The organism is Haladaptatus sp. AB643, from assembly GCF_024136975.1.
Taxonomy (GTDB): domain Archaea; phylum Halobacteriota; class Halobacteria; order Halobacteriales; family Haladaptataceae; genus Haladaptatus.
In genome coordinates this window covers 1-107,171 of record NZ_JAMYJW010000016.1, presented here as the reverse complement: position 1 = coordinate 107,171, position 107,171 = coordinate 1, and the positions used below count along the sequence as shown (strand labels likewise).

The following is a 107,171-nucleotide window of genomic DNA, read 5'->3' as shown; positions in this document are numbered from 1 at the left end:
GCACGTTCCGATGGGAAGACGGGTTCGAGGAATAACCGCGAGGGAGACGAGGCGCTTCGCGCCTCGCAAGACGAACGGCAAGTGAAGTGAGCCGTGAGTCGAACGAGCGGGGAGTTTTTAGTGCAGGTTTTTTACGAGGAGGGGTGGGCGAAGCCCATCCGACGAGGTAAAAAAGTGCGCGGTTATTTCCACCAGTCACTTCTGCGCTCCCGTTCCGAAGCGTGTTGGAACGGCGGTGCGAGTTCCGACTCGTCGAGGCCGAATCCGTAACCCAACCAGTAGCCGGTGTACCACCCGATAGTGTCGGTATCGACGCCCGAAATCGAGATGGTGAGCTTATCGTACTCCTCCAGTGCGGAGTCGCCGTCGGGATCGGTGCCACGGACACCGCCACAGGAGCCGCTCGTTCCGGGGTTGCACGGAAGCGTCTCGGGGAACTCAATCACGATATCGGCCGCGGATCGATTCCTCGTGAACGAGAACGTAGCGTTCGACGGAACCGTCCCGTCCGCGCCATCGGCGTAGTAGTCGAGTGCGTGCCGGACCTGCTTTTTGACTGCGGTACGGTCCTTCGTCGCGCCGAGATACACCGTGAAATCCGGGTCCGCCCACGGGAGGTCGCGCTCGGTCGCGTCCGGTTGGGGCCGCGTCGAGAGTGCCGCCGAGGCGGCCATTATCGACTGTGGGGCGGAACTGTGGTTCAACCCGAGCGTGTGACCGACTTCGTGTTTCAGGATGAGAACGGTCGAACCGTTCGAAAACGAGTCGTCCACGTCGATTCGCATGGGACGGGAAATCTGTGCCGAGTCGGTGATATACGGCGCACAGCCAGCGGCGTTTTCGACGCGGGGACAACTTTTCACGGTATCGACGAAGTTGATCACGAGATCTGGATGTTTCGCGTTCGGCGTCAACTCGTACTGAATCGAGTAGCCAGCGTACTGCTCGCTGTGGTTCTCCCAGTAATCGAGCGCCTGTCGTATCTCGGGAGCGTAGTTACGCGAACCGTCGGCACTCGCGTTGATCGCAACTTGCACTGGCCCGTCCCCCCACGGGTTCGTGCGGTCGGCGACCATTCCGGTTCCCGTTTCCGTTCCTGTCTGTTGGTTCACCGTCCGCGTCGGGTTGGTCACGGTGTGTGTCGTGTAGTCGAACTGCGCGCCAGCACACCCTGCGAGGACGAGACAGGCAACGAGCAACAGTACACGCTGCTTCATCGTTACGTTATCCGACGCTAGCCCTATCAAACCTTCCGGCCTCGGAAAATCCAGTTCGGAGATAGCTTGGAAATACGACTCTTGATCGAGGCGGGCTATTATTATCAATGTTGTACTAGTGTATTGAATCGGACAACGTATTTCGTTCAGTGAATAATTGGTACCGATTTTAGGGTGCTGATAACGGGTTAATCACTCATTGGAGGACGAATTCGGACGTTCCAGATCGTTCTACAACGCGATTGTCATCGCTGATTGACCGTTCAAAACCGTTCAATCCGTTATGATTCTGTTGTAATAGGAAACTGGGCATAACCATCGTTCTCACTTATTGGGGGTGATACCGATAGCCAAACTGGGCAGCATGACGCACATTAAAGCAAGCGCCGCCGTGGCGATAGTTGCGATAGAAATACTCGCTGGGGTCGCATTACTGGCCGTCGCATTTGGTATCTAAATGAATAGCGGCTGAGGGGAGTAAGCCCCCTTCTGTTCGGCCCAGTATTCGGCTCAGCGTCCGAACCATCCCCGGATGATCTCCGGAGGCACGTCGGAGGACTCCGACGGCGTGTCCGGGCTACCAATATGGCACGGACTTGCACCGGCAAGGATTCACCGTTCCATCCATTCTTCGCGGTCCGCGTGTCGACAGCGTCGGCACGCATCGACGCGGCGGTTTTACCGTCGCGCCGTTCCGGTGGCAGTGCCACCGGATCCCTCGGTGGGTTAACTCCCTTCCCTCTCGGGTCGGTTCGCACACCTCATCGGTCACGCGAAGTGGTCTCGTTTCTGTTTCAGAGCCAGTGGTCTCCCACTCCGGACTTGCGTCCGGTTGCCTACCCGGCGGGTGGGGGGACTTTCCTCACGTAGGTACCGGAAATCGGTACCGTCCGCACGCGGCGATTACCACGTGCACCGCGGAAACCGGGCTCCCTCTGCCGAGGAAAGCTAGTCTTTGCACGCGTTTAAGCCGTTCGATACGAATAGTCATGGGCCCTTAAAGCCGGCCAGGTTGAAGGGAAGCGTTGAAGGTGTTTGTATGCATAAACCATCTGTATGTCTGAGGCACAGGCAGTAACCCTCTCCTACGAGGATGGCACGCGCGCGGTCGAACTCGCTCGGGAGGCAGTCAATTCTTACGTGATCAACGGACAACGAGAACAGCCAGGAAGCATGCGAGAAGCGTTCTATGCACGCACTGGCGTATTCGTCCGGCTCGAATCCACCCGTGGTCGTGGAAGCCTACGCGGGTGCGCAGGTGCCTACGACACGAGCGAACAGTTGGGGCACGCGATCGTCGATTCCGCCATCGCGGCGGCGAGCGAGGATTCGTGCGGGTCGGAAATCGAACCCGCAGAGTTGTCGAATCTCAACATCTCCGTGTTCATCGTCGAGGATACCAAGTTATCGAACGATCCGGCAAACGACATTCGGCTAGGGCGACACGGGGTCGCCATCGAAGGTCGTGGCGGTGCAGCGTGGATGTATCCGACCCTGCCGGTCGAACACAACTGGAGTACGTTCGAGTATCTCGACCGAACGTGTCGCAAGGCTGGTCTCCCGCACGGGGCATGGGAAGACGACGACGTGACCGTAACGATCGTCGACGGACCGGTGTTCCGCGAGCGCGAACCAGAGGGGAGTATCGAGCGGATTTAAAAGTTGACGGCTGCCGCGTCTTCTTCAGCACGGCGAGCAGCGGCATCGATATCGAACTCCCGTACCAGTTCCCCATCACGGATCAGCGGCTGTAGCAGCTTCTCACCGTCCGCGTCGTGGCGTGCGAGACCGACGTCATGGCCGCCATCGGCCGTGCGATACACCTGTTTTCGTCCGGAGAGCTTACCGCGCTTGGATACCGGTTCGCCATCGACTTCCACGATGTCGAGCGCGAAGTCGACCGGATTCGCGTCGCTGACGTAACTTCCGACGCCGAAGCCGTCCACGATATCGCCGAGATTCCGGAGTTCTGCCGGGCCGAGACCGCCGCTCGCGAAGATATCGACGTCCTCGAAGCCGTGTGAATCCAGTTCCCAGCGGAGTTCCCGTAGGATGTGCTCGAAGTTTCCACGACGCGACCCCGTGGTGTCGATGCGAACGCTGTCGAGATCGTCGCCGAGCGTGTGCGCCGCGCGAAGCACCTCGTCCTTTTCGTCGGAGAAGGTATCACAGAGCGCGACACGGGGAACGTCCTCGCCGACCGCGGCGTCGAACGCGCGCCACGCGTCCTCCTGGTTGCCGTTCCCGAAACAGATCATCAACGCGTGGGGCATGGTGCCGCCGGGTTCTCGTCTCAGTACCTCACCGGCCGCGACGTGCGAAAACCCGTCCAATCCCGCGACGAGCGCGGAGCGCTCGACCACGGCCGCGATGGACGGATGGACGTGCCGCGCACCGAAACTCAGGACTGTGGACTCCGGAGCCGCGAGCCGTGCTTCGAGCGCGTTCGTCGCCATTCCCGACGCATGCGAGAGAAATCCCAACAGCGACGTTTCGTATCGTGCGAAGTCGAGATAGTCGCCCTCGATGGACATGACCGGTCCGCCGTCGAACAGTCGACCTTCCGCCATCGCGTCCACGTCGATGGGAAGCCCGGAGAGAAGGTGGGCCGCGTCTTTCACGCCGGAGAGGAGTTCGAACTCGCCGGTCGGGAACTGGTCTGCGGTCACTTCGGCGACGACGTGCGGGTTCTTCCCGACCGCTTCGAGCGTCGTCTCTGTACGAAGGAAGTAGGCATCCGTCGCGGTTCCGTCGCGGATTGACTCCTCGGAAACCACGTCGAATCGGTCGCTCACGCGAACCACCTGTCTTGCATATCCGGGGGTATTCCCCGCGAGAGAGAAAAAGGGCCGGATTCGTCGGTGTGAAAAGCGGAATCTGAAAGACGGTCGATTCGAAGCGCTGTGATACGTCGTTGCGCTCTACGATGCGGTGTTGCCGTGAACGTGCGAGAGGTCCGACACCGTGGGCGCGTTCACGATGGTGACGGTGTTTCCGTTCTGCCGGACTTGGAAGGCATCACCGAAGCCCGTGCTGTCTGGCACTGTCCACGTGTTTTGCTTCCCGTCGACCTTCTTCGCGTCGTGGTAGTTGAGCAGTTTCTTGTAGGCGTTCACGAACTGTGTCGCGTCCTGCTTCGAATCCCACTTGGTTTTGAAGACGTAGCCGGTCTCGTTTTTCGGCTCGTTGGGGTTCGTGTAGACGACGATCTTGTCGCCGTCCCATCCGTCGGTCGGTTTGCTCTCGTAGTTGAGCGGATCGACCGTTTGCAGGTTGTCGCCGTTCTTGTTGAAGAAGTTTTGTGCGGGGATGATCTGTGTGGTTCCCTGGCTTTCGTAGTACGGATACATGAACATCGCGAAGATGCCCGTTTCACCGACTTGACCGTAGCTCGGTCGCCCCTGCGGTTTCAGACGTTTCCAGCCATCGCTCGTCGTATCCTGCACCGAGATGTTCGACGGTTCGTCGCTCGGATACTTCTCCGGGTGGATTATCTGTTCGGTGCTGGTGGGTGGGTTCGAGTACAACTGGTTGACACCCTTCCAACCCTGCTGCTTGCGAATGTATCGGATGAACGCGGGACCGTCGCTGTACGGTTGGTATTTGATGAGGTACGGTCCGATGTTGGCGAGATCGCCGCCACTACTCTGTTCGGTGTCCGATAAGCACGTCCCCTTCCACTGGTTCTGACAGCGGTTCTGATAGAGGAACTCGATGTTGTTGGCTTCCCCTTCGAGCAGGCCATTGATGGCGTTGGTTCGTTCCCGGGTGGACTTGTTGAACGACGTGATGTCGAAATGCTGGTCCTGAAGGGCGTGCATCAGTTCGTGTGAGAGCGTACTCTCGCTCACTTTCAGGTGTTCGTTGTCGTTCGAGACGAGGACGATGGAGTCCTTCGACGGACTGTAGTAGCCACCGACGGACGAACCGGAGTTCGTGTTCTGCACCGCGATGGAGTCCGTCGATTCGTTGATCATGAACAGCGATTCGTACTTCGCGTTGTCGAACAACTGCCGGTTTGCGGGGACGGACTGGTTGCTCTGTTGCTTGCGGAATTCCTTTCGAGAAATGATCTTGACGGGGACCTTCTGCGTGAACTCCAGATGGCGTATCTTCTCGTCACGGGCCATCGCCCGATTGACGATCGCTTCGACTTCCGACTGATTGAAGCCGTCGCTCGCGTCAACGGAGAGCGTCTCGTTGTACCAATATCCGTTCTCCCAGCCGAGAACGTCGGATTTCGGGTCCGGCGGGTGAGTCGTTTTGTTCGTGTTCGGTCCGGACACCGCCGTCCCGTCGCTCTGCGATGTGCTCGTCACGTCAGGACCGCTCTGCGATGTGCTCGTACTCGTATTCGTCCCAGGGGCTTGGGCACACCCCGCGAGAACGAGCATGAGGGCAAGCGCAACTACGGTAAATGTTCGCATTCTCGTGCCTGCAAAGTAGGACTGCTATGTAAAAAAGCTCGTGAAAGCGAGGCAAAATAAACCGGACGCGAAACCGTTTCGTGAAAACCGCCCGTAGTCCCGAGTATGAACGTCGATTCCGATTCGACCGCCGTCGTCGTCGTCGATATGCAAAACGGCTTCTGTCATCCGGATGGGAGTTTGTACTCCCCCGCAAGCGAGGACGTTATAGACCCGATTCGAAACCTCCTCGCGCGCGCTCGGGACGCAGGTGCGTCCGTCGTGTTCACCCGCGACGTGCACACGCCCGAGCAGTTCGAGGACACCCACTACTACGACGAGTTCGACCGCTGGGGCGAGCACGTCCTCGAAGGCTCGTGGGAGGCCGAGGTCGTGGACGACTTCGACGTTCGCGAGGACGACCACGTCGTCACGAAGTACACCTACGACGCCTTCTACCAGACCGACCTCGAAGGCTACCTGAACGCCCACGACATCCACGACCTGCTCATCTGTGGGACGCTGGCGAACGTCTGTGTGCTCCACACCGCCGGAAGCGCCGGACTGCGCGATTTCAAACCCGTCATCGTGGAGGATGCGGTCGGCTATATCGAGGAAAGTCATCGGGACTACGCCCTCGAACACGCCGCATGGTTGTTCGGCGAAGGTGTGGAACTGGACGATATCGAGTTCGAATAGCGACGAAGGTTTTTAAATGAAGATGCGGCCAGATTCGTCAGGATGATCGATACCAGAGACTGAGAGACGAATACGAAAACAGCGCGGAGTAAGCCAAAACAGGAACTCGACAGCTCAGCGAATCTCCACCGAAATCGAGTCGCCGACCGAAAAGTCGTGGCCAGGACGGACGAGTTTCGCGCCGAACTGCTCCAGCGAGACGAACAGGGAGAGTCCGGTGATCGGTTCGCCGTTCGCACAAATCTCCACGTCGTCCCACGTCACGGTGCGACCGACGGCCCTCCCGACACGAGCGTCGAACAGTGAAACTGGCTCCGGGGCCACTGGTTCCGATTCCGTTTCCACTCGACCTTCCGATGCGCGGAGCACGCCGCCATCTCGCGGCGTTGCCGCTCGATATTCCGGCGTACGGAGTACGCCGCCGCCCTCGTAGTGTGGCAGTCCACCATCCAGCACCACAGCGTCGCCGCCGACCACTGCTTCGATACCCGCGAAGCACTCGCCGGGAGCGGGATGCACCGGCGAATCGAGGACGACGAACGTCTCCCCGGTCTCGACCACTTCCCCGGTGCCGTCCCACGGAATCGGTTCCACGTCCACCGGGAGGTCGAGCGGGAGCGATCCGGATGCGCGCACGGGGTTCGAATCTGGCTCGCGGAATCCGAGATGGATGTGGTTTGCGACCCACGGCGCAAAGAAGCCCGAGCGAACCAACTCACCGAGCGAGTCGCCGACTTCGACCGTGTCTCCCGGTTCGACCGACGGGTCGACGTGCAGGGTGCGCGCGAGGTAGTCGCCGGTATCGACCACGATGAGGTGGTCGTGCTCCACGGCGTAGGGTTTCGACGGGGCCGTTACCGTCCGGGTTTCGACCACCTCCCCAGCGACGGGACTCGGCGCGAGGGGCGTCCGTGGCTCCTCGTTGTCGGGATAGAGGTCGATAGCACAGCCGTCATCGTGTGCGGCGTACGGCGAGTTGTAGATCGAAAATCGAGGGTAACGCGACAACACGTCAGGGGGAAGCCCGACCATGAACCCTGTTACGAGCGGGAGCGTTTACATACATCGGGTCACAATAGTGGGCCATGCGTGTGCTGCGTGGGCAGGCGGAGACGCGGGATGAGGACCGGCAGGTCACTGCCGCGATGCTCACGGAGACGGCGGACACGGAGGAATCCGCGGTTCGCGTCTGGACACCACATCGACAGATCGCGTTCGGGCGGCGGGATACCCGTGCCGAGAAGTACGAAGTCGCGAAATCCGTCGCGCGGGCGTGTGGGTTCGAACCTCTCGAACGAAGCGTCGGTGGACGTGCCGTCGCATACACCGGAACGACGGTCGCGTTCGCCAAAACGGTCCCGCTGGCGGACATGCGAACGGGCATGGAAAAGCGGTACGCCGAAATCACGGAGGACCTCCAGCGCGCGCTCTGGCGACTGGGGGTTCCGGCCCAGCGCGGCGAGCCGGAACGGTCGTTCTGTCCGGGCGATTACTCGCTCCAGTGGAAGGGGAAGGTTGCCGGCGTGGCACAACGGGTTCGAACCGGCGCGGCGCTCGTTTCCGGCGTCGTCATCGTAGACGACCACGGTGAAATCGCGGGCGTCTTGGACCCGATTTATTCCGCCCTCGACGTCCCGTTCAATCCCGATTCGGTCGGGAGTATCGCCAAGGTGGACGGTGATAGCGACCCGGAGCGCGTCGTCGAGATAATCGAGGAGATGTTGGTCGGTGGCGCGGACGTGACGGTCGAACACGTTGACCGAGGGATTTAGGACGATTCCCGGAACAGTGGCGAGTATGCTCACAATCCGGAACGCGACGCTACCTTCTGGGAGTAGACGAGACGTTCGTATCGACACAGACGCCGGGAGGATATCGGCCGTTGGCTCTTCGCTCACGGAGTCCGGCGAGGTGGTCGATGCGACTGGAAAACTGTTGTTGCCCGGCGCTATCGACGCTCACGTCCACTTCCGACAGCCCGGCTTTTCACACAAGGAGACGTGGGAGACCGGCAGCAAGAGCGCTGCCGCGGGTGGCGTGACGACGGTCGTGGACCAACCGAACACCAACCCACCGACGGTCGATGCGGCGTCGTTCGACGAGAAAGCCGAACTCGCGGCCAAATCCTACGTCGATTACGGCATCAACGGCGGTGTCACACCCGACTGGAATCCGGACGAACTGTTCGAGAAGCCGATTCTTGCGCTCGGTGAGGTGTTCCTGGCGGATTCGACCGGGAAAATGGGTATCGAAGAGGACCTGTTTCGGGTGGCGGTGGAGCGAGCGACGGACAACTACGTCGTCGTGACGGTGCACGCCGAGAACGCTGATCTGTTCGATTCGGACGCGAAATCCCGTGACGATGCGGACGCGTGGAGCGCCTACCGAACCGCGGAAGCCGAGGCCGACGCCGTCGAACGGGCGTGTAAAATCGGGAACGACCTCGACGCGCGACTGCACATCGCCCACACCAGCACGCCGGAGGGAATCGACGTGGCGAAGGACGCGGGTGCGACCTGCGAGGTGACGCCGCATCACATGTTCCTCTCGCGCGACCACCTCGACGAACTCGGGACGTTCGGGCGGATGAATCCCCCGCTCCGGAGCGAAGAGCGCCGCGAGGAAGTCTTCGCACGCGTGGCGAACGGGACGGTGGATATGATCGCAACCGACCACGCGCCACACACGCGCGAGGAGAAGGACGCCGGAATCTGGGACGCACCGAGCGGCGTGCCGGGCGTCGAGACGATGCTCCCGCTCCTGTTGGAGCAAGCACGTAACGGGAACCTCAGCTACGAACGCGTCGCCGACCTCACCGCTCGAAACCCGTCGAAGGTGTTCGGTCTGCCGCGAAAGGGTCGAATCGAGGAGGGTCGGATGGCCGACCTCGTCCTCGTCGACCCCGACGAATCCCGCGAGATTCGAGCGGACGACCTTCATACCAACTGCGACTGGACGCCGTTCGAAGGGTGGATGGGTGTGTTCCCCGAGATGACGATGGTTCGCGGTCACGTCGTCTTCGAGGATGGCGAGTTCGGCGAGCAAATCGGGGAAAACGTTCGAGCATAGACCCCGAAATTATCCGTCGTGGGGGTGTAGCGTGTAGCGACCCTATGCAAGCAGTCGTCCTCGCCGCCGGAAAGGGAACCCGTCTTCGGCCGCTCACCGATGAGAAACCGAAAGCGCTGGTCGAGGTAGCCGAAAAACCGATCCTGACTCGCTGTTTCGAGAACGCCCTCGAACTCGACGCGGAGGAGTTGGTCGTCGTCGTCGGATACGAAGGGAAACGGATTCGAGAACGATACGGGGCGTCGTTCTCCGGCGTTCCGATAACGTACGTCCGACAGGACGAGCAGTTGGGGATGGCACACGCGCTGTTGCAGGCCAAACCGTACGTCGAAGGGGATTTCATGTGTTTCGACGGCGACTGTGTGATCCGCGCGGACCTCCACCCGCTGGTCACACGACAGCGCGAAGCGGGGGTGGATGCAGTACAACAGGTCGAAGAAGTCCCGACCGAGGCGGCGCGCGTGAAGGCTATTTGTGACGTGACGGACGGTGGTGAGTTACTCGGAATCGAAAAGCAACCCGACGACCCGCCCGAACCGAGCCTCATCGCGGCGGGATTCGCGGTTTACAGTCCCTCGATCTTCGAGGCGTGTGCCGAGACCGAGTTGTCGGTGCGCGGCGAATACGAACTCGCGGAGTCCATCGAGCGGTTCGTCGCCGAGAATACGATGCTGGTGGGGCAAACCGACGGATGGACGGTAAACGTCAACACGCCTGCGGAGCGGGACGACGCGGAGCAACGGCTTGTCGGTAATCGGTGATTGGTTGGTGATCGGTGATCGGCGACCGATGATCAGCGAGCGTTGGACCGTGGGGCCGCCAAGGTTAGGCACTCTCGCGACGATAGTCAGCGCGATATGCCGGGGGAGAACACGGTCGAGATACCCATCGATTCCGTTCGCCTCGATGGGTTTCTCGACGTTCCGGAGGGTTCGACAGGAGTCGTGGTGTTCGCACACGGGAGCGGGAGTAGTCGGCACAGCCCACGAAACAACTTCGTCGCGGAGCGACTCCACGAGTTCGGTCTCGGGACGCTCCTGTTCGACTTGCTCACCGAAGCGGAGGACGAGACGTACGCGAATCGGTTCGATATCGGATTACTGACTGACCGCCTCGTCGCGGGGACGGAGTGGCTCGAAGACGAGCGGGGAGTCGTGGAGCGTCGTGTCGGGTACTTCGGGTCGAGTACGGGTGCGGCCGCTGCACTGCGTGCCGCCGCTCGTCGTCCGGACATCGGCGCGACGGTCTCGCGCGGTGGGCGTGTGGACCTCGCGATGGACACTCTCGCCGATGTGACCGCCCCGTCGCTGTTCGTCGTCGGCGGACGGGACACCGACGTACTCGAACTGAATCGGGAGGCGTACGACGAGTTGGGGTGTGAAAAGCGATTGGAGGTCGTCGATGGGGCGGGGCACCTGTTCGAGGAATCGGGAACGCTGGAGACAGTTGCGACCCTCGCCGGTGAGTGGTTCGCGTCGAAACTCGTCGAGCCTTAAGGAAGGAAGAAGGGAACCAATGCGAGAAGCAGTCCGGCGAGGACACAGAGCAACCCGTAGGTCTGATACCGCGCGACACCGAACTCGCCGAGTTCGCCGGTCGATGCGACCGCAACTGACTGTCTGATTCCAAACACTTCTCGCGGCTTTGTCGTGACGACGACGCCGAATAGGGCGAATACGACGCCCACAAACAGTGTTTCGAAGACGACCATATCATCCATAACAATGATATAATGAAAAATGTTGCGGCTCAGTGTGCCGCACGCAAGACGGTCGTCATAACGACGACGCCGAGCATGCCGCCAGCGCCGAAACTTCCGATGGCCGTCATGGCTCGGCGAGACCCCGCCTCCGTCCAGTTCGAATTCGTATCGAGGTGTTCCTGCACATTTTCGATTGCAGACCCAGCGAACACCGACCCCGACCAGCCGAGGATGGCGAACCCGAACGCGAGTGTGGCGACCGCGAACGTCTTCCGACTGGCGAACGAGACCGTCTCTCCAGTAACGACGACGAGGAGCATGGCAGCACTGCTGAGGACGATGCCAAAAAGTCCGAATCGAACGATGAGACGGATTCGCGGGCGCAGATAACCGGCGAAATCCATCAGTCGACCGCTTCGCGCATCCGGGGGTCGAGCGCGTCGCGCATCCCGTCACCGAGGAGGTTGAAGCCCAGCACCGTGACCGCGAGGAAGAGGCCGGGGAAGAACGACCACCACCACGCGCTCGGAATGCTGAACAGGCCGTGCTTGACGCCGTTCGAGAGCATCAGTCCCCACGACGGGGTACCCGGAGCGCCACCGAATCCGAGGAACGATAGCGCCGCGAGGTCGAGGATTGCGAGGCCGAAGTTGAGCGTGCTCTGCACCGTGATCGGCGCGAGGCAGTTCGGCAGAACGTGGCGGACCAGCACGCGGGCGTTCTGTGCCCCCAACGCCACCGTCGCATCGATGTACTCGTCTTCGAGCACTTTCAGGGCCGCTCCGCGGACGACGCGGGCGAACCGCGGCGTGTAGACGAGGGTCAGTGCGGCGACTGCGCGCCACAAGCCCCATTCATTGGGGAAAATCGCGACCAACGCGAGCGACAGCAGGAGCGATGGGAACGCCAACAGCACGTCCATCGTCCGCATGATGATGTTGTCGGTGAGGTCGCTGTAGTAGGCCGCGACGATGCCGAGACCGACACCGAGCGTCGTGGAGGCGACGACCGTTACCGTTCCGAACAGCATGGCGTACCACGCCCCGTAGAGGACGCGCGGGAAGATGTCCCGTCCCAGTTGGGTCGTTCCGAAGGGATACTTCGCGCTCGGTGGGTGCATGCTCGGTATCACCCCGATCTGTGTCTGTTTGATGGTATCGAGATCGATGGTAAATCTCGCGTAAATCGCCACTACGAGCATGAAGACGATGATGGCGAGTCCGGTGACGGCGAGGCGATTCGACAGGAGTTCGGAGAGGAACGGCGACGCCCGTAGGCGTTCGAAGAACCCACGGGAAACCGTTTCGCTGTTTTCTGTTTGCGTGCTCATTGTTGGATCCTCGGGTCGAGATAGGAGTAGGTGATGTCGACGAACAGGTTGACGAGGGTGAACAGGAGCGCGAAGGTCAGCACGGTTCCCTGTACAACCGGGAAGTCACCGACTTCGATTGCGTCCACGAGCAGCGTTCCGATACCCGTAATCCCGAAGACGGTTTCGGTCAGCACTGCGCCGCCGAGCAGGGTACCGAACTGGATACCGATGACGGTGATGACCGGAATCAACGCGTTTCGGAAGCCGTGTTTCAGCATCGTGATCTTGGTTCCCTGTCCCTTCGCGCGGGCGGTTCGGATGTAGTCCTGCCGGACGACCTCCAGCATGGACGACCGCATCATGCGCGAGATGAGCGCCATCGAGTAGATACCGATGACGAGCGCGGGCAAGAACAGGTGCATCACGGCCGATTGGAACGCCGCGAGGTTACCGCTCAACAACGTATCGACGGTGATGAGGCCGGTGACAAGCGGAATGCTGAACTGTGATGCGATGCGCTGGCTCGGCGGGAACAGATGGAGAATCTGGGCGAACAACAGAATGATGAGCGGTCCGCTCCAGTAAATCGGGACGCTGATGCCGGTCAGCGCACCGAGACGGGTGAGGTGGTCGGTCGCGGAGTCCTGCTTGATGGCCGAAATCACGCCGAGCGGGATTCCGAACAGAATGCCGAATATCTGCCCGTAAATCGCTAGCTCGACGGTAACGGGAAGCTTGTGTAGGAGGATGTTCGTGACCGGAACACCCTTTTGAATCTGGTAGGACTTTCCGAGATTGAGGTGAAGCGCCTTCCACAGGAAATCGAGGTACTGGACCCAAATCGGTTGGTCCAGTCCCATTTGGTGGCGAACTTGCTCGACGAACGCCTTCGACGCCCGTTGACCGGCAACCACCTTCGCGGGATCTCCCGGTGACAGTTGCAGAATGGCGAAGACGAACGTCGCCACCCCGAGTAGCACGGGAACGAGTAGCAACAGTCGCTTGACAACAAACCGCTTGGATATCATCTACACCAAGGTCAATTTTGCGGGGTCAAAAAATGCTCGTTACTACAATCAGTCAGTTGAGTTTCACGAGACGGAGGAACGGACCGCTGATGGGTGCGAGTTCGAACCCGCTGACCCTGTTGTGAACGCCACGGAGGTCCTTCGCGTGGTCCATGAACACCCACGGCGCTTCGTCGTGTGCGAGTTTGCCCGCCTTCTTGTACTTCTTCTTCCGCGTCGCGTTGTCGTAGGTCACTTGCGCGTCCTCGACGAGCTTCATGAAGTCCGTGTTCGCCCATCCGGCCACGTTGAGCGTGTTGAAGTTCTCCGCGTCGAAGCTGACCCAGTCCTGTCCCTTCGGAACCTTGTCGATGGAGACGCCGGGGTGGAGCAGCGCGTAGTAGAAGTTGTCCGGGTCGGCGTTGTCCGTCATCCAGCCGAGGAAACACGCGTCGTGCTTTCCGCTACTGGTGTAATCGAGGAACGGATCGAACGCCTGCTGGTGGATGGTCACCTCGATACCGACTTGGTGGAGGTTCGATTTGACCGTCTGGGCGGCCTGAATCGGACTCGGGTTGTACGTCCGCGGGTTCTTGAACGTCGCCAACTCGAACGAGAAACCGTCGCCGTAGCCCGCTTCCTTCAGCAACTTCTTCGCCTTCTCCGGGTTGTGCTCGTACGGGCTGATGCTGTCGTTGTAGCCCATGACGCTTTCCGGAATCGGCTGGTTCGCCTCCTTTGCGATACCATCGAAGATGGTGTTGACGATGGCTTTCGTGTTGATGGCGTAGCTGATGGCCTGCCGGACCTTCTTCTTCCGGAACGGCTTCACCTTCGCCATGTTGAACGCCATGTAGCCGACGTTGATACCGGCGGCCGAGACGAGCTCCGCGTTGCCGGACTGCTTGACCTGCTTGGACGACTGTGCGCCGAGTCCGTCGATGATGTCGGCGTTGCCAGTGTCGAGCGTCTGGGCGCGCGAGGTGTTGCTCCCGACGACCGTGAAGACGACTTCGTCCACGTAGGGACCGTCTCCCCAGTAATCGTCGTTCTTTTCGAGGCGAATTCGGTTGTTGTTCGTGTCCCAGTTCTTGAACTTGAACGGCCCGGTGCCGACCGGTTTCGATTTGAGGTCCTTGCCTTTCTCTTTGATCGCTTTCTTGGAGTGAACCGCCGAGACGAACATGGCGAGGTTCGGCAGGATCGGCGCGTACTTCTTCTCCAAGGTGATCTCCAACTCGTTGTCGCTCTTCGCTTTCACGTCCTCGATGACGCCGAGCGTGTACGGACCGTACGAGGAGGCGTACTTCTTGCCGGGGTAGTACTTGTAATCCGTATCCACGAACCGTCGGTAGGAGGCGACGAAGTCGTCCGCGGTGAACGTCTCTCCGTTGTGGAACTTGACGTTCTTCCGGAGGTCGAGCGTGACCGTCTTGCCGTCGACCTTCCAGTTCGTCGCGAGCCCTTCGGTGAGGGAGGTCTTTCCGGGTTTGAACGCGATGAGCGTGTCGTAAATCTGGTTCGTCACCTTCGCGGCTTCACCGCTCGTCGTGTTCTGGAAGTCGAGCGACCCCGAACCGCTACCGCGGGTGTAGGTCAGCGTGCCGCTCTTGTCGCCGCCGTTTCCGTTATCGGTGTTGTCTCCGCCACCGTTACCATCGCTCGTCGAACTGTCGTCGTCGCCCGTGTTACCGCCGATACAACCAGCGAGCGTCGCTGCTGCCGCAGCACCACCAGCAGCTTTGAGGAAATTACGTCTGTCAGTCAATCTGTCGCGTGACGCCATACGCCAGTGTGGTCACATGTTCTATATAAACATACCGGACCAATAGTATTCAGAACCGGAAATAAATGAAAGAAACAGTCGAACAGCGCCAACAATTAGTCACACTTCCGCACATAAAGTTTGGATTCTTAAATAGAACACCGTTTTTCATTAGAGAAAACGACGTTCCGGGATGGTTCGGCGACGAATCCGGCGACACCGTCGTCTATGCGCCTTCGACGCGTGGTATTGCACACGCGTGTTTCGAGATGGTCAATAAAGGAACCCAATGACCAGAAATGTCGAATCGACTACTACGGTTGATCGTAGAGGTGACAGGCCGACGGGTGGGTCGTGTCCTGAAGCACTGGGTCCTTCTGCTCACAGATGCTCGTGAAGTGCTCGCGCAGAAGCGACTCAGCCGATTCCCAGTCGCCGTCCGCGAGATGGTCGAATGACTGGGAAACGATATCCCGCGGTACGCCCGTCGGTTCCTTCTCGAACAACCGGTCCCAGAGCACGGCGTGGAAGGAATCGTCCACAGGCTGTCGGCTCATCGGTTCGTCCGTCGAAGCGGGAGATTCCACGTCCGACGAGGGCTGGGCGTCAGTCTTCCTCTCGCCCCCGTCCGTCGCGGCCCGCTCCGGGGACCCGCCTTCCGCTGCCTGTTCGTGAACCGATTCGAGGTTGATAGAGCGGTCTTCGACTCGCTCGCGGTAGTTCATCACTTCGCGGTACGCCCGCTGGTCGATGTCCATCCCCTCCGGCGGGATGATCTGCGGACAGCGCGTTCGGAAGTGACAGCCGCTCGGCGGGTCGATGGGCGACGGCACGTCACCCTTGAGGATGACGCGGTCGTCGGTGTCCGCTCTGGGGTCGGGTTCCGGAATCGCCGAGAGTAACGCCTGCGTGTAGGGGTGTTTCGGGTCTGCGAACAGTTCGTCCGTGTCCGCTATCTCCACGATTTCGCCGAGGTACATCACGGCGATACGGTCGGAGATGTGCCGAACCACGGAGAGGTCGTGCGCGATGAACAGGAACGTCAGGCCGAACTCGTCCTGCAGGTCTTCGAGCAGGTTGATGATCTGGGCCTGCACGGAGACGTCCAGCGCCGAGACCGGTTCGTCGGCGACGATGAAGTCCGGGTCCACCGCGAGCGCGCGGGCGATGCCGACACGCTGGCGTTGGCCGCCGGAAATCTCGTGTGGGTACCGGTCGCGCTGACTGGGGTCGAGGCCGACGTTCTCCATCAGTTCCTCCACGCGTTCCCGTCGGTTCTCCTTCGCCAGTCCGTGAATCTTGAGCGGTTCCGCGATGATACTCCCGATGGACATCCGGGGGTCCAGACTGGACAGCGGGTCCTGGAAGATCATCTGGACGTCCTTGCGTCGCTCGCGCATCTCGTCGCCGTCCAAGCCGCCGAGGTCCGTTCCGGCGAAGACGACTCGCCCGTCGGTCAGGTCTTCGAGCCGGAGCAGCGACCGCCCGGCGGTCGATTTGCCACAGCCGGACTCGCCGACCAATCCCACCGTCTCGCCCTCGTAGATGTCGAACGAGATGCCGTCGACCGCTTTCACGCTGTTGTCGCCGTCCGAGAGCCACTTGTCGAGGAAGTCGTCCGCGCGCGAGTAGTGCTTCTTCAGTTGATCGACTTCGACCAGCGTGTCGCCGATTTCGTGGTCACTGGTCGTGAGACTCTCCTGTTCCTGGATGTACTCCGTTTTGTCGAACGATTCGAGGACGCACTTGGCGCGGTGGTCCAGGTCCTCCGGACCGTGTTGGAGGTTCGGGATTTCACCCTGCGTACATTCGGGTTGCGCCCACGGACAGCGGTCGGCGAAGTGACATCCCTGCGGCATGTCGATGAGGTCGGGAACGTTCCCCTCGATGGGAGTCAGCCGTTCCTTGTCCTCGCGCGGGACGGATTCGAGGAGCGCGTAGGTGTACGGGTGGCTCGGGTTGTGGAAAATCTCGTCTACGGGACCGACTTCCACGAGGTCTCCCGCGTACATCACCGCGACTCGGTCACAGGTCTCGGCGACGACGCCGAGGTCGTGGGTAATCATGAAGACGGACATGCCCAACTCGTCCTGCAGGTCGTTGATGAGGTCGAGAATCTGGGCCTGAATCGTCACGTCCAGTGCGGTCGTCGGTTCGTCCGCGATGAGCAGTTTCGGCTTGCACGCGAGCGCGATGGCGATGAGGACGCGCTGGCGCATCCCGCCCGAGAACTCGTGTGGGTACTCCTCCACGCGGGATTCCGGTTCCGGAATCCCCACCTCTTCGAGGATGTCGATGGTGTCTTCGAGGAGTTCGCCGTCGATTTCGTCGTTGCCGAGTTTCGGGGCGATTTCCCGCACCGCGTTCCACCAGCTATCCTTTCGCTGGCCGCCGTACTGGTGGAGTCGAAGGCTTTCGGCCACCTGCTCGCCGACGGTCAGTGCCGGGTTGAGCGAGGTCATGGGGTCCTGGAAGATCATCCCCATCTCGCTGCCGCGGATGTCCCGCATGACGGATTCGGGCGCGGCCATGATGTCGATGTAGCCCTCGTCGGGGAACACGAACTCCCCGACGCCGCTCGGATATTTTTCGGCGAACTCTTCGGCGACTTCGGCATGTTGGAATTCGATATCACCCGAGACGACTTCACCCGGGTCGTCGATGAGTTGCATCGCCGAGAGCGCGGTAACACTCTTTCCAGACCCTGATTCGCCGACGAGTCCGATCGTTTCGCCCTCGCGGATATTCAGTTCGAAGTCGTCCACCGCTTTGACAGTCCCCCGCTCGGTATGGAACTGCGTCTTGAGATTCGAGATGGACAGTAGATCGCTCACGATTACGCGGCTATGGTGGTCGCGCGAGCAAAAATCGTTCGGTTGAGTATAGCATACGACACAGTAACGAAAGGAAGCTCGTGAAAAAATCTCACAACCGCAAAACCATCTCTAGCTCGAAACTCTCGGCATCGGCGGTCTCGAACCCGACGTTGCGATAGAGGTTGACGGCGGCGCGGTTCCATCGTTCGACCGTGAGCCACACCTTGTCGATGCTTTCCTGTCGCCCGTAGCCGAGGAGTGTTCGGATGAGATGTGATCCGATTCCGGCGCGTTGGTACTCCTGATGTACGAAGATGGCGAGCTCGTAGGAGGAGTTCCCGTCGGGAACGAGGGTCGCATGACCCGCGACCTCGTCACCGTCCCACGCGATGACGTTCAACCCGTCGCCGTCGGTCAGCGTCTCCACCCAGTTGCGCACCCGTGGTTCCGTGGCCGGGGGAATCCCCTGTGCTCGGTCAGCCGGGTCGAAATCGACGTACATCGAGACGAGTGCTTCCGCATCACCCTCCTCGAAGGGACGGACTTCGATGTCTCGCCCTTCGCGGTCGGTGAACGTCTGCGGTGGTTCCGGGAACGGCCCAGCGGGCTCGTCCGGGAACCGGCGGTCGGGACTCATCGTACTAGTTTCACCGAGACGTGCGAGTTCAATAGGACGAATTCCGCGATCTGGCCCAAGCGGATCTTCCCCATCGGACTACGCTGGCCGCCGCCGAGGACTATCTGTTCGAACCCTTCGCTTTCGGCGATGTCGAGCAGTCGGCTCCCGGGGTCGCCGGACACGTCCCGAACGGTCGCGTCGAACCCGACGTCGTCCAGTACCGCCTGTACCTTCTCCGTGATGTCGTCCTTCGCCAGATCGCTTTCCGGGTTGTCGAGGATGGCGACCGTCAGTTCGTCGTCCGCCGCGACCGCGCGCTCGACGGTTCGGGAGAGCGCGGTAAGGGAGTCATCGCTCCCGCCGATTCCCAATAAGACCTTCATACTACCTCCATTTCCGCCGGGTATCAAAACAGTTGGGTGCGATACGCTTTTGCACCCCGCTCGGTAACGACGGGATATGTCGAACGACCCCTCCCCGCCCGAGCCCGAAACGGAGGACGAGCACGCCGAAACGACACGCGAGACGGCGGAAGGCGTTTCCCAGGAGATGGCCGCCGAATCGGCGACCGAAACGACTCCCGACGCCGGAAACGATATCGCACCCGATGTCGGAAACGATACCACACCCGACGCCGGAAACGATACCACACCCGACGAACCTGATACCCCCGAAATACCGCCGGAGGTGCAGAAATACGCGCGATTCAAGAAGATGGACGGGGCACAGTACGACCGCGTCAACGAGTTCCTGCGCGACCGGACCTACATCACCGCGCGCGAGTGGGCAATCGCCCGTCTCTGTGCGGACTTCCGAACCGAAACCGGCGTGGAGATGACGAAAATCGGGAACAACCTCCCGTATCTCGTTCCGTTCATGACCGACACGTACACCCCGCAGGCGGTGAATCAGGCGCGGTCGGCGTTCGAGGACAAGGTTCGAAAAGCGGGCGCGACGTTCCTCTACGGCGCGATGTCCGGATTTTTCACCGCCGAGGAGCTCGACGACGTGATGTACGAGGTGACCGAGGTCGCCAAGTTCCTGCTCGAAGTCGAGGGCGTGGACCTCGCGGTCGAGGACGAACTCGCCGCCGAGGACAGGATTTCGAGCGTCATGCGCGAGGTGCGCGAATCGAGCGAGGAGTTGCGCCACGACGAGATGGAGTGTCCCCACTGCGGGCACGAAATCAACGGCGAGGAGTAGGGTTCGTTACTCTTCGACGTCCGCTTCTTCCACGTCGGCGGTCGCCGCTTCGATCTCTTCCTCCGTCGGGCGGAACAGCGACGGGTCGTCGTGAACGAACTGGACGCGGTCCTCGCTCAGCGTTCGGACGAACGTGTACATCTCCCCCGCTTCCGTCGCGTCGTCCAACATCCCCTCCGCTCCCTGCATGTCGTAGTACACCGGGTAGAGAACGGCGGTTTCGGCGTCGTGGTCTTCCATGACGACGACACCGAACACGAGGCCATCGGCGAGCGCGCGATAGAATTCGAACGCATCGAACGAAACGCCGTCCATCAGTTCCTTTACCTCCTCGAACTCGTTGTCCGGAACGAGCACGTCGAGTCCGAACTCGTCGTCCTCGTCCAGCCAAAGCGGCGTTACGTCGCCGGGATGAAGCTGTACCGTCTTCCATCCCTCGTCGTCGTACTCCGCCGCTGTCGCGTCCATGTCGTCGATGACGTTCTCCCAGTACGGCATCGCGCGTGAGTGCGCCGTGACGTTCGGCGTCGTCCGGTCCATACACCGATGGGTGGCTTTTGCGGGTAAAAACGTTGTGTCATCGCGGTTCGAACGCGCGTCTCAACTTCTGGCGATTCGGGGGGACACCAGATAATCGACTACCCCAGCACCTTCGGCGAACGAGTGGTGCATCGCGAGCGGGATGTCGACGCCGAGTTCGAGTTCGACGTCCAAATCACGCGGCATCGCTCGGTCGATGGCTGTCAGATAGTCGATGGAGAACAGCGCGTGTGCGTCGCCGGGGGTGAACCCCGCGAGGTCATCCGCCGGAAGCGCGAGCGAGACGTCGTCGGTGTCGCCGTCCTCCTCGGCGTAGAACAGTTCCTCCTCCGCGTCGATTCCGAGCGTCACGTGACTCGAAACCATATCGGCCGCCGTCACCGCCCGACTGATGGTTTCGGCGTCCGTGACGACTTCCCCGGTGAATTCGAACTCGACGTTCGACCGGTCCGGCGGAGAGCGAACCGTCTCGGGGTCGAGGAGGGCGAGCGTGTAGGTGAGTTCGCCGATGCGAATCACGAGCTTTCGCGTTTCGGCGTCGAGCGTAAGCGATATCAATTGGTCGCGGTCGGCCATTCCGACGATGTCGCTGAGCCGTGGGACGTCGACGCCGACGTGGGCACCGTCGGTCTCGTAGGATTCGAACGCGTCGGGTTTCAGGACGAGGTCGATGGCGGCCACGGTGGCGGGGTCAATCGCCGGGATACGGATACCGTCGTCGTCGAGGTAGAGGTGACACTCGTCCACCAACGCCTCGACCAGCGAGACGGTCGTCTGCATCACGTCGGCGTCCACCACCCCTTCGAACAAGCTGTCTCCGTCGCTGCTTTGCCGTGGTTTCGAACTGGTTTCGCTCATCGTTTATCGGCTAAGATATCAGCAAACAACCGCATAATGATTTTGCTAACAATTCAGATAGATAACTCGATATGGATTATGATTATATGAGTGCATCTCAATACATAACCTGATACAAGTTATGGACGGGAATAAGCGACCCCGTGGAATCCTGAGCCAGGCCGACCGAGCGTATCTTCGTGGCGAGTCCGACCTCGCGAGTACGCAATCGGAACGCAACACGCGTGCGCGCATTCGGGACCGAACGTACAACGCGATGTGCGATTTCGAACTCCTCGTTGAGCGGCTTCCGGAACGCGACCGACGGCTCATCTTCGAAAAGCGGTTCGAAAACATGGACGGCGCGGCGGCGTTCGATGCGCTCGTGTCCGCCGTTTCGTTCCTCTATCGGGCGACCGAGGACACCAGCCTCGATTTCGAGACGGTATTGCACGAAGGAATCAACATGGCGGAGGTGAGAGAGGGCAGGGTGGCGAGCGTCGATCTCGATCTGACCTTCCACTCGCTCTCCGTCGAGCAACTACGACACAAGTTGGAAGAGGGTGAAGCGTTGTCGCTCACCGAAATCGCCTACCTACACGACAGCGACGAGATACGGATGGACGAACTGGCGGAGTATTTCAGGGACGCGGACGAGGAGTTGGCGATCGACGACGGGCGGATTCAATCGAAGATGACCAACTTCTGAGCTCCATCTAACCGAGAGAATGAAATCAGACCGAGAGAACGGGTTGGCTGGCGTACAGGAGTACGTACTCCGCCGCCTTTTCGAGCACGTCTCCGGGTTCGTCGGCGAGCGTTTCCCGCGGGACGACGATGAAGTCGGCATCGATCTCGTCCGCACAGTCGAGCACGGTGCTGCCGGGATGGCGGAGTTTGCTGTGCGTCGAAAAGCCGTAGGCTATCGAACTGCCGAGTTCGACGTCGGCGTTCTCGGCGATGGCGTGTGCACCGTCGATGAACGATTCCGTCTCGTCGATGACGTCGTCCTCCTCGACCGTTCCGGTTTCGATCGCTCGGGACACTTCCTCACCGAACACGTAGAGCGTGTGAACATCGGCACCGTAGCGGTCGGCGATAGCAACCGCGTACTCGACGGCACGCACCGATTCGTCGCTTCCGTCCACCGGAACGAGTACCGTGTTTACTTCGACTGACGACTCGGACATACGTGTGGGTGCGCGTAGGTAAGCAAAAAGCCTTCTCCCGCTTGCCCGTCGAGAAACCGCAATCGGATGGGATTGCGGCTTGAGTGCAACCTTGCCCCGTCGGGCGTACTGATAACATGCACCATAGACCTTAGCCGTTTGGATTGGTGCAATATAGTCTTAGGCTTTAAGCGGGATGCCGGAGGAATGAGAAACGATGATAGACACCGTCGTTATCGCCACCGATGGTTCCGAGAGCGTCGAACGGGCAGTGACGGTCGCACTCGACCTCGCGCGCCGCTTCGATGCCGAGGTACACGCACTCTACGTCGTGGACGAGGGAGAAGTGAACTCCTCCCCCGAAACGCTGCGCGAGGAGTTTCACGACGCGCTCGAAGCACAAGCCGAAACGGCGCTCGAATCGATCCGCGAGAACACGAACGGGAGCGTCGTCACCGCCGTCCGGGAGGGCGATCCGGCCGCCGAAATCGGGGAGTACGCCCGCGACAACGATGTGGATGTGGTCGCGACGGGGACGCGAGGACGACACGGCGAAAACCGATTCCTCATCGGGAGCGTCGCCGAACGCGTCGTTCGAACCTGCCCGACACCCGTGTTGACGGTCCGGCAACTCGACCCGAGCGAGGCGTGAGGAAGACATTTATCAGACGGCTACGATGTTCCCGCCATGACCGCCATCGAATTGGTGGACGTTTCCAAGCGATTTGGGAACGTCGTTGCCCTCCGCAACCTCGATCTCTCCATACAGGAAGGTGAGGTGTTCGGTTTTCTCGGCCCCAACGGCGCGGGAAAATCGACCACCATCGACATCGTTCTCGACTACGTTAGACCGAACAGCGGAACGGTCAGCGTTTTCGGCCACGACGCCCAGCGAGAAACCCGGGCCGTTCACGAACGTATCGGTGTCCTCCCTGACGCCTACCACTCCTACGGCCATCTCACCGCCCGTCAACACCTCGACTTCGTCATCGAAACACGCGGCGCGAACGACGACCCGGACAGGATACTGGAACGGGTCGGCATTCCCGAGGCAGCGGACCGGCGGGCGGAAGGATTCTCGAAGGGGATGACCCAGCGACTCATCCTCGGCATGGCGCTCGTCGGCGACCCCGACTTGCTCATCCTCGACGAACCGACGACCGGCCTCGATCCCAACGGGGCGCTGGCGATGCGGGAAATCATCCAGGAGGAGAGCGACCGCGGGACGACCGTGTTCTTCTCCAGTCACATCCTGGAGCAGGTCGAAGCCGTCTGTGACCGCGTCGCTATCCTCAACGACGGCGAACTGGTCACGGTGAACTCCATCGACGGACTCCGCGAGACGGTCGGTTCCGGCGCGTCGCTGACCGTTCAAGTGAACCGAATCCCGTCGGGTACGCTCGACAGAGTGCGTGGCGTCGAGGGCGTCGGGAACGTCGTCGCCGACGGGACGACGCTCGTGGTGGCCTGTACGAACCCGTCGAAAAAGCGCGTTCTCGACGTCGTCGAATCGACGGGTGCAGTTATCGAGGATTTCGAAACCGAGGAGGCGTCGCTCGAAGAACTGTTCGCCACCTACACGGCGGGGGTTCCGGCATGAACTGGCGCGTCATGGCGAAAAAGGACTTCCTCGACGCCTACCGGAAGTGGTCGCTCGCGACTGCGGCCGCCGGGTTCGTCCTGTTCTTCGCCGTTCCGACGTATCTGGGGATGAGCCACGCGCAAAATCCCGGCGGACAGGACTTCTTCGGGTTCGTGCAGACGGCCCTCTTTTTCGTCCCGTTGGCGGGATTGATGATGAGTTACGGGGCTATCGCGGGCGAACGCGAACTCGGCAGCCTGAAACTCCTGCTCGCGCTCCCGTACACCCGGTTGGACGTGATTTCCGGGAAGGCCATCGGACGGGCCGCAGTCGTCGGCGCGGCGGCGATTATCGGCATCCTCATCTCGACGCTCGTCTTCGTCGTCCTCGGCGGGACGCTCTCCATCGTCGGGTACGTGCTGTTCCTCGTCCTCGTCCTGCTCCTCGCGGCGGCGTACACGAGTTCGGCGGTCTGTCTCTCGGCCGCTTCGCCCACGAGCAACCGCGCGATGGCGACGAGCGTCGGGTTCTTCCTCCTGACGCTCGCGGGTTGGTCGGCGATTCCGCTGGTGATCCGGTACGTGCTCAACGGTTTTTCGATGCCGGGTGGCGCGGAACCCGTCTGGGCGAAAGTCATCGACGGCCTCAGTCCCATCCAGGCCTACTCGAACGGGATGAGTACGCTGGTGCATGGTAACACCGCATCCACGTTCTATCAGTCCGGGTGGTTCGCCCTCCTCGTCCTCCTCGGATGGGCCGTGATCCCGGTGGCACTCGGCTACCGGCGGTTTCGTTCGGCGGACCTCTGACCGGTTTCCCGACGCGGGATTCCACACCCGATAGAATCCTTTTGTCTGTTCGGATATATATATATATTTTTTCGTTAGAAATACATAATATTCGGACGTGAGGAGTTTCACTTCCAGATGGTTGACAGCCAGAGTTCACGATCGGAACGAGCAGTATCTGCCACTAGCAGCTCACGGCGCGGATTTCTACTGAAATCAGGAAGTGTTCTCGCGGCGGCGACGGTTGCGACGGGAGTCGGTGCGGCGGCGGGCGAGGAGCGGACGTCGCACGCGATTCGGCGCGGAACGAACGACGAAACGGACGTACACGTCGTCAAATCCGGGGAACCGGGTCCAACGGCCGTCGTCGTCGGTGGCATCCACGGCAACGAACCGGCCGGATACCGGGCCGCCGGTGGTATCGCCGAATGGTCCATCGACAAGGGGAAACTCGTCGTGATTCCGCGAGCGAACCCGGTCGCTATCGAACGGGGAGCGTATCTGAACGACGATGGGAACTTGAACGCGAAGTTCCACCCGGGGCGCGAACCGAGGACGGCGCTCGCCCGCGCGCTGTGGTACGAAATCGACCGTCACGACCCGAAGACGGTGTTGACCCTCCATAGCTCGAAGGGCATCCTTTGGGATGCGGATGCGCCGGACGGAACCGGACAAGCCATCTTCCCGACGACTTCGGAAGGTGCCGACCGGGACGCGACGAAAACGGCGTCGTACATGAACAACCACCACCTCGCCGACTCGCTCCCCGAGTACTACGAGTTCAAGATGGGGCGGTTGCTCGACGGGAGCGAACCCCTCCTGGCCGGAAAAGTCGGCCGCGACATGGAGATACCCGCCTATCTCCTCGATACGACGCGATACGGTACGGACCTCGACACGCGGATCAACTGGACGCTGAACATGGTCCGTCACCTCCTCGAACGGAACGGTATCTCCCGAACGTTCGAATAACTTCGTCTTCCCGGAGCCATACCCGGGAACTCTTTGCGTCTGGGGTATGAGGGAAGGTATGAAAGATTGGGTTATCGACGACGAGAACCTCTCGCTCGAACGGAAATCGCTCCTCCCGGGTGAGGGCTTTTTCTTTCCCGACTCGCTCGAAGCACGGCAGGAAGAACAGGAAGCGAAAGAGGAGTTGGAGGGTGCGGAACGGGCCGTCGTCGCCGATCCGGACGCCGACGGACTGGCGGCAACCGCGCTCGTTCGCGAAGCCTACGGCGAGACGGCGCTCATCGACGCCGGACCGCACGACCTCGCGGACGCCCTCGAACGGGTCGTCGCGTACAGCGAACCCGGTGCGACCGTCTTCATCTGTGACCTCTGTCCCGACGCCTACGAGCCGATAGCGGCGGAACTCGAAGTCCTCGTGGAGGAGGCGAACGAGGTCTTCTGGTTCGACCACCACCAGTGGGACGAGGCCGTGGCCGACGCCGTTCGCGCGCTCGGTATCGAACTCGTCGTCGGTGAATCCGACGAGGAGTGTACCGCCGACGTGGTCGCCCGCTCGCTCGACTACGACTTCCCGGATTACCTCGTCGAACTCGCGGAAGTCACGCGCGACCACGACTTGTGGCTTCGGGACGACCCACGGAGCGACGACTTGGCGGACTACTCCTACTGGGCGGAACCCGAGGAGTACATGGAGGTCATTCAGGAACACGGTGCGGAACTCCCCGCGGAAGTCGAGGAGTTCCTCGCGGAACAGCGCGTCGAGAAGGAGGCGCTCATCGAGCGGGCAGTGTCCCGCGCCGAGATGAAGCGGATCGGCGACTGGATGGTCGGCGTCACCTACGGCCGCTGTTCGCAGAACGAGGTCGCGGAAGCGATGCGCGAACAGGGTGCGGACGCTTCGGTCGTCGTCAAACCCGCCGGAAGCGCGAGTATTCGCGGTACCGACGAGTTCGAGCGGTGCCACGAGGTCGCACGGCAGGTCAACGGCGGCGGCCACCCGAAAGCGGCGGGTTGCAAACCGAGCATCTACGACGACATGCTGGACTACGCCCACCACTGGACCACACAGGGCGCGGTGACCAAGCAGGTGATTCTGGAAGCGTTCTGGGCCCTGAAACACGAGGACGACGAACTGGACACCGACGAATAGGGTCGCTTCGAACGGACCGTCTCGAACAGTACAAAAAATTAACTGTTCTGCGTTGCTACTCGGCAGGATGGTCGATAAAAACGCGGTTCGTCGCGAGTACGACGATTCAATTCCTCGTGTTCAGTTCCTCGTAAGATCACTACCGATGATCTAGCCGAAGAGTTTGGGGTCACACATCAAGCGCTCTCTGAGCGACTTCGACGTGGCCAAGGAGAGCTCCGTGACCACGCGTTCGTTGAAAACGCCGGTACCCCAGACTACCCGGTCCGACTAATGATCGACGAAGACGCGGTAGTCGAGTAAAATCACAGTATCTCATTCCCCCTCGGCATCGAGCGGCTCGAGTTCAACCGTCCGATCAGCGTTGACCGTGACCTGATAGCCACAGTAGTCGAAAACCACTTTCCCGTTTCGTTCGGTCTTTCGGTGGAGTGGAGCGAACAGCGTGTCAAGAGCATCCGGGTCGATGGCCTCGTATAACGGCGGGCATTCACTCGTATCGGGACCGTCACGGGTAGCAATCTCGGCATGAATCAACACCGTGATCGAGGGCTCTGCCGTGATCGTTTGCTCGTCGCTTGGTGTGTTGGTTGTTGTCTCTCCCATGGTTGTAGTCTCTCCCTAGAGCGCTCGTGATTATTCGGACGATTTCCGCAACGAGCACTCCATCCAAACCTCCGGCCTGTAGTTATAAACATCCTCTGGCGAAAGATAATGCGGATACCTCATCTCTATGTTTTCAACGCTGTACTCCGGCAGCGCTTCTTGAAGCAATCCGGTGTCAAAACTGCGGCAACTTCGTTACGCCTGATTTTGCACGTATTTTTGGTGATAATCAAAATAGCGTCCATGGCTGTTTAAGCTGCATGGATGGCACTGCCGTTAAGAACGGCCAAGCAGTCGATTGATAGCGGATTAGTACCGAAATTAGGAAGATTGGGACAGCGTAGGGAGTGTTCTTCCCTGGGTACCGATCACTCCTTTCTCGAAGCAGTATGGGATTTGCGTTCACTGACCTGATTCGGTTTGACGAATGCATCCGTCTACTGGACCCCATTTTATACGGTGACATACGCAACAGCGAGATATTCATCGCCACGCGAGTTACTACAAAATGGATGAAAGGACGTCGGGAGTAATGAGCAAACATATGCAACTCCAAAACGCGACCGAAGACCTCGAAAGTATTACCAACGATACAACTGACGGGAGACTTTCGGAGACGGAAGTCAGCGAATTGCTTACGAGCCAACGGCGACGAGTGATCCTCTCTTACTTACAAGTATGCGACGGCCCGGTCGAAATCGAATCGCTAATCGAGCACCTCACGTACCAAGAGTTGGAGGAGTGTTCCGGTGATACACCGACCCAACTCTTCGAAGAGATCGCGGAGGCCGTCTGGAACGATCATCTACCACTACTCGCCGAGCACGATGCCATCAAGTACGATCGAGAGAGCGGAAAACTGCGCGGGTGGACCAATATCGGTCAACTCGCACATCGCCTGCGAGAGCACAGTAACTGATCAGTAACGATAGATCATCGTTAGTCCCCGCTCGTATCCGGTTTGGATTCTGATGGTGAGTCCACCGAGTCGGACATCCCTTTTCGCCCGGCAAGTACATGCTGGACCAGATTTCCGTGGGCACGTTCACACCGCTCACTACGTTTCGTTTATAAGCAACCGACGGTTCAGTGACCGGTGAACACGAGCAACTGATTCGGGGCTACGGAAGCAACGACAGCGCGAGTTCCTTCTGCCGGGTCTCGATATCATCCGAATCGTCGCGCCCACCGTACCAGAGATCGAACCACGCGAGCGGGGAGAGTTGTCCGATGAAGCGGTATGCCCGTTGTCGGCACCGAAACCCGTCGTCGCGCGTCAGTTCGTCCGTCTGTGCATACCCCGAAAGCAATGCCTCGTTGACGATACTTCGCCGTTCGTCGTCCAGCGGGCGACGACCGCAGAGGTAGTGTTCGGTGGTCGCGAGGTCGAACTCGCGGTGGCCGGTGAACTGGTTACCCCAGTCGAGCACCGTTCGCACGGTACCGGTGTCCGGGTCGACGAGGAGGTTACCGAACCGATAGTCGTCGTGGAGGAGCACCGGAGCGGGATCGGACGGAACGACTTCGAGGTAGTGGTCGAGTCCGGCACGGAGTTCGTCGGTCAGATCCGAAAATCGCCCGGATTCCTCGATGCGGGCGAGGTTTCCTTCTGCGTAGGACCGGAGCCGTGAGGGCCAATCGGGTTCGGGATCGGTGATCGAGAGGCCACCGACGGTCGGTTCGCTGTCGGCGTCCACGCCCGCACGAAGCCAACCGTATCCGTCGAACGTGGCCGCGGAGTGAAGTTCGCCGAGGTGCCGTCCGGCGTCGTGTGCGGTGCGTTCGAGGGCGCGGTCGGTCAGCGACTCCGGGCCGGAAACCTGCTCGCCGGGCGCACGCTCCATCAGGAAGAACGGCACGGGCAGGCTATCGTGCTCGTCCACGTATCCGAGAACGGCCGGGACCGGAATCTCGGTTCGCCGGTTCACGAAGTCGAGAATGCGCGGTTCCATCCGAAACGAAGGCGGGTCCACGAACGAACGGGCTTTCAGTACGCAGTGTCGGGCCCCGTCCGGCATCTCGACGGTGACGAAAAAGACGTCGTCAGTGCCCTCGTCCGCCGGAACCACGTTCGTCACCGTGCGGTCGCCGAGTATCTCCCGGATCAGTCGTGGAACGCGTTCGGTCTCCAAGTTCGTGTCCGTCATCGAGTTATGGGTGGGTTTCGCCGCCCCGCTCGTAGAAGCCTTGTGGTGTCGAACTGCCAACAGCAACGGAACTCTCCGGGCCGGAACGAACCGGAGCGAACCGGAACGATCCCGAACGAACGACTCGGACCCTTTAATCCGGGTCGCAACGAGGGCCGCGTATGGTCATTTTCGACACTGACGCCATCGTCGGCATGGTACACCTGCCCGCCCTGCCGGGTGCTCCCGGTTTCGACGGCAACTTCGACGCGCTCCGAACTCGCGCGCTCACCGACGCCCACGCGCTCGAATCGGGCGGCGTGGACGCGATCATGGTGGAGAACTTCGGCGACTCGCCGTTCCACCCGAACGACGTGCCGAAGCACGTCGTCGCCTCCATGACCCGCGTCGTCACCGAACTCCGACAGGCTACAGAGTGCCCGCTCGGCGTGAACGTCCTCCGCAACGACGCCGAAGCGGCCCTCTCGATAGCGACCGCGGCCGACGCCCAGTTCATCCGCGTGAACGTCCACACCGGCGCGCGCCTGACCGACCAAGGCATCATCGAGGGGAGCGCACACGAGACGATCCGCCTGCGGGACGAACTCGATTCCGACGTGAAGGTCCTCGCCGACGTGGACGTGAAACACTCCGCCGCACTCGCGGAACGGCCCGTCACCGAACTGGTGGACGAGACCCTCGGCCGCGGACGGGCGGACGGTATCGTCGTGAGCGGCGTCGGAACCGGTCACGAAGTGGATACCGAGATGCTGGAAGCCGTCGTCGCGTGCCGGGACGGGGTCGGATCGGATGCGCCGGTGCTTCTCGGGAGCGGAACGACGGCCGAAAACGTTCGTGACCTGCTGGATATCGCGGACGGCGCTATCGTCGGCACGGCGTTGAAAGAAGGCGGCGAGACGACGAACCGAGTGGACGAGGAGCGAGTTCGGGAACTAGTCGAGAGGATCTGAGGCACCCACTACGCTCGCTACGAACGGATACTCCTTCGGTTCTCGTGTAGCCCACTCGTATCGCCTAACCCGTCCTAACCGAGTGGCGCGCGGAAGCGAGTGAATACGAGCGGCGCGCGAGGGACCGAAGGTCCCGCTGGAAGCCGACGTTTCACGCTGGCGAGGACGAAGGAGTGAACGAGAGCACGGGAGAGCTTTGCTCTCCCGGAGGAATCGGTTGGGGAGGGAGTGGTGTGGTGCGGAATCGGTTGCAGGACGGTATTCATGCGGCTCGGTAGCTGCAATCGCATCAAAATCAAATCCAGTACGGTGAGGTGAGCAGAAAGGGGTGTTTCACGAATACATCCATGTCTTTCCACTATTCCTACTGAGGTTACACAGACCAATCTGCAGAACCGAACCGAAGATGACAGTTGGGACTAATATGACGCCGTGCACGTTCGTGACGCGACGACCGACGACGCCGAGGCAGTCCGGAGCGTTCATTCGGAATCAATCACGGAACTCGGCCCGGAAGGATACGCGGAACCGCAGGTCGCAGCGTGGGCGAGAGGTTGTGAGTCCGCCGACTACTCATCAGTTATCGAAAACGAGGTGACCGAGTTCGTCGTCGCGGAGGACGAAGGAACCGTCGTGGCGTTCGGGTCGGCCACACTCGAATCGCCCGAGGAGTACGAGGCCACAGTGGAGGCGGAAGTCACAGGTGTGTACGTTCACCCGTCAGTCGCCCGGACGGGAGTTGGCTCCGCGGTACTCTCGGAGATAGAACGCCGGATGCGTGACCGGAATACGCACGCTCTCGGACTCTCGGCGTCGTTGAACGCGGTTTCGTTCTACGAGGAACACGGATACGAACGCGTGAGGGAGTACACACACGAGTTCTGCAGCAGCAAATCGACGGGCGTGACGGGGACGGTCATCGAGATGAAAAAGGAGCTGTGACCGTTCACAGAAACTCCTCGACCTCGTTTTCCGTCGGCAAGCCACCCCTCGCGCCCTCCGCGCCGCAGTTCAACGCGGCCACGGCGGCCGCGAACTCCCCCGCTTTCGCCATATTTCCCGCTCCCAAAATCCACTCGTGGATCAGGCCAGCAGTGTGACCGTCCCCCGCTCCGGTCGTGTCGGTCACGGGAACGTCGAAGGCGGGTATCTCGACCGTCTCCGACGCGTCGAACAGCAGCGCACCGTCCGCGCCGCGCGTCACCGCGCCGCGTTTCACACCCCTCTCGCGGAACGTCTCGACGGCCTCGTGTGGACCGACGCCGAGGTACGATCGGACTGGCACCTCGCTCGTGACCAGCAGGTCGAAGACGGGGAGCGCGTCGTCCAACGTTTCACGGGTGACGCCCCGGCCGTCGAGTTCTGAGAGCGGGCCGGAGAGATCGAAGACGAGCGGCGGTAAGTCGCCCGCTCTTCGGGCGGAAACGAGGCGCGAGACGACTTCGTCGGGGGCGTACGCGCTGGTGAACACGACGCGGGCGCGGCGGAGGTAGTCGAGGTCGGCGTCGTCGAGTCGGAGTGCGGGCACGGCGTCTCCCCCCGCGATGATCATGCGCTCGCCGTCGGGGTCGCGGAGGATGAGACAGTACGAAGAGTCTTCGTTGCCGCGACGAACGCGGGTCGTGTCGATGCCGCGGGCTTCGAGGTCGCTTTTCACGAATTCGCCCTCCTCGTCGTCGCCGACGCGTGCCACGACGCCGGTGTCGCGGCCGAGTCGTGAGAGTGCGGTTGCGACGTTCGCCGCGACGCCACCGGCGGCACGGGATTCGTCGCGGACGAACGCGCCGCCGTCCGGCTCCGGCAGGTTCGAGAGCGAGTAGACGTGGTCAACGAGCGCGCTCCCGACCGTCACCGCGTCGAATGTCATCGTCGGCACGGTCACGTCGCGGCGGGAAGTCGCTTGCGCTACGGTTTGCGGAACACGTAGGTTACCCCTGCCCGCTCGATCCGAATCACGCCCGCGTCGTGGTCGAAGACGACCCAATCCGCGCGTCCGTCGAACTCGTGAAACGGCATTCCGGCCGTAACGTGTCCGTCACGCGTGACGGTAAACCGGGCGACACCCATCCGTGCGACGAGTTTCGACCCGTGTTCGTCAACGTCCGGAGCGAACTGCCGGAGGTTGGTTTCGATTGCGCCCCAGTTGTCGATGGGCACCCGCTCTGCCATAGGTAACCGTCGGCAGGGAAGGGGAAAGCGATGTCGGGGAAATCGAGGAAATCGGAAAAATCGGGGGATATCCGAGGGACAGGTGTCACTGCGTGCCCGGATATTCGACGTCGGAGAACGCGAACCGAGCGCCGCCGCCGGTGCTGTCACCGATCGCAATCGTCCAGCCGTGGGAGTCGGCGATCTGCTGGACGATACTCAAGCCGAGTCCGGTTCCGGACTGTTCCGTCGAGTACCCCGATTCCAACACCCGTTCGCGTTGTTCCTCCGGAATCCCGGGGCCGTCGTCAGCGACGTAAAATCCTCCCGGCGTCTTGCCGAGGGAAACGGTCACGTCGTCGCCACCGTGTTCGATCGCGTTTCGAAACAGGTTCGCAAACAACTCGGTCAAACGGTCGCGGTCGGCGAGAATTCGGTCGTTCATCGACTCGACGTCGAGGGTTGCCGGTTCGCTTTCGACACCGTTCCACACGTCGATGGCGAACTCGACGAGTTCGACCTCCTCCAGTTTCAGCGTCTTTTGCCCTTCTCGTGCGATTTCGAGGAGGTCGGAGATGATGGCCTCGATGCGATCCGCGGCCGTCTCTACCTCGTCGAAATGTTCCTCTTTCCCCGTTTTACGGGCCAAGTTGAGATAGCCGTAGATGATGCTCAACGGCCCACGGAGGTCGTGGGAGACCTGGCTCGCGAACTCGTCGAGTCGCTCGTTCTCCCGGACGAGCGCGCGTTCACGCTCCTTGCGCTCGGTGACGTCTCGGACGGCACAGACGTACTCGTCTTCCGCGACGACTGTGACGGTGAGCGTCAGCGTGAGGGTACTGCCGTCGTGACGTTTTCCCGTGATGTCGCCGTTCCACTCCCCGGCAGAATCGACTTCTGGGATTATCTCGGACTGAATGCGGTCGTCTGCCTCGTCCGTGAGCGTCTCCTTCCATTCCCCTCCGATGAGGGTGGACGAGTCGTAGCCGAACAGGTCGGCGTACGCTTGGTTGACGTAATTGAAACGGAAATCGTTCGTGAGCAACGCGATACCTTCGCTGGTCGTGTCGATGGCTCGAAACCCTCGGTGGACTTGTTTTTCCACGTAACGGCGTGACACTGCTTGCCGGATTTGGGACGCCAGCGTGACGAACCGGACACTGGACGTCCCCTTCTGGAGGTAGTTCGTCGCACCGGCCGAAATAGCACCGCTTGCAACGTCCTCGCTTCCAGTCCCTGTAAACATGAGAAACGGGATGTACGGACAGCGATCACGGACCTGTTCGAGCAACTTCAATCCGGATCCATCTTCGAGTTCGTAATCACTGACGACGCAGTCGATATCGATGTCACGGTCGAAGAGGTACTCCGTCGCTTCCGCGTTGTTCGTAACGCTGACGACCTCTCCGATACCATCCTCCGCTTCCAAGGTCGTTCTGGACAACTGGAGAAATTTCTCATCGTTGTCGACGTGGAGCACACGGATTTCGGCAGGGAAATCGTGACCGATCGAAACCGGGTCTACATTCGCCATCTAGCTTTCTGCACCAACACGGCCAAAAGACATATATCTAACTCATTACGGATGGTAACGAACCCTGGATTGAATAACGAACTCGGATCGAATTCTCACGCCGCTCGTGCGTCTTCGCGTTCGCCGGCGACCCACTTCTGCGAGAACGCGGTGCCACAGTCACAGTAGGCGTAGGCGTGAATCACGTCCCCCTCCGCGTATAGGCCACCGACGTCCTCGTTCTGCTCCTCGGCGAACGCGAACACGAACTTCACGTCGTGGTCACCCTCCGGACAGTCGCCGCCGTCGAGCGTCGGCGCGACGGTCCCTTCGGTTCCCATCGCCTGTTTCGCGAAGTTCATCGCGTCCATTCCGGTCGCCTTCTTGAACACGCTTCGACCGGTTTCGCCGGGGACGATGAGCAGTGTCCCACCGGGTACCGACTCGCCGTACTCCGCCAGCGTGTCCCCGGAGACGAACGAATCGGCGAGAAAGAGCGCGACGTCGTCCGGGCGGTCACCGGCCAAAAACTCGTCCCGCTTGTTCATTGGTCCTCGACTTGGCGTGCGATATCCGCGAGGTCACCGTCCGGTGCTTCCGTCGCCTCGTACACCGCCCGCGAACCCGGCTGTCGAATCCCGTATTTGAACCCCTCCTCGACCACGTCGATCAGCACCGACTGGCCAAACGAGCGGTTGCTCTCGTCGAACCACTCGGAGAGTCTGTTTTCGCCTTCGCCGGGATTCCGCGCGAGTCGCGGCGTATCGTACACCCCGCGAATGAGCCGTCCGTCGCCGGTCAGCGGTCGTTCGATTCGAGCGCGATACTCCGTATCGTCCATGACGATACGGACGATTTCGTCGGCCGGAAACGCGTCCTCGTTGTCCCCGGAAATCTCGATGTTCGCACGATGCGTCGCACCCGCCTGCGCCAGTGTCGCCCTGACGGTTTCGGTCGTATCACTAGAAACCCGCTGGGTCATAATCGTGAAAAGATGGTGTATATGTTTGAGTGTTCCGCCGCGTTACTCGTCGTCTTCCTCGTCGTCGCCCTCGCCGTAGAGGGATTCGACGGACTCGTCGCCGTATTCCGAGATCGTGACGTTGAGTTGCGCGACTGCCTCGCTGACTTCCTTTCCGCGGACCGAGATGCGTCGTCGCTCGCCGTCTCGCTCGGGGTTGTAACCCGTGCCGCCTTCGAGGAGCACGTCCTTGAGGTTCGGGCCTGCGACGTCGCCACGCATCGGGCGACCGGCGTTGTCCGAGCCACCGGTGATTTCGACGGAATACCCGTCGAGACCGACGGCACTGCCGTCGACGTCCTCACCGATAGACTTGCCGAGGAATCGGTTTGCGTCCTGTCCGTCTACTTCGCGCTGATAGGCCGCCCCGGAGTCGGGGTCAGCAACGACGACCTGAAAGTTTGCCATACGGAACGAATATCGGTCGCACCCTAAAAGGACATCGAAAAGTGCTTTCGGACGAAACCGCTATGCATGGGCCAGTCGTTCGTTGATGGCAGGGGGGACGAATGTCGGAAACCTATTACTTCGTCAGTGACCTGCACGTCGGCGGCGACGAGGAGCTACAGAAGTGTGAGTTCGAGGACGAGTTCGTCGAGTTCTTGCGGATGCTCGAAACCACAGATGAAAACGCCGAACTGGTGATCCTCGGCGACGCCTTCGGCCTGTGGGAGTTCACCCAATCGGCCGGGATGAAGAAGTTCGACCTGCTGGTCGAACACCACCCGAAACTGTTCGACCAGTTTCGAAAGACGGGCGAGAACGTCACCATCACGCTCATCCCCGGCAATCACGACGCCGAACTCGCAGGGTATCCGGAGTACGAGAGGCGACTGGCCGAGTACAACGTGAACCTCGACTCGACGCTGTCGCTGACTCGGTCCGTCGCCGGAAAGAAAATCTGGATCGAACACGGCATGCAGGAGGATGCACACAACCGCATGCCGGAGTTCGGCAACCCGCGTGCGAACCCGCTCGGCTACTTCGTCAACCGTCACATCACGGGAAAGGCCGGACAGCTTTCGGGGCGGGGGAAGTACAACTGGCTCAAGGACATCCAGTCGCTCACGCCGCTCGAAGAGATTCCGGACTGGATCGCATCGAACTACTTCTACCGCGAGATGAACCCGTTTCTGCGCTACGGCGCGTTGCCGTTCCTGTTGCTCTTCCAGATCAGCCTGCTGTATCTCCTCGTCCTCGTGCTGGAAGCGACCGGGGTCCTCGGAACGCATCTCATCTCGAACCTCACGGCGGACTTTCTCCACCAGTTCGGACTGGTCGGAGACCTCGTGGAGTTCGTCATCTACGTCAATCTCGTCGTCGTCGGTCTCCTCCTTCTCGTCTCGATACCGCTGTACTTCTTCGCCCGCGACGTGCGAAAGACGCTCGAACGGTTCGGCCTCGTCAGACAGGAGAAGCCCGAAGAACCGGCCGACGCGCCCTACGTCGCCGCCGCCGAGGACGTGTTCGAGGAGTTCCCCGACGTCGTTGCGTACATCTACGGCCACACCCACCGCGTCTCGCTCACGAACGTGGGCGAGCGCGTCATCATCAACACCGGAACGTGGCTCAAGCGACTGCACCGGACCTCGACGTGGATCGGTATCCTGCCGCCGGTGTATTACCCTTCGTACCGACTGAACTACTTCAAAATCGACGAGGAGGAAGGAAACGTCGTGATCGAGTACCACACCATCGAGAAGGAGGCCCCGAACGAACTCACGCTCGTCCAACGGTTGCTCTCGCGCCGTCCGAAGGTGAAGAACGATATTCCGAAACGGACCGTCATCGAGGGGTCGGAGAAGGAAGTGGTCGAGTCGGCATCGAAGGAGTAGAAAGACAGGCTACAAACGAGTATCCGATGAAACCAGAAGGGCCACGGACGACGAGGTGAGATGTTTCCAACTCCCCGCGAGCGACGCGCGGTGCGAGCGAGCGGGCCGACGACTGAACGCAGTGAAGGAGGAGTGTCTTCGTGAGCGTAGCGAACGAAGGCTCGGAAGTCGCATGCCCGCGAACGAAGTGAGCCGGAACGTCTTCTGGTGCTTTTGGTCCAGATCTTTATCGAGGGTCGCGTGGTTTGCGACCCTCGCTATAAAAAGGTGGGTTCTAGAACGGATATCGTCGCTGGTTCCGCTGCACTGAGATCCACTTCTCCTGCGTGAGTTCCTCGACGATGGCGTCACCGTCGTAGCGGCCGATTCCGGAGCCTTTCACGCCGCCGAACGGGACGTGGGGTTCCTCGTTGATGGGTTGGTCGTTGATGTGGACCATCCCGGCGTCGATGGCGTCGGCGAAGTCCTGTGCGCGGCCGAGGTCGCCCGCGTGTACCGACGCGGCGAGGCCGTATTCGGTGTCGTTCGCGAGTTCGATGGCCTCCTCGTCGGAGGAGAACGGGATGACCGGCGCGATGGGACCGAACGTCTCGTTGCACGACGCGGCCATGTCGTTGGTCGCGCCGGAGAGGACCGTCGGCTTGACGAACAGGCCGTCGTGGTGGCCGCCGGTTTCGAGGGTCGCACCCTCCTCGACCGTCGAGTCGATGTAGTCGAGCATCTGGTCGCGCTGACCCTCGTCGATGATGGGGCCGATGACGTTGTCGCGGTCCGTCGGGTCGCCGATGGGGAGTCCTTCGGCGCGCTCGGTCAACTTTTCGACGTACTCGTCGTACACGTCCTCGTGGACGAGGTGGCGGTTGATGGAGATGCACACCTGTCCCTGGTGGAGGAACGACCCGAACACGGCCGAATCGATGGCGGCGTCGAGGTCGGCATCCTCGGTGACGACGTGCGGGTTGTTCCCGCCGAGTTCCATCGCGGGGAGCGCGAGGTTCTCCGCGGCGAGACCCGCGACGTGTTTGCCGACTTCGGTCGAACCCGTGAACGCCATCACGTCGAGTTCGGGGTGGGACGCCATCCGGTCGCCGATTTCCGAACCCTTGCCGGGGACGACGTTGAGCAGTCCCTCGGGCAGTTCGGCTTCCTCGAAAATCTTGGCGAGCAGGAGACCGCCGGTGACGGGGGTCGGCGAGGCGGGTTTCAGGACGACGGCGTTGCCGAGCGCCAGCGCGGGTGCGACGGCGCGCATCGAGAGGTTGAACGGGAAGTTCCACGGCGAGATGACGCCGACGACGCCCATCGGCACGCGCTTGACGTGGTTCTCCTTGCCCGGAATCATCGAGTCCTTGATCTCGCCGCCGACGCGGAACGGGAACTCGGCCGCCTGCTGGGTGATACCGCGGGCGGTCTGCCACTCGGCGAACGCTTTCATGTTCGCGCTTCCGGACTCGACGGCGAGCGCGTGGAGAATGTCGTTTCGGTGTTCGTCCAGCAGGTCGAGTGCGGACTGGACGACGCCGACTCGTTTGCTCGGCGGCAGGTCGGCCCAGTCGGCCTGCGCCTCGGCGGCGGCCTCGTAGGCGCGATTCACGTCGTCCTCGGTCGCGGCGGGGACCGACGTGACTTTCTCCTGGGTCGCCGGGTTCGTCACTTCGATTTCGTCCCGGTCGCCGCCGTCGATCCATTCGCCGTCGATGTAGAGGGCGTTCCAGTCGCCGTCCAAGGTGTAGGCTCTGTCCGACATCACTGAGAACTCGGGTGTTCATGGTGATAAATGGTCAGGAACCGGCCGCGGTGTGGCATTTTCAGACACGCTTCCGAACCGACGAAGAAAAACGGCTCCGGCCGTTACCACCGACAATGAATATCGAGTTTCTCGGCGGGGCGCGCGAGGTGGGGCGGAGCGCGATTCTCGTCAACGACTCCCTCCTGCTCGATTACGGGATGCTGACCGGCAATCCGCCACAGTACCCCGTCGAGGACGTGGACCCCGATGCCGTCGTCGTCTCGCACGGCCATCTCGACCACGTCGGCATCCTCCCTTCCCTGCTCGCGGGCGACGACCGGCCGCCGATTCACTGGACGCCGCCGACGTACGAACTGACGCGCATCCTCGCGCGGGACACCCTGAAACTCCACGGCGGAAGCTACGACTGTCCGTTCACCGAGGCGGAACTGAAGCGACTGGCCCAGGTGTCCGAACTGCACGGCTACGAGGAGTCGTTCGAAGCCGCGGGCCACGAAATCACGTTTTTCAACGCGGGCCACATTCCGGGAAGCGCGCACGTTCTCATCGACGACGGGGACACCGAACTGCTCTACACCGCCGACTTCCACACCGGCGACCAGCGATTGCTGTCGGGCACGACCGCCCGCCCCGACGCGGACGTGGTAATCTGCGAGAGCACGTACTCCGACGTGGAGCGCGGTGAGCGGAAGACGACGGAACGGGAGTTCGCCGAAAGCGTGAAGACGACGGTGTGGGAGGGCGGAACCGTGGTCGTCCCGGCGTTCGCCATCGGCCGGACACAGGAGATACTGATGGTCTGTGAGGCCCACGACATCGACTGCTACGTGGACGGGATGGGAAAGCAAGTCACCAGAATGCTCCAACAGCAGTCCGTGTTCCTCCGCGACCCGGACGCCTTCCAGCGCGCCGTCTCGCACGCTCGATTCGTGACGGGGAGAAACGGCCAGCGAAAGCGAATCGCGCGGAAGAACACTGTCATCGTGACGACCTCGGGGATGCTTACCGGTGGTCCGGCGATGACGTACATCCCCGAAATCCGCGCCAATCCGGTCAACAAGATCACGATGACCGGCTATCAGGTCGAAGGAACGCCCGGCAGGGAACTGCTGGACCACGGCCGCGGCGAAATCGACGGCCGCGTCATGCCCGTCAGTGCGCAGGTCGAATCCTACGACTTCTCGGCTCACGCCGACCGGAACGGGTTGCTCGACTTCCTCGATTCGTATCGGGATTCGACGGTTCTCGTCAATCACGGCGACAGATGCGAGGCGTTCGCCGAGGAACTGCGGGACGACGGCTTCGATGCGAACGCGCCCGAACTCGGTAGCCGGTTCGAAATCGCCGATGATTCGACCTCCGCGACGCCTCGCAACAAATTCACGTGACGATTCACCGCTAAATCCCTAAATCGTGCGCGAGTGCCATTTCGACCACTTGCCGTTCGGTTCGGTCTCCCATCGCTGGTGGATTTTCGGCTGCCGCGACACTTCCGGCATGTCTTCGAGACCGAACACGACGAGGCGTTCGTCCGTCGTCCGTGTGACGGAGAGACCGGCGCATTTGACTCTCCCGAACCGCTCCCACAGCGACCAGTCGCCGTTCGGTGCCATCTGCGAGAGGTGGTGGAGGCGTTTTCCGGTAATGAACGCTTCGAGGCGGCCGTCGGCGTGTCGGCCGACGGCCAGCGATTTCGCCTTCGGGCGGTGGAACACCTGGAACCGCTCGGGATAGCTCAGTTCGCTCCATTCCTCCTCCCACTCGGTCTCCTCGAATCCGAGCTGTCGAAGGTAGAGCGGCGTCTCGTCGTCCCGGACGAGGAAGATTTCGAACTTCCCGTCGTTGTTCTCCGCGACGGCGAGCGAGTGACCGTTCGCCCGCCCGCGTCGATGCCAGTCGGCCCACTCGTCGCCGTCCAATTCGAGTTGCCAGCAGTGGTGAATTCCGAACAGGAACTCCTTTTCGGCCGCCGTCAGATCGGTCGCCTTGTCGTCGTAGCTGAGCAGGAAGGCGTGCAACCGTTCGTTCGCAGCCTGCTGGACGACGATTTCGTTCCCGGCTTGGTCGCCCAACTGTTCCCAGTCGGTCCACGTCGTATCGTTCGGCGACGTCTGTTTCGCGTGGAACGTCCCGCTCGCTGGTCCGGTGACGAAGACTTCGAGCCGTCGGTCGCCGTTGGGTGCGACGGCTATCGACTCGCCCGTGATCGGATCGTCGGAGAGCAGTCGCCAGCCGTCCCATTCGGTCGCGGCTTCATCGGTGCCCAGCGCTTCCCGTCGATTGTGATACGTTCCATCCGCCGGATCGGTGAGGAACACCTCGGGGCGTCCGTCCTCGTTGCGCCCGGCCGCTATCGCCTTTCCTTCGGCACCGACGAGTCGTTCCCAGTCGGTCCACTCCGTCTCCGACCCGGTCTGTCTGCTGGTGTACACCGTTTCGTCGATGAGGACGAACAGTTCGAGGTGGTCCCGTTCGTTGAGTGTTGTCGCTACTTTCATCGTTCGTAGTTACTCCGTCATCTCCGGCAGTCGCACGAGGTCCTCGGGGTTTTGCGAGGCGAATATCACGATAGAGCCCTCCTGTCGTTGTTTCTGTAGCAGTTGTTCGCCCATCTCGCGATCGAGGTCGGCGAAAATCTCTATCGCGGTGAGCATGTCGGGTTGTGGGACCCCTCGCTGAGCGGGATTCAGTCGGCCGGTCTTGGCTTCCTTTTCGGCAAGCATGACGCGAACGTACTCGACGAGGTCTATCGTGTCGTCCAACTGCTCGTGCCACGACGGTGGGTAGATACTGACGTTCCCCTCGACTCGATACAGGTTGTTGCCGGGCATCCACGTCTCCGAGTCCATTAGTCGCTCTTCGAGCAAGGCGTTCGTCCGATCCTTGTCGTAATCGAGCGCGTCGGCGTAGGCGTCGATCCGTTCCCGCGAAAGCCCGGGTTCTTCCCCGTGATGATGCCGTTCGAGATATCTGACGAAGTCGTCGATTTCGTACTCGCGGTCGCGCAGCGAGAGATCATCGACCAGACGGTTATCAACAACGACCATGACTATCCGTTCGACCGACAACTCGATAAAACTCTACAGAACCCTTCTGAGAATTCCGGAATAATCGCTATCGGTGACGTCGGATAACTGTACCCAACTGACGTCTAAAACGTGAGATGTGACGACGAACTCGGCATGTCGTCGTCATCGTCCTCCTCGATTCCCCCCTCGTGATCGAAGTCGCAGGTTCGGTCGGTCAGGTAGATCTCGCCGCCGTCCTCGGTGACGTCGACCGAGAGGAGCGTCGAACCCGACGCTTTGCCGTTGTCACAGTGGCCGGAACAGCCGTCGAACATCGACCCGTGTTTCGGACAGATGATGTCGCCGTCGCGCATCGCCGCCCCGAACCCTCGGTCGAGACGCTGGTCGGTTTCGTGCTGGCAGAAGTTCTTCCACGCGGCGATGCAGTCGCCACCGTTCACGAGAATCACTTCCTCCTGTGAGCCGTCGCGTTCGCGAACCGTGAACAGAAAGGAATCGTTTTCGGGGAGGTCCTCGACCGTCGTCAAGCGGTGGGCGTCGTCCGTCGCGTCCATACGGGCGTATCCGACGGATGGAAATTAAAGAATTCTATCGACTGACGATTACCGATCCACGATCATCGACTGACGGATTTCGACTGCGGGAAGTCGTATGCGACCCCCGTCAGTTCCTCGGAGGTGTCCCAGAGTCGCTCGGCGGTGCGTTCGTCGTAGGACTCGTCGCTGGACGGTTGGACGCTCGGGTGACCGCGCATGTTCATCAGGCCGTCCGGACCGATGTACTCTCCGCCCTCGATTTCCCCGGCGGTCGCACCGTACAGCATCGGGAGCGCGCCGCGTTCAGCGCTCTGTGCGAAGACGGCGTTCGCGACCCGCATCATCCACAGTCGAAGCAGGGAGCCTTCCCGCTCCGGGCCGCGTCGCTGGAGGTTCGTGCTCGCATAGCCGGGATGACAGGCGACGCTCGCCACGTCGTCGACCCCCGTGTCGTGGAGTTTGCGGTCGAGTTCGTAGGCGAACAGCACGTTCGCCAGTTTGCTCTGACCGTAGGCGTCCCACTTGTCGTACTCGCGTTCGCCCTGCAAGTCGTCGAAGTCGATGGTCCCCCGCTCGTGCACGCCACTACTCTGTGTCACGACCCGCGTCTCTCCCTCCGTTTCCAGCAGTGAATCGAGCAGGAGACCGGTCAGCGCGAAGTGGCCGAGGTGGTTGACACCGAACTGTAACTCGAAGCCGTCCGCGGTTTCCTCCCGCGGCACCGCCATCACGCCTGCGTTGTTACAGAGGATGTGCAGGTCGTCGTACTCCTCGCTGAAGTCGTCCACGAACTCCCGAATCAGCGCGAGGTCGGCGAGGTCAAGTTCCCGCACGTCGAGGTTTGCGTCCGGCAGTTCGGTCAAAATCTGCCCCTTGACCGTCATCGCGTGATCCGTCCGTCGGCAGGCCATGACGACGGTCGCCCCGTGGCGGGCGAGCGCCCGCGTCACCTCGTAGCCGAGGCCGCTGTTCGCGCCCGTGACGATGACGGTCTTTCCGGCCATGTCCGGCATGCTGTCTTGGGTCCACCCGGAATCGGTCATGAATCCGGTTACGGGCGCACGATACAGAAAAGCACCGCCCAACGGTTTCGAATTCCGTTACAATCCGCCCAGACCTACAACCCGCCCGCGCCGGTCGGCGCGTCGGGGAGGTCCGCCGGTTCCACCGGAATACCGAGTTCTTCCAGCGCGGCTTCGAGGTGTTCGCCCTTCGCGTACTCCGAACCGTCCTCCTCGCGCTTCCGCTGGGCGACGGCGAGGACTTCGGCGCGGCGGTCGTCCGGAATGTCGAACTTGTCCGTCGTCAGTTCGATGGTGAGGCCGTTGTGGTCGGAGGTGTATAGCGAGTAGAAGATGCTCCGGTCGAACTCGTTGTACCGGCGGCCGTGCGCTTCGAGTCGTTCGCGGACCTCCTCGATTCGCTCCGGATCGAACCGGAACGCGAGGTGGTGGACGGCACCGATGCCGGTCCGCTGTGGTGCGGGATTCGACTGGCGACCTTCCTCGACGAAAAACGTGATGATGCGGCCGTCGCCGCTGTCGAAGAACAGGTGCGTGACGTTCGGCGCGTCGAGGTTCGGTTGGCGGAGGACGAGCGGCATGCCGAGCACGTCCCGATAAAATTCGACCGTATCCTCCTCGTTGCTCCCGATGAGTGTGATGTGGTCGGTGCCGGTGAGCGGAACCGCGCCGTCCGGGCGCTCCGCCGTGATCGGAATATCGTCCGTGGAAGGTTCGTTGGACATCGTTCTCGTCTCGGAATAGGTTCCGAGCGGAGAAATACCCTCGCTGACGGTGGTGTCACCACATGGCATCGATGTCAGTGGCCAGAAAACCCGATCATTTCCCGCCGAACCGCTCGTCGTCCACCAGCGCCCTCAGTTCCGGGTCGAGTCGGTTGTACGCCTTGCGCCGCCCCTCGTCGTCCGCGCCGGACTTCCGGACGTAGGTCCGCTTCTCGATGTCGAAGACCGAGGACTCGTCCAGTCCCCGTTCGGCAACGAGCTTTTTGACCTTCTTCGTGTCGAACGACCGGGCTTCCTCCGGGTCGATACCCGCCGCTTCCAAGTGGTCCGCGACGACTTGCTCGTCCTTGAGATTCCGTCGCTTGTGGGTGGTCCGTTTCACCGCGCCGAAATCCGACTCGACTCGGCGGTCGTCCTGCACGACCTCCAGCAGTTTGTCCCGGACTTCCTTCCGCGCGTCGTCGGCGGAACTGCTCACGTCCGAAAGGAGCGTGTAAAGGTTCACCAGTCGGAAGGTGTCGAGTTCGTCCAACGAATCGACGTCGTACTCCTCGACGGCGTCGAACAGCACCAACACGTCCCTGACGAAATCGAGGTCGAGACCGAACTCGGGCGGGTCCTCCGCCGGAAGAGTGGGGGCGGGCGTCGATGCGGCAGATTCTCCGCTCGTATCTCCTGCTCCGTTACCAGTTGCCGTTGCCCCCCCTGACTCCGCGTGCTGTCGTCGCTTTTCGCTCATCACGAACTCGCGGGCACCGTCGTAGTCCAGCGCGTCCCACGAGTGGCCGTCGTCCGACGAACGACTGACGTGTGCCGCGACCGAGCGGATGGCGTCCTCGTACTCACACCCCTCGACCGGACAGGTCGTCGGGTCGTACTCGTCTTGCATGTGTCCTCTCTGTGTAGTATCGCGTTCGTCGTTTTCTTGAGCGTTCCGCTACAGTCGGTTTTCGACCGCTCCCCCGAGGCGGGAGAACAACAGCGCGCACCCGACGGCGAGGACGACCGCGGCGGTCGCCGTCGCAACCGGCGAGTGAAACGCGAGATCGACCCCCGTCGCGGCGTAGGCGACCCCGAGGATGACGGCGTCGTAGAAGACGAACCGCAGGAGCACCAACGCGGGTGTCACCTGCGGCCAGTCGATATCGATCCAATGGCCGCGGAACGTCCCGACCGAGAGACAGAGCGCGAGCCATCCGAAGAGGGCCGAAAACTTCAGCGGCCCGTTCGGTTCCGCGTCCATCAGGACGTAGAAGGCAGGCACGCAGAGAAACGTCACCTCCCCGACCGCGAAGAAGAAGCTCTCCGTCCACTCCTCGATGCCCTCCTTTTCCTCGCGGGTTCGAAGGCGGCGTTCCTCCGTCGCGTGGTCCGTACCGCGGCTCATCACGCCGAAATTTTCGGCGGCTTCGTACAAAAGGCTACGGTGGAACGTGGAACGATGTGCGGGATGCGAGGTTGCGGAGCAACCTCGATTGTGAGCGGTGAAATTGCCGAGCAACGCTCGGCAGTCAGTCGGACTTTGCCCGGCGAAACCCCGAGCAGGCGGGAGCGGTGCGGTATGGTGGGGTTCGGTAGTTGCAATCTCGGAAACTACATGCTTCGCACGTGGCGAACGGGTGAGGACATTCGCGGGTTTCCTCTCGGCAACCGTAATCGCAGAAAAATCAAAAACAAACCAAATGTCGTGGCGGTGTGTTTACCCGGCGTGAGCCAGTACCCCCGTGTATGGCTGATTTCGACACCACGGAGGAGGAGTGGCGCGAGGAACTGCTCGCTATGCGCGAGGAGAAAGACGACTTTTTCGACACGCATCCGCAATCGCCGATTCCGCCGGGAGAGCGCGACGACTTCGACGGCTTGTCGTACTTCGACCCGGACGCGGACTACCGCGTGACGGCGACGGTCGAGGCACACGACGACCCGGAACCCGTCGAACTGGAGACGACCGCGGGGCCGTCACAGCGCTACCTTCGGACCATGACGCTCCACTTCGAGGTGGACGACGAGGATGCGTCACTCGCAGTGTACCAACAGGAGGGGCAGGATTCGCTGTTCGTGCCGTTCCGGGACAAGACGACGGGCCAGCAGAGCTACGAAAACGGACGCTATCTCGAACTCCATCCCGACCGACGACTGTCGGACGGCGACGAGATAGTTCTCGACTTCAACGTGGCGTACTCCCCGTTCTGCGCCTACAGCGAGACGTTCTCCTGTCCGCTCCCCCCCCGAGGAGAACTGGCTCGACGTGCTGATTCCAGCCGGTGAGCAAACGTTGGACGGCCACTGAACTCCACCGGAAATTGGGGGGTCTCGAACCGCATTTTTCGATTCCAAAACCTTATCTCATATATTGATGGTTGTGTTTGGTTTTTCGATTTCTTTTTCTCTGTTGGGAAAACAAATATTCGCAATTCACGAATTTGGGTCGGAATTTGGAAAGCATATTTACGCGCTCGAATCGAAGCACTGGATGCCGACGACCAATCGTCGGCTGACAGCATGCCAAACTGTGACCACTGTGGCGCGCATGTCTCGGAACGATTTGCGCGCGTCTTCGCTGACGAATCCGGTTACATCCGCGCTTGCCCTGCTTGCTCGGCGAACGCAGGTATCGCCGAGGTGGCACGAGAGCGTGCGCAAAAAGTATAGCCCACTGTGGCGGCCCGGGCGGAATCGACAGGACGAAGAAGAACCACGCGAAGCCTGTCAGGTGTGACCGACCATTGGGTGTACGTCGTCGAATGCAGTGACGGCACTTTTTACACGGGGTACACGACCGACGTGACTCGCCGAGTCGCCGAACACGACGCCGGAAACGGGGCGAAATACACCCGCGGAAGAACTCCCGTCACGCTCCGCTACACCGAGCGATTCGACTCGAAATCCGCTGCGATGTCCCGCGAATATCGGATCAAGCAGTTCAGCCGTAGGCAGAAAGAGCGGTTGATAGAGTAGTTCGTAGAGTGGTTCGCCGTTCGTGATCGTTTTTCAGTCGTCAGCGGCGGCTTCGTCCGCCACCTCTTCGTCGGCCTCCGAGGAGGTCACGTTGGGGTCGAGGAAGGCGTATTTGGCCGCCTGCTCGCCCAGCTTTCGGACGCGCTCTTCCAAATCGCCGTCGACGAACTCTCCGTCGTCGAACTGCTCGTATGCGTTCCGAATACCGACCTGATGGGGGAGTACCCAGCCGTGGACGCCGCGGACCGTGATCCGCATGTGATCGAGCGTGCTTCCGTAGGAACCGCCACCGGCGACCGCGAGCAGGCCGACCGTGGTGTCCTCGAACTCGTCGAAGCTACAGTAGTCGTGGACGTTCCGGAACGCGGAGGTGTACGAGCCGTGGTAGACCGGACTGCCGATGATGACCGAGTCGGCTTCCCGGATCTTCCGCTTGATCTCGACGGCGTCTTCCGGTTCTTCCTCGTCCGGATCGAAGATGGGGAGGTCGTACTCGCGCGGGTCGATGAGTTCTGTCTCCGCGCCTTCCGCTTCCGCGGCATCGAGGACGTGTTTCAAGGCGGTTCGTGTGTGGCTGCCATCGCGCATGCTGCCGCATACCGCGATGACGTTCGGTGTCCGTTGCATTATCGGACATCTTGGAACCGAGAACGTTTAACCGGCGTGTTCCACTCCGATCGGGTTTCAGTTCGCATTCGTCTCGTGGGAACGAACTCGGGCGGAGCGTACGAGGTGATTTCCGAAAGCGCACTTTGGTTGCATGCTTGCCACTTCTGTGGCAAACTTCGACACGGTGGTTTTTTCGACATCCCCGATGACGAACGATGTATGGACACGCCGATTTCGTTCGGAACCGACGGTTGGCGCGCGACGCTCGACGAGTTCACCTCCCCGCGCGTGCAGATCGTCGGCCAAGCAGTCGCCGACTACCTCCGCGAGGTCGAAGACCGAGCGGGAGAAACGGTCGCGATCAGCTACGACGCCCGCGATACCTCACGCGGGTTCGCGGAAGACCTCTGTCGCGTCCTCGCCGCGAACGGGTTCGATGTACTCGTCGCCGAACGCGACACACCGACGCCGATCCTCGCGTGGACTTTGGTGGACCGCGACCTCGCGGGCGGCCTGATGATAACCGCGAGCCACAACCCGCCGGAGTACAACGGCGTGAAGTTCATCCCATCGGACGGCGCACCCGCCCTCCCCGAAGTCACCGACGAGATCATGGCCCGACTCGCTGAACCCGATCCCCTCCCCGAATCGGAGTACGGGTCCGTCAGCGAGGAGGACCTCGTCGAACCCTACGAAAAACACGCTTTCGACCTCGTGGACGCCGACTTCGACGGCCTCTCGGTCGTCTACGACGCCATGCACGGCAGCGGTCGGGGAATCACCGACCGACTCCTCGAAGACGCCGGTGCGAGTGTCGAACGACTCAACTGCGATCAGGACCCGGAATTCGGCGGCACACCCCCCGAACCGAGCGAGGAAAACCTCCAGGACCTCATCGAAGCGGTCGAGGACGGCGACGCGGACCTCGGTATCGCCAACGACGGAGACGCCGACAGAATCGCCATCGTGACGCCTGAACGCGGCTATCTGGACGAAAATCTCGTCTTCGCCGCGCTGTACGAGTATCTGCTCGAAGACGAATCGGGTCCCGCGGTGCGCTCCGTCTCGACCACCTTCCTCATCGACCGTATCGCCGAGGAACACGGCGAGGAAGTCCACGAGACGCCGGTCGGATTCAAGTGGCTCGCGGAGTCGATGGGTGAACACGACGCGCTCATCGGCGGCGAGGAGAGCGGCGGATTCACCATCCGCGGCCACGTCCGCGAGAAGGACGGCGTCCTCATGGCGCTCTTGACGGCCGCAGTCGCGCACGAACGTCCGTTCGACGACCGCGTGGACGACCTGCTCGCCGAGTTCGGCGAGATTCACCAGGGCAAGGTCAGCCTCGATTGCCCCGACGACGAAAAGGAACGCGTCCTCGACGACCTCGAAACCGAACTCCCCGACGAAGTCGCGGGCAAGGACGTGGCCGACATGGTGACGAAGGACGGCTTCAAAATCCTGCTCGCCGACGGTTCGTGGTTGCTCGTCCGGCCGAGCGGCACCGAACCGAAGATGCGAATCTACGCCGAGGGAGAAAGCGAGGACGCCGTGGCCGACCTGCTCGACGCGGGGAAGGAACTGGTCGCACCGTTGATCTGAATCGGTCGTTTCGATTTTTTAGCCGAACGTAAGCATGCCGCGTGGATTGAAATAGTAGACGGCGGCGAGCACCACGCCCAACGCTGCGGTGAGGAGGCCGAGCAGGTCTCCGATCGATCCGGTGAATCCGCTTGCGAAGACGTAGTACACCATCACCGCCGCGAACGCGACCCAGATGAGCGTGAGACGGCGTCGTTTCGTCTCGTCCATGTCCGGGCGTTGGCGAACTCGCCATATCAGTCTTCGCTTTCGAGCGTTCCCCACAACCGCTTTTCCTCGCTTCCCTCTCCATCCATCATCCGTTCCTCGATGTCGAACCCCAACGACTCGTAAAACGGTCGCACGTTCGGGTCACAGTCCGCGGTCAGCGTTCCGCACCGCTCGGCCGCGAACGCCACCAGTTCGCCGCCGATACCCTGTCCCCGCCGCGCCCGTCGCACCGCGATTGCATCGATGTGCGTGCCGTCCGCTCCCGGTTCTAGCACCGCCGCTCCGAGCACCCTGTCCTCCTCAACTGCTACCAGCACGTCCCCCGAATCGATTCCCCGTTCGACCTCCTCAGCATCGACTTCCAGCATCGCACCGTTCACGATTCGCATCACTGACAGGCGGTCCGCAGCGGTCGCGAGTCGAACCGTCATCCACCCTTTATCAGTCGCAGTATCTTCACGTGTTCCGCCTCCACGGGTTGGTCCTCCGGTACCGGCCGTCCGTCCACCATCACCGACACCTCATGCGGACTCAACCCCACGGCCGATACCAAATCGGCGTACACCTCGTCTTCCACGTCGAACTCGTGGCTTTCCTCGCCGACCACTTCGACCGTCACGTTCATTGGGTCCTCCTTGCGCTTCTCACGCCTTCAGCGTGTCGAAGCCGACGATACGACGTTCCGAGAACGCCCCCACCGCTCGATTGGTGCCCATCTCGTCGTCCTCCATCGGAGGTGGTTCGTCGCGGACCTGCTGACGGAAACCGGTCCGATAAAATGTGAGCTATTTACAACGATCCCCGTTCGTTTCGAGGACACGCAAACACCAATATTGCCGTCGATAGGGCCTCCGACATCAATATTTCGTACGCAGTCCGCTGATAAAGGGTGGGTGAGACGTGTCAGTCTGGACTACCAACCTTTATAAACCTTAAATACGTCATTTAAGTCGCGCTATGACCGACCCAAAGGAAACCATCAACATTGAAAACGTGGTCGCCTCGACGGGCATCGGGCAGGAACTCGACCTTCAAAGTGTCGCCATGGACTTGGAGGGCGCGGATTACGACCCAGAGCAGTTCCCCGGTCTCGTTTACCGTACGCAGAACCCGAAGTCTGCCGCACTCATCTTCCGCTCCGGTAAAATCGTCTGCACCGGTGCAAAGAGCACTGCCGACGTCCACGAGAGTCTCGAAATCGTCTTCGACAAGCTCCGAGAGCTGAACATTCAGGTGAACGACGACCCCGAAATCGTCGTCCAGAACATCGTTACGAGCGCGGACCTCGGACGCAACCTCAACCTCAACGCCATCGCCATCGGTCTCGGTCTGGAGAACATCGAGTACGAACCCGAGCAGTTCCCCGGCCTCGTCTACCGTCTCGACGAACCCGAAGTCGTCGCCCTGCTGTTCGGCTCCGGCAAACTCGTCATCACCGGCGGCAAGAAGCCCGAAGATGCGGAACAGGCAGTCGATAAAATCGTCTCGCGGCTCGAAGAACTCGGTCTGCTGGAATAATCTCTTTCGGTTTTCCCTTTCCCGCCTTTCACGGAGTGACATCGTCGGACTCTCCGACGAGAAAACATTTATCCTCACTTGATTAACTTGACAGTATGTCCCTCCCCCACCGTCTGGAACAGGTCGGCATCGTCGTCGGGAGCGTTATCATGCTTCCACTTCCATTCATCGCGCTTCTCGATTTGTTCATCGTTAGTCCCCACTGGGTCGGGACTTTCCTCGTCTGCATCCCCGGTCTTGTCGTTGGCGTACTCGTCGCGCTCGATCTGCTCCCGGTCTCCTACGGACAGGTCTGGCTGTTCTCGCTCGCTAGCTCCGTAGCGATCGGTGTTCTGTGGGCTGGCCTCGAAATCAGTCTCACGCCCGCCAACAGACCGACCGCGTTGGCGACGTGGGTTATCGCTTTAGCCATCGGCGCGTTCGTCGCGTGGGCGAAGCCACACTTGCAATTCCGACGGAACGGGGCGTAGATGGGTGAATTCACCGAAGAGATGGGGAAATTCGCCGATCTCTTCTGGTATTACGTCGGTGCTGGTGCGGTGTTTACCCCACTTCTCTTCATCGAATCCGGAGGTGGATACGATAGTTCGCTGTCCGACTTGCCGTTCGCAGCGACGATTTTGATGACGTGTCTTTGTCTGTACTACCGTCCGGAAAACCCGAAACGCGCCGCGCTGTTCGGTTGGTTGACACTCATCGGAGGGGGGATTGTCGGCTCGCTTACCGGGACCGAGAGCATTCAACCACTCGCCCCCACGCTCGCCAAATGGCTCGTCGGCATGCTGTTTGCGTTCGTCGTCGTGCGATTTGAGCTCGACAGAAAACTCCGCGCGGCGATTCCTCACCGCTCGTAGCGAACGAAATCGAACGCCTCGCGCTCCTCGCGCTCGACTTCTCGCCACTCCTCCGGGTCCCACTCGGGGAAGTACGTGTCCCCCTCGTAGGATTCGTGAATCTCCGTGAGGATCATCTCGTCCGCGTGCGGGAGGAACTGTTCGTACACCGCCGCGCCGCCGGTGATGTAGGCGACGTCGTCCAGTTCCTCGATTTCCACCATCGCTTCCTCCACGCCGTGGACGAGGACGACTTCCTCCGGGAGGTCCGGGTTCGACCGGCTCAACACGACGTTCGTTCGGCCCGGGAGCGGGCCATCCATCTGTGCCGCGATGCTCTCGTAGGTCGTCCGACCCATGACGACGGGGTGGCCCATCGTCGTCTCCTTGAAGTGCCGCATATCTTCCGAATAATGCCACGGCATGCCGCCGTCGCTGCCGATGACGCCGTTTTCGGCAATCGCGGCGATGAGGACGAGACGGGTCATTCGGCCACGCCGAATTTGAGGCCGGGGTGGGCGTCGTACTCTCGGAGCGTGATGTCCTCGTAGCTCAACTCGTCGATGGAATCCGCCGCGATGTCGATCTTCGGGCGTGATTTGGGCTCTCGCGAGAGTTGAGTCAGCAGGCCCGGAACGTGGTCGAGACGGTCGGTCTCTTCCTCCGGTGCCTCGGATTCGAGCCATTCCCGAATTTCCTCGTATTCGGACTTCTCGCTCACGTCGGCGAGGCGCGATTGCAGGGCAGGGAGGTTGTCACGGTACCACTCGCCGCGTTCGCCTTCGCCGCAGTAGATGTGTGCGTCCACGATGGTGTGCGAGAATTTCCCCACCTCGAATCCCGTCTGCTGGGCGAGCACGGTCGCCAAAATGGCGTACGCGGCGACGTTGAACGGGATTCCGAGTGCAACGTCACCCGAGCGCTGGGTGAGGTGCAGGTTCAGGGTACCGTCGCCCTGAACGTTGATGACGAAGGTGTAGTGACACGGTGGGAGCGTTGAAACGGCCGCGTTCGCCGGATGCCAAGCCGAAACGACGAACCGGCGCGAGTTCGGATTCTCGTTGAGACCGTCGATGACATACTGGATCTGGTCGAAGGTTCCGTCCTCGTTCATCCAGCGGTTGCCGTCCTCGGGCCACGATTCGCCTGGTAGCCCCTCCTCGGGGACCGGGAACCGTCGCCAAAACCGACCGTAGGCCGTGTCGAGATGCCCCTCCTCGTTCGACCATTCGTTCCAAATTCCCGTCTTCTCGCGGAGGTTCCGGACGTGCTCCTCGCCGGAGAGGTACCAGAGCAGTTCGTGGAGCATCGAGTCCCACCGAAAGCCGTCCATCTCTTTGGTGGTCAACAGCGGAAAGCCGTCGCGCAGGTCCACCTCGTAGTGCTGGCTGAACGTGGAAATCGTGTCCACGCCGGTTCGATTGGGCTTGTACGTCCCGTCCCGGAGTACGTCCTCGATGAGGTCGAGGTACTGCTTCATGGGTGGGTGTTCCTGCTCAATAATATATAAAACGACCCTCTCGATGTTCTTCTCTTCGAACGATATTATTCCGACAACACGACGATGTACCGCGTCAGCGACCGATGCACGCGCCGTTCGAACTCTCCTTCGACGGTCCATCCCGCCGCCCGCGCTTCGTCCGCCCACGAGCGGTCGCCGACGATGACGGTTCGAGAGGAAACCCGCTTCGCTTCGGCGAGCGCGCCAGCCACGAGGTCGTCGAGGTCGAGATTCGCTATCTTCGACTGCCTGCCGTAGGGTGCGTCGAACACCACGCCGTCGATGGAATCGTCGGCGAACGGCAGGTGTGTCGCGTCGCCGCGAACCGTCGCGGCGTCCGCGTCCGGTGCGTAGTGGTCGAGGTTCTCCGCCGCCCCACGGGCCATCTTCCACTGTGCATCGGCACCCAACGGTCGCGCGCCGACGAGCGCGGCCTCGATGAGGGTGCCACCCGTCCCGCACATCGGATCGAGAACCGTCGTTCCCTCCTTCGCTCCGACGATGTTCACCAGCGCGCGCGCAAGGAGGGGGTGCATGCTCCCCGGTTGGAAGAACGGTCGGTCGGTCGGTTTCCGGGTACCGTAGTCGCGCACGCTCTCGACTGCGGTCCACCCGAGCACACAACTGTCGTCGGAGAACGTCGCCCGCAGTTCGTGGTCGGGGTCGTCCAAGTCCACCGCGAATCCGCGGTCCACGAGTATCTGCCCCAATTCGCGCTCGACCTCCTGTGTGCTGATATCCTCCGTGTCACGGACCGTCCGCGCACGCACCGCGACAGTCCCCTCGCGGTCGATGGGTGCGGCCGAAAGCAACGCCTGCGCGCTCTCCACGTCGGCGTCCGTCGTCCCCACCAGTTCGTTCGCCCGATGGGTGTACGCGAGGTTTCGAACGCGCTCGGTGATCGTCGCCGCCCGCGCGAGTCCGGGCGCGACGAGTTCCACTCCGGTCGCCGCGCTCGCCGCTTCACACGCCGCGAATTCGTCGTCTTGTCCGCCGAGTTCCAGTACGTACACGATTGCGATTTCCTCCGGAGTCGTCCGGTTTCGTTCGAGGGGAACAGTGCTGTGCTCTTGGGAATTCCGAATCACGACGGGGACGAGAAGGTTCGCACTCGTGATCCCGAGCCAGTTCGGGTACAGTGACGACCACGTCTGATTCGATTACCGAGACCACAATCCGCACTTTCGAAGTCTCTCTCACAATCGTTCAAACTCCACATCGCGTCGCCACTCCCGATTGCACCCTTCGAAAAAATAACCGCGAAAACCGAACCGCGAACGCGAAAACCGACTTGCGGTGCGGATTACTCCTCTTCTTCCTCACCGAGGAGTCGCTCGACCATCGTTTCGGGGTCGAACTGCTCGATGTCGTCGTAGCCCTGTCCGGTTCCGAGGAACAGGATGGGCTTGCCCGTGACGTGGGAGATCGAGATCGCCGCGCCGCCCTTCGAGTCGGCGTCGGCTTTCGTCAGGATCGAGCCGTCGACCTCGGCGGCGTCGTCGAACTCCTTCGCGCGCTGGACCGCGTCCTGCCCGGCCACGGCCTCGTCCACGAAGAGGGTCATGTCGGGGTCCACGACGCGTCCGATCTTCGCCAACTGGTCCATCAACCCTTCGCTGGTGTGCAGGCGACCCGCGGTGTCGCCCAGCACGATGTCGATGTCGTGAGCGTCGGCGTACTCCACCGCGTCGTAGATGACGGCGGCGGGGTCGCCACCCTGCTCGTGCGCGATGAGTTTCTTGTCGAGTGCGTCCGCGTGCTCCTGGATCTGCTGGTTCGCACCGGCACGGTAGGTGTCACCGTTCGCCATCACCGAGGAGTAGCCGCGCTCCTCGAAGTAGCGGGCGAGTTTGGCGATGCTCGTCGTCTTCCCGACGCCGTTGACCCCGGTGAAGATGATGACGAGCGGTTTGTCGGCTTCCGCAACCCGCTGATCGAAGTCGAACTGCCCGACGCTGATGACCGACAGCAAGGAATCGCGCAGGGCTTGTTCGACGACGTCCCCCGTCTCGGCGCTGAACTTGCGCGTCGCGCCGACGAGGTCGTTCCGGATGTCTTCGAGCATCTCGCTGGCGACGCTCATCTCCACGTCGCTTTCGAGGAGCGCCATTTCCAGCTCCCAGAGCGGGTCCTCGACGTCCTGCTCCTCGATGATGATCTCACCGCGCGCGAACGACTTCGCCTTCTGGGCGAACCCGCCGCGGCCGTTGTCCGAACTCGATTCGGAGTCCGTCTCCGATTCCGCGCCGTCCTCGTCGGACGTCGCTGGCTCCGGTTCAGGCTCGGATTCGGGTTCCGGCTCGGATTCGATTTCCGGTTCGATTTCCGGCTCGGCTGTTTCCGCGGTTTCGGTTTCCGCTTCCGTTTCGACGGGTTCCGATTCGGCCGTTTCTTCGGCTGCCGCGGCATCTGCAGTCTCTGCGTCCGCCGCCTCAGCTTCTTCGGCCTTCTCCTCTGTCGTCTCTTCGACGTCCTTACGGAACCCGCTCAACTTATCCTTCAGACTGTCGAACATCGGCGGTTACTCGTCCTCGTCGTCCTGCTGTTGCTGCATCTGCTGCATCTGCTGTTGCATCTGCTGTTGTTGCATCTGCTGTGCTTTCTGCTCTAGCTGGTCGCTCTCGGCTTCGACTTCACCGATCTCCTCCTGCAGGTCCGCGATCTGCTCGTCGAGGAGGTCTTTCCGGCTCTTCAGGGACGCCACTGCGCCCTCCTGGTCTCGCTCCGCGGCGTAGCCGCCACCGAGTTCGACGATGACCTCGTCGATGTCCTCGACGCTCGCGCGGAGGTACGCGCCGCCGCCGAGCGGGACTTGGACGACCGAGTCGGTGTCGAGCGTTTCGACGGCTTCGATAGCCTCGTCGACCTCGCCCTTCTCGTCGCGCAGGTCCTCGACTTCTCCGTTCAGCTCCTCCTTCTCGGCTTCCAGCTGTTGGAGCTGCTGTTGCATCTGCTGCATCTCTTGATTGCCGCCGCCCATCATTGTGCTCCACTCTCCGTTCCGCGAGTAATCGTGCTCATGTCACCACGTGCGGGAGCGAGCGGGAAGAATGTTGCTAACTAGGTTGCAAAACACGATGGGCCGAAAATCAGTCGATATAGCCCAGCGCGTCCTCGATACGGCCGAGTTCCGGTCCGGTCGTCTCCTCTCCGACGACGTAGCCGTGGGCATTGGCGAGAAGCCCGGACCCGACGAGCGGCCCACCGTAGTTGATGGTGCCGATGTCCGCCGGGACGCCGAGCACGTCCTCGATGGTATCGAGTTCGTCGTCGGTCGCTTTCGGGTGACAGAGGACGCCTCGATTCGTGGCGACGCCTGCCGTTCCGACCGTTTGAACGCCCGCAATCGTCCCTCGTTCGACGGGAACGTCCAACCCGTCGGAGACGGCTTGAACTGCTTCCCGCGAGAGGTCCGGGTGGACGTATGCGCCCGTGTCGTTCACGAGCACGACGTTTCCGGCGGCGTTGATACGCCCCGGGAACTTCGTGAGTGGAACGTCGACCACTGCTTCGATTCGTTCGCGCTCGTGGTCAGTGAGACGGTTGCTGACGAGCAGCCCGTTCTCGTTGCCTGCGACCAGCGCGCCGACGGTGGACGACCCACCGAGCGTCGTGCCGATGGCATCGACTTCCAACTCCGTTTCGAGGGAGTCGACGAGGTCATCGTCCAAATCCGGTCGGACGAGGAGATACTCGTCAGTCACACGAGCGAAGACGCCAACGTACGCCGAGCCGTTGAACGCGGTACGAAGCACCGCTCTACTCTTCGTATTCCGCCTCAACGACGGATTCGCCCTCTTCCTCGAAGCGGGCAGCGTGAACTCGAAGCTTTCGTGGCGGGTTCTTCTGACCGCGCGCCCAGATCGCCTCGTTGATGGAGGGGTCGAGGCGAACCTCGTCCTCGTCCACCTTGAAGTGCTGGGCGAGATGCCCGCGCACCAGTTTCATCGCTTTGTTCGCTCGTTTGTGCTTTGCCTCTGCCGTCACGTCTCGGAGCGGAACCGTCACGACTCGCTCCTCGAAATCACTTGCGCTCATTATTCGTCAGTGTCGCTACGCCGCCAGCTGCGGCGCTTCGGGTTTCGCATTACGTCTCGGTCCGTCTTCATGATGACCCACGCCGGGATGCGGCTGTTCTGCCGTTCCAGCTTGGACAGGCGTTTCTTCTTGGCCTTCGATTTCTTGCCCATAGTGGTTGCCACTTTTCCGCCGTCGCATAAAATCTTGTTCCTTTCAAACGGCTTCACAGGGTGAACGCCGCGACGGTCGAATACTCCGGCCCGTCCGACGTCAACTCGCTCTCGGTCAGTCGAATCTCCCTGACTTCCATTCTCCCCACAGTCGGGTCGAGTTCCCGCACGTTCCGCTGGACGAGTTCCTTGCCGCCCGCGTGTTGCATTCTTGCGATGGTGACGTGCGGAACGAACTCGTTGTCGTCGGGCGAAAACCCGAGGTCGTAGAGACGGGATTCGACGGCGTCGTGGACGAGACTCGTCTCCTCTCCCCCGTCGTCGAGGCCGAGCCAGACGACGGAGATGTAGTCGAGACTGGGAAAGACTCCCAAGCCGCTAATCTCCGCGTCGAAGGGGCCGAAGTCGATGTCATCCTCGACGGCGGTTTCGAGCGCGTCCTCGATGGCAGGGACGCGGTCCTCGTCCACGTCGCCGAGAAACGAGAGCGTCAGGTGTGCTTGCGTGGGGTCGGTGAAGGTGAGACCCCCGGCGTCTCGGAACTGCTCTTGCACGCCCTCGACACCCTCCCAGAGGTCGTCCGGCAGGTCGATGCTCACGAACAGTCGCATACGAAACCCTTCGTTCCCCGTCGGCTTGAAGATTGACGCCCCCCGATACGTTCCGACGACATCGACTCCAAACCAAATAGAAAAAGGGTTTAAACCGCCGGAAAGCCAAACACTCCCTAACGATGGTGCTCGATAATCTCGGCAGTTCTCTTCGCGGCTCACTCGACAAACTGAGTGGGAAGTCACGCGTCAGCGAGGACGACGTCGAGGAAATCGTCAAGGAAATTCAGCGTTCCCTCCTGCAGGCTGACGTCGACGTCAGCCTCGTGATGGACCTCTCGTCGTCCATCAAGGACCGCGCTGTGAACGAAGAACCGCCGGGCGGGACGACGGCCCGTGACCATGTCCTCAGTATCGTCTACGAGGAACTCGTCGGCCTCGTCGGCGAGAGTACGGAAATCCCGCTCGAAAACCAGACCATTCTCCTCGCCGGTTTGCAGGGGTCGGGGAAGACGACCACCTCCGCCAAGATGGCGTGGTGGTTCTCGAAGAAGGGACTTCGCCCCGCAGTCATCCAGACCGACACCTTCCGGCCCGGTGCGTACGACCAGGCGAAGGAGATGTGTTCCCGCGCCGAGGTCGATTTCTACGGCGACCCGGACAACGAGGACCCCGTAGATATCGCGCGGAAGGGACTGGAGGAGACGGCGGACGCCGACATCCACATCGTGGACACGGCCGGTCGCCACGCGCTCGAAGACGACCTCATCGCCGAAATCGAGGAGATCGAGTCGGTCGCCGACCCCGACCGAAACCTGCTCGTGCTCGACGCCGCAATCGGGCAGGGCGCGAAGGACCAAGCCCAACAGTTCGACGAATCCATCGGCATCGACGGCGTCGTCATCACGAAACTCGACGGTACTGCGAAAGGTGGTGGCGCGTTGACGGCAGTCAACGAGACTGATTCGTCCATCGCCTTCCTCGGGTCCGGTGAGACGGTCCAGGACGTCGAGCGGTTCGAGCCGAACGGTTTCATCTCCCGCCTGCTCGGCATGGGCGACCTGAAACAGCTCACCGAGCGCGTCCAGCGGGCGATGACGGAGACCGAAGAGGAGGAGGACTGGGACCCCGAAGACATGATGAAGGGGCAGTTCACCCTCAACGACATGCGCCATCAGATGAACGCGATGAACAAGATGGGGCCGCTCGAACAGGTCATGGACATGATCCCCGGCTTCGGCGGTGGGATCATGGACGAACTGCCGGACGACGCGATGGACGTGACGAAGGACCGGATGCGGAGTTTCGAGGTCATCATGGACTCGATGACCGACAAGGAACTCGAAAACCCGCGGTCCATCGGCGCGAGTCAGATTCGACGCATCGCTCGCGGGAGCGGACAGGACGAGGAACGCATCCGCGAACTGCTCCAACAGCACAAGATGATGGCCCAGACCCTGAAACAGTTCCAGGGCATGGGACAGGGCGGCGACATGGAGCGCATGATGAAGAAGATGCAGGGCGGCGGCGGTGGCGGTGGTGGCGGTATGGGCGGCATGGGTCCGTTCGGGTGAATGGTCTCCGCGATCCGGATACGATTTTGTCGCGAGCACGATCGCGATGAACGGCCGCTTTTAGCTTCCTGTGTACAGCAAACATCGAGCGCAAGTGAAACCGCGACACACCGCTTTTTTGTTCCGTGCCCGCTTTCGGGACAATAGATGACCGTCCGGGAAGTCGCCGTCGAGGCGTACCGCGAGGCTCTCCCCGCGCTCGCAGCGAGCATGGTGGGTGGGCTGTTCGCCGGTATCGTCCTCGGGGGAATGCGCGCCGAACTCCGTCAGGTGGCCGGGTTGTTGGTTCTCGTTCCCGCCCTCCTCGCTACCCGTGGGAACGTCTACGGGTCGCTCGGCGCGCGTCTCGCGTCCGGACTACACCAAGGGCTGGTCGAACCGTCGTTCGTTCCCGACGACGAACGGGTCTGGGCGGCGATCGTCGCCTCGCTGGCGAATGGCATCCTCGCCAGCCTGTTCGCGTCCGTGGTCGCGTTCTTCATCCTGAAAGCACTCTCGCAGGACGTCGCATCATTACCGACCCTGGTCGCGATCGCGCTCATCGCCGGATTGCTGTCCGGTATCGCACTGACGGTCGCCGTCGTCATCGTCGTGTTCGCGGGGTATCGTCGCGGGAAGAACCCGGATACGCTCGTCGGTCCGCTCGTGACGACGACCGGCGACGTGTTCGGCATCTCGTTTCTCCTGCTCGCGGTCAAAATCGTCCTCGCACTCGGGGGTGGGTAGATGCCGACGCGCTGGACGGTTCGATCCATTATGCGAGCGATGCTGCCGGTGTTGCTCGTTCTCACGGTCGTCGAACTCGGGAGCGGACTCGTCCTCGGGTCGTTCCAGCAGACGCTCCTCCAGTATCCCACGCTGCTCGCGCTGGTGCCGGTAACGATCGGCACCGCGGGCAACCTCGGTAGCATCCTCGCCGCTCGCCTCTCGACGGCGTTCCACCTCGGGACGCTCTCATTCGGTCGGGAGGACGAAGTGCTCGCGGGGAACGCCGTCGCCACGGTCGCTCTCGCGATCACGATTTTCCCTGTCGTCGGCTTCGGCGCGTGGATGTTGACGTGGTTCATCGACGGAACGGAACTCGGGTTGGGAACGGTCGTCCTCGTCTCGCTAACCAGCGGTATCGTCCTCGCGTTCGTCGCGGTGCTCGTCACGCTCGTCGCCACGTACGTCGCCTATCGGTTCGAACTCGACCCGGACGACGTGGTGATTCCGGTCGTCACGAACGCCTGTGACGTGCTCGGCGTGATCGTGTTGTTCGCCGTGGTGGAACTGCTGGTGTGAAAAATCGTTCCGCTATCGGTCCCGGTCGCTATTCGTCGCTGTCTATCGGTTTTCCGTCCTTCGTCGGCGGGGCAATGTAGTCCACGAACGATTCCACGTCCGGGTCGTGGACGTCCATCCGAACGTGAATCTCGCCGAGTTCGTCGGGGTTGCCGACGGCGAAGTTGACGACGCCCTGGAACGCCGCCTGCTTTTTCAGATCGAACGAAAGGGTGTCCCCGTCCTGCCCGGAGAAGAACTCCCCACGTGCCGTGTCGAGGATTTCCTGCCGGTGGAGCAGTTCGGAGAAGTGTTCGACGCTGTGGGCTTCCGCGACGAGTTCGCCCTCGTCCGACGTCACCTCCGCGCCGGGAAAGACGTTCTCGATCGCGTCCTCGATTCGTGCTCCGATTTCCGTGTCGTGCACGGGGGCCGTGATTCGAATATCGACGCTGTAAATCATGGTTTGTCGGTCGCCTCCACGTTTTCCAGTCCCGCCACTCCGTCCTCGAACAGCGCTCGGATCCGACGGCGGAACGCGTCGAGCGAGCGCGTGTTGTCGATAACGGCGTCGGACCGCGCCATCGCACGGTCGAGACCGAACCCGAGTTCCCGGTCGTCGCGTTCCCGAAGCCGTTCTTCGTCGGCGTCGGAGTGGTCACGTCCACGCTCCCCCAAGCGGTCGGCCCGAACCTCGAACGGCGCTTCGATGCTCACCAGTACGAAGTCGTCGCCGAACGCTTCCTCGAACCGTTCGACCTCCACGCCGGAGCGGATGCCGTCCACGAGGACGGTGTCCGCGCCCGTTAGCGCGTCGTCTATCTGCGGCAGTGACGCCTGCGCGATGGCGTCCGGGCCGTTCTCCTCGCGGAGCGCTTTGGCGATTTCGCCGTGGTGTTTCGCCGGGTCGAGACCCCGGTCACGGCAGGCGGCGCGGATGACGTCGCCCATCGTGACGACGGGAATCCCCATCTCCTCGGCAACGGTGGCGGCTTCGCCTTTGCCGCTCCCCGGAAGGCCGACGGTTCCGATTACTCGCATCGTCTTGGTTTTGTCGTGAACCGTGCTTAAGGGCTGTGTTTGCGGGACAGAATCCCAATCCCTTATGAAGGCTGACGAATAACGAGATATCGAGGGCACGTAGCTCAGTCTGGATAGAGCGTCGGACTTCTAATCCGACGGCCGTGGGTTCGAATCCCATCGTGCTCGTCAACCTTTTCCTGCGCTCACTTCGTTCGCTGGCAAAACGTTGATGAAAAGCACGGCGTCACCCCCTCCGGGGGTTCCTTGGCCCGCTCGCTTCGCTCGCGGTTCTTTTTCTTGAGAATACCGCCACGCCACCAAACGTCACCGCACACAGCAACACAACCGCTTCCGCATCGCAACGACCCCTCACAACCGCTTCCGCACCGCGACCACCATCGAACTACCGCGAATCCTGTCCAGCATCAACCCGGAATGCACATCACCGAAAAAGCAGGTCACGGAGTGGAGAGGAGGCCGGGAGGGCTATGGGTCGTGACGTCGTGGCCTAGTCGAGCATGGAGTACGAAATTACGAACCAGCCAGCGTTCGCCGAACTCGTACTGACACTGGAGGCAGGGGAGGAAATACGGGCCGAGTCGGGGGCGCTGGTCAGCTACTCGGGAACGGTGGAACTCTCGCCGGGAACGGACGAGACGCCGGAGCACGCTTCCCTCGGCGAAGGGACGCCGTTTTCCACGACGTTCGCCGCGGACCAGCCCGGAACCGTCCGCCTCGCGCCGCCGTTTCCGGGCGACATCTTTCGATACGAACTGCGGGACGAATCGCTGTACGTCCAGTCCTGTTCGTTTCTCGCCGCAGAATCGGGTATCGACTTCGAGGCGACGTTCAGCGGTGAGGAGGCGTTCGTGAAATGTGCCGGGGATTTCCTCCTCGAACTGTCGGGAGCGGGTCTCGCGTTCCTATCGAGCTACGGGGCAGTCTCGGTGGTGAGTCTCGACCCCGGCGAGCGATACGTCGTGGACACGGGGCACGTCGTCGCGTTCGAAGGCCCCGTCGATTTCGACGTCCACCACGTCGATGGACTCCGATCACCCGGCGACGGACGGGGTGGTCTCCTCTCCGAGTTCGAAGGTCCGGGAACGATCTGGTTACAGTCGAGGAGTCCGGTGGCGCTGCTGTCGTGGCTGCTCCCGAACATGCCGGGCGAGCACTCACAGCGATAGTTGTAACTGTCAACGACAAGAGGCGGAATTTGCGCCCCGCACGACGCTTATTTATGGGGAGGTAGAACGGGTGAGTATGCGAGAGGATTTCCTCTTACTCAACCCGGGTCCGGTACCCCTCGCTCGCGACGTTCGACAAGCGATGAGCGAACCGATGGTCTCACACCGTTCTGCGGAGTTCGAATCCGTCTACGAGGACGCCCAGAACGGCCTCGACTACGTCTTCGAGCGTTCGTCGCTCGACGGGACGCCGACGACGGAGTCCGACGGCACCAGCCTCATCTTCAACGGAACCGCGACGATGGCGATGGAAGCCGCCGTCGCCAACCTCGCAGGTGAAGACGACGAGGTGGTTTCGGTCGTGAACGGCAAGTTCGGCCGTCGCTTCAAGCGAATCGCAGACCGCTACGCGAACGTGACGCCGGTGGCGTTCGACTGGGGCCAATCCATCGACCCCGAGGCGGTCGCGGAGGCCGTCACCGACGACACGAAGGTCGTGACGATGGTCCACAACGAGACGAGCACCGGTCTGCTGAACCCCGTCGCCGAAATCGGAGAGATCGCGGCCGAACACGACGCCTACTTCGTCGTGGACGGGGTGACCTCCCTCGGCGGCGACGAGTTCCTCATCGACGAGTGGAACGTCGACGTCGCGGTCACGGACGCCCAAAAGGCCCTCGCGGCCCCGCCGGGAACGAGCGCGATGTACGCCACGCCCCGCGCACAGGAGGCGTTCGACGGCGAGAGCGCACCCTTCTACGAGGATTTGGAGTGGCACCTTCGAAAGGCCGACTCCCATCAGACGCCGTTCACGAGCGCGGTTCCGCTGTTCCGCGGCCTCGCGCTCGCCGTCGGCCACATCGAGGACGAGGGAATGCCCGAGCGCATCGCCCGCCACCGCCGTCAGTCCAGCGCGTTCCGTGCGGCGTTCACGACGATGGGTCTCTCGATGTTCCCCGAGCGAAACGACGCCTCGGAGTACTCGAACACCCTCACTGCCATCTCGCTCCCGGCTTCCGTCCGGGAGAACCCGACCGACTTCTTCGACGCCGTCACCGAACGCGGCGCGAGCATCAGCGGCGGTCAGGCACACCTCGGCGGCGAAATCTTCCGCGTGAGCAACATGGGCAACCTCTCCGACGAGCAGATCCTCCGCGGCGTCCGCACCATCGGCGAGGCGTTCCTCGAAGTCGGCGCGGACGTGGACGTCGAAGCCGGGATGGCCGCCGCCCGCGAACAACTCCGCTAGCGAATCGTACTCGATCTGTTTTCCGTTGACTCGTTCGTCTTCGTTGAGAGTGAAACTCCCGAGTCGTGGATGTTGCAACGCCAAAATCGAGGTACTCCCGTAGCGAACGAGAAGAGGAGTTGAAACGTCAAAAACCGCTATCCGTCGTTCACGACCGAAGCCGCGATTCGTCGCCGGTGCCCTCGGTCAGCGCGCTTGCGACGGCACCTTTCAGGACGACTTCGTCCCCGAGGGTCGTCACCTGCACGTCCGGGACGTTGTTGAGCAGGTGGTTGCCGACGCGTTCCCGGATCGGGTCCACGACGAGTTCCTCGTTGTTGAGGACGACAGCGCCGCCGAGGTAGACCACGATGGGCGCGTAGGCTTGGACGACGTTCGTCACGCCGACGGTGTTCCAGTGGGCGACTTGCTCGATGACGTGGTCGGCGAAGGCGTCGAGGCCGGCGTACTCGAACACGTCCTTTGCCGAGAAGTCGGGGTCGTCGAGCGGGAGGGACGTCGCCACGCTCTCGTCTTCCTTCGCCAACATGCGGGCGTACTCGGGGATGTTGTTACCCGAGCAGTAGGCTTCCCAGTGGCCGTCCTTGCCACAGCCACAGGTTCGTCCGCCGTGTGGATCGACCAGCATGTGTCCTACTTCGCCCGCGTTGCCGTCCCATCCGGTGAGGACGTTTCCATCGACGCTGACTCCGGCACCGATACCGCTCGAAATCGTGATGTAGACCATGTCGTCGGGGTTGCGGTCGCTGTAGAATCGTTGCCCGATAGCGCCCGCGTTGGTGTCGTTGTGGAGGTATATCCGGTCGCTCCCGATGAGCTTGCTCACCGGACCGGTCAGCGGAATCCGACCGATGGTGTCCGGCAGGTTTGCCGGGCCATCGACCGCTCCCTCCGCGAGATCGAGCGGACCGATACTGCCGATCCCCGCCGCCTGGATCTCTCTCGGGTCGACGTCTGCGTTCGTACACGCACCTCGAATACTTTCGAGCACTGCCTCGGTAACCGCAATGCCGTTCGGTCCTCGTGGCGTGCCACGGTCGTACGTGCCGATGACGTTACCGTCCCCGTCGGCAACCGCCGCCCTGACGTTGGTCGCCCCGAGGTCTACACCCGCGTAGTAGGCCATTCAGGTGAACTAACGTCGTCCGTCCCACTTAACTACAGGCATTTACTCGTGGACGAGTTCTCCCGACTCGACAGGTCCGGTTGTCAATTCTGACGGGTCGGGTTGTCGAAGTTAACTGGTTCGGCGTCGTGTATCGATGCATGACCGAGGACTTTCCCGACGACCTCTCGGACGACCTTGCCGACCTCGACGACGAAACCGAGTCCGCGCTGCACCAACTCGAACTCGGTATCGAGGGACTCCGTAAAGCACACGGTTACCTCGTCCAGTTTCACCACGTCACCGGCCACGCGATGGAGCACTTCAGCGAAGCCGAGAACGACCTCCGTGACGCTGGCCACGACGACATCGCCGATCACATCCGCGACGAAATCCTTCCGTGTGGCGTTCTCGGAGGCGACCGCTGGACCTACGAACTGGTCGAATCCTTCGAGACGGGATTCCTCCACGATATCGAATCGTTCGAACGTGTCACCCGCGAGGAGATTGCGGGGGGAGAACGCCACGTCCGCGAGCGACGGATGCAACGGGAGTGGCAGGAACGCGCGGAGGAATAGCTGACGGCGGTCGCGGAGATGCTAATCGAACGCTCACCGATACTTGGATCGGGTGCGGTCAGGTGATCCGTTCAAAAGAGGCGAAAATTCTCGGGGCGCTCAGTCCTCGCGCACGAACGTCACGGGACAGGGAGCCGAGAGCATGACTTCCTGTGCGGTGCTGCCGAAGACGGCCTTCCCGGTCGGCGAGCGTTTGCGGCCGCCGACGAAGATGCTGTCGGCGTTCACGTCCTCGGCGAGTTCGACGATGGTTTCGCCGTGGTGGCCGATGGACCCACGAACCGAGTAACCGATGTCTTCAGCGTCGAGCGCGTCCGAGAGCGATCGAATCGTCGCGTGTCGCGCCGCCACTTCGTCGGAGTTCGGTTTCCCGGCCGGGTCGTAGTCGAGTTGCTCGACCACGTCCTCGAACTCGTCGTCGGTGAATACGTGCGCGAGCACGACTGTCGCACCTGTCGGTCCCGCCACATCGATGACGGCGTCAGCGAGTTTTCCCGTACGGTCCGCGTCGCCCGGTCCTACGGCGAGAAGAATCGTCTCAATTCCCATGGTATCAGGTCTCCATGCAGAATATTAAAGATAGGGGGGTTCACTCATAATTGGAGAAGGTCATGCCTCGGACGGAATCCCGACCTCGTCGGCATCAAACTAATTGGGATTGCACCGCGAAGGTCGCCCATGATCACACCCAACCTCGATGGACGGGTCGCACTGGTGACCGGTAGTTCGAAGGGCGTCGGCCGGGAACTCCTCCTTTCACTCGCCGACTGCGGGGCCGACGTGGCCGTTCACTACCACTCCAGCAAGGACGTCGCCGAGGACGTCGCCGACACCGCCCGTACGCACGACGTCGAAGCAATAACCGTCAACGGCGACGTCACCGACCCGAACGAAGTAGACGACCTCTTCGGGACCGTCGAAGCCGAACTCGGGGGCGTCGACGTGCTGGTGAACAACGTCGGCCCGTTCGCGCCCGACCATTGGGAGGACATCTCTTTCGACCGCTGGAACGCCGTGCTGAACGGCAACATCAACGGCACCTACCTCTGTTCGAAGCGGGCGCTTCCGGAGATGCGAGCGTCGGGGTTCGGTCGCATCGTCAACATCGGCTACGCGAGCGCCGAGAAGGGACTCATCAGCCCCAAAAACGCCCCGTACTTCATGGCAAAGGCGAGCGTCCTGATGTTCACCCGAATGCTCGCGGCGGACACGCAGGATGACGGCGTGACGGTCAACGCGATTTCTCCTTACGTGGTCGAGAACTCCGACGTGTTCCCGGACGATTTACCCCGTGACCGCCCCGCCGAATTCGAGGACATGGCACAGGCACTGCGGTTCTTCGTCGACGACGACAGCGACTACCTGAGTGGCGTGAACATCGAAGTGGACGGCGGTTGGTTGCCGGAGAAAGTCTGACTCCGATTTCGGACTCAGTTCCCTTCCAACGCGTCGATGGCGATTGCGGCCGCGACGAGTGCGGTCTTGGATACCGCGTTCGACTCCTCGACGCTGATATCGTACACGTCGCGGAGCGAAAACCGTCCCTCGATTTCTCCGATGGAGTTCCCGTCCGGTCCCGAGATGGTATATCTGTGCGGTAGGAACGAGAACAGCGTCGAGAACGACCGGAGCGCCTCGATTATCGCGCTTCTGGATTCGACTTCCGCGACTTCCGCCCCGTCGGGTGTCTTTATCGTCCAGTGATGATGGAAAATAGTGAAGTCCTTCGAGAGGACGATAACCGGTTCGTCAGTTCGTTCGTCCACGAGGACGTAATCCCCGGCGACGTCGAGGACGTTCTTCGCCTTCACGCGGAACACCGTGTTTCCGTCCGCATCGAAGAACGGGAACTCCTCTTTCATCTTGAACAGCTTCTGTTTCGATTTCAGGACGAGATTCCCGCCCTCGTCGTAGACCTTGTACTTGTTCCGAAAGTAGCTCTGCTTGACGGTGTACTCGTCATCGTCGAGGGTCACGCCGCCGATGTCGTGTCGCTGCGTTGGGGGTTCCATTGACCGCCATTTCTCACGTCCTCATATTTAAACTTGAGGCCGGAAGGTCGGGAAGGGAGCCGAACGGAATCACTCGCCGCCGTCGGTCTGTGCATCCGCCCCTTCGGCCTCCGCTCCGTCACCAATGTCCTCGATTTCCGACCGGCGCTGGATCGCTCGTTCGATGAACTCCCGTGGGAGGTCTTCGATCTCTCCGGCCTGCACGTGCCAGAGGTTCGCGTAGAGTCCGCCGAGCGCCAGCAGGTCGTCGTGGGTGCCGCGCTCGACGACCGTCCCTTCGTCCAAGACGACGATTTCCTCGGCGTCCTTCACCGTCGAGAGGCGGTGGGCGATGGCGAACGTCGTCTTCTCGGCCATCAGCGAGGCGAGACTGCGCTGGATGAGCGCCTCCGTCTCGGTATCGACGTGACTCGTCGCCTCGTCCAACACGAGGATGGCGGGGTCCTTGAGGATCGTCCGCGCGATGGACAACCGCTGGCGTTGCCCGCCGGAGAGTTTCACGCCGCGCTCGCCGACCATCGTGTCGTAGCCGTCGGGCAGGTTGCTGATGAACTCGTGTGCTTCGGCGGCCTTCGCGGCTTCCTCGATTTCCTCGTCGCTCGCCTCGAACGAACCATACGAGATGTTCTCCCTGACGGTGCCGTAGAACAGGAACGGCTCCTGACTGACGTAGCCGATGGCCCGCCGCAGACTGCGGAGGTTCACGTCGCGGATGTCGGTTCCGTCGATGCGGATCGCGCCATCGTCCACGTCGTACATCCGCAAGAGGAGTTTGAGGACGGTCGACTTTCCGGCTCCCGTGGGGCCGACGAGGGCGAGCATGTGCCCCCGCTCGGCGCGCAGGTCGATTCCCTCCACGACTTCCTCGTCGCCGTAGCCGAAACTCACGTCGTCGTACTCGACGGTGCCGTCGGTCACGGTCAAATCGGGAGCGTCGGACGTTTCGTCCAACGTCCCGCGTTCGTTCATCAGACTGTACACGCGGTCGCTCGACGCTTCGGCCCGCTGGTAGATGTTGATGATTTGCCCGAACTGCGCCATCGGCCAGATGAACTGCTGGCTCAAGATGACGAACGTGACGAACGTGCCCGGTTCGAGCGCGCCGGTGAGCGGTCCCGGAGCGCCGGAGAGGAGCCAGAACCCGCCGATGCCGAACGTGACGGCGTAGCCGATGCCGGTCAGCAGGCTCAGGCCGGGAAAGAACGTGATGCGGGTCGTGATTGCGTCCCAGTTCGTGTCGTAGTACTCCTGTGACGCCTCCTCGATGCGCCCGGACTCGTACCCCTCGGCCGTCTCGGATTTGATGACGCGGATGCCGCCGAGGTTGTTTTCCAGTCGGGAGTTGAGCGCACCGACGCTGGCCCGCATCGCGGCGTACTTCGGCTGGATGGTCCGCACGAACAGGTACGTGAAGGCCGCAAGCAGCGGCACCGGCAGGAGCGCCACGACCGCCAGCGACGGGTTCAGCGTGAACAAGATACCGCCGATGCCGACGATCATGACGCCGATGCGGAGCGCCGAACTCAGCCCGTCGTTCAGAAACGTCTCCAGTTGGTTCACGTCGTTGTTCAGGATGGACATCAGTTCGCCCGTCTGCTTGCCGTCGAAGAACGTCATGTCCAGCAACTGCATCCGATCGTAGGTGTCCACGCGAAGCTCGTGTTGGACGCCCTGCGCGAACGCGTTCCAGCCCCAGCCTTCCACCCACGAGAATACCGCCCCCACCAGAAACGACGCGAGAACGATACCGATGGAGAGCCAAAGCTGTTCGGTCGGCGTGGTCGGGAGCCACCCCGAGGGAATCGGCCCGAGACGGAACGCCTGTTTGTTCAGGAATATCGCGTCGATGGCGATGCCGAGAACGACCGGCGGTAGGAGGCCCGAGAGTCGTCCGAGCACCGTCCCGACGAATCCCGCGACGAACTGCGGGAAGTAGCCGCGGCCGTACTCCGCGAAGAGTCGCCACATCGTGTGTCGCTCCTCGTCCTCGTCGAATCGTTCGGTGTCGTTAGTCGTGCTGAATGAAATCACCTGTTCCGAACAGAGTAGGCGCTCAGCGGCTTTGTGTGTTTAGATGGTGGAAGTGAGTGTCGTGGTGGAGTGTGCGAGTGATGGCTTTTGATTCCACTTTCACTTTCACTCCGCTTTAATCTGCAACCGACAGGCATACCCTCATTCGGTCGCTGTCTGAGTCTAGATGAGCAAGGACTACATCGAAGTGCGGGGGGCCGAGGAGCACAACCTCAAAGACCTCGACGTGAAGATTCCGCGCGAGGAGTTCAACGTCGTCACCGGCCTGTCCGGGTCGGGGAAGTCCTCGCTCGCCTTCGAGACGGTGTACGCTGAGGGACAGCGACGCTACATCGAGAGCCTGTCGGCTTACGCCCGGAACTTCCTCGGGCAGATGGACAAGCCGCAGGTCGAGAACGTCGAAGGCCTGTCACCCGCTATCTCCATCGACCAGAAAAACGCGGCGAACAACCCGCGTTCGACGGTCGGAACCGTGACCGAACTACACGACTACCTGCGACTGCTCTATGCGCGCGTCGGCACGCCACACTGTCCGCAGTGTGGCCGCGAAGTCGGCGAGCAGAGCGCCCAGAACATGGTCCGCCGGGTGCTCGATTTGCCCGAGGGAACCAAGGCGAAAATCGCCGCGCCGGTCGTCCGCGACCAGAAGGGTGCGTTCGCCGACCTGTTCGACGAACTCGTCTCGGACGGCTACTCCCGTGTGGAAGTGGACGGCGAGGAGTTCGACCTGACCCTCGACCGCCCGGAACTCGACAAGAACTACGACCACACCATCGACGTGATCGTCGATAGGGTCAAGGTCAGCCCGGAGGCGCGAAGCCGCATCACCGACAGCGTGGAGACCGCGCTGGAGGAGGCCGAGGGCGTCATGAAACTCATCGTTCCGGACCCGCCCCAGGACGTGAACCTCGGCTCTGAATCCCGTTCGACGGGCGACTTGGCCGGGGACGGCGACGAGCGACTCGTCGTGGAGTTCTCCGAGGAACTCGCCTGCACGCACTGTGGCATCGACTTCCGCGAAATCGAGACGCGGAGCTTCTCGTTCAACAGCCCGCACGGGGCGTGTCCCGAGTGTGAGGGTATCGGCGAGACGAAGGAGATAGACGAGGACCTCGTCGTAGAGGATCCGAGCAAACAGCTGAAACACGTCTTCGAGCCGTGGAGCTACCAGCGGACCTACTACCGCCGACAGCTCGATTCCGTGGCGAAACACTTCGACGTGAGTCTGACGACCCCGTTCGAGGACCTCGCCGAGGACGTCCGGCAGGGATTCCTCTACGGCACCGACGAGGACGTGCTGTTCAAGTGGAACACGAAGAACGGAATCCGACGCAAGGAGGAACCGTTCGAGGGCGTCATCCCGAACCTCGAACGACGGTACATCGAGACCGACAGCGACCGGGCGCGGAACCACATCGAGGAGTACATGGCCGTGACGGAGTGTCCGGCCTGTGACGGCACGCGACTGCGCCCCGAGAGCAGGTCGGTGTACGTCGATGGCACGTCGATCTCGGAAGTCAACGGGATGTCCATCGGGGACGCGTTGGAACACTTCGAGAACCTCGAAGCCAACCTCACGGAACGACAGAACCGCATCGCCGAGGAGATTCTCAAGGAGATTCGCGCTCGACTCGGCTTCATGGAGGAGGTCGGCTTGCAGTATCTCACCCTCGACCGGGAGGCTTCGACGCTATCGGGCGGCGAGAGCCAACGGATTCGGCTGGCGACCCAGATCGGGTCGGGACTGGTCGGCGTGCTGTATGTGCTGGACGAACCCTCCATCGGGTTGCACCAACGCGACAACGACCGTCTGTTGAACACGCTGTGTGAACTCCGCGACCTGGGGAACACCCTCATCGTGGTCGAACACGACGAGGAGACGATGCGACGGGCGGACAACGTCATCGACATCGGACCCGGTCCAGGACGGCGCGGCGGCGAAATCGTCGTGCAGGGAGACGTGGACGAAGTGATGGCCCACGAGGACAGCATCACGGGCGACTACCTCGCTGGCCGAAAGGAGATTCCCGTCCCCGACGAACGACGCGAGAGCGAGGACAGTATCACTATTCGCGGTGCACGCCAGCACAACCTCAAGGACCTCGACGTGAACATCCCGGTCGGGAAGTTTACGGCCGTCACGGGCGTTTCCGGGTCGGGCAAATCCACGTTGATGCACGACATCCTCTACAAGGGATTGGCCCGCGAGATGAACGACAACACCTCGGTGGACCCCGGCGAGCACGATTCCATCGAGGGAATGGAGCACATCGAGAAGGTGCGACTCATCGACCAGTCGCCCATCGGTCGGACGCCGCGCTCGAACCCGGCGACGTACACGGGCGTGTTCGACTACATCCGAGAATCGTTCGCCGAGACGAAGCTCTCCAAACAGCGCGGCTACGAGAAGGGTCGCTTCTCGTTCAACGTGAAGGGCGGGCGTTGTGAGGAGTGTGGCGGGCAGGGAACCGTCAAGATCGAGATGAACTTCCTCTCGGACGTGTACGTCCCGTGCGAGGAGTGTGGCGGCGCGCGCTACAACGACGAGACACTGGACGTGACCTACCGCGGTGCGACCATCGCGGAGGTGCTCGACATGTCCGTCGAGGAGGCCCACGAGTTCTTCGAACACGACTCGCGCATTCGCCGTCGTCTGAAACTGCTGAAGGACGTCGGTCTCGATTACATGAAACTCGGCCAACCGTCCACGACGCTCTCGGGTGGGGAAGCCCAGCGCGTGAAACTCGCCGAGGAACTCGGCAAGAAGGACGCGGGCGAGACGCTGTATCTGCTGGACGAACCGACGACCGGACTCCACCACGAGGACGAGCGCAAACTGGTCTCGGTGCTTCAGCGACTGACGGACAAGGGGAACACCATCGCCGTCATCGAGCACGAACTCGACCTCGTGAAGAACGCGGACCACGTCATCGACCTCGGTCCGGAAGGTGGCGAGAAGGGTGGTCAAGTCGTCGCGACCGGTACGCCGGAGGAAATCGCGCGGACAGAGGAGTCCTACACTGGCCGGTATCTTCGGGATAAACTCCCTGCGATCGATCTCGATGGTCCACGTGCCGACAGGCCTGCACCGGCAGCGATGGACGACTGAAAATCGGCGCGTAACCACTGTTTCTCCCTCGATAATGGCGTCCTTACCGCAGAGAATCGCACGCTTATACCTCTCAATCGTAATTAGTTTGAAAACTCCTGGCGGCTAAGCACTGGATAACAAAGTGTCGTCCGCGGTAACAACGCAGTCGTGTTACGTCCGGGTGGCGGTGGTATAGCCGAAACAACCGATTGCGACTTACCGGTGGCATGAGTTCGACTGATGGAACCCCACAAGAACTGTCCGAAGACCTCATCTTCGACGTTCTGAAAAATCGACGACGACGATACACGCTCCACTATCTGAAACAACAGGGGCGACCAGTGGAACTCAGCGAACTCGCCGAACAGGTGGCCGCGTGGGAGAACGACACCACGGTGGAAGGCCTGTCCGCGAACGAGCGCAAATCGGTGTATACGTCGCTGTACCAGACTCATCTTCCGAAGCTTTCGGATGCCGGTATCGTGGAGTACAACCAGAGTCGAGGTATCGTGGAACTCTCCGATAACGCCGCTCAACTGGAGGGGTACTTGCGTCCGCAGGACGAGTTCCCGTGGATTCGCTACTACCTCGGTCTCGCGATAGTGAGCGCGGTCCTCGTATTGGCCGATTTCCTCGGTATCCCACCGTTTTCGGCCATCCCCGACAAGATCTGGGGTGTCCTCATCGTCGCCCTCTTCGCGTTTTCGGCGTTGGTTCATTACCTTCGCCGTCGGCAACTCGGGACGGGTGAACGGCCGCCGTCGGCACGGTAGCGACCCGAAACGAGAAACAAGCTATTTGACGGACGGGCCGTAATCGAGGATAATGCACGATTTCGTGGTAGTCGGTGCGGGGCCCGCCGGGTCACGGTTTTCACGACGGGCTGCGAACGCGGGACACGACGTTCTCGTTCTCGAACGTGGACGAGTGGGGACGCCACTCGCGTGTTCCGGCCACGTCAGTACCGACATTTGGAACTTTACTCCCGATGGAGCACGCGACGAGCTTCTGCAAAACGAAGTCTACGGTGCTCGGTTCCACGTCGATGGGCCGGGTTCGGCGGACCATCAGTTCTACAAGAAGGAAGTCATCTCCAACGTCATCGACCGGGTCGGTCTCGACCGGACGCTCGCCCGTGCCGCCGAGGATGCCGGAGCCGATTTGCGCGAAAACCACAGCGTCTCGGCGGTCGAGGAACACGGCGAATACGTCGATGTTACCGCGAACACGCCGGACGGAACCGAGACGTTTCGCGGGAAGATGGTGGTCGGCTGTGACGGCCCCGCCTCCCGTGTCCGACGGGAACTCCACCTGCCGGAGCCGGACGAGAAGCTCCAAGGCGTGCTCGGTTTCACGACCGAAGACGACGGCGGCGATTTCGTCGACGTTCACCTGACTGCACCTCGGTTCTTCGCGTGGCGAATCCCCCGTGGAGCGGAGGGCGTCGAGTACGGACTGGCCGCGCCGCCGGGCGAGAGCGCCCGCGAGTTGTTCGACCGATTTACGGCGGACTACGGCGTCGAAATCGGGAATTTCTGCGCCGGGATGATTCCCATCGGTCCGGCACCGCGCGTCACCGCACATCGAGGGTTCCTCATCGGCGACGCCGCCGCGCAGACGAAGCCGTTCACCGGCGGGGGAATCCTCTACGGGATGACTTCGGCCGATCACGCCGCCGAAACGGTCGATCCCGACGACCCCGGAACGCTCGCCGATTACGAGCGCGCGTGGCGTCGGGAACTGAAGAACGAAATCCGACTGGGCCACTGGCTGCGGCGGGCGTACTCGCTCCCGAAACCGATCCAAACGGTCGGTCTCTCGGCGATGGAGGGCGAAATCGGCGTCCACATGGACAAACCCTCGTCGCTCTTCTCGACGGACCACCTCCGGACGTTGCTGAAACGCACCTCGTAGGCTCGGACTACCCGAAATAGCGTGTGATGCCGTCTCGATCCTGCCCCCATTTTCCGTTTTCATAATCCCCGTAACGACATGCTGGTTTCCTGTGGGACAGCGAGCGACGGATCGTACCGTCGTCCGCTTTCGATTCGTCGTGACGACCGAACGGGGAACTGGTAGTTTGGCCTCCGGTATCTAAATGCACAGTCTATTAAATTTAATTTACAAAATTACTAGAGAAAATATTTTAAATGAGTTCTACTTTTGGATGAATGGAACATGCCATCCAGACGTAACCTACTCAAGACGATCGGTACGGCAGGCACGGCGGGACTCGGTGCGGTTGCGTTCAGTGGAACTGCTGCGGCCAAGCCGACGGTCCATTGGCAACCGGCCGATTCGAGCAACTACACGGCGGCGGACCGTGGTGCGGGACTGATCGACTGGGTCATCATCCACACCGTACAGGGGTCGGCGAGCAGCGCGGCCAACTGGTTCCAAGACCCCGACGCGGACGTCAGCGCACACTACATCGTCGCCGAGGACGGCTACAAATATCAGAGCGTCAGCGACATCAACATCGCGTGGCACGCCGGTGACTGGGACTACAACAAGTACTCCGTCGGTATCGAACACGGCGGCTACGTCAGCGGGACCTACGAGGAAGCACAGTACGAGGCGTCGGCCAAACTGGCCAGTTGGCTCTGTGACCAGTACGGCGTGCCGAAACAGCACCCGACGAGCGTCCCGAGCGACGCCGCGAACCCGGCCAACGGCGGTATCATCGGGCACTCACAGGTCCCCTCCAGCAGTCACACCGACCCCGGTTCGAACTGGGATTGGGACCACTACATCGACCTCGTCAACTCCTACTGAGGTGAGCGGTCGAACGACCCGTTTTTTCACCGCTCGTCCCGGGCCATCCGTTCGAATCGCTGGACGAGATACCGAATCGACACGCCGAACGAGAGGACTCCAAGAAAGAGGAAGGCGACGAAGCGAAGCCAGATTCCGTCGGTGACCCCCGCGACGAGTGCCTTCACCGGCCAGTAGAGCGGCACGATTCCGACGCCGTACTGCCACGGTTCGGGGAGCAACGCGATTCCCGCGACCGGAACGATCAACAGCAGGCCGAGCAGTTTGTTGATGACCACGCCCTCGATGGAGTCGCGTGCTAGCCCCGCGAACAGGAACGCGATGGCTGGTCCAGCGAGCGCGACGACGACCGTAACGGCCACGAGCACGAGTGGCGGTACCCGGACGAGGCCGAACAGCATCACGGTCGGAATCGTCACGACGGCACCGACGAGATACGCCGTCGCGCCGCGGTAGCGAAGGTAGCCACGGCCGGTCAGGGGCGTCGTCCGGAGCGCGGCCAGCACGCCTTGCTCGCGGTCTTCGAGCACGAAGAAGCCGACCACGAACCCGTAGATGTAGGGCGGGAACGTGATGACGAATCCGAGCACCAGCGGATAGTACGGAACGAGCGAGATGGTCGGGAGATAGTGCTGGTTGAGGAAGGGGAGTGCAACGTGAGCGAGCAGGGCGAGCAGTAGCGGGCCGGTTCCCGCGACGAGGAGGAGCGGGTCACGGAACCACTTCTTCCCGTCCGCGAGCGCCATGCCGCCGACGGGTCCCAGATCACGAACCGTTCCGAGGCGGGACGATTTCGTCCCGTTCCCTCCGTTCGTTTCGCTCCGGGACGGACGGTGCTGTACGATGTGGCGATGGAACTCCCGCTCCGCCACGGCGAACGCGAGGAGGCTTCCGAGCGACAGGTAGCCCACCGCGTACACGAACTCCACCGACCCAATCCCGTGAAACGCGCCGTCGATGAGTATCAGGGCGGGTCGGACGGGAAGCAGGTAGAAAACCGGCGTGTCGAAGAGACCGAAGAACGACAGCAGCGGTGCGTACAGTACCGCGCCGTACAAAAGCGCGCTCAGGAAGTAGTCGTTTATCGAGTCGAACCGGGCGACGCTGACGAACCCGACGAGGACGAACGGAATCGACGTGAGCGCCACGCCGAGCACCAGAAGGGGGACGTTCACGCCGCTCGGATGGACGACGAGGGCGAGCACCGTCGCCACGACGACCGCGAGAAGGGTCAAGGACGTGACTTTGGAGACGAGATAGCCCCGGACACCGAGCGGCGAAACGACGAGGGCGTCGAGAACGCCCTCGCGTTTCTCGATGAGGACGAGCGCGGCGATGAAGTAGAAACCGAGGACGGCCGGGTCGGAGAGGACGATGAACACCAACCCACGCTCGGCCACCGATGCCGGGAGTTCGAGTCCGACGAACGCGACGACGTAGAACGCCGTCAGTACGGCGTACACGGTGTAGAAGCCGTATCGACGCTGAAGTCGTACGTCCCACCGAACCATCGCGGCGATCGGGTTCACTCTAATCTCTCCCCCGTCACTTCGAGGAAGACGGTCTCCAGCGTGGCCTCCTCGGTGTGGAGCGTTTCGATGTCGTTCCCCGCGAGCAGCGACCGGAACTTCGCGTTCCCGTTTAGCCCGTCGAGCGCGAACCGCGCGGTTTGCGGGCGGTTCCCATCGCGGTACTCCACCCGAACCGTCCGCGACCCGTACTCCCGTTTCAATGCCTCGGGGTCCCCGACGAGCGGAATCCGGCCATTCACGATGAACGCCACCCGGTCACAGAGTTGGTCGGCGACGGTCATGTCGTGGGTCGTCAGGAACACCGTCGTGCCAGCGTCGCGGAGGTCGGCGATGGCCGTCTTGATCCGCTTCGCGTTGCCGGGGTCGATACCGCTCGTCGGTTCGTCCAGAAAGACGAGTTCGGGGTCGTGCAGGAGTGCGCGGATGAAGTTGAGACGCATCGCCATCCCCTTCGAATAGGTGCCCACGCGCCGGTCGATGGCGTCCGCAAGTCCGACGAGCGAGAACAGTTCGTCGATATCCCTCGTTTCAGTCCGGTGGAGCGACGCGAACAGTTCGAGGTTCTCGCGACCGGTGAGTTTGGGATACTGGTTCGGGGATTCGGCCGAAACCCCGATTTTGTCGTAGTAAATGCCGTCCCAGTCGCGGACTTCCCGGTCGAAGACGCGGACTGACCCGCGGTAGTCGTCCAGCAGTCCGGTGAGGATTTTCTGGGTCGTACTCTTTCCGGCCCCGCTGGGACCGAGGAAGCCGAATATCTCGCCCGAATCGACCGCGAAGGAGAGATCACGAAGCGTGTCGTTCTCGGCGTTCGGGTACGCGAAATCGAGGCTATCAACGTGAATCATCGGTAGTGAGTAGGGTGGAAAATCGACCGCTGGAACGGTAATTGTCGCGTATCATTCGTCGAATAGTGGTTGGGCCGTCGGGTCCGAATATATGGTACGCCACATGTAGCCTTATTTATATGGGGTGCGGAGAGTGAGTCGATGGCTTCCGTTCGATTTCGGGTGACGCTCCCCGAGCGTCTTTGGATCGGAAAGATATCGCGCGAATACGAGGCCGCGGAATTCCGCGTTCTGTCCGGTATCGGCGGCGACGAGCGTGCGAGCGCGCTCGTGGAAACGACCGGCGTCCCGGTGGACGACCTGCGGGAGAGCGCGGAGCGCGACTCCTCCATCGACTCGTTTCGGGTCGTCATGCACGGCGACGGAAAGACCGTGTTCCGGAACGAAGCCACGTCGCACGAGACGTACGATATCTTCCGCGAGACCGGGACGATGCCGGAGTATCCGGTAACGATTCGAAACGGATCCGTGGACGTGAGCGTCACGGAAACGCGGGAGCGGGTCGTCGAATTGAAGCAGGCGCTGGAGAGGATGGGTGCGGCCGTCGAAATCGTCGCCGTTCGGACGACGGGCGATTCGAGCGGATTGCTCACCGAGCGCCAGGCGGAAATCGTGGACCTCGCCGTTGAAGAGGGGTACTACGAGGTGCCACGTCGCTGTTCGATAACGCGACTGGCGGAACTGCTCGACGTGTCGAAATCGACCGTGAGCGGGGTGCTCCATCGGGCGGAGTCGAGACTCGTGCACGAGTATTCGGCCGCGTCGTCGGAGTCGTGAACGGAAAAATCGAAAACGATTTTGCGTCTATTCCAGGTCGTACAGCGCGCCGTACTTCTCGTTCACGTAGTCGAGGAAGTAGTCGGCGGTGAAGCTCTCCCCGGTCGCGTGCTCGATGAGGTCGTCGGTGGTGTACAGACAGCCGTACTGGTGGATGTTGGTGGTCAGCCAGTCGTGGAAGTCGTCGAACTCGCCCGCTCGAATCTGGCCGTCGAGGTCGTCGATGTCCTCGTCGGCTTTCGCGTACAATTGCGCGGCGAGGACGCTGCCGAGCGAGTAGGTCGGGAAGTAGCCGAAACTGCCGTGGCTCCAGTGGATGTCCTGCAGGCAGCCTTCGGCGTCGGTGTCGGGGCGGATGCCCAGATATTCCTCGTACTTGTCGTTCCAGAGTTCGGGCACCTCGTCCACTTCGATTTCGCCGCGGATGAGTTGCTTCTCGATTTCGAAGCGCACCACGATGTGCATGTGGTAGGTCAACTCGTCCGCCTCGACGCGGATGAGGTTGTCCTCGTGGACGCGGTTCGCGGCCTCGTAAATCTCCTCGACGGAGACGTCCTCCGCGTCCGAGAAGCGTTCCTTGACGAGCGGGAGGAAGTTCTCCCAGAACGCACGCGACCGGCCGACGTTGTTCTCCCAGACGCGGGACTGGGATTCGTGGACCGTCAGGTCGCGCGCCTGACCGAGCGGCGTGCCGTACTGTTCGTCAGGCAGTCCCTGCGTGTAGGTGGCGTGGCCGAACTCGTGGACCGTGCTCATCAGCGCGCCGAGCGGGTCGCTCTCGTCGAAACGCGTCGTCACGCGGGCGTCGAACTGCGTTCCGCTGGAAAACGGGTGCGGCGCGGTGTCGAGACGGCCGCGGTTCCAGTCGTAGCCGAGCGTGTCGAGTACGTCGCGCGAGAGTTCCTCCTGAATCTCGGCGTCGTAGGTGTCCTGGAACGGCGTGGCGAGTTCCACATGGCTCTCGCGCACAGCGTCGATGAGCGGGACGAGTTCGTCGCGGAGTTGCTCCAAGGTCTCCTCCGCGGTGTCGATGCCGAGGTAGGGTTCGTACTCCTCGAACAGTACTTCGTAAGGGTCCTTGTCCGGGTCGATGTGCTCGGCGTACTCACGCTCCAGTTCGACCAGTTTTTCGAGCGTCGGCGCGAAAATCGAGAAGTCGTCCTCCTCGCGCGCTTGCTTCCACTTCGGCAGGGCTTCGGACGTGGTGCGCGAAATCTCCTCGACCAACTCGCCGGGGACGCGAGTCGCCCGCTCGTACTCCCGCCGAACCTCGCGGACGACGGCGGCCTGCTCGTCGTCCAAGTCCTCCGATTCGAGTTCGTCCAGCATCTCCCCCATCTCGTCGGCGGTCAACAGTTCGTGCGAAATCGCGGACAGCGCCGAGCGCTGTTGTGACCGGGCGGGCGTGCCACCTTCGGGCATCACGACTTCTTGGTCCCAGCCGAGAATTCCGGCGGCGTTCTGGACGTTCGAAATTCGTTTTACTTCCCCGAGAAACTCCTCGTACGTGGATTCTGTGGTGGCTTCAGTTGCCATCGTCGGATGTTTGGTGTCACCGATTATCAATGAATGGGTTTCGGTACGAAACTAGGGGAGATGAGCGATAGTGAGGGGGACTTCCGGACTCATTTCTTGCTCGCCACGATCACAGTCACGTCGTCGTCCTAGCGCTCGTAGGATGCAACGGTGTTGCCGTAGCCGACGATCACCGAATTGTCGCGGATGAGGGGTCGCATGGTGGACCGGTCGGGGAGATCGTATTTGACGAGTCGTTTACCGCCGGTCGCGAAGACGGAGAGATATCTTTTGAGCCTCCTGTTTCCGCGATCGGTTTCGACTTCCTCCATGGTCTCGACGCCGATGGCATCCTCGGTGACGGTGAGGGGGGTTCCGTAGTTGACGCGGGTGCGCCAGCGCTCCGCGCCGGACGCGTGATAGGCGATGAGATACGTCTCGGTTGCGAACATGTTCCGGTGGTGGGTCGAGTAGAGGGTGAGGAGGGTGTAGACGGTCGAGTCGGCGACCGCGGGGACGGCGTTCACGGAGGCAATCCAGTGGCTCTCGGCGAGCCAGAGATGTGTTCCGTCCGTCGAGTCGAGCGCGACCAACCCCCTGTCGGTCGCGACGAACACCGTCCCGTCGTGGTACGTCAGTCGCGCATCGCCCCCGACATGGGTCTTCCAAATCGTCGCACCGTCGTTCGCCGAGTAGGCCCTGACGATGCCCGAGGGGGATGCCGCGAAAACGTGGTCGCCGTCGGTGGCGATCGACGCTTGCATGCTGCCGAACGGACGAATCCACCGGACCCGTTCGGCCTCCAAATCGATGGCGAAGACGGTGTATTTCTCGAACTCGTCGTTGTAGCCGATGCCGAACAACCGCGACCCCGAGACGACCGGTTCGTAGCGCCCGAGTGACAAGTAGCCGCTGTGCATCCGCACCGGGTCGCCGCCGTCGATCGGGATGGAGCGGATGGTTCCATTGGACTCGACGAACGCCCGGTCGTCGTAAACGACGGGGGCAGTGGTGATTCTCGACAGGTCGGCGAGTCGTTTATAGTCGCCCGAAAATCGAAGGTGGCCGAGTTCACCGTCCGGGGTGAGCGTCGTCGCCAGAACGAGGCCGTGGTCGGAGACGGATCTAGCCCGGGCTGGCATCCCGTCGAGTTCGACGGACCAGTTCGGCTGTTGCCGATCCGGTTGCGCTTCGAGCGTGTTACAGCCAGCACTCACCACCGACAAACCGAGGCCGATAGCACCCAGAAAGTTTCGTCGGGACGAACGGCCGCCCATACTAATACGTTCGAAAGCGAGAACTAAAGCGTTCCGACGCCGCTCTAACGTTTTTCTACCAGCACCGCGAACGGAGAGGCATGCTCCGGGTCGCCATCATCAGCGACACGCACATCCCGTCGCGTGCGAATCGAATCCCCGACTGGGTACGAACCCGAATCCTTCGGGCGGACCACACGATTCACGCGGGGGACTTCGATTCAGCCGACGCGCTGGCGTCGATACACGAACTGACGGACGGGAACTACACTGCCGTGGGAGGGAATACCGACCCGAAATCGCTTCGGTTGCCCGACGTGACGACCCTCGACATCGGTGGCGTCACGTTCGTCGTCACACACGGGACCGGCCCGAAACGCGGGTACGAATCCCGGGTCGCACGAATCGTTCGCGAGGCGGTTGACGGCGACCTCGATTCGTCCGTCGTCGGTGTCGCCGGGCACACGCACCGACCGATGGACGAGGAGGTCGATGGCGTTCGCCTGCTGAATCCGGGGAGTGCGACGGGTGCTGTCCCGGCGGACACGGCGACGATGTTCGTCGCGACGGTCGAAGACGGTGCCTGCTCGGTACAACGACACGAAAGCTGACCGGTTTTGCGCCTTCCGGGCGGGTTTTTATCGGCGCGCACCAACGACCGGACATGAACGTTTTCGCGGTTCCGGGGATTCCCGAGGTCGAACCCGGCGACGACATCGCCGCGCTCGTCGCGGAGCGAGTCGACCTCGAACCCGGCGACGTGTTGTTGGTCGCGAGCACCATCGTCTCGAAAGCCGAGGGACGAACGGCGACCATGGACGACTTCCCGGCGAGTCCGCGGGCGGAGGAAATCGCCGGTCGCCTGTCCGAACTCTCCGGCGAGGAGAAGGACCCACGGTTCGCACAGGCCGTCATCGAGGAGAGCACCGAACTCATCATGGAAGCGCCGTTCCTGCTCACCTCGACGCGGTTCGGCCACATCGGCGTGAACGCGGGCATCGACCGTTCGAACACGGGCGATGCCGACCTGTTGTTGCTCCCGAAGCGACCGAACGAGAGCGCCGCCCGGATTCGCTCCGGTCTCCCCATCGACGTGCCCGTCGTCGTCACCGACACCTGCGGGCGGCCGTTTCGACACGGCCAGCGCGGCGTCGCTATCGGTTGGGACGGTATTTCTGCGAGTCGTGACTGGCGGGGTGAACACGACAGGGACGGCCACGAACTCGAAGTGACGGTGGAATCCGTCGTGGACGAACTCGCCTCGGCGGCCAACCTCGTGAGCGGCGAGGGCGACGACGGCCTGCCGGTCGTCGTCGTCCGCGATTGGGAGTTCGGCGACCACGGCGGAAGCGACAACCTGTTCCGGTCGGTCGATGGCGATTTCGTCCGGCAGGCGCTCCGGAGGTGGGAGTTTGCGGGCGATTGAGATCACACCCGAGGACCCGATTTCCGAACTGGTCGAACTCGGCGAGACGGCGGAGGATGCGGGGTTCGACACGCTGTTCGCCAGCAGTCACTACAACAACCGCGACCCCTTCACGGTCCTCTCGCGCATTGCCGACGTCACCGAGGACATCCGCCTCGGACCGGGCGTCGTCAACCCGTACGAGAGCCATCCCGTCACGCTCGCTTCACGCACCGCAACGCTGGACGAAGCGAGCGACGGCCGGGCCGTGTTCGGCGTCGGCGCGGGCGACCGCTCCACGCTCCGGAACCTCGGCATCGACCGCGACCGACCGCTTCGTCGCGTGCTGGAGACGATGAAGGTCTCGAAGCGACTCTGGGCGGGCGAGCGCGTGACCCACGAGGGAACGTTCACCGCGCGGGACGCCGGACTGAACTACGACGTTGGCGAGATTCCGGCGTACGTCGGCGCACAGGGACCGCACATGCTCCGAATGAGCGCGAAACACGCCGACGGCGCGCTGGTCAACGCCTCGCATCCGCGGGATTTCGAGTGGGCGAGCGAGCGCATCGCGGAAGGGTTGGACGAACGCCCCGATGGGAGGGGTGAGTTCGACTTCGCGGCGTACGCCTGCGTGAGCGTGGCCGAAGACGGTGAAGCGGCGCGCGAAGCGGCCCGCCCACCGGTGGCGTTCATCGCGGGTGGTGCGGCAGGGCCGGTGCTCGACAGACACGGAATCGACGGCGAGTTGGCGTCCGAAATCGGTGAGAAGATCGGTGCGGGCGAGTTCTCGGCGGCGTTCGACGCCGTGACGCCGACGATGATAGACGCCTTCTGTATCGCCGGGGAACCCGACACGGTGGCCGATAGGATTGCCGCCGTGCTCGACTACACCGACAGTTTCGTCGCCGGGTCACCGCTCGGCCCGGATCGAAAAGAAGCGATATCCCTCACTGCGGCGGCGCTTGACCGGGCGAATCGGCAGTGATCACGCCGCCGATCGCGCCGATGACGAGGTAAATTCCCAGAAGGACGGAAAAGCCGACGAAGATCGCCCCGAACAGGAGCAAAATCGCTGGGATGGGGTTTGCCGATGCCGTTGCGACGTCGCCGAACAGGCGAATCAGTTCGCTGATGTTCGAGATGAGTCCTGCCATACGTGCCACTGCGTACCGGGGGTACTTGGTTGCTCCGTCACGCTTACGGCTTGGGGCTTCGTAGGCGGGACCGTGCCGAAGGATACGTCGCTCTCGGAGTTCGCGGGGACAACGGACGAACCGGATGAACCGGACGAGCGGATCGCGGACGAATCGAGAGAGGGGGAGCAGGTGGACGACGAACCGGTAACTGAAGAGCGAGCAGAAGGAGAACCGGTCGAAACCGACGGGACCGACGAGACCGGCGAGGACGTATCCGAACTGGACTCCGACGATATCGAACCCGCCAGAGCGACGTACGATTGGACGCCTGACGGCGCGAACTGTGCGTGCTGTGGGTCCAGCGTCGAGAAACGCTGGCGCGACGAGGACGGGATGGTCTGTGCCGACTGCAAGGTGTGGTGAGCGCGTGAAATTTCTCGGATACCGTCCGACCAGCTAGCGACCTCTCTTCTCTCCGAACACAGCAATTTTGGAAACATGATGGATCGAATGGAACCGATCTCTTCTGCTGAGCTCCTCGAAACATCAATGCACAAAGTATTCAAGGGTAACCGGGACACCTCTTGGCGTAGCGACAAAAGTTACAAAGGTACGCTTCGATAGTACGCGTAACGAGGGAGACGCCCCCCTAGCGTCCCCACTTCCCACAAGGACCCGTTTCGACCAATCGCGCATTCATAGCATGAAGGAAGCTAACAAAGATCCAGAGCAGACCCCCGTAGAGCGGCCGACCAACGAGTTCGCGGACCCCCTCTCGGTACAGGACGCGGCGGACCTGTCAGGACGTATCATCGACAACATCGAACACGTTATCGTCGGGCAACACGACGCCGCCGAGCATATTTTGACGACGATTCTCGCGCGCGGCCACCTCCTTCTCGAAGACGTTCCCGGCGTCGGCAAGACGATGCTCGCCCGGTCGTTGGCGCGCTCCATCGACTGTTCGTTCAAACGCGTGCAGTTCACGCCCGACCTCCTCCCCTCGGACGTGACCGGCGTCAACATCTTCAACCAGAAAACGAACGAGTTCGAGTTCCAACCCGGTCCTATCTTCGGCAACGTCGTCCTCGCCGACGAGATCAATCGCGCACCGCCGAAGACCCAATCCGCCCTGTTGGAAGCGATGGAGGAAGAGCAGGTGACCATCGACGGGAAGACCCACGACGTTCCCAACCCGTTCACGGTCATCGCGACGCAGAACGCCATCGAACAGGACCGGACGTACGAACTCCCGGTCGCCGAAATCGATCGTTTCATGAAGAAGCTCTCGCTCGGCTACCCCAATCCGCAGGACGAATCGGAAGTCCTCCGGCGCGTCGTCGGCGAGCATCCGATTCGCCGACTCGACCCCGTCGCGAGCGCGAGCGACATCCGACGGGCGAGGGCGACGATCACGAAAGTGACCGTGAAAAAGCCGGTCAGGGAGTACGTCACCCGACTCGCGAACTACACCCGCGACCACTGCCAACTCGGTGTCAGCCCCCGAGGATCGATTTCGCTGCTCCGTGCGGCCCAAGCACGGGCCGTCCTCGACAGTCGGGAGTACGTCATCCCGGACGACGTGAAGACGGAAGCCGAAGTCGTGCTCTCCCACCGCGTACGGGGTGACACGGGTGTCATGGGCGGTGAAGAAGGGCGGACGATGATCCGAAAGGCCCTCGACAACGTCCCGGTGGAGTGAGATGCTGACACGACGTGCATGGATGTTCATCGCCGTCGGTGTCGCCGGATTCGCGTTGGCCGCCTCGTTCGGCGCTCGGTCGCTGAACGCCGTGGTTGCCCCGCTTCTCGTGGCGATACTCGTCGGCTTCATCCAGTTGAAGCGGACGAAACGCCCACAACTCGACGTGTCCGCGCCGAACGTCGGGTCCCGGGAGGAAGCGGTGACGATAACACTCGACTTCGACGCGCCGGACCCGTTCGCGGGAACCGTCGATCTGGAACTCGCCGACGGACTGGAGTACGATGGCGGCCCCATCGAGACCAGCATCGGCGAGACCGCGGTCGAATTCGACGTTCGCCTCACGAAGCGTGGCGAGCAGACCATCGGCCCGGTGCGGGTCGTGGCCGAAGACGTGTTCGGCCTGTTCGAGGAGACTTTCACCCATCAGATCCGGGAGTCCATTCTCGTCTTCCCACGGGTAGAACCGGTCGACGGCGTGACGACCGCACGCGCGCTCGAAGACAGTCACACGAACGCGGCACGACGCGAGTTCGACCAACTGCGGGAGTACCAGGTGGGTGATCCGCTTCGGGACATCCACTGGAAATCGAGCGCGAAGCGGCCGGTCGGGGAGATGTTCGTCCGGCAGTTCGAACCGCAGGAGGAGAGTCAGCAGATACGGATCGTGGCGGAGGCGAACGCGGGTCGTGTCGATGCCGTCGCGGACGCGACGGCGAGTATCGCGGCGGCCCTGCTCGACATCGGAGTCTCTGTCGGGGTGACCACGCCCGACGGTCACGTCGGACCCGATGGCAGTACCGACCAGCGAACGCGGATTCTCACTGTCCTCGCACACATGGAGAGCGGACAGGTGCACGAACGCGAGCGAGCGCACGCGGACCTGCTCGTTCGCGGACTGACCGACCAACGGGACGTGACGATTCGGTGGGGCCGTGACACCATGTCGTTCGACGAATTCACGTCGCGACGGGGACGGACGAGCGCCCTCGACGGGGTGCGGGCCGATGGAGGTGAGAAGTCGTGAGCACGGCACGCGGTTTCTCTATCGGCGACGTGACGATTCCGTATCAGGGCCTCGCCATCGCTTCGACGGCAGTTCTCATCGGGTCGTCGCTGAAGGTCCTCTACGACATCACGAACATCGCGGGGGATACGGATACCCTTCTCCTGCTCGTCGCTGGTGCCTTCATCGGTGCGACGCTCCTGGCCCGGGTCGTCCCCGAATGGGTCGCCTGTGGCATCGGCGCGCTATTGCTCGCTGGCGGGATGTTCGGCTACTACACGACGATTCCGGGAGGGGTGGACGTCTTCTCTCAGACGGGTCACATCATCGCCGACAACATCGCCCTGCTGACCGGCCTGTCGATTCTGGAGATGCGAAAGGTCGGAACGTGGGCGTTGGGCGTCGCACCGGCAACCGTGTTCGTCCCGTGGTATCTCGTCTTCCGACGGCGATACATGCTCGCCGCTGCGGCAGGTGGCGCGGCACTCGGCTTCTTCGTTCTCACGGGTGACGCCGGGTCGTTCGTGACGCTCGTCGGGATGCTCGGCGCACTCGGCATCGTCGCCTTCGGGACGATGGCTCGCTACGGCGGGACCGTCGGACAGGTCGACGTGCTGGTCGTCGCGCTCATCGTGATGGTACTGTTGTCCGCCACGATGAGTGTCGTCCCCGGCGGTCGAGCAAGTCCGATTCTCCCCAGTCAAAGCAGTGGTGGCTCGGGCGGTAGTGGCGGTCTCATCAGTAACAGCGCACAACTTTCGATTCAGGGGAGTATCGAACTCTCGCCGAAGGTACAGTACACGGTGACGGCGAACCACGGGAGTTACTGGAAGGTCGCATCCTACGACCGATACACTGGAGACGACTGGATACGGACCGGGAAGAGCCAATCCTATCACGCGCAGTCGTCGCTCGGTCAGTCCTACACGGTGCGACAGACGTTCACCGTCAAAGCGAAACAGGTGGACGCGATGCCAGCCGCGTGGAAGCCCATCAAAGTCATCGGCTCACAACAGCAATCGAACACGCGAATCAGCAGCGCTGGGAGCCTCTCGCCGACACAGCCGTTGACGAACGGCAGTTCGTACAGCGTCGTCAGCGAAGTTCCGTCGGCGTCCCCATCCGGTCTGAACGAGGCCGGTACGGCGTATCCGAGCGATATCGAGAATCAGTACACCCGCCTTCCCGGCAGTACGCCACAGCGGTTGACGACGAAGACCAACGAGATAACCGCCGACGCGAAAACACCGTATCAGAAAGCCACCGCCATCGAACAGTGGTTGGAGGAGAACAAGGAGTACTCGCTCCACGTGAAGCGGCCGGACGGCAACATCGCTGACTCGTTCGTCTTCGATATGGACAAAGGCTACTGTGTCTACTACGCGACGGCGATGACCGCCATGCTCCGGACACAGGGCATTCCCGCACGGTTCGTCACGGGCTACACGAAGGGACAGCGGACGGACGAGGACACGTGGGTCGTCCGCGGCCTCGATTCGCACGCGTGGGTCGAGGTGTACTTCCCGGACACCGGGTGGGTTCGTTTCGACCCGACCCCGTCCACACAGCGCTCGAACGCCGAACAGCAAATCGTGGACGAGGCCCGGCAGAACGGCAAATCGGGCGTCGATACGGCGGGAAGCCAGAACGGAACGTGGACGCCGGAGACGACGACCGCCACCACGACATCCGACACGACGACCACCACGACCACGACGACTAGCCCTGAGAATGGGTCGAACGTCTCCACCGGTCCGAACGGCCGTGGCAACGTCGGCGATAAACTCGGCACCAGTGGCCCGACGACGACAACGACGACAACGACGAACGCGAGCGCCCTCGGGGGCGGCGGCGGTGGTATCCCCATCGAACTACCTTCGAAATCACAGTCGCTCTACGGCGGCTTGCTACTCGTCGGCCTGCTGCTCACGGCACGACGGATGGGTCTCATCGAGTGGGCGTACCGAACCGTGTGGATGCGCTGGCAACCGCGCGAGGACCCCGGAACCGACGTCGAGCGTGCGTTCGACAGGTTGGAGTACTATCTGTCACGCAAGCATCGCAAACGTCGCCCGGGCGAGACGCCGCGCGAGTACCTCGCCTCGCTCTCGCACGTCGGCATCGACGAGCGGGCACGACGTGTCGGTTCTCTGTATGAACGGGCACAGTACGCGGGCGAGGTGACACGCGAGAATGCAGATGAAGCGGTATCTCTCGTAAACGAGATCGTTCGCGGGTCCACGCCGGACGGGACGAGCGGGTAACGGCCGTTCGATATGGCAACATACCCGACAATGTTTAATAGGTTGGTTTCGTAGCCCCATGCGTAATGTCGGAAGTCTGCTCGACGTGCGGGCTGCCTCAGGAGCTTTGCGTCTGTGAAGACGTCGCAAAAGAATCCCAGCAGATCACCATCCGCATCGACGAGCGCCGTTATGGAAAAGAGGTAACGATAATCGAAGGATTTGACCCAAAGGACGTGGACGTAGACAGTCTCTCCTCGGACCTGAAGTCGAAGTTCGCCTGCGGTGGCACGGTCGAGAAGGGTCAGATAGAGCTTCAAGGAAACCATACCGGACGCGTCGAGGATTTCCTCCGCGACCGCGGGTTCAACGTCGCCTGACGAGCGCCTGTTGGTCGGATATCAGCATACTACACCCCATTTTTCGCAGTCTTTGAACGTGAGCGACAGCCGTCCGCAACGAAACTCAGAACGGGGCGTCCTGCTCCCGTTCGGTGCCATCAGACGATTCGAGTTCGTACTCCCAATCGGTCAATCCACCGGCCATGCTCTCGACCGGCACGTCTCCGGAGACGCCCTCGTAGGAGCCGATGAGTCGCGCGGCCTGGACGCTCGATTTTCCGAGCGGGCAGACGGTGACGACGCGGTCGGCATCGTTCAGTTCGCTGACTCGGCGGGGAAGCGTGTGGAACGGGATGTTTTCGCTGCCCGGGATGTGCCCGCCGTCGAACTGCGGTTCGGGTCGGATATCGACGATACGAACGTCCTCCTCGGACTCGATAAGGTCGTGAACGTCTTCGGTGGAGATTTCGCCGTCCATCGACGGGGGATATGGGAGCGGGCCGAATAAGCGACCCGGTCGGGGTATCTAAATCAACCCTTCTTCGCGAGCGAGCAGGAGCGGCGGTAATCCCCACCCGCAGGTCGGACCGGTTCGGACCGCGTCGATGGCGTCCGAGACGGGCACCGTCCGAACGTCGATGAACTCGTCGGATTCGAGGTGCTGGTCGCCCGCCATCAGATCCGAGGCGAAGACGACGGCCCGCTGTTTTCGCATGCCCGCCGACGGGTAGTACGTTTCGAGCAGTTCGACGTTACCCGCTCGATAGCCGGTCTCCTCGTACAGTTCCCGTTTCGCGGCGCTCTCGTAGGATTCGCCGGGTTCCATCCGCCCGGCGGGACAGGAGAGTACTCGCTCACCGAGTCGCGGTCGGTACTCCTCGATAAGGACGACTTCGTCGCCGGTTCGGGCGACGACGGCCACGGCGTCCGGCGGGTCGAACCAAGACCGACGAACCGTCCTTCCGTCCGGTCGTTCGAGGGTGTCGTACCCGACCGCGTGGCCGAGAAGCGAAACCCCGCGTCGCGCGTGGAGTTTCCAGTTCATTGATCGAGCAGACCTTCAGTTTCGGCGAGCAGGAGCGCCTCGATGGTCGCGTCGTTGGCCGGGTCCTCACGGGCCGCGGCGAGGGCGTCCTCGACCGGAACCGTCCGCACCGAGAGGAATTCGTTGTCGTCCAGATCACGTTCCGCCGGGGTCAACCCCTCCGCGAAGACGATGGCGCGCTCGTGGCGGAGGGCACCTGTGGCGACCCAGAACGTTTCGAGCAGCGAGAGACCGGCGGCTTCGAACCCGGTCTCCTCCCGGAGTTCACGCCCTGCGGCGGCCGTGTACGACTCGCCGTCCTCCACGACACCGGCGGGACACTCCAAGCAGGTCTCCCCGATGACGGGGCGGTACTGCTCGACGAAGATTACTTGCCCGTCTTCGATCGCGAGGATGACGACCGCGGACGGGAGGTCGGCCCAGTAGTATTTCTTCGTCGTCCCGTCGGGTTGTTCGACGAGGTCGTAGCCGCCGGTGTACCACCCGGTTTCGTACTCGGCTTTCGATTCGAGTACCGGCCAGTCGTGATCGTGCCAGTCGTCGGTCATGGTCGTGACTGAGGGAGTGAGTCGTTAAAATCGAACTGATGGGAGATAGAAATCAGTCGTGGTGTGCGGAGTTGTCCTGCGGGTCGTAGCCGAGGACCTCACGCGCTCGGTCGATGGAGTAGTACTTCCGGTCGTTGTCCGAGATGCCGTAGACGATTTCGTAGTCGTAGTCGGCCGACAGACAGCGGTCGAACAGGTGGGCACAGTCGCGGTAGGAAAGCCACATCGCTTGCCCGCGTTCGTAATCTATCGGCGGGTGGCCTTCGGTCAGGTTACCGATTCGGACACAGGCCACGCTGATGTCGAACTCGTCGTGGTAGTATCGACCGAGCGTTTCCCCGGCGGCCTTGCTGACGCCGTAGAGGTTGCTCGGACGGGGGAGTTCGGTGCCGTCCAGTCGGAACTCGTCGTGTGACCGGTAGAGGTCGGGGGTACGCTCTTCCGTCTCGTAGGCACCGACGGCGTGGTTCGACGAGGCGAACACGAACTTCTCGACGCCAGCGTCCACTGCCGCTTGGAGCACGGTGTGTGTCCCGTCGATGTTGTTGCCGAGCACGCTGTTCCACGGCGCTTCCGGACGGGGGTCCCCAGCGAGATGGATGATCGCCCCCGCACCGTCCACTGCCTCGTAAACGGCATCGTAGTCGGTGATATCGGCGACGAAAAACTCGTTAGACGGTTCCGCCGCTGGCGGTTCCCTGTCGAGCAATCGCCACTCGTATTTCGATTCGAGGTCGCCGAGAATCGCCGTCCCGACGCGGCCCTCGGAACCCGTGAGCAGAACGGGATCGTCCATTCAGTCGGCTAGAGGCACAACCTCGATAAGAACCATGCGATTTTGCGGCGCGAGATTGGGACCGTTCGTGCCGCGATAGATCTTCCTACGCGAGACGGGCGAACGCGAGGTTCCCGTTGACGTTCTCGATGTACACCTGTACCTCGTCACCCTTCTGTGCGCCCGGGACGAAAATCGTGTACTTGCCGCGTTCGGCGACGCCGTCGCCCTTGCGTCCGGTGCCGGTGATCTTGACCTCGTAGGTTCGACCCTCCTCGACGGCATCGCGCTGTTGGGTTCGGTTCGTCGTGCTTCGTTTCGTGACGGGACGGAACGCACCACAGGCGTCACAGCGGAGCATGAGGTTGCGGTTCTCGCGCACGAGACGGGTGTCCGGAAGGCCACACTCCGAACAGATGACGAACTCCTCGACGTACTCGTCCAGTGCGGTTTCGAAGTCGGATACCGAGAAGGACCCGCTGTAGCGAGCCTGTCCGTCCTCGTACTTCCCGCTGGTCCCGAGTTCGCGCTGGACCGAACTGTGGACGTGCTCGCCGTCACGCGAAAGCGCGTCGGCGATGTCGTCCAAATTGGTCAGTCGTGTGAACGACCCGTCCTTCTGTACGGCCGGGTCCGGATAGCTGAATCGCTCGTCGCTCGTCTCCAACTCCGGAACGGCGTCCATGCCTCTGTCGAGTGCAGAACTGTAATCCATGTGTTTTGGTGAGAGGTGAACACGTAAATGTGCTCCGTGTTCCATGTCATCACGAACTTTAACCTCCAACGCCTCTCCCGAGGTATGGAACCGACGACCCGAGACGCGGCCTGTTTCGAAGCCGGAATCAAGTTCGGTGCGCTGTATCACCAGTTCGCCGGAACGCCGGTCAGCCCCGACAGCGCCGACAGCCTCGAACACGCCATCGAGGAGAGCATCGAGAATCAGCCATTCTGCGAATCGGTCGAAGTGGACATCCTGACCGACAAATTGGCCGAGGAGATCGACCACGGATATACTGAATTAACGGGTAAATATCTCGAAGTCGAAATAGTCATCGACCACGAGGGGACTGAGGTCGTCACGCGAATGGAGATGGAGGACGGCTACCCGTTGATGAAAATCGAGTCGGTTCGGCAGGAGTGAGGAAAATCGAGTTCCGTCGCGTTGGCCCGCGAGCGACGAAGGAGCGAGCGGACTCGGCGCGGACTGGAGAGGTGTGAAGCACCTCGAAAGGAGCACCGAGGTTTTGGTCCAGATTTTGCCAGCGGAATCGCGGCTTCGCCGCGATTTCCGCGCAGCAAAAGGTGGAGGTGCCGTGTTTCACTTCCGGTTTCGGGTTATCTTTTAAATGCGATCCCGTCTAATCAAGTGACATGAGCCAATCCTCGTTCGATGACGAACTGTTCGGAGAAGCGGCGAACGAAATGCGGGAAGACGTGGAGGAGAACCTCGCGGCCGCCCGCGAGGAACTGCCACCCGTGGAAGCCGTCTGGGAGACCGACGCCGAGAACACGCTCGGGGCGCTCAACGCGCTTCGGTCGGCGCTCGACGTTGGCGACGCCGCCGAGCACCTGCACGACGCGAAGAAGTGGTACGCGATGGGACAGCGCGCGGACGCCTTCGAGGACGCCGACGATCTCGAAGCCGAAATCGAGACCATCGAGAGCGCCATCTCGGACATCGAGGACGCCCGCGAGCAGGTCGGCGAACTGGCGAGCACGATTCCGAGCCTGAAGGGGTCGCTGGAGGAACTGCACGCCGAAGACGAGGAAGTCGAAGAAGAGGAGGAAGAGGAGGAAGAGGAGGAAGAGGAAGAAGAGGAGGAAGAGGAGGAAGAGGAAGAAGAGGAGGAAGAGGAGGAAGAGGAAGAAGAGGAAGAAGCGGCCGACGAGGAAGTCGAAGAAGAAGAGGACGAGGAGTAAGGAGAAAACTACTCGTGCTCGGGGCGGTGCACGTCGCGTGATTCGACCGCCGTGAGAAGCTTCACGAGCGACTGCGTCGCCAGTTCCAACAGTTCTTCGCCGCGCTCCTCGTCACCCGCCTCCGGGTCGCCGACGACGCCGTTTTCCGTGAACTCCGCGCTGTCGAAGGCGAGATTGGTGTAGGACACCCATTCGCCCCAACCGTCGCTGGCACCCTCGCGTGCCTCCTCGATCCTGTCCTCGTGGACGAGTTCAGGGCGGGTGTGACGGAGGAACGCGGTTTCGAGCGGCCCGGCGTGGCCCATATCGTTCCGGTGGTCGCCGACGGCTTCGAACCACGTGAACGGGACGGCGTAGGCCTCGTCGTGACGCGCGATCGTTCCGGCGACTTCACGGAGCGCGGCCACGTTGCCGCCGTGGCCGTTGACGATGACCACGCGGTCCCAACCGTGATGGGCGAGGCTGGCGACCGTTTCGCGGACGTATTGGCGGAAGGTGTCCTCCGAAACCCAGAGCGTCCCCGTGAATTGGCGGTGTTCCTCGCTCACGCCGACGGGAATCGGCGGGGCGACGACCACTTCGCCGTCGTATGCCTCCGCGCCCGCGTTCGCGACCGCTTCGGCGTTCAACCAGTCGGTGCCGAGCGGTGCGTGCGGACCGTGTTGTTCGGTGCTTCCGACGGGGAGGAGCGCGAGGTCGGTGTCCACGCCGTCTGCGTCGGTCCACGTCGCGTCGGAGAGATGCATATCGAATTCGTGTACGGGAATCGTCTTGTAGCCGCCGAATTAGGAATCGGGGCCAGAAGGACTTACTAACTCTCCGATGTCGTTCTTTTCATGTCTGACCGAGAGCGCGAACAAGGTATCGAGCTGGGCGAACTGAGCGAGAAACTCGACGACCACGACTATCCCGCCGACGTGGACGAACTCGTCTCGGAATACGGCGAGTACGAAATAGAGTATCCGAGGGGGTCCGAAACGTTCGAAGAGGTCATCGCCCCGCTCGACGAGACGTACGAGTCCGCGGATGACGTCCGGCAATCGATATTGAACATGGCCGATAGCGACGCAGTGGGTCGTCAACGCTACTCCGACCGTGGAGCGGGCGGGGCGGAAACTACGGAACAAGACCCCGACCAAGAGTCGTTCTGAGGTCACACGGAAGCCGAACAAGAAGGGGTTTCCAATGATCAGGTCGCGGTTACGGGAGTCGTAATCGCCTGTTACTACCGTTTTTCACGTCGAATCCGGATGAACGGACGACTGGCTTATTCGTCGCAGTCACGACCCACCGACAACTGATGAATGAATACAGACGTGCAGGTCTCGACCGGAAATTCCACCCGCGACAACGGGTGAAATCATGACAGGGGAACGGTCCGCTGCCGAAACCGTTTCCTCACACTTGGGGGACCAGAAGCTGGTCGTCGCATCGAATCGCCAACCGTACAGCCACGAACGTGAGAACGGTGACATCGTCGTCAACCGTCCGGCGGGCGGTCTCACGTCGGCACTCGACCCCGTCATGCAATCCGCTGGCGGAACGTGGGTTGCGTGGGGGAGCGGCGACGCGGACTTCGACGTGGCCGACACGGACGGACGCGTCAGCGTTCCGCCGGAGTCTCCGGCCTACGAGATTCGGCGCGTCCCGCTTTCCGATGAACAGGTCGAGGGCTACTACTACGGCTACAGCAACCAAGTGCTCTGGCCTATCTGTCACATCGACCTGGAGAAGATGAACGCCGAGGAGCAGTTCTGGAACCACTACCAGCAGGCGAACCGCGCCTTCGCTGACGCCATCATCGACGAGACGGACACCGATTCCGTAGTCTGGTTTCAGGATTATCATCTCGGATTGGCTCCTCGACACGTCCGCGAGGAACGTCCCGATACGTTCTGCATGCAGTTCTGGCACATCACGTGGCCATCGTGGGACGTCTTCCAAACGTGTCCACAGTACGAGCAACTGCTCGATGGCTTGCTCGCAAACGACCTCCTCGGCTTCCACACCGAGCGCTACTGCCAGAACTTCCTCGATTGCGCCGCAATGCTTTCCGACACCCGGGTCGACAGGGCGACTCAGAGCGTCGTCTACGATGGAAGACGGACGTTCGTCCGACCCTTCCCGCTCGGTATCGATGCGGTCGAGAGAGAGGAACTCGCCGAGTCGACGGAGGCGACCGCGTTTTGGAACGAGTTCCGCGAGGAATGCGCCGTCGGCGACACGCTCGCAATCGGCGTCGAACGCCTCGACTACACCAAGGGGATTCCCGAACGGCTCTCGGCATTGGAACGCTTCTGGGAGCGACATCCCGAATGGCGTGGCGAGTTCACCTACGTCCAGAAAGCGTCCGAGAGTCGGAGTCAAATCGGTGCGTACCGGGAGCTACAGGGTCGCGTCGAATCGGAAATCGAGCGTATCGACGACCGCTTCGGTACCGACGATTGGTCACCCATCGTCTATCTGAAAGAACACCTTCCGAAGGAAGGCCTCGCGGCGCTCTACCGTGAAGCCGACCTCGGCATCGTCACCCCTCGCCGGGACGGGATGAACCTCGTGGCGAAGGAGTTCATCGCCTCACAGGTGGACGAACCGGGCGTACTCCTGCTGAGCGAGTTGGCGGGCGCGAACGGGGAACTCGGCGACGAGGCGGTATCGGTACATCCACACGACACCAAAGGGTTTGCCGACGCGATCGAGGAGGCACTTTCGCTTCCCCAAGCGGATCGTGAACGCAGGATGTATGGCCTCAAAAAACAAGTGCGGTCGAACGATGTATACGCATGGATGAACGCTCAGTTCCGGACTATCGAAGCGATTCGTCGCGGTCGTGAAATCGCAGCGGAGTCACCACGAGGACGATGAACGACGACGTACCTGAGCCGCTTCGGCACCACCTCTATGCGCTGGTCACGCGACTACGTGATGCCGACGGAATGCTCGCCATGTTCGACTTCGACGGATCGCTCGCACCGATCGAGGACCACCCCGACGAGGTGATGCTTCCACCGGCGACGCGTGTCGTGATAGAAGCCCTTCGGGATACTCCGGACGTCGAGGTCGGTATCGTCAGCGGTCGGGGGCTGGATGACCTCCGAGAGCGGGTCGATGTCGACGGCATCGCCTACGCCGGGAATCACGGCTTGGAACTCTTCTCCGATGGTGACCGACACACCCATTCGGTTGCCGAGGACGCAGCCGACGATATCGCCCGTCTCTGCTCCACCCTCGAGTCCAGACTCGACACGGTCGACGGCGCGTTCGTCGAGGACAAGGGTGTCACCGCGTCGATTCACTACCGACTCGCCGACGACGATCGAGTTCCCGAAGTTCGTGACTTCGTGCGCGATGCCGTTCGCGGTGTCGAGGACGTCCGTGTCACGACCGGAAAACAGGTCATCGAACTGCGCCCCGACGTCGAGTGGCACAAGGGCCGAGCCATTCGGTGGCTGTACGGCCGCCGCGTTCCGAACGCGGAGACGTGGTTGCCGCTGTACGTCGGCGACGACCGAACTGACGAGGATGCGTTCGACGTCCTGCCCGAGTCGGGACTCGGCGTCAAAGTCGGACACGAACCACCGACGGTCGCGAGCTATCGCGTCGCCGACCCGGCCGCAGTGCGGACGACGCTCGCATGGTTGGCCGAATACGGCGTCGAATTTTTGGAGTCCCCTCCGACGACGAGTACGGCATCACCACGGGGATGAGGAAACCCCGCGTTACCCGATTCGAAACGACCACCCGAACCACCCAAACCATCTGAACGGTCACGCCGGTTTATTCACGATTTTCGAGTAGATTCTCCGGATGGTGTCTCACGAGAATACGGACGACCCCGAGGAACGAATTCCAGGGAGCGAATCCGAATCCGGGAACGAACCCGAATCCGAACGAGGTGAGGAACACGACGCGCCGGACGTAGAGGCGGACACAAACGAACACGAATTACGGCCGGAACAACCGACGCCACCGCATCCACCCGACGGACCATCCCGATCCGACGCCGACCGACGCGCCAACAGGGAGTACGAACGACCGGCGGAACGGCCGTCGTATCGAGGCCGATACGAAAACAGGGTTCCGGAAGGCGAACCCGAGGAAGCGGAGATGGGTGCACGAGAACGGCGCGAACGGGAACTACGCGAACGGCGGGAAATGCACGAAGTGCGGGAGCGACGGGAACGGGACGAAGACGACGGCGATGAGGTGCCCGAATCCAGTCGCGACGAAACGGAGCGGGAATCGAACACGGGAGACGTGCCGAAGTACGGCGGTCCCCGGGATCCGAATTGGAGACGGCAGCGCGAACTAGCGAAAGCACGACACCGACGACGGGACGAGGAGATTCGACGATACGAACGACGGGCGGACGTGGCGCTCTCCCGGCAGCGGGACCTCGCGGTCGAGAAAGGCGGAAAGCGGTATCGGCACGGACGGCAGTAGGGACGGCCAGCAGTAGGACGGACGGCAGCAGGGATGGCCAGCAGTAGGACGGTATTCCGCTCTCAGTCGTCGGCGTCGGTGCGCGCGGTTCTGCGGGCGGCGCGGTCGATGAACTCCTGTGGGAGTTCGTCGATCTCCCCGGCCTGCACGCCCCAGAGGTGAGCGTAGAGACCGTCGTTGCCGATGAGGTCGTCGTGTCGTCCCCGCTCGACGATTTTGCCGCCTTCGAGGACGACGATCTTGTCCGCGTCCTTGATGGTCGAGAGACGGTGAGCGATGGCGAAGGTGGTGCGGTCCTCGGTGAGTTTGTCGAGGCTGCGCTGGATGAGCATCTCCGTCTCGGTGTCCACGTCGCTGGTCGCCTCGTCCAGAATGAGGATTTCAGGGTCTTTCAGGATGGCACGGGCGATGGAGATACGCTGGCGTTGCCCGCCGGAGAGTTTCACGCCGCGCTCGCCGACTTTGGTGTCGTAGCCGTCGGGGAGGCCGCTGATGAACTCGTGTGCCTCGGCGGCCTTCGCGGCTTCTACGATATCCTCGTCGCTCGCGTCGAACGTTCCGTATTCGATGTTCTCCTTGACCGTCCCGTAGAAGAGGAAGGTGTTCTGACTGACGTAGCCGATGTTCCGACGGATGCTCGGTAGGCTCACGTCGCGGATGTCGGTTCCATCGATGCGAATGGCTCCCTCGTCCACGTCGTACATCCGCAAGAGGAGTTTGAGGACGGTGGACTTCCCGGCACCTGTCGGACCGACCAGCGCGAGGGTGTCCCCACCCTCGACTTCGAAGGAGATGTCCTCCACGATGGTCTCGTCGTCGTACCCGAACGTCACGTCGTCGTAGACGACTTCTCCGTCTCCGACGGCGAGGTCCTCCGCGTCGGGGTCCTCCTGAATGCGACTCGGCTCGTCCATCAACCCGAAAATGCGAGCACTGGATGCGTAGGCGCGTTGGTACATGTTGATGATGGACCCGAACTGCGCCATCGGCCAGATGAACCGCTGGGTGAGCAGCATGAAGGTGACGAACTGACCGGGGTCTAGGTCTCCCGAGAAGAACCACGGCGCTTCGCCGTTGAACACCCACAGACCGCCGACGATGAACGTCAAGGCGAAGCCGAGTCCCGAGAGGATTTGGAGCGCCGGGAAGAACTTGATCCGGGTGATGATGGCGTCCCAGTTCGCGCCGAAGTAGTCGCTCGACACGTCCTCGACGCGGTCGGATTCGAAGGTCTCCGTGTTGCTCGTCTTGATGACTTGAATGCCGCCGAGGTTGTTCTCCAGTCGGGAGTTGACCTGCCCGACCGAGGAGCGCACGTCGGCGTACTTCGGCTGGATGATCTGGATGAACTTGTAGGTGAACAGCGCGATGAGCGGTACGGGAACGAGTGCGACGAACGCGAGTTGCCAGTTGATGGTGAAGAGGATAGCCGCGATGGCGACGACCATCACGCCCAGGCGGAACGCGGAGTTCATCCCGTCGTTCAGGAAGCGCTCCAGACGATTCACGTCGTTCGAGAGGATGGACATCATCTCTCCCGTCTGCTTATCCGAGAAGAATTCCATGTCCAACCGCTGCATCTTGTCGTACGTGTCGGTTCGAACCGAATGCTGAATGTTTTGAGCGAACGAGTTCCATCCCCAGTTTCGCCCCCAGTGGAACATCGCCCCCACCCCGAACGCGATGGCGATGATGACGACCGAGAACCAGAACTGGCCCTGTGTCGTCGCGGGAACGATGTGCCGTGCCGCACCGGTGGAGAGAAATGGAACCTGCCCCGCCAAGGCCTTCGAGTAGGGAATCGGTTTCTCGTTCTTGATAAGAGAATCGAGAGCGACGCCGAGTATTATCGGGGGTAGGAGGTTCAACACCCGAGCGAAGAAACTGGAGAGGACTCCGACGACGAAGGCGAACCGGTTCTCGCCCCCATATTCGAAGAACAGACGCCGCATCGGATTGTCGGCGTTCTCCCGCTGTTCTTCGAACGGGTCGTCTTCGTCCGTGTGTGTGCTCATTATTCTATCTGAAGGGACACTGGATTGATAAGAGTTTCCTACGAACCGAAACACCATTTGGTCCGGTCAATAGGACGTGGTAGATTGCGTTCGATCGTCAAATAAGGGTTCGGGACGGTTCATCCTCGACTGATCGTTTGCTATCGTTCACCTCGGGAGAAAGGAAACTCTCAGAGCTTTCGGCTTTCGATATCGGGGTCGATGCCCGCCTCATCCAGATCCATTCGGACTCGTTCGCGGAGCGGCCCGGGGACCGTCCCGCGCCCGACGGGCACCGCCACGTCGCCGTCCCCTTTCACTTTCCAGTAGATGACGCATTCGCTGGGCTGGTAGTATTCGATGCTGTAGAACTCGTCCGCGCCGCGATAGTGTACTCGTGCGGCGAACCCGTCCACTTTCCAACCGTCCTGCTCGTCGAGGGCCGAGAGCGAGTCGTCCATAGTTGCGGATTGCTAGCGACGGTGGTAGTCGTTACGAAACCGAGAAAGTAACAGTTATTCCCCCGGAGCGATTTTTTCGGGATACGGGTTCGTGGTCTAGTTGGTTATGACGCGGCCCTTACAAGGCCGAGGTCGGTGGTTCAAATCCGCCCGAACCCATCGAATTTTGCGAGGAACGGACGTGACGAGTAAATTCGTTCGTGAGGGCGATTGAACCAGACAAGTCGCATGCCCGCGCAGCGAACGAATGTGAGCGAGCAGGAACGTCTTGGCGAGGTTCGAATCCGCCCGAACCCATATAATTCTGCGCGATGCCGTGTTCCAATCCTACTTGAGTTGCGTATGGTATGTTGACGTCCGGGCTTCGCTGAGCAAGCCGAAGAGTATGTGATCGACGCGTACCTTTCTTTCAACTACGAGACCAAATCAGGAATGGACCGAGAAATCGTCCGTTCTCACGTTGTCGGTCGTCGTCGAACAAAAAATCCAGAGGGTTAACCTCGGAGAGAGCATACCCATCCCTCATGACAATCACCACGGAATTCGTTATCCGTTCGCCCTCGCTTCCGCTCGTTGATCTCGCCGAATCGCTTCCCTCGAACCAAGTCGAGTGCGTTCACGGGCTTTGTCGGGAACGAACCGCTCGGGTATTCGTCGTCTATCTCGATCCGAACGACGACGTCTCCGAAGACGAGCTTTTGGCTTTCGACGAGGTCGTAGAGACGACTCCACTCGGACGTGCGAGCGGCAAGGACGTCTATCAACTCACCATCGAATTGGCGGACGTCGTCTCGGATGCGTTTGCCCCCGAACGGTTCACTGCGAGCCAAGTCGAACCGACGGTCGTCATGCCCGACGGGTGGTACGAAGAGAAGCTCTTTCAGAACTACAATGCGTTCAACGGGATGCGAACCCGTTGTGAAGAGTATGGTATCGAGGTCGAACTGATCTCCATCTCCCAGAATCCCCCCGAGGATGACGAGTCGTCCGAGTACGGGCTGACCGAGCGGCAAGAAGAGGCACTCCAGTTGGCGATTGGTCGAGGGTATTACGAAGCCCCGCGTCAGGTCAGTACCGAGGAACTCGCCGAGGAGATGGGAATCTCACAACCCTCGATGTCGAGCCTTCTTCGCCGGGGTGAGCGGCAGCTCCTCACTTCGGCGCTCGGTTCACAGCCGCAGATAGACGCCCTCTCCAAATAGAATCACATTCACGCACCTTCTCGTCGTTGGTATCGTTGCTATTCGCGGAATCGGGCTCAGCAGCGAGATGTATTTAAAGGACCTTTCTGAATAGCATAACTCCGAAACCCACGACGTACCTTTCTTCATTTGATGTCAACAGAATTCGGTTCGGAGTTGGATGGACAGGTCGCAATCGTCACCGGGGCATCGTCTGGAATCGGTGGAGCGACGGCCGAGTCACTCGCATCACGAGGGGCGAACGTCGTGCTCGCGGCCCGGCGGGAAGACGAACTCACGGATCTTGCAGACCAAATCGAGAGCAATGGCGGCCAAGCGCTCGTCGTCGCGACCGATATTACGGAAGACGACGACATCGACAACTTGGTCGAGACGACACTCAACGAGTACGGTCGGATCGACATCCTCGTGAACAACGCCGGTCTCATGCCGCTCGCACACATCGCAGAGGCGGACCGTGAAACGCTTCAGACGACGATCGACGTGAACCTCAGCGGCCTCATCAAACTCACGCACGCCGTCGTTCCGACGATGCTGGAGCAGGAGAGCGGGCACATCGTCAACCTCTCCTCCGTCGTCGGACGATTCCTTCAGCCGAACAGTTCCCACTACAACGCGACGAAAGCGGGCGTCAAGATGTTCGGTGACTCGCTCCGCCTCGACATCGCCGAGGCCGGAATCCACGTCGCCACGATCGAACCGGGTGCGGTCGACACCGAACTGCTCGAACACATCCCGGACGACGAGGTCCAGGCGGGGGTCAAGGAGCACGTCGGGTCGATGGAGGCACTCGCCCCCGAGGACATCGCTCGGACGATCACGTTCGTCGTCACGCAACCGGAGCGCGTCGATATCAACGAGATTCTGATTCGACCGCTCGACCAGGTTCAACCGTAATCCGATCTTTGCGAATCTAGCGACGGACTCACACCGATCTCGATGACCTATCGATTTTGGGTACGAACTCCTCTCTGTTCGTCTCTCGACATTGGACGGATTTATAGACGCTTTCTGAATAGCACCACTTCCAAACCATGTGGACCCTACCTCTCTTTCGGAGACGGATGATGGATGCAAGACCTACTCTCACTTCTAGAATTTCACCCTCCGAACGCACTGTCGGCAACTATGCTGCCCAGAGGGGTATCCAATAATGGCGACCACTGTATCCAACGTACACGAGGATACCTTGGACTCCGCGCAGGGGTGGCTAGTCGTCGCGCTCGGTGTCTGTATGCTCACTTCGATCTGGGGCTCTCTCTTCACCTTCACCGTCTACGCTGACCGGCTCTCCGCAGCGTTCGGATTGACCGCTTTGCAGGCTTCCTCTATTTTCTCGATTACCACTGCGTTCTTCCTTATCGTTGGTGGGCTCTTCGGTATATTCGCTGCTCGATTCCCCCTTCGGCCTGTCGTTGCAGCAGTTGGTGTTGGACTCGGTGTCGCTGCCGCGCTCCTCCAAGTCGTGCATTCGTACGTCGGTGTTCTCGCCGCGTTTGCCGTACTCGGTACGTCCGGAGGCACCGCCTTCACAGTCGTCGTCTCGCTCGCCCCGCAGTGGTTCGACGACTACCGGGGAGTCGCCACGAGCATCACGATGACAGGGGTCGGCCTCGGTCCCTTAGTGCTGCCGTTCGTCTGGCTCTGGCTCTTCGACCGGATGAACTTCCGTGCTGCCTTTGCGGTCGTCGTCGGTGTCGCCGCTGGTCTCGTGCTGGTTTCGAGTCTCGCATATCGTCGACCGCAGAATCGCTCGCGGAACGGACGTACAATCGACATCGCGTGGCTTCGTGGACGGATCGGGGATTCCTATTTCCTCCGTACGGCTCTCGGATACGCCCTGATTTGGACGTGGTACTACGTTCTCGCTTCACATCTCGTCACCATCCTCACGACGAACAACGTCGATCGAACGGTCGCTGCGACAGGCCTCAGCATCATCGGGGGCGTCAGCGTCGTTACCCGAATCGGCGGCGGGCTCGTCGGTGACCGTGTTGGTCGGCGTCGGACGTTTATAGCGAGTGTCGTTCTCGCGGCTGTATTCGTTTTCGCGCTCCCATTTGTCCACTCAAATACGATGATCTACGTGGTGCTCGTTGGTCTCGGTGCCAGTCTCGGACCTCTCGCTTCGTTGTGGTCGCCGATCATCCTCACCCGCTTCGGACCTGAGAATGCGACCGCGACTGTCGGCTTGCTCAATATCTCGATAGCTCTATCGGCTTTCCTCGGTCCACTCGCCGTCAGTGTACTCGATAGCATGACCGGCGGGTACGTCGCTCCGCTCGTCGCAGTGAGCGTCGTTACCGTTCTCGGTGCCGGGCTTTTCTATCGGGGCACGACTTCGGAAGGCGAGTGAGCCAGATCGGACGTTACGGCGATCAATACTTAAAGGGGCTTTTCGGATAGCACCACCTCCAAGTTAAATGCTACCCAAAACAAGACTGGGTATCATACATGGAAATCACAGACAGCCGTTCACTACCGTCTGCCGAAGGCCCGGATGAATACTTCACGGGGGACACTCGAATCGATCCCTTGTTCGACCCGCAGGACGACGCCCGCGCAGCGGCGGCGAGCGTTACCTTCGAACCCGGCGCGCGCACCGCGTGGCACACTCACCCGCTGGGACAGCGACTCGTCATCACGAGCGGATGCGGCCTCGTCCAGCGCGAGGATGGTCCGATCGAGGAAGTCCGTGCGGGTGACGTCGTCTGGTTCCCACCGGGCGAGAAGCACTGGCACGGGGCGTCACCGGACAAGGCGATGACGCACATCGCGATTCAGGAGGAACTCGACGGAGAGGTAGTCACGTGGATGGAACACGTCACCGACGACGAATACGAAGGGAACGAATAGTTCGAGCGAACACGGGCCGCGGGAACCGAGAGTTATTCGCGGGTACGATGGCGCTCGGTCTCGGCGTGGCGACGCTTTTCGGGATTGATTCTCTCTGTTGGCGGGAGTTCACTCCTTCCAACCGTGAAGAACTGCTGATAGCCGATGCTTGCCAACAGCGCGAGGAAGGGGAGCGGGTACAGCCAGTAGGCACGGTACGCTCGAACGAGCAACGGAATCGACATCGAGAGTGCGAGGAACGTCGTCGTCACGAGTGGGGCATTGGTCGAATGGATCACCCGGTTCGAACCGCGTTCGGTCGCGGCCAAGTGGACGATGATCGTCGCAGGGACGATGAGAAACAGGTGTTTGATGACGCCGTGATACAGTGCCACCATCCATCGGTGTGTATCGCCGATAATCGACGGAACGACCGGATTTGTCGTGTACTTCTCCGCGGCACCGAACGACCAGTAGAGTGCACCGTGGAAGGATTGTGCTCCCCAGACGACGTACACGAATCCGAACGAGACGACGAGGACGGCGACCCCACCGGCGATGAATCGGGCGAGCCATTGGAGACTCGAATTCCGGTCGAGATATCGGAGACGGTCGTATGCTAGCGCCGGGATGGCGAACACCGCATGTTGGGAGAACAGTCCCGCCGCTGCGATCGTGGCACCGCGTGCGAGCGGGTGTTCGACCCACAGCGAGAGGAGGATGCCCGCTATCGCAAACGAGCGCACGTTTATCACCGTGCCACCGGTGGCTGGAACGCTCGTCAGGAACAACAGTCCGGCGATGAGTCCGACGCGAGGAGCGCCTCGGTCGGCGCAGATTCGCCAGAGGAGGATCGCCGAAACGCCGTTGGCGATGCCGATCAGGATGAAAAAGACCAGCAAGTACTGGCCCGTCGATGCGACGGTGACGTTGAGCAGTTCGAACAGCGGCGGTTTGTTGTCTACGGCCGGTCGGACGTAGATCGGTTTCCCGGCGAGCACGGCGTTCGCAAGCGGCCGCCAGCAACACCGAACGTCGATGTGGGGTTGCTGTTCGCCGTAGAGGATTCTAAAATACCGACCGAACGTTTCGAGGAGGCCCAAGAGCAGGAATCCCGAAACGCCGAGCGTGGAGGAGTCGAGCGTTTCGCGTTCGAATGATAAAACGTGCATGGGAAAGAGGGCGGGACTGGTGACGCGAGAGTAGGTTGGAGACACATTCTCGGACGTGCAGTCCTGTTTGCATATTCACAGTAAGCAATGGATTATATACTTTATCTTGTTGTGCTACTACAAGTCGGGCAAAAATAACGAATGGAGTATCCGTGGATGGAACGGTTGCATCGGGTGGGAATGGATCGCAGGAGAGCACCGAGAGTAGAGACGGAAAAGAGGGGGCAGGGCACTCGCTTGTACGTCAGTTGGACAGCAGTCGGCCTGTAAATCGGTCTCCTCGGGCGTGCGCTAGGCTTCCCATGAGAGGTCGACGCCGAAGTCGGACCATATCCACGCGTTATCGTTCTCGGGGTCGTACAGTTCGACCCCGCCGTCGATTTCGCGTTCCAGGCAGTCGTCCCATTTCTCGGTGTTCTCTTGCACCATGTGGGTATGTCGAACTGCAGTACCGTATTGGTATAAGTTTTCTCCCAACTGCGCGTTTCTCCGCTTTCTGTCCTCCTAAGTATTACATCTTCGAACAGAATTGGGTGTTTTCTGCCATCACTTCGTCGAATCCGGCTCAGAATTTGAAAGTGAATTTCCACAATCGGGACATTTATCATCAATAATCGTCACCTGCGCGTCGCACGCCGGACAAAACTCCAGATAGCAGGCCCGATCTCCCATGCCAGTATCTACCACGACCGTGCGTAAATGGCTTGTGTCGCCTGCCGATACAGGTGTAAGGGATTCTGGTCGATTCGTCTTCCCTCCGGCGGATTTCGAAATCCTTTTTTGTACCATCCACCTTTTCCAGAATGAGCCGCCTTAGCTCAGACTGGGAGAGCACTCGACTGAAGATCGAGCTGTCCCCGGTTCAAATCCGGGAGGCGGCATGTTTCTGCGAACAATGTGAGCAGTGAAAATGTTCACGACCGGTTTGAACCCTGCAAGTCACAGCCCGCGCAGTGAGCGGAGCGAACGAGCAGGACTGTCTTGCTTCGGTTCAAATCCGGGAGGCGGCATGTTTCT

General features: G+C 61.5%; 118 protein-coding genes, 3 tRNA genes, 1 other RNA gene and 2 pseudogenes. 58 read left to right on the top strand and 66 right to left on the bottom strand.

What is annotated here, in order from left to right:
* Positions 1-182 precede the first annotated feature (182 nt).
* Together NKF25_RS22755 and rnpB are read right to left on the bottom strand one after the other, a co-directional pair.
* A complete protein-coding gene (locus NKF25_RS22755; RefSeq protein ID WP_253228913.1) occupies positions 183-1,217 on the bottom strand; it encodes a matrixin family metalloprotease in 1,035 nt (344 codons plus the stop codon).
* Positions 1,218-1,683: 466 nt separating this feature from the next.
* Positions 1,684-2,157: RNase P RNA component (gene rnpB / locus NKF25_RS22750), an RNA gene on the bottom strand.
* A gap of 116 nt (positions 2,158-2,273) precedes the next feature.
* Between rnpB and NKF25_RS22745 the strand changes: the two genes are divergently transcribed.
* Positions 2,274-2,876, top strand: coding sequence for a TIGR00296 family protein (locus NKF25_RS22745; protein WP_253228912.1), 603 nt, complete (start codon positions 2,274-2,276; stop codon positions 2,874-2,876).
* Here NKF25_RS22745 and NKF25_RS22740 read toward each other — a convergent pair.
* Positions 2,873-4,012, bottom strand: a complete 1,140-nt coding sequence (locus NKF25_RS22740) for a nicotinate phosphoribosyltransferase (RefSeq protein WP_253228911.1) — start codon at positions 4,010-4,012, stop codon at positions 2,873-2,875. The two genes, NKF25_RS22745 and NKF25_RS22740, sit on opposite strands and share 4 nt — an antisense overlap.
* Positions 4,013-4,138: 126 nt before the next feature.
* Positions 4,139-5,644, bottom strand: a complete 1,506-nt coding sequence (locus tag NKF25_RS22735) for an Hvo_1808 family surface protein (RefSeq protein ID WP_253228910.1) — start codon at positions 5,642-5,644, stop codon at positions 4,139-4,141.
* 105 nt (positions 5,645-5,749) lie between these two features.
* On the opposite strand from NKF25_RS22735, the gene NKF25_RS22730 reads away from it, so the two are divergent.
* Positions 5,750-6,322 carry an isochorismatase family cysteine hydrolase gene (locus tag NKF25_RS22730; RefSeq protein WP_253228909.1) on the top strand — a complete coding sequence of 191 codons (573 nt, stop codon included), beginning with the start codon at positions 5,750-5,752 and terminating at the stop codon, positions 6,320-6,322.
* Between the two features lie 114 nt (positions 6,323-6,436).
* Here the strand turns inward: NKF25_RS22730 and NKF25_RS22725 are convergent, their stop codons facing one another.
* Positions 6,437-7,354: a hypothetical protein gene (locus NKF25_RS22725; protein WP_253228908.1), complete on the bottom strand. Its 918-nt coding sequence runs from the start codon at positions 7,352-7,354 to the stop codon at positions 6,437-6,439.
* Positions 7,355-7,407: 53 nt separating this feature from the next.
* Here NKF25_RS22725 and NKF25_RS22720 point away from each other — a divergent pair, with 53 nt between their 5' ends.
* The 4 genes from NKF25_RS22720 (at position 7,408) to NKF25_RS22705 (ending at position 10,887) form a co-directional block, all read left to right on the top strand.
* A complete protein-coding gene (locus NKF25_RS22720) occupies positions 7,408-8,094 on the top strand; it encodes a lipoate--protein ligase family protein (RefSeq protein ID WP_253228907.1) in 687 nt (228 codons plus the stop codon).
* 25 nt (positions 8,095-8,119) lie between these two features.
* Positions 8,120-9,391, top strand: coding sequence for a dihydroorotase (locus NKF25_RS22715; RefSeq protein ID WP_253228906.1), 1,272 nt, complete (start codon positions 8,120-8,122; stop codon positions 9,389-9,391).
* 44 nt (positions 9,392-9,435) lie between these two features.
* Positions 9,436-10,152 (top strand): sugar phosphate nucleotidyltransferase, encoded by a 717-nt coding sequence (locus NKF25_RS22710; RefSeq protein WP_253228905.1) that lies wholly within the window; start codon positions 9,436-9,438, stop codon positions 10,150-10,152.
* Positions 10,153-10,248: 96 nt separating this feature from the next.
* Positions 10,249-10,887, top strand: coding sequence for a dienelactone hydrolase family protein (locus tag NKF25_RS22705; RefSeq protein ID WP_253228904.1), 639 nt, complete (start codon positions 10,249-10,251; stop codon positions 10,885-10,887).
* Here NKF25_RS22705 and NKF25_RS22700 read toward each other — a convergent pair.
* The 8 genes from NKF25_RS22700 to NKF25_RS22665 all read right to left on the bottom strand — a co-directional run bounded on the left by NKF25_RS22700 (position 10,884) and on the right by NKF25_RS22665 (position 18,995).
* Positions 10,884-11,102 carry a hypothetical protein gene (locus NKF25_RS22700; RefSeq protein ID WP_253228903.1) on the bottom strand — a complete coding sequence of 73 codons (219 nt, stop codon included), beginning with the start codon at positions 11,100-11,102 and terminating at the stop codon, positions 10,884-10,886. The two genes, NKF25_RS22705 and NKF25_RS22700, sit on opposite strands and share 4 nt — an antisense overlap.
* A 38-nt stretch (positions 11,103-11,140) precedes the next feature.
* Positions 11,141-11,497 carry a hypothetical protein gene (locus tag NKF25_RS22695; RefSeq protein WP_253228902.1) on the bottom strand — a complete coding sequence of 119 codons (357 nt, stop codon included), beginning with the start codon at positions 11,495-11,497 and terminating at the stop codon, positions 11,141-11,143.
* Positions 11,497-12,423, bottom strand: a complete 927-nt coding sequence (locus tag NKF25_RS22690) for an ABC transporter permease (protein WP_066144909.1) — start codon at positions 12,421-12,423, stop codon at positions 11,497-11,499. Before NKF25_RS22690 ends, NKF25_RS22695 begins: the two co-directional genes overlap by 1 nt.
* A complete protein-coding gene (locus tag NKF25_RS22685) occupies positions 12,420-13,433 on the bottom strand; it encodes an ABC transporter permease (RefSeq protein ID WP_253228901.1) in 1,014 nt (337 codons plus the stop codon). The genes NKF25_RS22690 and NKF25_RS22685 overlap by 4 nt, the downstream gene beginning before the upstream one ends.
* A 52-nt stretch (positions 13,434-13,485) precedes the next feature.
* The gene (locus NKF25_RS22680) at positions 13,486-15,198 is read right to left on the bottom strand and encodes an ABC transporter substrate-binding protein (RefSeq protein ID WP_253228900.1); all 1,713 of its coding nucleotides are present in this window, start codon (positions 15,196-15,198) and stop codon (positions 13,486-13,488) included.
* Between the two features lie 293 nt (positions 15,199-15,491).
* A complete protein-coding gene (locus tag NKF25_RS24390; protein ID WP_253228899.1) occupies positions 15,492-18,011 on the bottom strand; it encodes a dipeptide ABC transporter ATP-binding protein in 2,520 nt (839 codons plus the stop codon).
* 91 nt (positions 18,012-18,102) lie between these two features.
* The gene (locus tag NKF25_RS22670) at positions 18,103-18,630 is read right to left on the bottom strand and encodes a GNAT family N-acetyltransferase (RefSeq protein ID WP_253228898.1); all 528 of its coding nucleotides are present in this window, start codon (positions 18,628-18,630) and stop codon (positions 18,103-18,105) included.
* The gene (locus NKF25_RS22665; RefSeq protein ID WP_066144901.1) at positions 18,627-18,995 is read right to left on the bottom strand and encodes a universal stress protein; all 369 of its coding nucleotides are present in this window, start codon (positions 18,993-18,995) and stop codon (positions 18,627-18,629) included. The genes NKF25_RS22670 and NKF25_RS22665 overlap by 4 nt, the downstream gene beginning before the upstream one ends.
* A gap of 76 nt (positions 18,996-19,071) precedes the next feature.
* Here NKF25_RS22665 and NKF25_RS22660 point away from each other — a divergent pair, with 76 nt between their 5' ends.
* Positions 19,072-19,815 (top strand): DUF5806 family protein, encoded by a 744-nt coding sequence (locus NKF25_RS22660; protein WP_253228897.1) that lies wholly within the window; start codon positions 19,072-19,074, stop codon positions 19,813-19,815.
* Between the two features lie 6 nt (positions 19,816-19,821).
* On the opposite strand, the gene NKF25_RS22655 is transcribed toward NKF25_RS22660, so the two are convergent.
* Positions 19,822-20,355 carry a hypothetical protein gene (locus NKF25_RS22655; RefSeq protein ID WP_253228896.1) on the bottom strand — a complete coding sequence of 178 codons (534 nt, stop codon included), beginning with the start codon at positions 20,353-20,355 and terminating at the stop codon, positions 19,822-19,824.
* A 60-nt stretch (positions 20,356-20,415) separates the two neighbouring features.
* Complete coding sequence (locus tag NKF25_RS22650; protein WP_253228916.1) at positions 20,416-21,165, bottom strand: DNA polymerase sliding clamp; 750 nt, start codon at positions 21,163-21,165, stop codon at positions 20,416-20,418.
* A gap of 169 nt (positions 21,166-21,334) precedes the next feature.
* On the opposite strand from NKF25_RS22650, the gene NKF25_RS22645 reads away from it, so the two are divergent.
* On the top strand, positions 21,335-21,901 hold the full coding sequence (locus NKF25_RS22645) for a hypothetical protein (RefSeq protein ID WP_253228895.1): 567 nt from the start codon (positions 21,335-21,337) through the stop codon (positions 21,899-21,901).
* A 25-nt stretch (positions 21,902-21,926) separates the two neighbouring features.
* Here NKF25_RS22645 and NKF25_RS22640 read toward each other — a convergent pair whose 3' ends face one another.
* Positions 21,927-22,382 carry a universal stress protein gene (locus NKF25_RS22640; protein ID WP_253228894.1) on the bottom strand — a complete coding sequence of 152 codons (456 nt, stop codon included), beginning with the start codon at positions 22,380-22,382 and terminating at the stop codon, positions 21,927-21,929.
* Between the two features lie 196 nt (positions 22,383-22,578).
* On the opposite strand from NKF25_RS22640, the gene NKF25_RS22635 reads away from it, so the two are divergent.
* The 6 genes from NKF25_RS22635 to NKF25_RS22610 all read left to right on the top strand — a co-directional run bounded on the left by NKF25_RS22635 (position 22,579) and on the right by NKF25_RS22610 (position 27,156).
* Positions 22,579-23,013, top strand: coding sequence for a universal stress protein (locus NKF25_RS22635; protein ID WP_253228893.1), 435 nt, complete (start codon positions 22,579-22,581; stop codon positions 23,011-23,013).
* 36 nt (positions 23,014-23,049) lie between these two features.
* A complete protein-coding gene (locus tag NKF25_RS22630; protein WP_253228892.1) occupies positions 23,050-23,961 on the top strand; it encodes an ABC transporter ATP-binding protein in 912 nt (303 codons plus the stop codon).
* Positions 23,958-24,752: an ABC transporter permease subunit gene (locus NKF25_RS22625; protein WP_253228891.1), complete on the top strand. Its 795-nt coding sequence runs from the start codon at positions 23,958-23,960 to the stop codon at positions 24,750-24,752. The genes NKF25_RS22630 and NKF25_RS22625 overlap by 4 nt, the downstream gene beginning before the upstream one ends.
* Before the next feature lie 117 nt (positions 24,753-24,869).
* Positions 24,870-25,703, top strand: a complete 834-nt coding sequence (locus NKF25_RS22620) for a succinylglutamate desuccinylase/aspartoacylase family protein (protein ID WP_253228890.1) — start codon at positions 24,870-24,872, stop codon at positions 25,701-25,703.
* Positions 25,704-25,761: 58 nt separating this feature from the next.
* Positions 25,762-26,853: a recombinase RecJ gene (locus NKF25_RS22615; RefSeq protein ID WP_253228889.1), complete on the top strand. Its 1,092-nt coding sequence runs from the start codon at positions 25,762-25,764 to the stop codon at positions 26,851-26,853.
* A gap of 135 nt (positions 26,854-26,988) precedes the next feature.
* A complete protein-coding gene (locus tag NKF25_RS22610) occupies positions 26,989-27,156 on the top strand; it encodes a helix-turn-helix domain-containing protein (protein WP_253228915.1) in 168 nt (55 codons plus the stop codon).
* A gap of 12 nt (positions 27,157-27,168) precedes the next feature.
* Here the strand turns inward: NKF25_RS22610 and NKF25_RS22605 are convergent, their stop codons facing one another.
* Positions 27,169-27,459, bottom strand: a complete 291-nt coding sequence (locus NKF25_RS22605) for a HalOD1 output domain-containing protein (protein WP_253228888.1) — start codon at positions 27,457-27,459, stop codon at positions 27,169-27,171.
* A gap of 532 nt (positions 27,460-27,991) precedes the next feature.
* Between NKF25_RS22605 and NKF25_RS22600 the strand changes: the two genes are divergently transcribed.
* Complete coding sequence (locus NKF25_RS22600; RefSeq protein ID WP_253228887.1) at positions 27,992-28,378, top strand: hypothetical protein; 387 nt, start codon at positions 27,992-27,994, stop codon at positions 28,376-28,378.
* A 202-nt stretch (positions 28,379-28,580) separates the two neighbouring features.
* On the opposite strand, the gene NKF25_RS22595 is transcribed toward NKF25_RS22600, so the two are convergent.
* Positions 28,581-29,606: a phosphotransferase gene (locus NKF25_RS22595; protein WP_253228886.1), complete on the bottom strand. Its 1,026-nt coding sequence runs from the start codon at positions 29,604-29,606 to the stop codon at positions 28,581-28,583.
* Between the two features lie 161 nt (positions 29,607-29,767).
* Between NKF25_RS22595 and NKF25_RS22590 the strand changes: the two genes are divergently transcribed.
* Positions 29,768-30,556 carry a BtpA/SgcQ family protein gene (locus NKF25_RS22590; protein WP_253228885.1) on the top strand — a complete coding sequence of 263 codons (789 nt, stop codon included), beginning with the start codon at positions 29,768-29,770 and terminating at the stop codon, positions 30,554-30,556.
* Between the two features lie 432 nt (positions 30,557-30,988).
* Positions 30,989-31,498, top strand: a complete 510-nt coding sequence (locus NKF25_RS22585; RefSeq protein WP_253228884.1) for a GNAT family N-acetyltransferase — start codon at positions 30,989-30,991, stop codon at positions 31,496-31,498.
* Between the two features lie 4 nt (positions 31,499-31,502).
* Here NKF25_RS22585 and NKF25_RS22580 read toward each other — a convergent pair whose 3' ends face one another.
* The 6 genes from NKF25_RS22580 to NKF25_RS22555 form a co-directional block, all read right to left on the bottom strand.
* Positions 31,503-32,423 carry a carbohydrate kinase family protein gene (locus NKF25_RS22580; RefSeq protein ID WP_253228883.1) on the bottom strand — a complete coding sequence of 307 codons (921 nt, stop codon included), beginning with the start codon at positions 32,421-32,423 and terminating at the stop codon, positions 31,503-31,505.
* Between the two features lie 38 nt (positions 32,424-32,461).
* Complete coding sequence (locus NKF25_RS22575; protein ID WP_253228882.1) at positions 32,462-32,725, bottom strand: hypothetical protein; 264 nt, start codon at positions 32,723-32,725, stop codon at positions 32,462-32,464.
* 85 nt (positions 32,726-32,810) lie between these two features.
* Positions 32,811-34,238, bottom strand: coding sequence for an ATP-binding protein (locus NKF25_RS22570; RefSeq protein WP_253228881.1), 1,428 nt, complete (start codon positions 34,236-34,238; stop codon positions 32,811-32,813).
* A 95-nt stretch (positions 34,239-34,333) separates the two neighbouring features.
* Positions 34,334-34,765, bottom strand: coding sequence for a DUF5807 family protein (locus NKF25_RS22565; protein ID WP_253228880.1), 432 nt, complete (start codon positions 34,763-34,765; stop codon positions 34,334-34,336).
* The gene (locus tag NKF25_RS22560) at positions 34,762-35,199 is read right to left on the bottom strand and encodes a hypothetical protein (protein WP_253228879.1); all 438 of its coding nucleotides are present in this window, start codon (positions 35,197-35,199) and stop codon (positions 34,762-34,764) included. Before NKF25_RS22560 ends, NKF25_RS22565 begins: the two co-directional genes overlap by 4 nt.
* A 42-nt stretch (positions 35,200-35,241) precedes the next feature.
* The gene (locus NKF25_RS22555) at positions 35,242-35,646 is read right to left on the bottom strand and encodes a 30S ribosomal protein S6e (RefSeq protein ID WP_253228878.1); all 405 of its coding nucleotides are present in this window, start codon (positions 35,644-35,646) and stop codon (positions 35,242-35,244) included.
* Positions 35,647-35,747: 101 nt separating this feature from the next.
* On the opposite strand from NKF25_RS22555, the gene NKF25_RS22550 reads away from it, so the two are divergent.
* The gene (locus NKF25_RS22550) at positions 35,748-37,073 is read left to right on the top strand and encodes a metallophosphoesterase (protein ID WP_253228877.1); all 1,326 of its coding nucleotides are present in this window, start codon (positions 35,748-35,750) and stop codon (positions 37,071-37,073) included.
* A gap of 274 nt (positions 37,074-37,347) precedes the next feature.
* On the opposite strand, the gene NKF25_RS22545 is transcribed toward NKF25_RS22550, so the two are convergent.
* Entirely contained in the window at positions 37,348-38,820 is a 1,473-nt protein-coding gene (locus NKF25_RS22545) for an aldehyde dehydrogenase family protein (RefSeq protein ID WP_253228876.1), read from the bottom strand.
* Between the two features lie 116 nt (positions 38,821-38,936).
* Between NKF25_RS22545 and NKF25_RS22540 the strand changes: the two genes are divergently transcribed.
* On the top strand, positions 38,937-40,211 hold the full coding sequence (locus NKF25_RS22540; protein WP_253228875.1) for an MBL fold metallo-hydrolase: 1,275 nt from the start codon (positions 38,937-38,939) through the stop codon (positions 40,209-40,211).
* Between the two features lie 18 nt (positions 40,212-40,229).
* Here the strand turns inward: NKF25_RS22540 and NKF25_RS22535 are convergent, their stop codons facing one another.
* The 7 genes from NKF25_RS22535 to NKF25_RS22505 form a co-directional block, all read right to left on the bottom strand.
* Entirely contained in the window at positions 40,230-41,321 is a 1,092-nt protein-coding gene (locus NKF25_RS22535; protein WP_253228874.1) for a hypothetical protein, read from the bottom strand.
* A 9-nt stretch (positions 41,322-41,330) separates the two neighbouring features.
* A complete protein-coding gene (locus tag NKF25_RS22530) occupies positions 41,331-41,870 on the bottom strand; it encodes a hypothetical protein (protein ID WP_253228873.1) in 540 nt (179 codons plus the stop codon).
* Positions 41,871-41,974: 104 nt separating this feature from the next.
* Entirely contained in the window at positions 41,975-42,406 is a 432-nt protein-coding gene (locus NKF25_RS22525) for a Rieske 2Fe-2S domain-containing protein (protein WP_253228872.1), read from the bottom strand.
* A gap of 62 nt (positions 42,407-42,468) precedes the next feature.
* Complete coding sequence (locus NKF25_RS22520) at positions 42,469-43,431, bottom strand: oxidoreductase (protein WP_253228871.1); 963 nt, start codon at positions 43,429-43,431, stop codon at positions 42,469-42,471.
* 74 nt (positions 43,432-43,505) lie between these two features.
* Positions 43,506-44,135 carry a VOC family protein gene (locus tag NKF25_RS22515; protein WP_253228870.1) on the bottom strand — a complete coding sequence of 210 codons (630 nt, stop codon included), beginning with the start codon at positions 44,133-44,135 and terminating at the stop codon, positions 43,506-43,508.
* 94 nt (positions 44,136-44,229) lie between these two features.
* Positions 44,230-45,024 carry a hypothetical protein gene (locus NKF25_RS22510; protein WP_253228869.1) on the bottom strand — a complete coding sequence of 265 codons (795 nt, stop codon included), beginning with the start codon at positions 45,022-45,024 and terminating at the stop codon, positions 44,230-44,232.
* 48 nt (positions 45,025-45,072) lie between these two features.
* A complete protein-coding gene (locus tag NKF25_RS22505; protein WP_253228868.1) occupies positions 45,073-45,522 on the bottom strand; it encodes a hypothetical protein in 450 nt (149 codons plus the stop codon).
* Positions 45,523-45,863: 341 nt separating this feature from the next.
* On the opposite strand from NKF25_RS22505, the pseudogene NKF25_RS22500 reads away from it, so the two are divergent.
* Together NKF25_RS22500 and NKF25_RS22495 are read left to right on the top strand one after the other, a co-directional pair.
* Positions 45,864-46,425 (top strand): annotated as a pseudogene (locus tag NKF25_RS22500) (DUF1684 domain-containing protein).
* Positions 46,426-46,850: 425 nt separating this feature from the next.
* The gene (locus NKF25_RS22495; RefSeq protein ID WP_253228867.1) at positions 46,851-47,093 is read left to right on the top strand and encodes a GIY-YIG nuclease family protein; all 243 of its coding nucleotides are present in this window, start codon (positions 46,851-46,853) and stop codon (positions 47,091-47,093) included.
* A gap of 33 nt (positions 47,094-47,126) precedes the next feature.
* Here the strand turns inward: NKF25_RS22495 and NKF25_RS22490 are convergent, their stop codons facing one another.
* Complete coding sequence (locus NKF25_RS22490; RefSeq protein ID WP_253228866.1) at positions 47,127-47,720, bottom strand: NADPH-dependent FMN reductase; 594 nt, start codon at positions 47,718-47,720, stop codon at positions 47,127-47,129.
* 201 nt (positions 47,721-47,921) lie between these two features.
* Between NKF25_RS22490 and NKF25_RS22485 the strand changes: the two genes are divergently transcribed.
* Positions 47,922-49,304: a phosphoglucomutase/phosphomannomutase family protein gene (locus NKF25_RS22485; RefSeq protein ID WP_253228865.1), complete on the top strand. Its 1,383-nt coding sequence runs from the start codon at positions 47,922-47,924 to the stop codon at positions 49,302-49,304.
* Between the two features lie 18 nt (positions 49,305-49,322).
* Here NKF25_RS22485 and NKF25_RS22480 read toward each other — a convergent pair whose 3' ends face one another.
* The 3 genes from NKF25_RS22480 to NKF25_RS22470 are packed head-to-tail and all read right to left on the bottom strand — an operon-like array spanning position 49,323 to position 50,139.
* Positions 49,323-49,514: a hypothetical protein gene (locus NKF25_RS22480; protein ID WP_253228864.1), complete on the bottom strand. Its 192-nt coding sequence runs from the start codon at positions 49,512-49,514 to the stop codon at positions 49,323-49,325.
* Between the two features lie 26 nt (positions 49,515-49,540).
* Positions 49,541-49,945 (bottom strand): GNAT family N-acetyltransferase, encoded by a 405-nt coding sequence (locus NKF25_RS22475; RefSeq protein ID WP_253228863.1) that lies wholly within the window; start codon positions 49,943-49,945, stop codon positions 49,541-49,543.
* Positions 49,942-50,139 carry a ubiquitin-like small modifier protein 2 gene (locus NKF25_RS22470; protein ID WP_066144835.1) on the bottom strand — a complete coding sequence of 66 codons (198 nt, stop codon included), beginning with the start codon at positions 50,137-50,139 and terminating at the stop codon, positions 49,942-49,944. The genes NKF25_RS22475 and NKF25_RS22470 overlap by 4 nt, the downstream gene beginning before the upstream one ends.
* A gap of 332 nt (positions 50,140-50,471) precedes the next feature.
* Between NKF25_RS22470 and NKF25_RS22465 the strand changes: the two genes are divergently transcribed.
* The 3 genes from NKF25_RS22465 to NKF25_RS22455 all read left to right on the top strand — a co-directional run bounded on the left by NKF25_RS22465 (position 50,472) and on the right by NKF25_RS22455 (position 51,886).
* The gene (locus NKF25_RS22465) at positions 50,472-51,032 is read left to right on the top strand and encodes a TATA-box-binding protein (protein ID WP_007976369.1); all 561 of its coding nucleotides are present in this window, start codon (positions 50,472-50,474) and stop codon (positions 51,030-51,032) included.
* A 95-nt stretch (positions 51,033-51,127) separates the two neighbouring features.
* The gene (locus NKF25_RS22460; protein ID WP_253228862.1) at positions 51,128-51,502 is read left to right on the top strand and encodes a hypothetical protein; all 375 of its coding nucleotides are present in this window, start codon (positions 51,128-51,130) and stop codon (positions 51,500-51,502) included.
* Positions 51,503-51,886, top strand: coding sequence for a hypothetical protein (locus NKF25_RS22455; protein ID WP_253228861.1), 384 nt, complete (start codon positions 51,503-51,505; stop codon positions 51,884-51,886).
* On the opposite strand, the gene NKF25_RS22450 is transcribed toward NKF25_RS22455, so the two are convergent.
* The 9 genes from NKF25_RS22450 to thpR form a co-directional block, all read right to left on the bottom strand.
* Positions 51,874-52,353: a dihydrofolate reductase gene (locus NKF25_RS22450; protein WP_253228860.1), complete on the bottom strand. Its 480-nt coding sequence runs from the start codon at positions 52,351-52,353 to the stop codon at positions 51,874-51,876. The two genes, NKF25_RS22455 and NKF25_RS22450, sit on opposite strands and share 13 nt — an antisense overlap.
* On the bottom strand, positions 52,350-53,345 hold the full coding sequence (thyA, locus tag NKF25_RS22445; RefSeq protein WP_253228859.1) for a thymidylate synthase: 996 nt from the start codon (positions 53,343-53,345) through the stop codon (positions 52,350-52,352). The genes NKF25_RS22450 and thyA overlap by 4 nt, the downstream gene beginning before the upstream one ends.
* 65 nt (positions 53,346-53,410) lie before the next feature.
* Entirely contained in the window at positions 53,411-54,379 is a 969-nt protein-coding gene (locus NKF25_RS22440) for a methyltransferase domain-containing protein (protein ID WP_253228858.1), read from the bottom strand.
* A 290-nt stretch (positions 54,380-54,669) separates the two neighbouring features.
* Positions 54,670-55,881: a signal recognition particle-docking protein FtsY gene (gene ftsY, locus NKF25_RS22435; protein WP_253228857.1), complete on the bottom strand. Its 1,212-nt coding sequence runs from the start codon at positions 55,879-55,881 to the stop codon at positions 54,670-54,672.
* A gap of 6 nt (positions 55,882-55,887) precedes the next feature.
* Positions 55,888-56,349: a prefoldin subunit alpha gene (gene pfdA, locus NKF25_RS22430; RefSeq protein ID WP_253228856.1), complete on the bottom strand. Its 462-nt coding sequence runs from the start codon at positions 56,347-56,349 to the stop codon at positions 55,888-55,890.
* Positions 56,350-56,455: 106 nt separating this feature from the next.
* Entirely contained in the window at positions 56,456-57,121 is a 666-nt protein-coding gene (locus NKF25_RS22425; protein ID WP_253228855.1) for a translation initiation factor IF-6, read from the bottom strand.
* A 4-nt stretch (positions 57,122-57,125) separates the two neighbouring features.
* Positions 57,126-57,404 (bottom strand): 50S ribosomal protein L31e, encoded by a 279-nt coding sequence (locus tag NKF25_RS22420; protein ID WP_066144824.1) that lies wholly within the window; start codon positions 57,402-57,404, stop codon positions 57,126-57,128.
* Complete coding sequence (locus NKF25_RS22415) at positions 57,404-57,556, bottom strand: 50S ribosomal protein L39e (protein ID WP_066145272.1); 153 nt, start codon at positions 57,554-57,556, stop codon at positions 57,404-57,406. The genes NKF25_RS22420 and NKF25_RS22415 overlap by 1 nt, the downstream gene beginning before the upstream one ends.
* A 53-nt stretch (positions 57,557-57,609) precedes the next feature.
* Entirely contained in the window at positions 57,610-58,167 is a 558-nt protein-coding gene (gene thpR, locus NKF25_RS22410; RefSeq protein ID WP_253228854.1) for an RNA 2',3'-cyclic phosphodiesterase, read from the bottom strand.
* 122 nt (positions 58,168-58,289) lie between these two features.
* Between thpR and NKF25_RS22405 the strand changes: the two genes are divergently transcribed.
* The 3 genes from NKF25_RS22405 to NKF25_RS22395 all read left to right on the top strand — a co-directional run bounded on the left by NKF25_RS22405 (position 58,290) and on the right by NKF25_RS22395 (position 60,965).
* Positions 58,290-59,681 (top strand): signal recognition particle protein Srp54, encoded by a 1,392-nt coding sequence (locus tag NKF25_RS22405; protein WP_253228853.1) that lies wholly within the window; start codon positions 58,290-58,292, stop codon positions 59,679-59,681.
* Between the two features lie 147 nt (positions 59,682-59,828).
* Positions 59,829-60,407, top strand: coding sequence for a magnesium transporter (locus tag NKF25_RS22400; protein ID WP_253228852.1), 579 nt, complete (start codon positions 59,829-59,831; stop codon positions 60,405-60,407).
* Complete coding sequence (locus NKF25_RS22395) at positions 60,408-60,965, top strand: magnesium transporter (protein ID WP_253228851.1); 558 nt, start codon at positions 60,408-60,410, stop codon at positions 60,963-60,965. It abuts the gene before it with no gap.
* A gap of 28 nt (positions 60,966-60,993) precedes the next feature.
* Here the strand turns inward: NKF25_RS22395 and NKF25_RS22390 are convergent, their stop codons facing one another.
* Both NKF25_RS22390 and NKF25_RS22385 read right to left on the bottom strand, forming a co-directional pair.
* Entirely contained in the window at positions 60,994-61,407 is a 414-nt protein-coding gene (locus NKF25_RS22390) for an RNA-binding domain-containing protein (RefSeq protein WP_253228850.1), read from the bottom strand.
* Entirely contained in the window at positions 61,404-61,985 is a 582-nt protein-coding gene (locus tag NKF25_RS22385) for an AAA family ATPase (RefSeq protein ID WP_253228849.1), read from the bottom strand. Before NKF25_RS22385 ends, NKF25_RS22390 begins: the two co-directional genes overlap by 4 nt.
* 93 nt (positions 61,986-62,078) lie before the next feature.
* Between NKF25_RS22385 and NKF25_RS22380 the strand changes: the two genes are divergently transcribed.
* The 3 genes from NKF25_RS22380 (at position 62,079) to NKF25_RS22370 (ending at position 64,403) form a co-directional block, all read left to right on the top strand.
* A tRNA-Arg gene (locus NKF25_RS22380) sits at positions 62,079-62,153 on the top strand.
* 332 nt (positions 62,154-62,485) lie between these two features.
* Positions 62,486-63,154, top strand: a complete 669-nt coding sequence (locus tag NKF25_RS22375) for a TIGR00266 family protein (protein ID WP_253228848.1) — start codon at positions 62,486-62,488, stop codon at positions 63,152-63,154.
* A gap of 76 nt (positions 63,155-63,230) precedes the next feature.
* Positions 63,231-64,403, top strand: a complete 1,173-nt coding sequence (locus NKF25_RS22370; RefSeq protein WP_253228847.1) for an alanine--glyoxylate aminotransferase family protein — start codon at positions 63,231-63,233, stop codon at positions 64,401-64,403.
* Positions 64,404-64,551: 148 nt separating this feature from the next.
* Here the strand turns inward: NKF25_RS22370 and NKF25_RS22365 are convergent, their stop codons facing one another.
* Positions 64,552-65,529 carry an ROK family protein gene (locus NKF25_RS22365; protein WP_253228846.1) on the bottom strand — a complete coding sequence of 326 codons (978 nt, stop codon included), beginning with the start codon at positions 65,527-65,529 and terminating at the stop codon, positions 64,552-64,554.
* Positions 65,530-65,669: 140 nt separating this feature from the next.
* On the opposite strand from NKF25_RS22365, the gene NKF25_RS22360 reads away from it, so the two are divergent.
* Positions 65,670-66,086, top strand: a complete 417-nt coding sequence (locus NKF25_RS22360) for a hypothetical protein (RefSeq protein ID WP_253228845.1) — start codon at positions 65,670-65,672, stop codon at positions 66,084-66,086.
* 99 nt (positions 66,087-66,185) lie between these two features.
* On the opposite strand, the gene NKF25_RS22355 is transcribed toward NKF25_RS22360, so the two are convergent.
* Positions 66,186-66,635, bottom strand: coding sequence for a universal stress protein (locus NKF25_RS22355; RefSeq protein WP_253228844.1), 450 nt, complete (start codon positions 66,633-66,635; stop codon positions 66,186-66,188).
* A gap of 129 nt (positions 66,636-66,764) precedes the next feature.
* On the opposite strand from NKF25_RS22355, the gene NKF25_RS22350 reads away from it, so the two are divergent.
* Positions 66,765-67,502, top strand: coding sequence for an SDR family oxidoreductase (locus NKF25_RS22350; RefSeq protein ID WP_253228843.1), 738 nt, complete (start codon positions 66,765-66,767; stop codon positions 67,500-67,502).
* Between the two features lie 14 nt (positions 67,503-67,516).
* Here NKF25_RS22350 and NKF25_RS22345 read toward each other — a convergent pair whose 3' ends face one another.
* Positions 67,517-68,098 carry an LURP-one-related family protein gene (locus NKF25_RS22345; RefSeq protein WP_253228842.1) on the bottom strand — a complete coding sequence of 194 codons (582 nt, stop codon included), beginning with the start codon at positions 68,096-68,098 and terminating at the stop codon, positions 67,517-67,519.
* A 69-nt stretch (positions 68,099-68,167) separates the two neighbouring features.
* Positions 68,168-70,066, bottom strand: coding sequence for an ABC transporter ATP-binding protein (locus NKF25_RS22340; protein ID WP_253228914.1), 1,899 nt, complete (start codon positions 70,064-70,066; stop codon positions 68,168-68,170).
* A 229-nt stretch (positions 70,067-70,295) separates the two neighbouring features.
* Between NKF25_RS22340 and uvrA the strand changes: the two genes are divergently transcribed.
* The 4 genes from uvrA to NKF25_RS22320 all read left to right on the top strand — a co-directional run bounded on the left by uvrA (position 70,296) and on the right by NKF25_RS22320 (position 75,995).
* Positions 70,296-73,238 (top strand): excinuclease ABC subunit UvrA, encoded by a 2,943-nt coding sequence (gene uvrA, locus NKF25_RS22335; RefSeq protein WP_253228841.1) that lies wholly within the window; start codon positions 70,296-70,298, stop codon positions 73,236-73,238.
* A 209-nt stretch (positions 73,239-73,447) separates the two neighbouring features.
* Positions 73,448-73,993, top strand: coding sequence for a hypothetical protein (locus NKF25_RS22330; RefSeq protein WP_066144798.1), 546 nt, complete (start codon positions 73,448-73,450; stop codon positions 73,991-73,993).
* Between the two features lie 52 nt (positions 73,994-74,045).
* The gene (locus NKF25_RS22325) at positions 74,046-75,134 is read left to right on the top strand and encodes a geranylgeranyl reductase family protein (protein ID WP_253228840.1); all 1,089 of its coding nucleotides are present in this window, start codon (positions 74,046-74,048) and stop codon (positions 75,132-75,134) included.
* A gap of 264 nt (positions 75,135-75,398) precedes the next feature.
* Positions 75,399-75,995: a peptidoglycan recognition family protein gene (locus NKF25_RS22320; RefSeq protein ID WP_253228839.1), complete on the top strand. Its 597-nt coding sequence runs from the start codon at positions 75,399-75,401 to the stop codon at positions 75,993-75,995.
* Positions 75,996-76,021: 26 nt separating this feature from the next.
* On the opposite strand, the gene NKF25_RS22315 is transcribed toward NKF25_RS22320, so the two are convergent.
* Both NKF25_RS22315 and NKF25_RS22310 read right to left on the bottom strand, forming a co-directional pair.
* Entirely contained in the window at positions 76,022-77,524 is a 1,503-nt protein-coding gene (locus NKF25_RS22315; RefSeq protein WP_253228838.1) for an ABC transporter, read from the bottom strand.
* Positions 77,521-78,375, bottom strand: coding sequence for an ABC transporter ATP-binding protein (locus NKF25_RS22310; RefSeq protein ID WP_253228837.1), 855 nt, complete (start codon positions 78,373-78,375; stop codon positions 77,521-77,523). Before NKF25_RS22310 ends, NKF25_RS22315 begins: the two co-directional genes overlap by 4 nt.
* Positions 78,376-78,516: 141 nt before the next feature.
* Between NKF25_RS22310 and NKF25_RS22305 the strand changes: the two genes are divergently transcribed.
* The gene (locus NKF25_RS22305; RefSeq protein ID WP_253228836.1) at positions 78,517-79,152 is read left to right on the top strand and encodes a helix-turn-helix domain-containing protein; all 636 of its coding nucleotides are present in this window, start codon (positions 78,517-78,519) and stop codon (positions 79,150-79,152) included.
* 27 nt (positions 79,153-79,179) lie between these two features.
* On the opposite strand, the gene NKF25_RS22300 is transcribed toward NKF25_RS22305, so the two are convergent.
* Together NKF25_RS22300 and NKF25_RS22295 are read right to left on the bottom strand one after the other, a co-directional pair.
* Positions 79,180-80,688: a carboxypeptidase M32 gene (locus NKF25_RS22300; RefSeq protein WP_253228835.1), complete on the bottom strand. Its 1,509-nt coding sequence runs from the start codon at positions 80,686-80,688 to the stop codon at positions 79,180-79,182.
* A 128-nt stretch (positions 80,689-80,816) separates the two neighbouring features.
* Positions 80,817-81,944: a PQQ-binding-like beta-propeller repeat protein gene (locus NKF25_RS22295; RefSeq protein ID WP_253228834.1), complete on the bottom strand. Its 1,128-nt coding sequence runs from the start codon at positions 81,942-81,944 to the stop codon at positions 80,817-80,819.
* Between the two features lie 80 nt (positions 81,945-82,024).
* Here NKF25_RS22295 and NKF25_RS22290 point away from each other — a divergent pair, with 80 nt between their 5' ends.
* From NKF25_RS22290 to NKF25_RS22280, 3 genes are read left to right on the top strand one after another with little or no spacing between them, the layout of a single operon-like run.
* Complete coding sequence (locus NKF25_RS22290; RefSeq protein WP_253228833.1) at positions 82,025-82,534, top strand: metallophosphoesterase family protein; 510 nt, start codon at positions 82,025-82,027, stop codon at positions 82,532-82,534.
* Between the two features lie 53 nt (positions 82,535-82,587).
* A complete protein-coding gene (locus NKF25_RS22285) occupies positions 82,588-83,349 on the top strand; it encodes a coenzyme F420-0:L-glutamate ligase (protein ID WP_253228832.1) in 762 nt (253 codons plus the stop codon).
* Positions 83,336-84,316 carry a 5,10-methylenetetrahydromethanopterin reductase gene (locus NKF25_RS22280; protein ID WP_253228831.1) on the top strand — a complete coding sequence of 327 codons (981 nt, stop codon included), beginning with the start codon at positions 83,336-83,338 and terminating at the stop codon, positions 84,314-84,316. Before NKF25_RS22285 ends, NKF25_RS22280 begins: the two co-directional genes overlap by 14 nt.
* Here the strand turns inward: NKF25_RS22280 and NKF25_RS22275 are convergent.
* Positions 84,279-84,485, bottom strand: a complete 207-nt coding sequence (locus tag NKF25_RS22275; protein WP_066144768.1) for a hypothetical protein — start codon at positions 84,483-84,485, stop codon at positions 84,279-84,281. The two genes, NKF25_RS22280 and NKF25_RS22275, sit on opposite strands and share 38 nt — an antisense overlap.
* Before the next feature lie 72 nt (positions 84,486-84,557).
* On the opposite strand from NKF25_RS22275, the gene NKF25_RS22270 reads away from it, so the two are divergent.
* From NKF25_RS22270 to yciH, 5 genes are all read left to right on the top strand, one after another.
* Positions 84,558-84,890: a hypothetical protein gene (locus NKF25_RS22270; RefSeq protein ID WP_253228830.1), complete on the top strand. Its 333-nt coding sequence runs from the start codon at positions 84,558-84,560 to the stop codon at positions 84,888-84,890.
* Positions 84,891-85,170: 280 nt separating this feature from the next.
* Entirely contained in the window at positions 85,171-86,169 is a 999-nt protein-coding gene (locus tag NKF25_RS22265) for a MoxR family ATPase (RefSeq protein ID WP_253228829.1), read from the top strand.
* A gap of 1 nt (position 86,170) precedes the next feature.
* Entirely contained in the window at positions 86,171-87,196 is a 1,026-nt protein-coding gene (locus NKF25_RS22260) for a DUF58 domain-containing protein (protein WP_253228828.1), read from the top strand.
* Positions 87,193-89,439 (top strand): transglutaminase domain-containing protein, encoded by a 2,247-nt coding sequence (locus NKF25_RS24520; RefSeq protein ID WP_253228827.1) that lies wholly within the window; start codon positions 87,193-87,195, stop codon positions 89,437-89,439. Before NKF25_RS22260 ends, NKF25_RS24520 begins: the two co-directional genes overlap by 4 nt.
* A 65-nt stretch (positions 89,440-89,504) precedes the next feature.
* Positions 89,505-89,798 carry a stress response translation initiation inhibitor YciH gene (gene yciH, locus NKF25_RS22250; RefSeq protein ID WP_066144754.1) on the top strand — a complete coding sequence of 98 codons (294 nt, stop codon included), beginning with the start codon at positions 89,505-89,507 and terminating at the stop codon, positions 89,796-89,798.
* Between the two features lie 85 nt (positions 89,799-89,883).
* On the opposite strand, the gene NKF25_RS22245 is transcribed toward yciH, so the two are convergent.
* The 5 genes from NKF25_RS22245 to NKF25_RS22225 all read right to left on the bottom strand — a co-directional run bounded on the left by NKF25_RS22245 (position 89,884) and on the right by NKF25_RS22225 (position 92,842).
* Entirely contained in the window at positions 89,884-90,237 is a 354-nt protein-coding gene (locus NKF25_RS22245) for a rhodanese-like domain-containing protein (protein WP_253228826.1), read from the bottom strand.
* 48 nt (positions 90,238-90,285) lie between these two features.
* On the bottom strand, positions 90,286-90,804 hold the full coding sequence (locus NKF25_RS22240) for an NUDIX hydrolase (RefSeq protein WP_253228825.1): 519 nt from the start codon (positions 90,802-90,804) through the stop codon (positions 90,286-90,288).
* Positions 90,801-91,352, bottom strand: coding sequence for an NUDIX hydrolase (locus NKF25_RS22235; protein ID WP_253228824.1), 552 nt, complete (start codon positions 91,350-91,352; stop codon positions 90,801-90,803). Before NKF25_RS22235 ends, NKF25_RS22240 begins: the two co-directional genes overlap by 4 nt.
* A gap of 52 nt (positions 91,353-91,404) precedes the next feature.
* Complete coding sequence (gene azf / locus NKF25_RS22230; protein ID WP_253228823.1) at positions 91,405-92,148, bottom strand: NAD-dependent glucose-6-phosphate dehydrogenase Azf; 744 nt, start codon at positions 92,146-92,148, stop codon at positions 91,405-91,407.
* A gap of 85 nt (positions 92,149-92,233) precedes the next feature.
* Positions 92,234-92,842, bottom strand: a complete 609-nt coding sequence (locus NKF25_RS22225; RefSeq protein ID WP_066144744.1) for a translation initiation factor IF-2 subunit beta — start codon at positions 92,840-92,842, stop codon at positions 92,234-92,236.
* 84 nt (positions 92,843-92,926) lie between these two features.
* Here NKF25_RS22225 and NKF25_RS22220 point away from each other — a divergent pair, with 84 nt between their 5' ends.
* Positions 92,927-93,268: a dihydroneopterin aldolase family protein gene (locus tag NKF25_RS22220; protein ID WP_253228822.1), complete on the top strand. Its 342-nt coding sequence runs from the start codon at positions 92,927-92,929 to the stop codon at positions 93,266-93,268.
* A 230-nt stretch (positions 93,269-93,498) separates the two neighbouring features.
* Positions 93,499-93,876 (top strand): annotated as a pseudogene (locus NKF25_RS22215) (DUF5790 family protein); the annotation flags it as partial.
* Between the two features lie 179 nt (positions 93,877-94,055).
* On the opposite strand, the gene NKF25_RS22210 reads toward NKF25_RS22215, so the two are convergent.
* A complete protein-coding gene (locus NKF25_RS22210) occupies positions 94,056-94,793 on the bottom strand; it encodes a creatininase family protein (protein ID WP_253228821.1) in 738 nt (245 codons plus the stop codon).
* Positions 94,794-94,883: 90 nt separating this feature from the next.
* On the opposite strand from NKF25_RS22210, the gene NKF25_RS22205 reads away from it, so the two are divergent.
* From NKF25_RS22205 to NKF25_RS22190, 4 genes are all read left to right on the top strand, one after another.
* The gene (locus tag NKF25_RS22205) at positions 94,884-95,198 is read left to right on the top strand and encodes a hypothetical protein (RefSeq protein ID WP_253228820.1); all 315 of its coding nucleotides are present in this window, start codon (positions 94,884-94,886) and stop codon (positions 95,196-95,198) included.
* Between the two features lie 211 nt (positions 95,199-95,409).
* Positions 95,410-96,912 carry a trehalose-6-phosphate synthase gene (locus tag NKF25_RS22200; RefSeq protein WP_253228819.1) on the top strand — a complete coding sequence of 501 codons (1,503 nt, stop codon included), beginning with the start codon at positions 95,410-95,412 and terminating at the stop codon, positions 96,910-96,912.
* Positions 96,909-97,754, top strand: coding sequence for a trehalose-phosphatase (gene otsB / locus NKF25_RS22195; protein ID WP_253228818.1), 846 nt, complete (start codon positions 96,909-96,911; stop codon positions 97,752-97,754). Before NKF25_RS22200 ends, otsB begins: the two co-directional genes overlap by 4 nt.
* Before the next feature lie 100 nt (positions 97,755-97,854).
* Positions 97,855-98,490, top strand: coding sequence for a hypothetical protein (locus NKF25_RS22190; protein WP_253228817.1), 636 nt, complete (start codon positions 97,855-97,857; stop codon positions 98,488-98,490).
* A gap of 62 nt (positions 98,491-98,552) precedes the next feature.
* Here the strand turns inward: NKF25_RS22190 and NKF25_RS22185 are convergent, their stop codons facing one another.
* Positions 98,553-100,505 (bottom strand): ABC transporter ATP-binding protein, encoded by a 1,953-nt coding sequence (locus tag NKF25_RS22185; protein ID WP_253228816.1) that lies wholly within the window; start codon positions 100,503-100,505, stop codon positions 98,553-98,555.
* 170 nt (positions 100,506-100,675) lie between these two features.
* Positions 100,676-100,945, bottom strand: coding sequence for a hypothetical protein (locus NKF25_RS22180; RefSeq protein WP_066144713.1), 270 nt, complete (start codon positions 100,943-100,945; stop codon positions 100,676-100,678).
* A gap of 85 nt (positions 100,946-101,030) precedes the next feature.
* Between NKF25_RS22180 and NKF25_RS22175 the strand changes: the two genes are divergently transcribed.
* The 5 genes from NKF25_RS22175 (at position 101,031) to NKF25_RS22155 (ending at position 105,003) form a co-directional block, all read left to right on the top strand.
* Positions 101,031-101,104 (top strand) — tRNA-Val (locus tag NKF25_RS22175).
* A 365-nt stretch (positions 101,105-101,469) separates the two neighbouring features.
* Positions 101,470-102,147 (top strand): helix-turn-helix domain-containing protein, encoded by a 678-nt coding sequence (locus tag NKF25_RS22170; RefSeq protein WP_253228815.1) that lies wholly within the window; start codon positions 101,470-101,472, stop codon positions 102,145-102,147.
* 132 nt (positions 102,148-102,279) lie between these two features.
* Positions 102,280-103,044, top strand: a complete 765-nt coding sequence (locus NKF25_RS22165; protein ID WP_253228814.1) for an SDR family oxidoreductase — start codon at positions 102,280-102,282, stop codon at positions 103,042-103,044.
* A gap of 256 nt (positions 103,045-103,300) precedes the next feature.
* Positions 103,301-104,503, top strand: a complete 1,203-nt coding sequence (locus tag NKF25_RS22160; protein WP_253228813.1) for an MFS transporter — start codon at positions 103,301-103,303, stop codon at positions 104,501-104,503.
* A 98-nt stretch (positions 104,504-104,601) separates the two neighbouring features.
* The gene (locus NKF25_RS22155; protein ID WP_253228812.1) at positions 104,602-105,003 is read left to right on the top strand and encodes a cupin domain-containing protein; all 402 of its coding nucleotides are present in this window, start codon (positions 104,602-104,604) and stop codon (positions 105,001-105,003) included.
* 32 nt (positions 105,004-105,035) lie between these two features.
* Here the strand turns inward: NKF25_RS22155 and NKF25_RS22150 are convergent, their stop codons facing one another.
* Positions 105,036-106,154, bottom strand: a complete 1,119-nt coding sequence (locus tag NKF25_RS22150; RefSeq protein ID WP_253228811.1) for a hypothetical protein — start codon at positions 106,152-106,154, stop codon at positions 105,036-105,038.
* A 291-nt stretch (positions 106,155-106,445) separates the two neighbouring features.
* Positions 106,446-106,583 (bottom strand): hypothetical protein, encoded by a 138-nt coding sequence (locus NKF25_RS22145; protein WP_253228810.1) that lies wholly within the window; start codon positions 106,581-106,583, stop codon positions 106,446-106,448.
* A gap of 378 nt (positions 106,584-106,961) precedes the next feature.
* Here NKF25_RS22145 and NKF25_RS22140 point away from each other — a divergent pair.
* Positions 106,962-107,035, top strand: a tRNA-Phe gene (locus NKF25_RS22140).
* The last annotated feature ends 136 nt before the right edge of the window (positions 107,036-107,171 follow it).

Coding starts and splice junctions, on each gene's coding strand:
- NKF25_RS22755 (WP_253228913.1), bottom strand. CDS start 1,217: ATGAAGCAGCGTGTACTGTTGCTCGTTGCCTGTCTCGTCCTCGCAGGG.
- NKF25_RS22745 (WP_253228912.1), top strand. CDS start 2,274: ATGTCTGAGGCACAGGCAGTAACCCTCTCCTACGAGGATGGCACGCGC.
- NKF25_RS22735 (WP_253228910.1), bottom strand. CDS start 5,644: ATGCGAACATTTACCGTAGTTGCGCTTGCCCTCATGCTCGTTCTCGCG.
- NKF25_RS22730 (WP_253228909.1), top strand. CDS start 5,750: ATGAACGTCGATTCCGATTCGACCGCCGTCGTCGTCGTCGATATGCAA.
- NKF25_RS22725 (WP_253228908.1), bottom strand. CDS start 7,354: ATGGTCGGGCTTCCCCCTGACGTGTTGTCGCGTTACCCTCGATTTTCG.
- NKF25_RS22720 (WP_253228907.1), top strand. CDS start 7,408: ATGCGTGTGCTGCGTGGGCAGGCGGAGACGCGGGATGAGGACCGGCAG.
- NKF25_RS22715 (WP_253228906.1), top strand. CDS start 8,120: ATGCTCACAATCCGGAACGCGACGCTACCTTCTGGGAGTAGACGAGAC.
- NKF25_RS22710 (WP_253228905.1), top strand. CDS start 9,436: ATGCAAGCAGTCGTCCTCGCCGCCGGAAAGGGAACCCGTCTTCGGCCG.
- NKF25_RS22705 (WP_253228904.1), top strand. CDS start 10,249: ATGCCGGGGGAGAACACGGTCGAGATACCCATCGATTCCGTTCGCCTC.
- NKF25_RS22700 (WP_253228903.1), bottom strand. CDS start 11,102: ATGGTCGTCTTCGAAACACTGTTTGTGGGCGTCGTATTCGCCCTATTC.
- NKF25_RS22695 (WP_253228902.1), bottom strand. CDS start 11,497: ATGGATTTCGCCGGTTATCTGCGCCCGCGAATCCGTCTCATCGTTCGA.
- NKF25_RS22690 (WP_066144909.1), bottom strand. CDS start 12,423: ATGAGCACGCAAACAGAAAACAGCGAAACGGTTTCCCGTGGGTTCTTC.
- NKF25_RS22685 (WP_253228901.1), bottom strand. CDS start 13,433: ATGATATCCAAGCGGTTTGTTGTCAAGCGACTGTTGCTACTCGTTCCC.
- NKF25_RS22680 (WP_253228900.1), bottom strand. CDS start 15,198: ATGGCGTCACGCGACAGATTGACTGACAGACGTAATTTCCTCAAAGCT.
- NKF25_RS22670 (WP_253228898.1), bottom strand. CDS start 18,630: ATGAGTCCCGACCGCCGGTTCCCGGACGAGCCCGCTGGGCCGTTCCCG.
- NKF25_RS22665 (WP_066144901.1), bottom strand. CDS start 18,995: ATGAAGGTCTTATTGGGAATCGGCGGGAGCGATGACTCCCTTACCGCG.
- NKF25_RS22660 (WP_253228897.1), top strand. CDS start 19,072: ATGTCGAACGACCCCTCCCCGCCCGAGCCCGAAACGGAGGACGAGCAC.
- NKF25_RS22655 (WP_253228896.1), bottom strand. CDS start 20,355: ATGGACCGGACGACGCCGAACGTCACGGCGCACTCACGCGCGATGCCG.
- NKF25_RS22645 (WP_253228895.1), top strand. CDS start 21,335: ATGGACGGGAATAAGCGACCCCGTGGAATCCTGAGCCAGGCCGACCGA.
- NKF25_RS22640 (WP_253228894.1), bottom strand. CDS start 22,382: ATGTCCGAGTCGTCAGTCGAAGTAAACACGGTACTCGTTCCGGTGGAC.
- NKF25_RS22635 (WP_253228893.1), top strand. CDS start 22,579: ATGATAGACACCGTCGTTATCGCCACCGATGGTTCCGAGAGCGTCGAA.
- NKF25_RS22630 (WP_253228892.1), top strand. CDS start 23,050: ATGACCGCCATCGAATTGGTGGACGTTTCCAAGCGATTTGGGAACGTC.
- NKF25_RS22625 (WP_253228891.1), top strand. CDS start 23,958: ATGAACTGGCGCGTCATGGCGAAAAAGGACTTCCTCGACGCCTACCGG.
- NKF25_RS22620 (WP_253228890.1), top strand. CDS start 24,870: ATGGTTGACAGCCAGAGTTCACGATCGGAACGAGCAGTATCTGCCACT.
- NKF25_RS22615 (WP_253228889.1), top strand. CDS start 25,762: ATGAAAGATTGGGTTATCGACGACGAGAACCTCTCGCTCGAACGGAAA.
- NKF25_RS22605 (WP_253228888.1), bottom strand. CDS start 27,459: ATGGGAGAGACAACAACCAACACACCAAGCGACGAGCAAACGATCACG.
- NKF25_RS22600 (WP_253228887.1), top strand. CDS start 27,992: ATGAGCAAACATATGCAACTCCAAAACGCGACCGAAGACCTCGAAAGT.
- NKF25_RS22595 (WP_253228886.1), bottom strand. CDS start 29,606: ATGACGGACACGAACTTGGAGACCGAACGCGTTCCACGACTGATCCGG.
- NKF25_RS22590 (WP_253228885.1), top strand. CDS start 29,768: ATGGTCATTTTCGACACTGACGCCATCGTCGGCATGGTACACCTGCCC.
- NKF25_RS22580 (WP_253228883.1), bottom strand. CDS start 32,423: ATGACATTCGACGCGGTGACGGTCGGGAGCGCGCTCGTTGACCACGTC.
- NKF25_RS22575 (WP_253228882.1), bottom strand. CDS start 32,725: ATGGCAGAGCGGGTGCCCATCGACAACTGGGGCGCAATCGAAACCAAC.
- NKF25_RS22570 (WP_253228881.1), bottom strand. CDS start 34,238: ATGGCGAATGTAGACCCGGTTTCGATCGGTCACGATTTCCCTGCCGAA.
- NKF25_RS22565 (WP_253228880.1), bottom strand. CDS start 34,765: ATGAACAAGCGGGACGAGTTTTTGGCCGGTGACCGCCCGGACGACGTC.
- NKF25_RS22560 (WP_253228879.1), bottom strand. CDS start 35,199: ATGACCCAGCGGGTTTCTAGTGATACGACCGAAACCGTCAGGGCGACA.
- NKF25_RS22555 (WP_253228878.1), bottom strand. CDS start 35,646: ATGGCAAACTTTCAGGTCGTCGTTGCTGACCCCGACTCCGGGGCGGCC.
- NKF25_RS22550 (WP_253228877.1), top strand. CDS start 35,748: ATGTCGGAAACCTATTACTTCGTCAGTGACCTGCACGTCGGCGGCGAC.
- NKF25_RS22545 (WP_253228876.1), bottom strand. CDS start 38,820: ATGTCGGACAGAGCCTACACCTTGGACGGCGACTGGAACGCCCTCTAC.
- NKF25_RS22540 (WP_253228875.1), top strand. CDS start 38,937: ATGAATATCGAGTTTCTCGGCGGGGCGCGCGAGGTGGGGCGGAGCGCG.
- NKF25_RS22535 (WP_253228874.1), bottom strand. CDS start 41,321: ATGAAAGTAGCGACAACACTCAACGAACGGGACCACCTCGAACTGTTC.
- NKF25_RS22530 (WP_253228873.1), bottom strand. CDS start 41,870: ATGGTCGTTGTTGATAACCGTCTGGTCGATGATCTCTCGCTGCGCGAC.
- NKF25_RS22525 (WP_253228872.1), bottom strand. CDS start 42,406: ATGGACGCGACGGACGACGCCCACCGCTTGACGACGGTCGAGGACCTC.
- NKF25_RS22520 (WP_253228871.1), bottom strand. CDS start 43,431: ATGACCGATTCCGGGTGGACCCAAGACAGCATGCCGGACATGGCCGGA.
- NKF25_RS22515 (WP_253228870.1), bottom strand. CDS start 44,135: ATGTCCAACGAACCTTCCACGGACGATATTCCGATCACGGCGGAGCGC.
- NKF25_RS22510 (WP_253228869.1), bottom strand. CDS start 45,024: ATGCAAGACGAGTACGACCCGACGACCTGTCCGGTCGAGGGGTGTGAG.
- NKF25_RS22505 (WP_253228868.1), bottom strand. CDS start 45,522: ATGAGCCGCGGTACGGACCACGCGACGGAGGAACGCCGCCTTCGAACC.
- NKF25_RS22490 (WP_253228866.1), bottom strand. CDS start 47,720: ATGCAACGGACACCGAACGTCATCGCGGTATGCGGCAGCATGCGCGAT.
- NKF25_RS22485 (WP_253228865.1), top strand. CDS start 47,922: ATGGACACGCCGATTTCGTTCGGAACCGACGGTTGGCGCGCGACGCTC.
- NKF25_RS22480 (WP_253228864.1), bottom strand. CDS start 49,514: ATGGACGAGACGAAACGACGCCGTCTCACGCTCATCTGGGTCGCGTTC.
- NKF25_RS22475 (WP_253228863.1), bottom strand. CDS start 49,945: ATGACGGTTCGACTCGCGACCGCTGCGGACCGCCTGTCAGTGATGCGA.
- NKF25_RS22470 (WP_066144835.1), bottom strand. CDS start 50,139: ATGAACGTGACGGTCGAAGTGGTCGGCGAGGAAAGCCACGAGTTCGAC.
- NKF25_RS22465 (WP_007976369.1), top strand. CDS start 50,472: ATGACCGACCCAAAGGAAACCATCAACATTGAAAACGTGGTCGCCTCG.
- NKF25_RS22460 (WP_253228862.1), top strand. CDS start 51,128: ATGTCCCTCCCCCACCGTCTGGAACAGGTCGGCATCGTCGTCGGGAGC.
- NKF25_RS22455 (WP_253228861.1), top strand. CDS start 51,503: ATGGGTGAATTCACCGAAGAGATGGGGAAATTCGCCGATCTCTTCTGG.
- NKF25_RS22450 (WP_253228860.1), bottom strand. CDS start 52,353: ATGACCCGTCTCGTCCTCATCGCCGCGATTGCCGAAAACGGCGTCATC.
- thyA (WP_253228859.1), bottom strand. CDS start 53,345: ATGAAGCAGTACCTCGACCTCATCGAGGACGTACTCCGGGACGGGACG.
- ftsY (WP_253228857.1), bottom strand. CDS start 55,881: ATGTTCGACAGTCTGAAGGATAAGTTGAGCGGGTTCCGTAAGGACGTC.
- pfdA (WP_253228856.1), bottom strand. CDS start 56,349: ATGATGGGCGGCGGCAATCAAGAGATGCAGCAGATGCAACAGCAGCTC.
- NKF25_RS22420 (WP_066144824.1), bottom strand. CDS start 57,404: ATGAGCGCAAGTGATTTCGAGGAGCGAGTCGTGACGGTTCCGCTCCGA.
- NKF25_RS22415 (WP_066145272.1), bottom strand. CDS start 57,556: ATGGGCAAGAAATCGAAGGCCAAGAAGAAACGCCTGTCCAAGCTGGAA.
- thpR (WP_253228854.1), bottom strand. CDS start 58,167: ATGCGACTGTTCGTGAGCATCGACCTGCCGGACGACCTCTGGGAGGGT.
- NKF25_RS22405 (WP_253228853.1), top strand. CDS start 58,290: ATGGTGCTCGATAATCTCGGCAGTTCTCTTCGCGGCTCACTCGACAAA.
- NKF25_RS22400 (WP_253228852.1), top strand. CDS start 59,829: ATGACCGTCCGGGAAGTCGCCGTCGAGGCGTACCGCGAGGCTCTCCCC.
- NKF25_RS22395 (WP_253228851.1), top strand. CDS start 60,408: ATGCCGACGCGCTGGACGGTTCGATCCATTATGCGAGCGATGCTGCCG.
- NKF25_RS22390 (WP_253228850.1), bottom strand. CDS start 61,407: ATGATTTACAGCGTCGATATTCGAATCACGGCCCCCGTGCACGACACG.
- NKF25_RS22385 (WP_253228849.1), bottom strand. CDS start 61,985: ATGCGAGTAATCGGAACCGTCGGCCTTCCGGGGAGCGGCAAAGGCGAA.
- NKF25_RS22375 (WP_253228848.1), top strand. CDS start 62,486: ATGGAGTACGAAATTACGAACCAGCCAGCGTTCGCCGAACTCGTACTG.
- NKF25_RS22370 (WP_253228847.1), top strand. CDS start 63,231: ATGCGAGAGGATTTCCTCTTACTCAACCCGGGTCCGGTACCCCTCGCT.
- NKF25_RS22365 (WP_253228846.1), bottom strand. CDS start 65,529: ATGGCCTACTACGCGGGTGTAGACCTCGGGGCGACCAACGTCAGGGCG.
- NKF25_RS22360 (WP_253228845.1), top strand. CDS start 65,670: ATGACCGAGGACTTTCCCGACGACCTCTCGGACGACCTTGCCGACCTC.
- NKF25_RS22355 (WP_253228844.1), bottom strand. CDS start 66,635: ATGGGAATTGAGACGATTCTTCTCGCCGTAGGACCGGGCGACGCGGAC.
- NKF25_RS22350 (WP_253228843.1), top strand. CDS start 66,765: ATGATCACACCCAACCTCGATGGACGGGTCGCACTGGTGACCGGTAGT.
- NKF25_RS22345 (WP_253228842.1), bottom strand. CDS start 68,098: ATGGAACCCCCAACGCAGCGACACGACATCGGCGGCGTGACCCTCGAC.
- NKF25_RS22340 (WP_253228914.1), bottom strand. CDS start 70,066: ATGTGGCGACTCTTCGCGGAGTACGGCCGCGGCTACTTCCCGCAGTTC.
- uvrA (WP_253228841.1), top strand. CDS start 70,296: ATGAGCAAGGACTACATCGAAGTGCGGGGGGCCGAGGAGCACAACCTC.
- NKF25_RS22330 (WP_066144798.1), top strand. CDS start 73,448: ATGAGTTCGACTGATGGAACCCCACAAGAACTGTCCGAAGACCTCATC.
- NKF25_RS22325 (WP_253228840.1), top strand. CDS start 74,046: ATGCACGATTTCGTGGTAGTCGGTGCGGGGCCCGCCGGGTCACGGTTT.
- NKF25_RS22320 (WP_253228839.1), top strand. CDS start 75,399: ATGCCATCCAGACGTAACCTACTCAAGACGATCGGTACGGCAGGCACG.
- NKF25_RS22310 (WP_253228837.1), bottom strand. CDS start 78,375: ATGATTCACGTTGATAGCCTCGATTTCGCGTACCCGAACGCCGAGAAC.
- NKF25_RS22305 (WP_253228836.1), top strand. CDS start 78,517: ATGGCTTCCGTTCGATTTCGGGTGACGCTCCCCGAGCGTCTTTGGATC.
- NKF25_RS22300 (WP_253228835.1), bottom strand. CDS start 80,688: ATGGCAACTGAAGCCACCACAGAATCCACGTACGAGGAGTTTCTCGGG.
- NKF25_RS22295 (WP_253228834.1), bottom strand. CDS start 81,944: ATGGGCGGCCGTTCGTCCCGACGAAACTTTCTGGGTGCTATCGGCCTC.
- NKF25_RS22290 (WP_253228833.1), top strand. CDS start 82,025: ATGCTCCGGGTCGCCATCATCAGCGACACGCACATCCCGTCGCGTGCG.
- NKF25_RS22285 (WP_253228832.1), top strand. CDS start 82,588: ATGAACGTTTTCGCGGTTCCGGGGATTCCCGAGGTCGAACCCGGCGAC.
- NKF25_RS22275 (WP_066144768.1), bottom strand. CDS start 84,485: ATGGCAGGACTCATCTCGAACATCAGCGAACTGATTCGCCTGTTCGGC.
- NKF25_RS22265 (WP_253228829.1), top strand. CDS start 85,171: ATGAAGGAAGCTAACAAAGATCCAGAGCAGACCCCCGTAGAGCGGCCG.
- NKF25_RS22260 (WP_253228828.1), top strand. CDS start 86,171: ATGCTGACACGACGTGCATGGATGTTCATCGCCGTCGGTGTCGCCGGA.
- yciH (WP_066144754.1), top strand. CDS start 89,505: ATGTCGGAAGTCTGCTCGACGTGCGGGCTGCCTCAGGAGCTTTGCGTC.
- NKF25_RS22245 (WP_253228826.1), bottom strand. CDS start 90,237: ATGGACGGCGAAATCTCCACCGAAGACGTTCACGACCTTATCGAGTCC.
- NKF25_RS22240 (WP_253228825.1), bottom strand. CDS start 90,804: ATGAACTGGAAACTCCACGCGCGACGCGGGGTTTCGCTTCTCGGCCAC.
- NKF25_RS22235 (WP_253228824.1), bottom strand. CDS start 91,352: ATGACCGACGACTGGCACGATCACGACTGGCCGGTACTCGAATCGAAA.
- azf (WP_253228823.1), bottom strand. CDS start 92,148: ATGGACGATCCCGTTCTGCTCACGGGTTCCGAGGGCCGCGTCGGGACG.
- NKF25_RS22225 (WP_066144744.1), bottom strand. CDS start 92,842: ATGGATTACAGTTCTGCACTCGACAGAGGCATGGACGCCGTTCCGGAG.
- NKF25_RS22220 (WP_253228822.1), top strand. CDS start 92,927: ATGGAACCGACGACCCGAGACGCGGCCTGTTTCGAAGCCGGAATCAAG.
- NKF25_RS22210 (WP_253228821.1), bottom strand. CDS start 94,793: ATGCATCTCTCCGACGCGACGTGGACCGACGCAGACGGCGTGGACACC.
- NKF25_RS22205 (WP_253228820.1), top strand. CDS start 94,884: ATGTCTGACCGAGAGCGCGAACAAGGTATCGAGCTGGGCGAACTGAGC.
- NKF25_RS22200 (WP_253228819.1), top strand. CDS start 95,410: ATGACAGGGGAACGGTCCGCTGCCGAAACCGTTTCCTCACACTTGGGG.
- otsB (WP_253228818.1), top strand. CDS start 96,909: ATGAACGACGACGTACCTGAGCCGCTTCGGCACCACCTCTATGCGCTG.
- NKF25_RS22190 (WP_253228817.1), top strand. CDS start 97,855: ATGGTGTCTCACGAGAATACGGACGACCCCGAGGAACGAATTCCAGGG.
- NKF25_RS22185 (WP_253228816.1), bottom strand. CDS start 100,505: ATGAGCACACACACGGACGAAGACGACCCGTTCGAAGAACAGCGGGAG.
- NKF25_RS22180 (WP_066144713.1), bottom strand. CDS start 100,945: ATGGACGACTCGCTCTCGGCCCTCGACGAGCAGGACGGTTGGAAAGTG.
- NKF25_RS22170 (WP_253228815.1), top strand. CDS start 101,470: ATGACAATCACCACGGAATTCGTTATCCGTTCGCCCTCGCTTCCGCTC.
- NKF25_RS22165 (WP_253228814.1), top strand. CDS start 102,280: ATGTCAACAGAATTCGGTTCGGAGTTGGATGGACAGGTCGCAATCGTC.
- NKF25_RS22160 (WP_253228813.1), top strand. CDS start 103,301: ATGGCGACCACTGTATCCAACGTACACGAGGATACCTTGGACTCCGCG.
- NKF25_RS22155 (WP_253228812.1), top strand. CDS start 104,602: ATGGAAATCACAGACAGCCGTTCACTACCGTCTGCCGAAGGCCCGGAT.
- NKF25_RS22150 (WP_253228811.1), bottom strand. CDS start 106,154: ATGCACGTTTTATCATTCGAACGCGAAACGCTCGACTCCTCCACGCTC.
- NKF25_RS22145 (WP_253228810.1), bottom strand. CDS start 106,583: ATGGTGCAAGAGAACACCGAGAAATGGGACGACTGCCTGGAACGCGAA.